This is a genomic window from Chryseobacterium turcicum, from assembly GCF_021010565.1.
GTDB classification, from domain to species: domain Bacteria; phylum Bacteroidota; class Bacteroidia; order Flavobacteriales; family Weeksellaceae; genus Chryseobacterium; species Chryseobacterium turcicum.
On record NZ_JAJNAY010000001.1, the window covers coordinates 57,672 to 173,014 of the forward strand.

Sequence of the window (115,343 nt, forward strand, 5' to 3'; positions counted from 1 at the left end):
TGGATAACACTGACAGAAACAGAACTTCACCTTTTGCATTTACAGGAAATAAGTTTGAAATCAGAGCGGTAGGTTCTTCTGCAAACTGCGCAGAATCTATGACCGTAATGAATACCATTGCAGCAAAACAGCTTAATGATTTCAAAATAGAAGTTGATGCTTTAATTGAAACTGGGCTTAAAAAAGACGAAGCAATCTTCAATGTATTGAGAGAATACATCAAGCAGTGTAAAAACATTATGTTTGAAGGTGATGGATATTCTGATGACTGGGCTGTAGAAGCTGAAAAAAGAGGTTTAAACAACTGGAAAACAACTCCTGAAGCATTGAAGCAGGAAATGAATCAGAAATTTGTTGACCTTTATGAAGAATTAGGAATCTTCAACCACAGAGAAGTAGAAGCAAGAAACGAAATCAAGCTAGAAAAATATTCTACCGTAATTGATATTGAAGCAAGAGTGTTAAGTGATATCGCAAGAAACCACATTATTCCTTCTGCTTTAAAATATCAAAATAGATTGATTGAGAACGTAAAGGGTCTTAAAGAAATCTTCGGAGACGAAGAATTTAAAACGTTGGCTAAAGAGCAAATGAGTTTGATTACCAACATCTCACAAAACGTTTCTACTATTAAAGTAGGTGTAGAAGATTTGCTTAAAGCAAGAGATGCAGCAAAAGCTGTAAATGAAAGTCAGACGCAGGCAGAAGATTACTGCAACAAAGTAAAACCACTATTCGACATTATCAGAGATGCTTCTGATGACCTTGAAATGATGGTTGATGATGAGCTTTGGCCAATGACTAAATATAGAGAAATGTTATTTACAAGATAACATCTGTAAAGTTCCATATTAGTGAGGTTCTCCGGTTTTCCGGGGAACTTTTTTTATGGTTTTTTAATACTCTTTTTTGAAATCAAAAAATTAATAAAATCTGATGGATACAGGAAAGTGAATATATTTTGTTAAAAAATCTTAATAAAAAAAACTGCACATTCACCAAAACAGGCACATAGCAGCTACTTTTTCTTTAACATACTGATGTACGATGTTAAAATATGTTAAAACAAGAACATGACAATAATCATATTGAGGCTGTTTTAGATGGAATCTCTACTTTTGTAGGGCTTTAGAGAAATAAATATTTCTTTTTCAACCGGAAATTAAAAAATATGAAGAAAAGAGTTTTGTTTTATTTAGTTGCTTTCGTTTCTACAATATCACTACAATCATGCGTAACTAATTACGTAGTTTCAAAACCAGCAACTTATGCTAAAGAATACAAAACAGATGCCAAACTAGCTGCAATAGACACTAAGATGGATAATGATAAAAAGTTGTTAATCAACTCTTTTATCTCTGAAAAAGCGGCAAGCCTTGCGAACGCTAAAAATTCTTTAAAAAATTCTGAAATCGCAAAAGCGATTAAACATAATAAGACGATTGATAATATCTTATCAGAAGCGTCAACCTACTTAGGAACTCCTTACAGATACGGAGGAATGACAAGAAACGGAATCGACTGTTCAGCATTCGTATTATCAGTTTTTGGAGCAGCAGCGGGTCTTACTTTACCTAGAGTAGCAGCATCGCAGTCTCAGGAAGGAGAAGCTATCGACAAAGAAAACCTTCAGAAAGGAGATTTAATCTTCTTCTCTCACGGAAAAAGAATTTCTCACGTAGGAATTGTAGAAAGTGTAACTGAAGAAGGTGAAGTAAAATTTATCCATGCAGCAACATCAAAAGGGGTAATGGTCTCATCATTGAATGATTCTTATTGGGGACCAAAATACAGGTTTGCAAAAAGAGTAATTAACCAAGATGGTGAAAACTACAACAACCTAGCATCTACTAATTTTTAGTCTTAAATAATTGATTATATAAATGAAGCCATCAAATTTTGATGGCTTCAATTTTTTTATATTATTTTCTGTATTTTTATCTTGAAGGGAAAATTATCAAAAATTCAAATTTCATCAGTAGAATCGGGCTTTAGCCTGATGTAATAATTGTAAAAAAAATTGGCTTTAGCCAAAACCTACCATAAGTTTCGGCTAAAGCCAATCTGTACCTTTATATTTAAAAACAGGCTAAAGCTCACTCCTACTGATGTAATGTAAAATTTTAGTTCTTTAAATAATTTAAATCAGCTGTTTCTATCAATTTCTATATCAAATCGACGTAAGAGCCCATGAACTTCAGAAAGTGAAAATTTGGTCTTCTTAAGCTTGTTAGACTCAGGATTAATCGTGTAATTGAATGAGGTTCTTAAATCTGCTTTCTCCATATTGGTTCTTTCGAAGGTTGCACCGCTAAAATCGCAGTTTGAAAACACAGAATTTGACAAATCAGATTCTGCAAAATCAACTTCAACAAGTTTACAGTTTTTGAATAAGGTTCTTTTGATTGATGTTTTGTAGAAAACAGAGTTATTTAAAGCACATCCTTCAAACCTGAAAGACATCCCAAACTCATTACAATCATCGAAATGCATTCCGAACATTTTACAGTCTTTAAAAATAACATCCCGAAAAGCGGTTCCTGACAATTTAGTCATGCTTAAATTACAGTCGATAAATTCACAGTTGGTAAATTTAAACTGAGAAAGATTAGCATATTCAAAATTGCAGTTTTGAAAGGTGCAGTTTTCATATTCCCCTATTTCCAATGGCGATTCTGCAAAATTTAACTGATTAAAATTTTGGTCTAAAACGTAAGTTTCGTTCATAAAATTTTATGATTTTATCTAAATGAAAAATTAGTAGAAATTTAATCTCGCTGATTTTGCAGATGAAGCAGATTTTGAATATCATTTTTAAAGAATGATTTCAAACGTCTATCATCCCACTTCTAGCTTCCAGCTATTACACCAAACTGTTTTTATCTGCGTAATTAAGTTTAAAGAAAATAAAAGTCATCATCGAAAAGGCAAGCAATGAACTTCCACCATAACTAAAGTAGGGCAAAGGAATACCAACCGTTGGAAATAAGCCCATAACCATGCCTAAATTGATAGAAAAGTGCATCAATAGAATGGAAGCAAAACAATACCCAAAAACTCTGTTAAATACCGATTTCTGCTTTTCTGAGAGATAATATATTCGTCCGATGAAAATCATGTAAGCAAAAACCAAAGCTGCGCTTCCTACAAACCCCCATTCTTCTCCCACGGTACAGAAAATATAATCGGTTTCCTGCTCAGGTACAAACTTTCCTTGGGTTACAGAACCTTCACGAAATCCTTTCCCCAGCATTCCTCCAGAACCAATGGCTGTTTTTGAATACAATAAATTATACCCTGAAGTATCTCTAAATTCTCTTTCACCTTTATACAAAACCTCCACACGCTCTTGCTGGTGTTTTGGTAGCTTTTCGAAAATAACAGGTGAAATAAATGACAGTGCTGCCAGTAAAAGAACAATTCCTACTCCGGGCAAAAGCGTGTATATATTTTTACGGAGAAAAGCTGCATTAAATGCAAACCATAACCCACCAATTATAATAATAAATACAGTAAAGTACCACAAACTCCATTTTAGAGGGTCGTTAAGATAATTTGCAATTAAAAAAACCGCTGCAAAAAGTCCACCAACCACAAACAGTTTTCCGGACAAACCTTCTCTGTATAATGCAATAAAAAATGCTGTAAACACAAGCAATGAGCCCACATCAGGAATTGACAATACCACAACCGCAGGAATTCCTATTATTGCCATTACGGTTATTAATGATTTTCTATTTTTAAGGTCAAATTCTGCCCCAGAAACGTAGTTTGCTAACATTAGAGCCGTTCCAATCTTTGAAAACTCTACAGGCTGCATGGTAAAACTTCCGAATTTATACCAATTTTTCTGTCCGAGAATCTCCGTTCCGAAAACATGAAGACCTGCAAGCATTAAAACACCGCCGATGTAGATGATACCCGACATGTTTTCGAAAAATTTGCTTCTGCTTAAGAAAATAATTAATCCTACAAAAATTGAAATTCCGAAAAAAATCAACTGTTTTTTACCTAAGCCTTCATCTACGCTGTAAATATTGGCTATTGCAAATATGCAAAGCAAAAAATATAACCCAAGACCTAATTTATCTATTCCTTCTGTCCACTTCATGGTTTACGGTTTTTTAGGTTTAGTCGTTTTTGCGTTTTGCAATTTTTCTTTTGCTTTTTTCACAATATTCAGACTGTCTTGTATTCTTTTAAGCTTTAAAGAATCTGGTTTTGGTTCTTTATAAAGTCCTTTTCTTTTTAAATCGACAATCCATTGTCGTTTATATTCGGGCATAAAGCTCGCGGTAATCATTTTTTTGTAAAGATGCTCTCTTTTGATATCGCCCGTTATATATTTTTCTGCAATTATGGTACAAGCAGGCCCAGCCCAAGTACCTCCAAAGCCACCATGTTCCATTACCCCTACTACAACAATTTTAGGCTTATCTGCAGGAGCAATCAAGACAAAAATAGCATTATCTTTTCCTTGCGGCACCTGTGCAGTACCCGTTTTTGCCAACTGAGTAAAGTCGTTTGATTTTAAACTTCTCGCAGTACCCGCCAAAACCACTGCTTCCATCCCTTTCAGAACAGGACCAAAATGCTTGGGGTCTACTAAAGTTTGATGTTTCACTTTAAATCTAGGGTCAGGATTTGGTCTTCCATCAATAAGTCTAACAATATGTGGCGTATAGTACCAACCTCTATTAGCAATTGCAGAAACATAATTGGCAAGCTGCAGAGGAGTTACCATTACATCTCCCTGCCCCATCCCGTTGTAGATGGCACCGGTAGACATTTCATCCCAATTTTTATAATCTTGTCTGGTAGAACCGTTGGCTTTTATGATGGCTTTAAATCTTCTTTCATAAAAATCTCCGGAAGGAATTCTACCTTTTGCACCCACTGCAAAATCGTTATTCAGGAACTCTCCGACCCCAAAACTGCTCATTATTTTTTTCCATTCATCGACTCCTTTTGAAGGATTTCCTGGATATTTTTTAATGATAGCAATAAATGCGTAGGTGAAAAAACAGTTACTAGAAACTTGAATTGCAGGAATTAATGGGTCTGCCCCACCGTGGCCTTTAATTCTTTTTCCTTTGTAGAAAAATCCGCCACCACATGGGAAAATTGTTTTTTCGTCCATCACTCCCATTTGCATCGCAGCCAAAGCAGTCAATAGCTTGAAAGTAGAACCAGGAGGATAACCCGCCTGCAAAGCTCTATCAAAAGTAGGTTTGTTTTCGTAAATAGTATCTTTCGAAAGCGCGTATAAATTTTTAGACTTATTAGGGCCAGTAAAAAGGTTTGGATCAATATCCGGACCTGTAGCAGAAACCAAAACTTCACCGTTATTGGGATCTATTGCCACGATAGCGCCATGTTTATTCACCAACATCTCCTCAGCAAGCTTTTGTAAATCATAATCGATGGTAAGGGTAATATCTTTTCCGGTTACAACGTCTTTGTCTAAAGTTCCGTTTTTATATGGGCCTACATTTCTAAGTTTGATGTCTTTCTGAATATATTTAATTCCTTTTACCCCTCTCAGTTCTTTTTCGTAAGATTTTTCAATCCCTGTTTTACCGATGAGGTCACCTGGAAGATAATATGTAGAATCTTTTTTAATTTCTCTATCGTTGACTTCACTTGTATATCCCAAAAGATTTCCAGAAGTAGAAACTTCATATTGTCTTTGAGGACGTTGAACGATACTAAAAGCGGGATATTTGAATATAATCTCCTGAACTCTTGCAATTTCCTCTCTGCTCAAATCTTTGATGAAAGTCATCGGCGTAAGCTTGGAGTAATATTTTTCAGTTTTAATTGTATTAATTCTTTTAATGAAATCACTTTTTTCAATTTTTATTAAATTACAGAAAGCCAATGTATCAAAATCGGGCTTCATTAAAGCCTGAGTAAAAGAAATTTCGTAGGCAGGCTGATTTCCTACCATGATTTTACCATTTCTATCGAATATAACACCACGCTGTGGAATCACATATTCGGTTTTGATAGAAGTATTGGCAGCATTCAGCGCATAACGGTCTGTAAACAGCTGTAAATAAGAAAGCCTTGCTACAAAAATAAGAGCAATGGCAATGAGAATCGTTAAAATTTTTATATGGCGTGTATTCAAACTTTCTGTTTGATTTTAAAGATTAATGCGTAAACTATGATAAATATAAAGGAAATAACACTCGTTACCAACACATTAAATAAAATTTCAAAAATTCTGGTGAATTTAAAAAACTCGATATACTGCACCAAAAGCTGATGTAGAGAGATACTTGAAAACAAAAACAGCAAAAATTGCGTCCATTGCAAAGACTGAAATGAAAAGAAATCTGTAGAAGTATCTGTAGATGTACGGAATATCAATGTACGGAAATATGCAATCACTGTCGTCGCCAAAGCATTAATTCCCCATGTACCCAAAAAACCATCTACGGCAAGCCCAATTAAAAAACTTAATGCCAAAAACTGAAACTTGTTTCTAAAAAAAGGATAGAACATCACAAACACCGGATATAAAACCGGAGTGAATTTACCGAACAAGGTAATTCTGTTCAATACAAAAACTTGTAATGCAACCAGAAAAGCCATGATCAAAAGATCTGTAAATACGGTTCTACTAATCATTTTCTTTTTTTATTACCGCCTGCAGAGTATCCTGAATTTTCTGAACCTCAGCTTTTTTAAGATTTTTAACAACGAAAACTTTATTTAAAGCTCCCATTTTTTCACTTAATTCTACTGATATATCCCAAAATCCTGTTTTGTTATCTACGGTATACCCCGCAATAGTACCTATCATAACACCTTTAGGGAAAATCGCAGACTTTCCGTCGGTTTCTATCGTATCACCAATTTTCAGGGAAACATATTTTGGCACATCTGCCAAATGCATCAGTCGGGAATTATCTCCCTTCCACGTTAAAGTTCCGAAATATCCTGAGTTTTTTAACGAAGCATTAATTCTTATTTTATTAACGCTTAAAACCGATTGTACTAAAGCGTAACTATCGGTTGAATTAATAACAATTCCAGCGATTCCTTTTGGAGCCATTACGCCCATTTGAGGATAAACACCATCTCTTGTTCCACGGTTGATTGTGAAGTAATTATTTCTTCTGTTGATGCTGTTAAAAACAATTTCACCATCTACAAAAGTATAGATTTGACCACCTCCTAAAGTGTCGTGCACCTTTCTGAATTGCGGATTTGCAGCACCTTGTTTGCCATAAAGGTCAACCATTAAGGCTTTATTTTGAGCTACAAGATCTTCGTTGGTTTGTTTCAGTTTTAGATAAGAAACACCTTCATCAATATAGCCTGAAACCCAAGAGTTAAAAGCCGCAGTTTGCCCTGCAAGCCACGATTGCTGCATCGCATTCTTAGAGAATATCAAAATGAGAGCAATAATTTGCAGGAAAATAAAGAATACAAAAAGAGCATTCTTCGAAAATAATCTCAGCAAAAATCCCATTTAGATAAAAAGTCGTAAAAAGTTAAAATTATTTAATTAAGAAATTGAATTTATCCATATTCTTAAGTGCAATACCCGTTCCGCGAACAACAGCTCTTAGCGGATCTTCAGCTACAAAAACCGGAAGACCAGTCTTTTTATGCAATCTGTCTGCAAGACCTCTCAATAAAGCACCACCACCTGCAAGATAAATACCTGTTTTGTAAATATCTGCAGCCAATTCTGGCGGCGTAAGAGAAAGAGTTTCCATCACAGAATCTTCAATTCTTATAATTGATTTATCCAAAGCACGGGCAATTTCTTTATACCCAACCATAATTTCTTTTGGCTTCCCGGTAATAAGATCCCTTCCCTGTACTGGAATATCGTCGATATCTACATCTAAATCTTCAACAGCAGAACCTACTTCGATTTTCACTCTTTCAGCAGTTCTTTCTCCGATGTATAAATTATGATGCGTTCTTAAAAAATAAGCAATATCATTCGTGAATACATCACCTGCAATTTTCACAGATTTATCACAAACAATACCTCCCAAAGCAACAACAGCGATTTCTGTAGTACCACCACCTATGTCGATAATCATGTTACCTTCTGGCTTTTGTACATCAATACCTACTCCTATTGCAGCAGCCATTGGCTCATAAATCAATCGTACTTCTTTTGCGTTTACTTTTTGAGCAGAATCTCTTACCGCTCTTTTTTCAACCTCCGTAATTCCTGAAGGAATACAGATTACAATTCTTAAAGCAGGCTGAATAAATCTCCCTTTGATTCCCGGAATTTTTTTGATAAATTCTTTAATCATGTGCTCTGAAGCATGGAAATCTGCAATAACCCCATCTTTCAAAGGACGGATGGTTTTTATATCTTCATGTGTTTTACCCTGCATATGTTTCGCCTGCTCTCCAACAGCAATCGGCTTTCCTGTAGAACGTTCTATTGCAACAATAGAAGGCTGATCTATAACAATTTTATTATTATGGATGATAAGCGTGTTGGCAGTTCCAAGGTCTATCGCTATTTCTTGCGTAAACATATCGAATAAACTCATAATTTTCTCCTTGATTTAAGTTTACAAAGATATAAATTATACTATACTAACGATTACAAAGTTTTATATAATTTGGTTAAATTTTTATTAAAATTGCACTTTTTTCTTAATGTATTGTTTTTGTAAGTTTAAAAAAAAGCTATAAAATCTTAGATAATTAATTTATAGCTTTTTACGATAATTATCATACAAACAATCGCAAAATGTTTAAGTAAAATTTGCTTAAATTTGCGACTGATTATGATACAGTATTCCAATATACATCAAACCTCAAATTTTGCCGTATTATCTATCAGTTTTGAAAAGGCTGATGTAGAAACGAGGGGGAAATTTGCGTTTTTTGATGACAATATTAAAAACTTTGTCACCCGAATTCACGATGAAAATTTAGGGGACGCTTTTGTGGTTTCTACATGTAATAGAACCGAAATCTACACCACTTCTCCCAATTACCTTTTGGTAGCCGAAGAATATTGTAAGACAATTGGTGTAAATATTTCAGATTTTCTTCAATTTGCCAATATCGCAACAAAAGAAGAAGCTTTACATCATTTATTCAGAGTGGCAGCCGGACTGGAAAGCCAAATCATAGGTGATTTTGAAATCATCGGACAAATCAAGAAAGCGTACGCCCGTTTTAAAAAAGAAAGACAAAACTCGAATCCTTTTTTAGAAAGGTCGATTAATTCTGCAATTCAGATTTCTAAAAGAATTAAAAATGAGACCGGCATTTCAAATGGGGCAGCTTCGGTTTCTTATGCGGCAGTACATTATATTTTAAATAATCAAAAAAGAATTACCGAAAAAAACATTCTCCTTCTCGGAGTGGGTGAAATTGGGCAAAATACTGTCGAAAACTTGGTAAAACACGTTTATCAGCCTAGCATAAAAATCGCCAACCGAACTCAGGAAAAAGCCGCGAAAATTTCAGAGAAATACAATATTCCCAATATTGACTATAATGATTTTGAAAAAGAATTAGAAAATACGGATATTTTAATCGTTGCTACGGGAGCAAAAACACCCATCATCAACAAGTTTCATTTAAAAAACGGAAAAGAAATTTTAATTATTGACCTTTCGATTCCTCATAATGTAGACAAAAATGTTTCTGAGCTTAGCAATGTGACCTTGATAGATGTTGACGAACTTTCAAAACAAATACAGGAAACCATTCAGCAGCGTGAAAAAGAAGTTCCAAAAGCTGAAGTTATCATTAAAGAAATGACCAAAGATTTTCTGGAATGGGAAAAAAAGAGAAAACTGGCACCCAATATTCATCATTTCAAAGCGGTCCTCAAAAACATGGAGCGCAACGAAATGCACAATTTTTACAGAAAAAATAAGTACATCAATATCAACGACATGGAGCTTTCTGAGAAGATGATTCAGAAAATTACCAACCGTTTTGCAAAATATATTATCGACAACCCTCTAAAAGCCGAGGAAATTAGTAAATTAATGCACGAAATTTTAGTCGAACAACCCAATAACGAATTCAATGAAAAGCATTAGAATAGGAACCCGAAATTCTGCACTTGCACTTTGGCAGGCAAGAGAAGTTGCAAGACATTTGCAAAACCTTAATTACCTTACCGAGATTGTCCCAATCGTTTCTTCAGGCGATAAAAATCTGAACCAACCTCTTTACACCTTAGGAATAACGGGGGTTTTCACGAGAGATTTAGACACCGCATTACTGAATGATGAAATAGACATTGCTGTACATTCTCTTAAAGACGTTCCTACAAAATTACCCGAAAACATAGAAATTGTCGCTTATCTTGAGAGAGATTATCCGCAGGATGTTTTAATTAAAAGAAAATCGGCAATCCATAAAGAATTTCACGAGCTTAAATTGGCAACCAGCAGTTTAAGAAGACGAGCTTTTTGGTCTAAACACTATCCTACCACAGAGTTTTTTGATATCCGAGGGAATATTCAGACCAGACTTCAGAAGCTGGAAGAGCAAGATTTTGATGCCACTATTTTATCACTTGCCGGAATTAAAAGAATGAAAATGGATATCGATTACGAGTTTATTCCATTCATGATTCCTGCCCCTTCACAAGGTGTAGTTGCTGTTGCCGGACATTCTGATAAAAAAGAAATCAATGATATTCTAAAACAGATTTCTCATCAAGAAACAAAAATTTGTGTAGAGATTGAAAGAAACTTCCTAAGCACTTTAGAAGGAGGTTGTACCGCACCTATTGGAGCTTTTGCTGAAAAATTTGACAATCAAATAAGATTAAAAGCCGCTCTTTGCTCATTAGACGGCAAAAACTACATCGCAACCGACGAAAGTTTTGAGTATAATGAAGAAGAAGATTTTGGTGAAAAATTTGCCAATATTGTTTTAGAAAATGGCGGTAAAGAATTGATGACTGAAATTAAAAGTCAAATCTAATTTTAAATTACTAAGATTTATTGAATTGTTAAGATTGGATAAGTAAATTTCTTTAGAAATTACTTAAAAAGTCTACTTTATTAAGATTTATCTGAATCTTAACATTTCTTTATATCTAAAATACATGAATATTTAAAATTAATTTCCAACCTTTACAAGGCTTGTTTTTCAATTCAATATTCTAAGCTTATGAAAAAATTCCTTTCAATATTATCTGTCATTCTGTTTGTTTTTTTTGCAAAAGCACAGACTCAGTTTGCTCAAAAATTATCTGATGCTGCTTTGAGCTTAACGAAAGATAAGGTGACTTACGACCCCGCTTATTACTCAATCAAATATCCAAACGGTGATGTAGCCTCAGACAAAGGCGTTTGTACAGATGTTATTATTAGAGCTTATCGAAAACTGGGAATTGATTTGCAAAAAGAAGTACATGAAGACATGAAGCTGAATTTTTCAAAATATCCTAAAAAGTTTGGTTTGAAAAAACCAGACACCAATATTGACCACAGAAGAGTTCCCAACCTGATGGTTTTCTTTGCCAAATTCGGCAAGTCAAAATCAATGAAAACAAAACCTGAACTGTATGCGCCCGGAGACATTGTAACATGGCTTCTTCCTGGAAATCTAACGCATATCGGAATTGTAGTCAATAAAAAATCAGCAGACGGAAAAAGATATTTAATCGTTCACAACATCGGTGGCGGACAGGTCATTGAAGATTGTTTGTTTAAATTTACGATTACCGGACATTATCAATATTCAAAATAATTTATGATGAAAAAGATAGGTTCCGTTCTGTTTTTATTTATTTTAAACTTTAGCTTGGCACAAAACTCAGGCTTAAAAATTGTCGATAAACCAATCAATTATTCTGCAGAAAGAATTCAATTAAGTTTAGAATATTTAAAAGAACATCACGGTTTAACTCAAAAAACACCAACGATTGTTCCGAAAATAATTGTTTTGCATTACACCGCCGGAGGAACTGTAGAAAGCAACCACAAGTATTTTAATAAAACACATCTTGAAAGCGCCAGAAATACTTTAAAAAAACAAAGCACACTCAATGTTTCTTCGCAGTTCATTGTAGACCGAGACGGAACTATTTATCAATTAATGGAACCTACCATGTTTGCAAGACATACGATTGGTTTAAACTATTGCGCCATCGGAGTTGAAAATATTGGAAGCAAAAAACAACCGCTTACCGAAAAACAAGTAGAAGCCAATGCAGAATTAGTAAGGTATTTAACAAAAAAATATAAAATAGAATACCTCATCGGGCATTCGGAATATGGAGTCTTCAGAAATTCTAAATTATGGAAAGAATCTGACCCAAAATATTTTACAGGAAAAGAAGACCCCGGAAAAGATTTCATGACCAAAGTGCGAGCGCAAGTCGCCGATTTACATTTAAAAGATAAACCCTAATGAACATTTTATTTACCAAAAACATCGATTCATCATCTATTTCCGAAAAACTGGGAAATGACATCTTGGTCGATTGTATTGAAGTAATAAAAACGAAATCTCTTTCTGTAAATCGTTTTGACCTAAAAAACCACTCATTAATTTTCACAAGCTCCAATGGTGTAAAGTCTTTTTTTGAAAACAGATTCCAGCCCAATGAAGATTTCACAGCCAAAAACTATAACAAGATTTATTGTGTAGGCGAAAAAACAAAAAGAGAGATTCGTAAAAACGGATTCGGGACCTTTAAAGTTTTAAAAAATGCCGAAACACTCTCTCAATTTATTACTGAAAACTGTGCACATGAACAATTCATTCATTTTTGTGGAAATTTAGCACTTGATGTTTTAGATAAAAAACTTCCGCTGCAAAATATTTCATATAAAAAAGTGACTGTTTATGAGACCGAAGCGCTTAATCCTGTGATACATGAAAAATATCATGCAATAGTTTTTTTTAGCCCGAGTGGAGTTCGTAGTTTTGCGAAAAATAATTCTTTAGAAAATGCCATCCTTTTTTCAATAGGAGAAACAACCTCTAAAGAAGTAAGAAAACATACAAAATCTGAGATTTTTACGAGTCCGGAAAATACATTATTAAACATATTGTCGGTCATAAAAAATAGATTAGAGAACGATATTTCATAACCTATCAACTAAAAACCGCCAACTATTAAAAATATTATGATTAAAAACGACCTATATTTAAAAGCACTTCGTGGGGAAACTGTAGAAAGACCACCGGTTTGGATGATGAGACAGGCAGGAAGATATTTGCCGGAATTTATTGCTCTTCGCGACAAGTATGACTTCTTCACAAGATGTCAAACTCCGGAACTGGCTTCTGAGATTACTGTACAGCCGATAAGAAGATATCCTTTGGATGCTGCCATTTTGTTTTCTGATATTTTGGTTGTTCCTCAGGCAATGGGGATTGATTTTAAAATGAAGGAAAACGTAGGTCCGTGGTTAGATAATCCTATCAGAACCATGGAAGATGTACAAAATGTAATTGTTCCTGATGTGAACGATACTTTAGGATACGTTTTTGATGCCATAGAATTGACTTTAATTAAATTAGACAACGATATTCCATTGATTGGTTTTGCGGGTTCTCCGTGGACGATTCTTTGCTATTGCGTGGAAGGAAAAGGAAGTAAGGCTTTTGATATTGCTAAATCTTTCTGTTTCCAACAACCGGAAGCTGCACATTTGTTACTTCAGAAAATTACCGATACTACGATTGCTTACCTGAAAAGAAAGGTTGAAAAAGGCGTTTCTGCCGTTCAGGTTTTCGATTCTTGGGGCGGAATGCTTTCTCCGACAGATTACCAGGAGTTTTCTTGGCAATATATCAACCAGATTGTTGAAGCATTAAGTCCTTTAACCCACGTTGTGGTTTTTGGAAAAGGATGTTGGTTTGCGTTGGAAGAAATGACCATGGCTCCGGTATCAGCTTTAGGAGTTGACTGGACGATTAAACCTGAGTTTGCAAGAACTTTAACCAATCATACAATGACCCTTCAGGGGAATTTTGACCCTGCAAGGTTACACTCTACTCCTGAAACGATTAAAAAAATGGTTAACGAAATGATTAACCGTTTCGGAAAAGACAGATACATCGCCAATCTTGGTCACGGAATCTTACCAAACATTCCTTTGGAAAATGCAGAAGCATTTATCAGAGCGGTGGTAGATTGGAAACCGAATAATTAATTTATTTTTAAATTTCACACTGATTTTTATAAATTACTTATAGAAATAAAATAAAATCCCTTTCAAAATTAATTTTGAAAGGGATTTTTCTATGAAGAAAAAAATTAGCCGTTAATTAAATTCTGTAATGAAACCTTGCTTGATAATTATTTAAATTTTACATCACAAAAATAAAGACTGTCTCAATGAAACAGTCTGTTAGTTATTTTAAGAAAGCATTCTTTGTGCTTTTTTCACTCCTTCTACTAGCAAATCAATTTCATTAAATGTATTGTAAACTGCAAAACTAGCTCGAACCGTTCCGGCAATATTAAAGAAATCCATAATCGGTTGTGTACAGTGATGTCCTGTTCTCACTGCGATGCCCATTTTATCAAGAATCATCCCAACATCCGAAGAAATACCTACTCCTTCAAGATTAAAGGAAACTACGCCTGTTCTATGTGCTTTTTCACCATATACTTTCAATCCTTCTATTTCTAAAAGCTGTCTTTGCGCGTATTCCAATAAAGCATTTTCGTGATTCTGAATATTCTCCTGCCCTACTTTTTTAATAAAATCAATAGCTGCTCCCAAAGCAATATTTCCACCTACATTGGGTGTTCCTGCTTCAAATTTAAAAGGTAAACCTGCGTAAGTAGTGGCATCAAACGAGCACACTGCAATCATTTCTCCACCTCCATGGAAAGGTGGTAAATCTTCAAGAATCTCCTGTTTCCCGTACAATATTCCTGTTCCCATTGGAGCATACATTTTGTGTCCTGAAAACACGAAGAAATCACAGTCTAATTTTTGAACATCAATGGTGAAGTGAGGAGCCGACTGAGCACCGTCTATGACGATATATGCATTTGAATTAGCTCTTGTTTTAGCAATAATTTCTTCAATAGGATTTACAATTCCCAACGCATTGGAAACCTGATTTACAGAAACTACTTTTGTTTTTTCGCTTAAAAACTGGTCTAAATAATCCAATTGTAGAATTCCGTTTTCATCGATTGGGATTACTCTTAATTTTGCACCTGTTCTTTCACAAAGCAACTGCCAAGGAACGATATTCGAATGGTGCTCCAGATAAGAGATAATAATCTCGTCATCCTTCTTTAGTTTCTGCGTTAAAATATAGGAAATAAGGTTTAAACCTTCGGTTGTTCCTTTGGTAAAAATAACTTCAAAATCATGTTTAGCATTAATGAATTTCTGGATTTTTCTTCTCGAAAGTTCCATTTCTTCGGTTGCTAATTGACTCAACGTATGAATTCCTCTATGCACATTGGCATTGATTTCTGTGTAGTATTGATTCCAAACTTCTAAAACAGAGTTTGGCTTTTGTGATGTCGCTGCATTATCTAAATAAACCAAAGGCTTACCATTCACTTCTTGGTTTAATATAGAAAACTGACTTCTGATTTCCTGAATGTCTAACATTTATTACATTTTTAATTAAAAAGCTCTTTATTTAGAACGCATCAAATTTACGCCTTTTTTCTGAAAAGATTTCATGCTAAAACTCATGATAGATGTAATCTAAAAACAAAAAAACCTGCCAAAATTGACAGGTTCTTGTATTTTGAGTAAGAAAATATTCTTATTCTGCTGAAGCTTCTTCAGTTGCAGGAGCTTCTCCTTCAGTTGCAACTTCTTCTTCTTCATCATCGTCTTGAGCAGCACCTTTAATTGCATTTCTAGACATTTTAACAGCTACAATAACTGCATTGTCTGGGTGTACGAAAGAATATCCTTCAGCTTTGATAGAACCAACATAAAGTTTGTTACCAATCTTAAGAGAAGTGATATCTACAACTACCTCGTCTGGCAAGTTTGCAGGAATAGCTTTTACTTTCAATTTTCTGAAAGACTGACGTAAAACACCACCAGCTACAACACCCTTAGAACGACCAGTGATTCTTACAGGAACCTCCATAACTACTGGCTTATCGTCAGATAATCTGTAGAAGTCTGCGTGAATAATTCTGTCTGTAATTGGGTGGAACTGAATATCTTGAAGAACTGCAGGAATTACCTGTCCGTCAACTTCAATAGATACCGTGTGTGCTTCAGGAGTATATACCAAACCTTTGAATGCTTTCTCTGTAGCAGAGAAATTCATTGGTTCACCACCTCCGTAAACAACACAAGGAACTAATTCAGCATCACGTAAAGCTTTTGTAGACTTTTTGCCCACGCTTTCTCTTTTTGTACCTTGAATTGTAATAGATTTCATTATAAAAATTTTAAAAAAATTGTTTCGTTTTTAATTTGCAAATAATTAATTATCAATTAGATAACAAACTTACTGCTAATAGATTGATGCTCGTGCACCATCTTCATAACATCTGCAAATAATGGGGCGCAAGATAGCACTTTTATTTTAGATGTCAAATTAGTTTTTACAGGAATTGAGTCAGTTACAATAACTTCCAACAATTGAGAGTTCTCAATATTGTCATAAGCCTTCCCTGAAAGCACTCCGTGAGTCGCCATTGCTCTTACAGATTTCGCTCCTTTTTCCATTAGAATCTCTGCAGCTTTACAAAGCGTTCCTGCGGTATCAATCATGTCATCAATAAGGATTACATTTTTACCTTCCACGTCCCCGATAAGGAACATTTCTTCTACCACGTTTGCTTTTTTTCTTTCTTTGTAAGCAATTACTACATCAGCACCAAGGTGACCTGCATAGTTTTTTGCTCTTTTTGCGCCCCCCATATCTGGAGAAGCAATCGTAAGATTATCAAGCTTAAGGTCTCTGATGTAATCTACAAAGATTGTAGAAGCATACAAATGATCAACAGGAATTTCGAAGAATCCTTGAATTTGATCTGCATGCAAATCCATAGTCATTACTCTTGTTGCCCCTGCAGCCGTTAAAAGATTTGCCACCAATTTAGCTCCAATCGGTGCTCTTGGTTTGTCTTTTCTGTCTTGTCTTGCAAGCCCAAAGTACGGAAGTACTACGGTAATACTTTTTGCAGAAGCTCTTTTTGCAGCATCAATCATTAGAAGCAATTCTAAAAGATTGTCTGCCGGCGGAAACGTAGATCCGATTAGGAAAACTCTTCCTCCTCTTACAGATTCGTCTAAAACTGGTTCAAACTCTCCGTCGCTGAACTCCTGAAAGTTGATTTTTCCTAATTCTTTCCCATAATACTGGGCAATTTTTTCTGCAAGATCCTTACTGGTTCTTGTAGAAAATAAATAACTTAACTGATCGGCCATTTTTACTTTTTAAAAGATTTTGCAAATTTAAAAAAAAACCACAAGAATCAATCCTGTGGTTTCCATTATTTATTTTTATTCCCGATTAAGGAAATTTAACGCCTGAATATTTATTAGGATCTACCTGTGGTAAATTCGATTTATAGGTCGTATTTATTGATTTAATAAATTCATTTGCAATAATCGCATACCCTCTACCTGTAAGGTGAACTCCGTCTAAAGAGAAGGCTCCTCCTGTAACAAACTTAGCAGTATATCTCACACCATCCCAAGAAACTCCTGATTGAGATCCAAGCTCATTCATTTTCTTGTTTGCATCAACAAAAGCATATCCTTTTGAAGCTGCAGCCGCTTTAATTGTTACGTTATAAGCATCGATAGCAGTGTTAATTTCTGTAATTTCAGAAGGAATCAAAATATATTTATCTGCAAATGGATAAGAAACTCCTCTTGCCGAAAGAGCGGCTAACGCAGTAGGCTCTGTTTTACCAATTTCAGATTTAGTTGTTAAAGGAACCAAATCTCCTGCTTTTGCCTGTCTTGCCTGCCCATAAGTATTTCCTAAATAAGTAGCCAAAGCAACCAACTGAGCATTTCCTGAAGCCGCAGCGGCAGCAGTAATTTGAGCTTTCAGATCCGGCAAACTTTCATCCTTAATAAGCAATGGGTTTGCAGCAGTTTTAGAAAGAGGCTTAATTCTATCTCCTGCTCCAAATGCCGTTAATATCTGATTTAATGGCCCGTACAAGTTAGCATTCAAATTATCAATATTAGCTTCTCCAGCAGCTACATTTCCACCTCCCAAAACAGCAGAAGTAAGAGGGTTTGTAGGAATTGTTGTTAACGAAGGAATAGATGTTACACTAGGAATATTTGCCACTACTCCTTTAGCATTAGTTGTAGCAATATCAGAAATTAGTAAATTATAATATTGAGTAAACTGAGCTGGAGGTGTTAAAGGTTCTACAGAACTATCACCACCTGCTAGAGCGTACAATAAAGCATCATTATTACCAATCCATAAAGAAAAGAAGGTAGGCTTCTGAGCTTTAAAGTCTGCAATAACAGAAGTTGTTGGGCTTGATGCAAATCTCACAAAATAAGGATTCGCTGTTTTTGCTAACACTCCCGCAACGTTTCCATAGCCAGGAGCTAATAAATGCGAAACTCTCGCTCCCGGAACTCCCATGTTATTGAAAGGTCCTGTCAAAACAGTATTGGTTAGAGTTGTAGCAACGTTATTATTAGCATTTTTTATGTCTGGAGCTCCCGCAATAAAGCTGTCAATATATAGCTTTGTACTCGCAATCTGCACATTTGGGCCAACATTCAGAAGAAGACCTCCATTATTATCACCCATTAAAGGTTGCTTAAAATCTCCACCACCTACAAGTTTCATTTGCTGAGCCATCATTGAAGGGTAAGATTCATTTTGACCATCAATATAAAGAGCACCATCTCTATAACCTGAGGTTAATGAGTTTCCTAAAGATACATACTTAGAAAAATCAGCTTCACCTTTGGTTACAACGATGTCTTTTACGTCAGTATCAAAATCTGTATTACAACTTACTGTAAAAAGAAGTGCCGAAACAGCTATTGTAGATATTATTATTTTTTTCATAATTTAAAATTAAAAAGCATTATAAGATAAACCTAGACCAAAATAGAATGCTTTAGCCTTTGCCTGACCATAAAAACCTAAGTAATTATTTTTCACATCTCTGCTTTGTGGCATTGCATAACCACCCGCAACGTCAACTCCGAATTTTTTAAGTTTAAAACCTACACCACCTGTTAAAACAAAAGAGTCAAAAGAAGGGGTTTCCGGAATGAAGTTATCATCAGAATAAGGAGACTCATCATAATAAGCACCTAAACGACCATAAATCATATTGGTAAATGCATATTGAGTTCCCAATCTTACCGTTTTTGAATTTTTAAAATTCTTTGGAGCCACCAATATCGTTGGATCTGCCTGGTTTCCAATAGGAGCGTTAGCAAAATCTAAAGTTAACTGACTGTATCTCTCCCAACCATGATAGTTGAAATCTGCAGAGATTAACCACTTTGGAGTTACCTTATACGTTAAACCAATTGTATATTCTTCTACAAGCGGTAAAGTTGCTGTGAAACGATCTTGCCCAGCTCCGTTTAACCCTAAAAGTGCATTCACAGTATTCTGTGCAGGAGCAACAAAAGTAGCCGTTCCTTTTTTAGCTTTCATATCAACCGGCGAACGGTATGCAATGCTCACATCAAGTTTGGGATCAGGCCTAAAATAGAAACCAAAACCAAAACCGTGACCACTTGCTTTCTCGTCTTTAATATTAACTGTTCCTCCAAATTGAGTAACCGCTTTATCCCAGTTTACAGATCCTCTTGCGTAGATATAGCTAGCTCCGAATGATACCCAGTCAGCCATTTTCACAGAAACCATAGGTTGGAAATAAAAACTTTTCAACTCAAGCTTCTGTACCATCTCTCTTCCTTCCCAATCGTAAGGATATTGAATGGTACTTCCAAAAGGAGTAGAAAAACTAAACCCAATCGATAATTTATCAATCGGCTTATAAGCTATCGCCGCATAAATTGGTGTACCCAACGGATTATCGGTCTCTGTACTCTTTAAAGTATTTAAATTCTGAAAAGTAACTTTATTACTTGCTCCAAAACCTCCCGCAACAATACTTAGTTTAGAAGGAATGAATGACATACCTGCTGGGTTAAAGAATGCAACACTCGCATCTTCAGCATGGGCACTGGTGTGCGCCATTGCCAATTGCTTTACCCCTTGCAAAGAAACTCTAAAGCCTCCCGCATAAGATAAAACACCAGCCAATAAAGCAGTTGATATTAATATTTTTTTCATAGACTATTATTATATAACCCAAATATAAAATTATTTTGAATACACCTGTTAATAAATCCCAATATTTTAAACTAACAAGTAAAAGAAAACTATGTTTAAAATAATAGTTCAGACATAAAACAGAATAACATACTCAATAACACATATTTAAATTTAAAATTATCACACAACATCAATCATGTTTAATATTAAACATTTTCAAAAATTAATATTTAGTACATTTGGAATTGTATAAAGATAAAAATCAATAAATTTGCAAGATTAAACAAATTATAATATGAGTTGTGGATGTAAAACATCTGGCGATTCTGCACATTCTTGCGGAACAAAATCTGCGAATGGCTGTGAAAGTGTAAATACCTGCGGTAATAGTTATAAATTAAGTGTTTTCGATTGGCTTTCTAACGTACAAAACCCTGCATCAAACAGGTGTGATTTTGTAGAAGTTAGATTTAAAAACGATAGAAAATCATTTTATAAAAATGTAAATAATATTCCTTTACATATAGGTAGCGTTGTAACAGTAGAATCTAGTCCGGGACACGATGTGGGCGTAGTAAGCCTTACGGGAGAATTAGTGAAAATTCAGATGAAGAAAAAAAGAGCTTCTGAAGAAAACCCACTTAAAATATATAGACAAGCCAACCAAAAAGACATTGAAGTTTGGCAGGAAGCTCGAAAAAAAGAGGAAAATGTAAAAATTGAAGCCCGAAAAATATCTCACAGAATTGGTCTTGAAATGAAGATTACTGATGTGGAATATCAAGGTGATTCTTCTAAAGTAACCTTCTATTACACTGCTGATAACAGGGTGGATTTTAGAATGTTGATTAAAGAATTTGCAGGAGCTTTCCGCACAAAAATCGATATGAAACAAATCGGCTTCAGACAAGAGGCTGCAAAAGTAGGCGGAATAGGATCTTGCGGAAGAGAATTGTGTTGCTCAACTTGGTTAACAGATTTCAGATCAGTAAACACCAATGTTGCAAGATATCAGCAATTGAGCATCAACCCTCAAAAGCTGGCAGGACAGTGTGGTAAGCTTAAATGTTGTCTAAACTATGAACTAGACAGTTATCTTGATGCATTAAGCCACTTCCCTTCTTCTTCAACAATGATTGATACCGAAAAAGGACGAGCGTTTTGTATAAAAATTGATGTTTTCAAAAAGAAAATGTGGTTTGCCTATGTAGACAGCTCAATGGCATGGTATGATTTCGACGTTGATTTGGTGAAAAAAATGATTTCGCAAAATAAAAGAGGCGAAAGAACGTTACCTCTCGAAGATTTAAAACAGCCTGAAATTTCTGTTAAAACAGTAGATTTAATTCAGGAAAATAGTGTGGATCGTTTTGAGAAAAAGAACAGAGGTTCCAACAAAAACAGGAATCAAGGTCCCAATCAAAACAGGCCAAACAATAACAATCAGGGACCTAGAAAACCTAGACCTGAAAACAATAACGAAAGACCTGAGAGAAACGATAAAGAAGAGAGACCAGAAAGACAGGAACGTCAACCACGCCCTGAAAAACAGGTGAGACCTAATCAAAATAACAATCAAAGGCCTCAAAAACCACAGCAACAGAGACCACCAATAGAAAAGGCGGAAAATGTAAATGCTGTAAATAATAATGCTGAGGCGAAACCTCAGAATCAACCACCCAAAAAGAAGTTTAAAAAGAAGTTTCCTCCAAAAAAAGATAATAATGCATAAAATTTCAGGGCTTTTTCTCCTTATTTTTTTGGTAAGCTGCAATGCTACCGGAGAAGATGTTATCATGAATAATATTGATAATAAATGGAATAAGAAGACCGAACAAAAATTTAATCTTGAAATTTCGGATCCGCAAAATCCTAAAAATCTTATATTTGTTGTAAGAAACAATAACGAGTACCCTTACAGCAATATAAGATTCATTGTTAATCTTACCAATCCGAAAACCAAAGCCAAGCAAGTTGATACGCTGAATTATATTTTGGCAAAACCAAACGGTGAATGGCTTGGAACAGGATTTGGAGAAACGAAGGAAACTTTATTTCAGTATAAACTCAATTACAAATTCCCGGATAAAGGTAATTATGAAGTTTCCGTTGCTCAGGCGATGAGAAATGACAACCTTCCAGGAATTGAAGACTTAGGTATAAAAGTAGAAACGGCTAAACCGTAATTATACATGGAAGAAAACAAACAAAATAAAGGAAGCAGGGGAAAAACATTCCCCCTTCCTCCTAAAAAAAATGCTAAAAACTCAGCTTGGAAAAGATGGGTTAAATTTATTTGGATTGGGTTCCTTGCAGTGGTTTTAGGTATTTCAGGACTTTTCTTTGCCGTTTCCCAAGGTTTTCTTGGTGAAATGCCTGATGTAAAAGAACTTGAAAATCCTGACATCTATGTAGCATCACAAATTTACTCTTCAGACGGAGTTCTTTTAGGAAAATTTGAGAAAGAAAAAACTCAGCCTATTCAATACAAAGACTTGCCTCCTTATTTAATATATGCACTTCAAGCAAAAGAAGATGAGCGTTTTAAGGAACATTCGGGTATTGACTTAAAATCAATTTTGAGAGCCGTGAGATATGGTGGAGACCGAGGTGGAGGTTCTACAATTACGCAACAGTTGGCGAAACTTTTATTCACAAAAGAGCCTTCAAAAAACCCTGTAAAAAGAGCTGTTCAAAAGCTTAAAGAATGGGTGGTTGCGGTAAGCTTAGAAAAGAGATACACCAAAGAGGAAATCATCACTTTGTATTTTAACAAGTTTGATTTCACTTACAACGCAAACGGAATTGAGATGGCGTCTAAAATTTATTTTAATAAATCTACATCGCAATTAACACTTCCGGAAGCTGCTGTATTTGTATCAATGCTTGAAGCGCCGATTGCAAATAATCCTTTAAGAAATCCTGAGCGAGCAAAAAGAAGAAGAGATGTTGTATTAGACCAAATGCTTGAAACAGGGTATGTAGATAAAGCAACTCACGATAAAGCAGTTGAAACTCCTATAACGACAGACTACCGTCCGATAAAAAATATTACCGATGATTATTCTGCGTACTATAAGTTTTATTTAAAAAAGGAAATCGATGCTTATCTTAAAGATTACGAAAAAGAAACAGGAAAACCTTTAAACCTTTTCAAAGACGGTTTAAAAATATATGTTACGCTAGATTCTAAAATGCAAAAATACGCTGAAGAATCTATCAGAGAACATTTAACTGATCTTCAGAAAAGATTTGATGCAGAGCAGAGAGGTAGAAAAAACAGACCTTTCTACTATCTTAATGACCAACAAGTAAATAAAATAATGATGCAGGCTGTAAAAAGAACTGGTCGTTATAAACAATTGAGCAGTGCCGGAGTTTCTGAAGATTCTATTATGATGGAATTCCACAAGCCTGTAAAAATGTCTAGATTTACGTGGGCTGGTGAAGAAGAAGTAGAAATGAGCCCATGGGATTCTATCAGATGGCACAAACAAATTGCACAGGCGGGCTTAATGTCTATGGTTCCGGGAACTGGCGAGATTAAAGCTTGGGTTGGAGGAATCGATTGGCAACATTTCCAATATGATCACATCAAACAAGGAAAAAGACAGGTAGGATCTACCTTTAAGCCATTTGTTTATGCAACTGCTATTATGAAATTAGGCTTAACCCCTTGTTCTACCATTTCGAATGCTACTTTCACGAAAGGAAGTTACAGTGTTCCGGGAAGAGGAGGAATGTTAACCCTGAAAGATGCTTTAGCTCACTCTCAAAACCCTGTTGCATTGAGATTGGCTGAAATGACAGGAACTCAAAGCGTCATTCAAACAGCAAGAGATTTAGGAGTAACTGAAGAAATTTCTACAAGCCTACCAATGGCTTTAGGAACATCAGATATTACGATTTACGAAATGCTTGGAGCATACAGTACATTTGCCAATTACGGAAACTATAACAAACCAGAAATGATCTGGAGAATTGAAGACGTCAACGGAAGAGTGATAAAAGAAGTAATCTCAGAACCTAAAGAAGTAATGAATCCTAATTATGCCTATACCATGATTGAATTGATGAAAGGTGTAGCACAATATGGTACTGCTTCAGGAGAATTGGGAAGACGAGGAGTCTCTAAAGACATTGAAATTGCTGCAAAAACAGGAACCACTCAGAATAACTCAGACGGTTGGTTTATGGGGATTACTCCAAAATTAGCAACCGGAGCTTGGGTTGGCTGGGAAGATCGAGCAACTCACTTCTTAGGAACAGGTGAAGGTCAGGGAGCAAAAATGGCATTGCCAATCTGGGCAATATTTATGAAAAAAGTATGGGCTGATAAAAGTTTAAAAATATCACCTGACGATAAATTTGTAAAACCGCTTGATTGGAAAGACGGCTGCAGCAACCTTCAGGGGCTTGGTGGAGGATACGGTGACGATGGAGGATTACAAACCATTGATGACCTGAAAAATCCACGTCCCGCAGATAATGGACAAAAAAATAACCCTGGTAAAAAAGAAGAAAATGTGAATGAACATCTGAACACCAGTGAAGATGTAGATTTTAACAAATAAACTTATTTATCATAATCATAAGCCCTTTCAATAATTGAAAGGGCTTTTTTATTTCTTCTTTTAATATCTTTGAACTATGAATATCGACAAGATTACCCAGCCTTTTACAGAGATTTTCCCAGGAGATTTCTCAGGAAACACCATCCAAAGAAATACTCCAAAAGTTCTTTTTTCAACGGTTGAACCCGTTGGTTTTGAAAATCCTGAAACGATTATTTTTAACGAAAAGCTTTCAGAAGAAATAGGATTGGGAAAATTTGATGAAAAAGATTCTCAATTTTTAGCAGCCACCCAGTTACCCGAAAACATAAAAACCTACGCTACCGCTTATGCAGGACATCAGTTCGGAAACTGGGCAGGTCAACTAGGCGACGGTCGCGCCATACTTGCTGGTGAAATTACAAATGAAGCAGGGCAAAAAAATGAAATTCAATGGAAAGGAGCCGGTGCAACACCCTATTCCCGCCACGCAGACGGAAGAGCGGTTTTAAGGTCTTCCGTTCGTGAATATCTTATGAGTGAAGCCATGTATCATTTGGGAGTTCCTACAACCCGAGCTTTAAGCTTAAGCTTAACTGGCGAAAATGTAGTCCGTGATATGATGTACAGCGGAAATCCTCAAGAAGAAAAAGGGGCAGTCATGGTAAGAACTGCAGAAAGCTTTCTCCGCTTTGGTCATTTTGAATTGATATCGACACAAAAGGAAATCAATACACTTATTGACCTTACTGATTTTACGATTGAAAATTATTTTAAAAATATCACCGCTGAAGGCGAACAGAAATATAAAGATTTTTTCAGCGAGGTTTGTACAAGAACTGCCGATTTGATGGTTGAATGGTTTAGAGTAGGCTTTGTACATGGCGTAATGAATACTGATAATATGTCAATTTTAGGTTTAACGATTGATTACGGCCCTTTTTCGATGATGGACGAGTACAATCTCAATTTCACACCCAACACCACAGATTTACCGGGAAGAAGATATGCTTTCGGAAAACAAGGACAAATCTCACAATGGAATCTTTGGCAACTCGCCAACGCTCTTTTCCCATTGATAAAAGATGAAAAATTTTTAGAAGAAACGCTAAATGCTTACGGCAATTATTTTTGGGAAGCCCATGATAAGATGTTGTGTAGAAAATTTGGTTTTGATGAGCTCAAAAAAGAAGACCAAGAATTTTTCACTGACTGGCAAGGCATCATGCACGAGCTTCAATTCGATTATACTTTATTTTTTAATCTTTTAGAAAAACTCGAAAGCATTTCAGATGTAAAAATAGATTTTCAGAAAACCTCTTATACTTTCCTAGATGATGCTAAACTAAAAAAGCTTGAAGATTTTCTAGAAAGTTATCGCCTTCGATTAAAAACCAATACAATTCCAAAAGAAGAATCTTTAGATTTAATGAAAAAATCAAACCCCAAATTCCTTCTCAGAAACTATCTTCTTTTTGAATGTATTGAAGAAATAAACCATGGTAAAACTGAAATATTAGAAAAACTAACAAAAGCTTTAGAAAATCCTTATGAAGAGATTTTCCCAGAGTTTTCAGTAAAAAGACCTGCGAATTATGATGATATTTCCGGATGCTCCATGCTTTCTTGCAGTTCTTAAGGTAATTTATTAAAACTTTCACACCCACATGTAATTATATTTACTAAATTAGCAAAAAAAAATAATTTTCATGAAAAAAGTTTTACTTACTGCTTTTGCACTAATAGTTAGTTCATCAGCATTTTCACAGTATTGGTCTACCCAAAACACAACATTTACAAACCCATCAAGAGGTATTTCAGGTATGGAAGTGTTTGATGCAAATACAGTTTGGGCTTTTGCCTATGATGGACAAACTAGTGATAATATTCAAGAGTTTACAAAAACATCTAATGGGGGTACCACTTGGACCTCAGGAACAATAGATGTTGGAAATCCTGATTTAACAATTACCAATATTTCTGGAGTGAGCGGCACAACTGCCTGGTTAGGAGCATTATTCTCTACAGATACTGATGGGTTAGGCGCAGTCTACAAAACCGTAAATGGTGGTGTAACTTGGACTGCACAACAAGCATTCTCAACATCTGGAGAGTCATATTTGAATTTCGTCCATGCTTTTGATGCCAATAATGCCATTGCCGGAGGAGATCCACAAGGCGGTGAATATGAGCTTTACACAACCTCTAATGGTGGTACTAGCTGGACAAGAGTTCCCGCTGCAAGTGTCCCTAATCCTACCGCTAATGAGTACGGTTACAATGCCGGATATTATGCAGTAGGTAATAATATTTTCTTTTATACTGGTAAAGGAAGAATTTATAAATCAACAGATAAAGGCTTAACTTGGAGTATTGCATTTACAGGCTCTACATACGGACTTTCAGACTTTGGAGGCGCAACCATAAATGGGGATATGGCTTGGAGTGATGCAAATAAAGGCATTGTTTTAAAAAAAACATATAATACAGCCACCCCACCTGTACAAACGGCTTTAGCAATATACAGAACAATAGATGGAGGAGCTACTTGGTCTACTGTAACATTTACAGGAATTACAGCGACAAACAGCATCAACGATATAACCTATGTTCCTGGAACTGACATTTTAGTAGCAACAAGCTCCGCAGGAGGATCTTGGAAAAGCTTAGACAATGGCTCTACTTGGGCAGCTCTAGATTCTGGAGTACAACATTTAGGCGTTAGATGTTCTGACGCTAACACTTGTTATTCGGGCGGATTTAATACATCTGCAACCGTAGGAGGGATGTTTAAGTCATCTCAAAGTTTAGGTGTTGCTGATGCTAAAAAAGGAATCAGTGCTTTATCTATTTATCCTAACCCAACAAAAGGAGAAATCAACATCAAAACTGATAAAAAAATAAAATCTTCTACAGTGCTTGACCTTTCAGGAAAAGTTCTATTACAAACAAGTTCTGAAAAAGTAAATATCAACTCTTTCACAAAAGGAACATACCTACTTAAGGTTGAGTTTGCTGACGGAACAAGCAAAACAGAGAAAATCATTAAAGATTAATTAATATTCTTTTTAATATTTTTAAACCCATCTTTTCAGGTGGGTTTTTTATTTTATTTTTGCAATAAATTATACCGGGTGTCATTTAAGTCAAAATTTATCAACTTTTTTAAAATCATATTTCCTTCTTCGTACACAGAATGGGGCATATTTATTTTCTTCCTCATCGCTTATGGCATATTCGGCACCTATCTTGCCCAGCATTACCGTATTATTTTTGATGCAAGAATTCCTTGGGACGGGTATTTCAGCTTCGACAACAAAGCCATCGTAATGAGCGGCGGAAGCTTCGAAAGACATCCTTTATCTTATTATTTTTTCAACTGGATTCGTGAGCTTGCTATTTATATTTCGGATGGAAAAACGGGCAGTAATTTCAGGTTAACATTAGCATGGCTGAGTAATATTACCATCAGTTTAAGCTTAATACAGATTTATAAATATTTAAAAAATATCATACAACTTCCGACAGGAATCAACCTATTGATTGTCGTTTTTTTCAGTGCTTTTTCAACCAATATTTTATTATCATTCACTCCAGAAACTTATACTTACACTCTCTTTTTACTGGTTTTATTTAACTATTACACCGCAATAAAATTTAAAAAAGACAAAAAAATCGCAGGTTCAGCCTTAGTTTTAGCAGGAGTTACAATTGGAGGATTAACGGTGACCAATATTGTAAAAGTTTTTATCCCGATTGCATTTGAAAAAGACCTTTTTAAAAGCTGGAAAAAATTCGGAAATGCCGTTTTCAGAGTTTCGCTTACCTGCGTAGCTTTTATCTTGCTTTATCTTTACAGAATCGATTTCAAATACACCAATATTCTCTCAAAATCAGGAGAGCAATACGAGAAATTTTCTAATGTAAAATCTACTCCTATTTGGGACATGATTTACTCTTACTTTTTTGGGGGATCTATCCTCTTACCAAGCTTTTTTATCCGCGAAAAACACAATATGAAAGGTTTTTATTACAAAGCTCTTTTTATGGATGTTTACACGTCAATCATCCCGTATTTGTTCATCGGATTGCTTGTATGGCTTATTATATGGAGTTATTTTAGAAATTTCAAGAATAAATTAGTGCAAATCATCATGCTTTCTTTGCTGGTAGACGTACTGATACACTGTGTTTTAAGGTTTGGCCTGCACACTTCATACATTTATGGAGGGCACTTTGTTTTCGTTTTCCCGATTATGCTGGGTTGGCTGTTTTATTCTTACAGAAAATCACCAAAAACAATTTCATTTCTCACCTCAATAATCGGAGTAATGCTGGTTTACTTACTCCTCAACAATTACATGAGAATGTGGGAATTCTTTGATTTTGTGAATCAATTTTACAGATAAAAAAAAGGCTGAGAATATAGTTTCTCAGCCTTTAATTTTTTATTAAAATAAACCTTTATTTTGCCTCTGCACAGAAAACTCTGTACTGAATTGGCGTTGCAGATTTGAAGTATTCTTTTATTTTAGCTAAATCACTCGCAGCACTTTGTTTTGAGAAATAACTTCCTGCCAAAATCTTATAATTTGGTCTTAAAGAAGCGTCTGTTTCAACTTTTAGGTTGGGAAATCTTTTTCTGAAATAAGCTTTAATCTCATTGGCTTCGTCATTACTTTTCACGGTTGTAATCTGAATTTTAAAACCTAAAATTCTAGGATTTTTTCTACAAATTTCAGCATTTGTCAATTCACGACTGGGAACGAATATTTTCGTAGGCTTTGCGGGAGCATCATCATCAATACCAGAAGGCCCTTTTACCACCGCGGTTTTCGCACAACGATCTTCAATTGCAGCTAAAGCATCGCTTACACGAGAATCCATGGTAATAGTAAGCTCAGTTCCAGACAATGTATCTTTCTTTACAACCTGCTGGGCTTCAACCGTATAAAATCCCATTAAAGAAAGTAGCGAAAATATTTTGATGAATTTTTTCATTTAAACTTGTTTCCGCAAAGTTATAATAATTTGAAAATACAGCAAACAGAGTTATTTAGAATAGTTACAAATTAAACCTATATGACATTTTACCTTTTGCTAAAGCCGTTAAATTCTTCTTAAAAATATTATTTTTGCGGGATTGATACACATTCAATATTTACTAACATAAGATAATTTAAATGATTAGTTGGAGAAAGCATTATAAAAAAGGGCTGATTGCGATAGGGTTATTGCTATCAACAAGTGCTTCAATTTACGGGCAAGAGGGAGATCCTAAAAATGGCGAGAAGCTTTTTAAGGCAAACTGTACGGCATGTCACGCATTAGGAAAGCAGGTTATTGGACCTGATTTGAAAGGTGTTGTAGACAGGCTGAAAACTGAACAAGGTTTAGACACAGATTGGCTTCACAAGTGGATTAAAGACAATAAAGCACTTAGAGCTTCTGGCGATAAGTATGCGAATGAAGTCTTTGAAAAATTTAATAAGACTGAAATGTTGGCATTTCCTAATCTTGCAGATAAGGATATTGACGATATTTTAGCATATACAACTAATCCACCTGCTCCGGCACCAGATCCAGTACCTGCTGCAGGAACACCTGGAGATACAGCAAATGCAGCTCCAGCAAACAATACTACTTCAAGCATTGTGATTATTTCACTTATTGCTATTGCTGGATTATTAGCTTGGATTTTAATCAAACTAAGACAACTTGTAAAATTAGGTCAGTCTGAAGAACTTTCATCTCTTAATGAGACTAGAGTAAAATCTTTCAGTGAGATCTATGAAAAGTACCACTATATCGGTAAAGGAGCTTTAGCAATTCTTGCGCTTTTAGCAACTTACGGTATTTGGAACTGGATTATGTGGATTGGTGTTTACAAAGGGTATAAGCCTGAACAACCTATCTACTTCTCTCACAAAATTCACGCTGGAGAACAAAAAATCGACTGTCAACTGTGTCACTCAAGTGCTAAATATGGTAAAGTATCTGAAATACCTTCTATGAACGTTTGTATGAACTGTCACAGAACTGTTTCTGAATACAACGGTAAATACATGGAGCCAGGAAAAGATAAAGCATTCTACGACGGAGAAATCCAGAAGATTTATGCGGCTACAGGTTGGGATGCTGAAAAACAACAGTATACCGGGAAAACTACTCCTGTAGAATGGACAAGAATCCACAACATGCCAGATTTCGTTTACTTTAACCACTCTCAACACGTAGTAGCAGGTGAGAAAGCGATTATCAATTCATTTAACAAGAAAAATCCTGACAATAAAATCGACGTAGTTTGTAAAGCTTGTCACGGAAAAATCGATACAATGAACGTTGTACAAATGGCGAACGATTTCACTATGGGATGGTGTATCGAATGTCACAGAACAACCGAAATTGATATGAGCAACGGTTATAATAAAGAATACTTCAAAAATCTACACGAAAAGCTTAAAAAGCAATACCCGAAAGATGGTGGTAAAATCACTGTAGATGCAATTGGAGGTCTTGAGTGTGGTAAATGTCATTATTAATAACTAAAAAATTAGAAGTATAAAATGGCTTCAAACAAAATACAATTTAGAAGTATTCACGAACTTAAAGACCCTGCCTTAAACGGTAAGCTGGCTCTTAAAGAGTTCCAAGAAGAAATTCCGGTAGAAGATTTTCTGGAAAGTGCCGAAAAAACTGACGGTACATCGAGAAGAGATTTCTTGAAAATATTAGGATTCTCTACTGCAGCCGTAACTTTGGCTGCTTGTGAAGCTCCGGTAATCAAAACGATTCCTTATGTAGTAAAACCACATGAAATTATTCCTGGGGTTCCCAACTTCTACGCTTCAACATATTTTGATGGTTTCGACTTTGCAAGTGTTTTAGTAAAAACAAGAGAAGGTAGACCCATCAAAATAGATCCAAACCCGGCAGCTGGAGATTTAGGTAAAACTAATGCCAGAGCTCAGGCAAGTGTACTTTCTCTTTATGATAACGACAAAGTAAAACAGCCAAAATTTGAAGGTAAAGATGATACTTTTGATACGGTAGATACTTTTACAATCAAAGGTCTTGAAGAGGCTAAAGCTTCTGGAAAAAAGATTGTTCTTTTATCTCAGTCTTTTGCTTCGCCTACATTCAAAAAATTATTTTCTGAATTTAAAGCGAAATATCCTACAGCTGAATTAGTAACTTATGATGCTTTCCCTTATTCTGCAGCTTTAGATGCAGCTCAGGAAGTTTTCGGACAAAGAGCATTACCGGTTTACGATCTTAAAGGATCTGAATTGGTGGTTGCTTTCCAAGCTGATTTCTTAGGAGACTATAATGCAGCGAGCTTAGAAACTTCTTATGCAGCAGCAAGAGTTCCGGGGGCAAACATGTTGAGACACATTCAGGTTGAATCTAATATGTCTTTAACGGGTGCAAACTCAGACTCTAGATACAGAGTAAAACCTAGTGATGTAAACAAAGCTTTGGTAGAAGTTTACAACGCTATCGTTTCAGGATCTGCACCAACAAGTAAAGTTGCTACAGAAATTGTAAAAGAATTGCAAGCTAAAGGAAGCAAAGCGGTTGTTTTAGCAGACGGTTCTAAAGGTGCACAAGTTTTAGCACACTTAATTAACCAAAAATTAGGTTCAGTTGCTTTCACAGGTAAAGCAAACTTCTTAAAAGAATTTGACAACGCAAGATATCAGGAATTTTTAGGATGGGTAAATGCAGGACAAGTTGGTGTATTGATTACCAACAACGTTGATCCAATTTATTCTCACCACAAAGGTCAAGATTTCAAAAAATCTTTGGCTAAAGTTCCTTATGTAATTGCTGTTACAGATAAGAAAAACGAAATGTATAAAGCAGCGAAAGCTGTAATTCCGGTAGCTAACTGGCTAGAATCTTGGGGTGATATGGAACCTCAGACAGGAGTTTATACATTGATGCAGCCAACTATCCAAAAAATTTACAAGTCAAGACAGATTGAAGAGTCTTTATTGGTTTGGAAAAATGGTAAAAACAATGCTGCTAATAATTATTATGATTATTTAAAAGCTAATGCGACTTCTGTTTTAGGAGGAACATCTTTCAACAAAGCTTTATACAATGGTATCGTGCCTTCTGCTAATGCTACTACTCTATCTTATGCAGGTGGAAATGGTGCTCAGGCGGTAGCAGAATTAGGAAACTTTAAAGCTTCAGATTTAGAATTAGTACTTTATACAAAGACTTCTATCGGAGACGGAACTCAAGCAAACAACCCTTGGTTGCAAGAATTACCAGATCCTATTACAAGAATGTCTTGGGATAACTATTTAACGATTTCTACTAAAGATGCTGAAAGATTAGGAATAGAAAACAGTCTTAATGCAAGAATGCAGCTAGATGGTACTCTTGTAAATCTTACAGTAAACGGAGTAAAAATAGAAAATGTACCTGTATTTATTCAGCCAGGTCAAGCTGACGGATCTGTCGGTCTTGCTTTAGGATATGGTAAAAAAGATTCTGGAACAACTGCAGATACAGGAGTAAATGCTTATTCTTTATTTGACGGTTCAAACTTGGTGATTTCAAACGCTTCAATTGAGAAAACGGGTGAAGAGCACGAGTTTGCAGGAGTTCAGCTTCAGAATACATTAATGGGACGTTATGAAATTGCAAAAGAAGTTCCTTTAGCAGAATTTATTAATGTACCTTTCGATGATCAACAAAAAGGATGGAACAAGCCTTTGGAATATCATACCATCAGTGGAGCTCTTCCAGCAGGTAAAATTGACCTTTGGGATGCTTTTGATGATACAGATGGTCCTCACTTCAACTTATCAGTAGACTTAAACTCTTGTACGGGTTGTGGAGCTTGTATTATTGCTTGTCAGGCAGAAAACAACATTCCTGTAGTTGGTAAAGAAGAAATCAGAATGTCGAGAGATATGTTCTGGTTGAGAATTGACCGTTACTATTCATCTGAACAAAAAGTGACTGTTTATGATGGTCTTAAAGAAGGAATGGCAGTGCCAGAACTTTACGGAAGTAGTGTATTAGGTATTGAAGGTGCATTAGAAAACCCAGCAGAAAATCCAGATGTGATCTTCCAGCCGGTAATGTGTCAACACTGTAACCACGCTCCATGTGAAACTGTTTGTCCGGTAGCGGCAACTTCACACAGTAAGCAAGGACAAAACCATATGGCTTACAACAGATGTATTGGTACAAGATATTGTGCAAACAACTGTCCGTACAAAGTAAGACGTTTCAACTGGTTTACTTATAACTTGAATGATAAATTTGATTTTAATCAAAATAATGATTTAGGAAGAATGGTTCTTAACCCTGACGTTGTTGTAAGAACAAGAGGGGTAATGGAGAAATGTTCAATGTGTATTCAAGAAACTCAGGCAACGATTTTAACTGCCAAGAGAGAAAATAGAAAGGTAACAGACAACGAATTTAAAAATTCTTGTGCTTGTGCAGCAGCATGTTCTACTGGAGCAATGCAGTTTGGAGATATGAATGATAAAGAATCTTCAGTTAGAAAATTATATTCTAGCAACAGAAGATATCATTTACTTGAAGAGATCGGAACCAAGCCAAATGTGTTCTATCACGCTAAAGTAAGAAATAGAGTATAAAATAAAGTTTAAATAATAAATAGGTAAAAAATGTCAGGACATTACGAAGCTCCGATAAGGGAACCTCTGATTATTGGTCACAAAACTTATCACGATATCACAGAAGATATTGCACGACCTATCGAAGAAAGAGCAGGTAAATTATGGTGGATCTCACTATATGCAGCCTTAGTTCTTTTCATCTACGGATTCGGCTGTATCGCTTATACTATCGGGACAGGTATTGGAGCATGGGGGCTTAACAGAACTATTAACTGGGGTTGGGATATTACCAACTTCGTATGGTGGGTAGGTATCGGTCACGCCGGAACCCTAATCTCAGCAGTATTATTATTATTTAGACAACGATGGAGAATGTCTGTAAACCGTTCTGCGGAAGCAATGACAATCTTCGCAGTTGTACAGGCGGCAATCTTCCCGTTGATTCACATGGGTAGAGTTTGGGTAGGATACTGGGTATTTCCTCTTCCTAACCAGTTTGGTTCACTTTGGACTAACTTCAACTCGCCTCTACTTTGGGACGTATTTGCAATCTGTACGTATTTCTCTGTATCAACAGTATTCTGGTTTATCGGTTTGATTCCTGACTTTGCTATGATCAGAGACAGAGCTAAAACTCCTTGGACTAAGAAAATCTATACCCTACTATCTTTCGGATGGGGTGGAAAAGCAAAACACTGGCAGAGATTTGAAGAAGTATCTTTGGTATTAGCAGGTTTAGCAACTCCATTGGTATTCTCTGTACACACTACGGTATCTTTTGACTTCGCAACTTCAGTTATTAAAGGATGGCACTCTACGATCTATCCTCCTTACTTCGTTGCTGGAGCAATCTTCTCAGGATTTGCAATGGTACAAACACTATTGTTAATCGCTAGAAAAGTTTGTCACCTTGAAGATTACATCACTATGTATCATATCGAAATTATGAACATCGTAATCGTTCTTACAGGTGGTATGGTAACAGTAGCTTATGCAACTGAATACTTCATCGGATGGTATTCTGGTTCAAGATATGAAGACTTTACTTACCTTTCACCAGGTGCTGCAATAGGACCATATTGGTGGGCGTTCTGGGCGTTGATTATCTGTAACCTTGTTATTCCGGCGTTGTTCTGGTTTAAGAAAGTTAGAACAAACATTATTGCAACATTTATCATTGCATTAATTATCAACATCGGTATGTGGTTTGAGCGTTTCGACATTATCGTAATTAACCTTTCAAGAGATTACTTGCCTGGTTCTTGGACGATGTTTAAACCAACTATTATTGACGTAGGTGTATATTTAGGTACAATCGGATTCTTCTCTGTATTATTCTTATTATACGCAAGAACATTCCCTGTAATTGCACAGGCAGAATTAAAATCGATCTTGAAAATCTCAGGTGAAACTTATAAAGTAAAAGAAGGAGATGAGCACCACTAAAATTGTATACGGACTTTATGCTGATGACGACGATCTAATGAACGGCGTTAAAGCATTCAACGATAAAGGAATTGCAATAAACGAAGTTTATACCCCATTTCCTGTTCACGGCCTAGACAAAGCTTTAGGTTTAAAGAAAACTAGAATTTCTGATGCTGCTTTCATCTATGCACTTTACGGAGTTTCTATTGGTTTGACGGTTACTTGGTATATCATGAACCACGACTGGGCACAAAATATTGGTGGGAAACCATCTTTTAACTGGGTAGACAACTTCCCGGCGTTTATTGACCCGATGTTTGAATTGATGGTATTCTGTGCAGCTCACATGATGTCTCTTACTTTCTTTGTAAGAAATAAAATGTATCCAGGAGCTCCTGCACAAAACCCAGATCCAAGAACGACAGATGATAAATTCTTAATGGAATTTGTTACTGAAGATGTAGAATCTGTAAAGCAGTTGCTTATCGAAACGGGAGTAGAAGAAATAACTGTTAAAGATGCTTAAAATGAAAAAGAATGTATTAAAAATTACAGCAATTTTAGGTTTAACTACAGTTTTACTTAATTCTTGCGGACCGAATGAAAATGCACCTCTAGTATATTTCCCGGATATGTATTTCCCTGTGGCATACGATCCGTTGATGAAAGCTCAAGATGCTTATTCAGATCATGAAAATGAAATTCCTGCATTTGTAAGAAATAACGGTGCAACCGGCCTTGCTCCTGTAGAAGGGTCAGTAGCTCAAAATAAAGATGGCGTTTTTGAAGAAGGTAAACTTCCTAAAACTCCGGACGAATACAACGCAGGCTATGATGCTTCAAAAGCAATAGGCGTTTCTCCTCTTAATCCCGCTAATGCAGCGAAAGATATAGAAAGAGGTAAAATGCTTTTTGATCATACTTGTTCAGCTTGTCACGGAACTGGTGGTGACGGACAAGGATCAATCGTACAAAGTGGAGCTTATTCTGGTGTACCAAATTATGCAGATAGAGAAATCACTGTAGGATCTGTACATTATGTATTAACAAACGGTAGAAATGCTATGGGATCTTATGCAGGACAATTAAATCCTGGAGACAGATGGAGAGTGGCAATGTATGTAATGAGTGCTTTCAAAAAAAGCGCAGCTCCGGCAACGGCAGCGGCAACTCCAGCAACAACTGAGACTACCGAAACTAAAAAATAAGAAAAGAAATGTATAGTTTTTCACCAAAATTAAAATCAACTTCTATTATCCTTCTTGTTGTAGGTTTAGTTCTATTTGCTGCAGGTTTCTTTTTAAATAAAGGACTTACTACAGAAAACATAGAACACATGATGGAAGCAGTTCATTCTGCAGGTCATGATGCTCCTACGCATTCAAGCGAAATGATAGGACCTCAAGATCACGCTGCTCACTTAGAGCATGCAACGCTTCAGGTTCACAACCAACCATTAGCTTCACTTCACTTTGTAGCAGTATTTTTCTTCGGAGTAAGTTGCGCAGTATTATTTTTCTACTGTATTCAGCACGCAGCTCACGCAGGATGGCCAATTATTATCACAAGAGTAATGGAAGCTATTGCTTCTTATATTCCTTGGGGTGGTGCTATTTTAATTATCATTATGATTCTTAACATCACGCACAACGGTCACCTTTTCCATTGGATGGATCCTGAATTGACAGATCCAGAATCTGCACATTTTGATGTTATCTTATTTGAAAAAAGAATATTCTTAAATATTCCTTTCTATGCAATCAGAACTTTTATCTATGTAATTGGAGCTTCGTTCTTTGCTTGGAAATTAAAAGCTCAGTCTAAAAAAGTAGACGATACAAAATCTTTGGTTGAGTATCAGTTCCTTTACAGATGGGCAGTAGGATATATCGCATTCTTCGGGTTTGCTTCTGCAGCTTGGGCTTGGGACTGGTTGATGTCTATTGACCCTCACTGGTATTCTACAATGTATATCTGGTATTCTATGGTTAGCTGTCTTTCAAGTGGTATTGCGGTAATCATTCTATTAAGTGTATATCTTAAGAAAAATGGTTTCTTACCTCAGTTTAACGACAATCACTTGCACGATTTAGGAGTTTTCCTTTTTGCTACAAGTATGCTTTGGACGTACACTTGGTTCGCACAGTTCATGTTGTATTGGTATGCCAACATCCCGGAAGAAGTAAATTATTTCTTCGGAAGATTTGAGCACTACTCTCCTACTTTCTTGCCAATGCTTGTTGTTAACTTCTTATTACCACTATTGGTATTGGTAAGCAGCAGCATCAAGAGAAATTACAAAGTAGTAACGATTATGGCAATTGTGGTAATCTTGGGTCACCTTTTAGATTATTTCAACATGGTAATGCCAGGAACAGTAGGACCTTACTGGAATACTCCAGAAGTTCTATTACTAATATTAGGTGCTGTTTTATTTGTATCAGGATTATTTATGTTTACAGTGCTTTCAGCATTAGCTAAATTAAAATTGATCCCTACAGGTAACCCTTACTTACACGAATCTGAAATTTATGAGTATCCTTTCTAAGGACTTGTAACAAAATAAATTTTGAAAAGACTGATTATAATAATCAGTCTTTTTTTTTGCACTAATATGAAATCAGGCAACCATTTCAAAAATAGTACGTCGTAAGAATAGACTTTATTGCTTACCTTTTAAACTAAATAAAAAACTATGAAAAAAACTTATTTCTTAAACTTTCTGTTTATCATTCTGTTCAATGTATTGAATGCCCAAAGTATTACTTTCGTTTCCGAAAAAACAAATGCTCCCCTTCCTAAGGTTTCGGTATTTGGGAAAAACGGAAATATTCTTGCAACCTCAGACATCGACGGAAAAATTGAAAAATCAACTCTTTCGCCGGAACAAGAAAAATTTCAGTTGATATATGATAACATTTCTATTGCAACACTTTCATTTAATGAAATCAATAAAGATGTTGTAAAACTAAATGACAGAGTAAAAGATATTGAAGCAGTGGTTATTAAAAATAATAAACCTGCAAAATATGTTCGTATCAGGGGTAACTTCAACACCTATGTTACTTTAAACAGTAAACTAAATTGCTACGCAGACGGCGTTATCACCTATGTTTTTGATAATAAAACTAAAAAGCTGAAAAGCGCAAATGTAGAACAATACCGAGTGTACAGATTGGAAGATGCTAAAAATGAAAAAAAACAAACCGGATCTTGGGATTACAATAGCTTTTTAGATTTACCTAAATTGAAGGATGTAGGAAATATTGAAGAATACAAATCTAAAAACGCAAAAATAAAAGAACTTAAAGGCAATAAAAAAGACGAAATAGAAATTACAGGAGAAGCGTTACAGGAAAAAGAATTGGCATTATTCGGTTACAGAATATATGACATCAAGGGGATCATCAACCACTCTTACGAAAAAGATTCAAAAAAGACTTTAAGAGATTTTCTTGAATCTAATGAAATCGCTTTCATCAAATTGAAACACAAAACTGAGCCCAATTACAATCAGATTATTTCATACCGAAACTTTTATCCTACAGAATTAGATTTCAGTGATGATAATAGTGTAGAAGGAAAAGTGAAATTTAATAAAGACAACAGCAGCTACCATTCAAAATACTGGCAAGATCCTTCGTTCCCAAATATGCAGGCTATTTTCAGCTCGTTTTTTAAAGATGATTTAAAAGAAAAAGAAAACAAAAAATAAAAAATCTGTATTAATAAAGGTTTTACTAAATTTGTCGTAAACCATAATTAAAATGAAAAAGTTTTCTTTGCTGCTCATCTTCAGTCTGTTGATGTTTACAGCATGTAAAAAAGATCATGTAGATGCGACTACGACACAGACTTTACAGTCGAGTATCAACGATATGGCGTCTAGTCTTACCACTATTAAGCAGATAAAATTCAATGAAGCGCTATATATTCTTAAAACTTTCGGTGTAGAAGCAGAAGGTGATGTGAACGAGTTGAAAGCATTGGGCCAGTTAATCAACGGCAAAAAAGTACCCGAGATATTATCTTTGGCAGATCAGGTTGCGCAGCAAAATGGCATCGAATGGGCAAGTACAGCTCCACCATCATTGGGAGAGATGAATATCTTCGGCGACGAAACGGCTAAAGAAAGTGATCCGAATGACGTAAAAGCAAGCTCACTAAGCATTCTTACTCAACTTTCAGGTGATACAGGAAATGGTCCTACAGCAATGCAAATAATCCCAAGATTAGTAGACAATGCAGGAAACCCGATTTCCTTTACAGGTGCTGGTTTAGAAACGACCTTAGAGGTATTCAGCAATGGTGTAAAGCTTTCAACAGCCAAAAACCTAATGCAGGATAATAACTTTAAAGGTTTTCATCTTAAATTCTCATCATTGCTAGCTTCAAAAATTGTTGACAACAAAATTGATATTACTGTTTCTGTAAAAACAACAGCGAAGACTTTTAAAATGTCAAAAATTGGGTTAGATGTAAATCCTTCAGCATTAAAGGTTCCTGAAGTACCTAAAACGGATTCTACGATGATTGAGCAAGATCCAAATGCTGTCATAGATCCTAGCAATCCTACGATACCGCCAACAACGACTACAGATCCAGCGACTGCAACTCCGGCGACACCAAAACAGCCGACTGCAGATCCTAAAAATACAGTAAGTAAATTTTTGAATAACGTAAGTTCACAAAATTTAAAAGCAGCTTTCGAATCATCAAGCAACCCAAGTTGGGGATCTTATGAATCGTTCTCAAACCCTACTTCAGGTTTTGGAGCTATTAAAAATGTAAGCATTAAAAACGTTACTACAAACGGAACCGGTACTAATGCTTCAAGTGTAAACGCAACATACGATGTGACCGATAAAAGCGGAAAAACAACTTCTCTGAAGGCTACTTTTGGGCTTAAAAATGTAAACGGAGAATGGAAAATATCAAGTTATAAGATTAATCCTTAACATATGGCGTCTCAGGAACTCATCAAAAAGTTGGAAGCAACCATAGAAAATATCCCTGATTTTCCGATTCCGGGAATTCAGTTTAAAGATATTTCTCCTATTTTTCTTGATCCTAAATTGTATGAAGCGGTAATCCAAGATTTGGTAAAATTCAGTAAAGGAAAAGTAGATGCAGTCTGCGGAATAGAAAGCCGTGGCTATCTTTTCGGAATTGCCATTGCAGCAGCTTTAGAGGTTCCATTTATTTTAATTAGAAAAAAAGGAAAACTTCCACCACCGATTATCTCCGAGAAATACGATTTGGAATATGGAAGTGCCGAAATAGAAACCAGAGAAGGACAAATAAAAAAAGGTCAGCGCATCTTAATACATGATGATCTTTTAGCAACCGGCGGAACGACAGAAGCAGCCGCAAAACTGGTAGAAAAGCAAGGTGCAAAAGTAGTACAGTTTAGTTTTTTAATTGGTTTAAAAGAGTTGAAAGGCGACGAAAAACTTAAAAAATTCAACGCTGAAATCTATCACACTTTAGAATATTAAATTTAGATTCAAGAAGTATATAAAATGATACAATAACCAATTTTACAGTTAATAATTGGCAAATCATTTTACTTTTTTAAATAAAATCAACAATCCCTTGCAAAGTATTTTGTAAATCACTCAGAAACAATTAAATTTGCAATTCAATTTTTTAAGAATTTATGGCAAAATTGGGAAAAAATGCTCCAAACGAGCAAGAAGGTAAAGAAACAGTGGAATTCTTTAAAGACCTTGATAGAGAGGCTTTAAACACAGAAAGGTTCCTAGAAAAATATCAGAAACCATTAAGTGCTGCTTTCATAGGATTAGTAGTAGGGGTTTTAGCGTATTTTGGATACCAACAATTTGTGGTAGCTCCCAAAAACACTGAAGCCGTAAAAACTTATTTGGCAGCACAGAAAAACCTTACTGAAGGTAAAGATAAAGAAGCTTTAGGTGGAAAATCTGCAGCTAACCCAGGATTTTTGGGAACTTTCAACGAATATTCTTCTACGAAAGTGGGTAAATTGTCTGCTTACAATGCAGGTTTATTAAAACTAAAAGAAGGAAAGTTTCAGGAAGCTCATGATCTTTTAGACAAATTTTCATCTGATAACAAAACATTGATGGCTATGAAATTTGGTGCAATGGCAGATGCAAAATCAGGTCTTAATAAAAATGACGAGGCATTAGCATTATTAGACAAAGCTGCTTCAGCTTCTGATGATCCGTACACTTCTTATTATTTTACAAGAAAAGCAGGTATTGTAGCTTTAGGAATGAAGAAAAACGCAGAAGCTAAAAAATACTTTGCAACAATCGACGAAAAATATCAGGACTACGACAACGGAATGTCTGATTCTTATATCGAAATGACTAAATATTTAAATTAAAACATGGCAACAGTTAATCTTTCAGATTACAAGCCACTTAATATAACCAATGCCGAAGATTTTTCTATCGGCATTGTTTTTTCTGAGTGGAATGACTTTGTAACATACAATCTACGTGACGCAGCTTTAGAAATCCTTGCAAAAGAAGGTGTAAAAGCTGAAAACATAAAACAGTTTTCCGTACCCGGAGCTTTTGAATTAAACTATGCAAGTATGCAGCTTTGTAAAGAACGAAAGTTTGATGCTGTCATTGCAATAGGATGCGTTATCAGAGGAGAAACTCCACATTTTGATTTCGTTTGTGATGCCGTAGCACAAGGTATTAAAGACTGTAATATTTTGACCGATACCCCAACTATTTTCTGTGTTTTGACTGACGATACCAAAGAGCAGTCAATTGCCAGGAGCGGTGGTGATTTAGGTAATAAAGGCGTTGAAGCAGCTGTAACAGCTTTAAGCATGATTCAATTTAAAAGAAATCTTTCTGATAAAAAAGGAAATATCGGCTTTGGAAATTAAACCCAAATCTATTGAAATAAAAAAGGAGCTTTTTACAGCTCCTTTTCTTGTATATAAATTTTATTTGAATCTATCAAATGAGGGATAAATCTACTTTGATTATTGGTAATTAAATGTACGCTTTCTCTAATTCCAATTCCTGCAGATTCTTGCCCAATAACCCAACTTCCGATGACAGGATAATTTCCCTCGAAATTTGGAAGCTCAAATAACTGCTGATAAATAAAACCTTCTTTGCCATAATCGCCTTCATTTTCTTCTATTGCAACATTATTTTTAAACAGACTCACATTGGCTCCTTCTCTTGAATAGATAGGTTTTTTAACGAAATCTTTTAAATGTTTTGCCTCAAAATAACACTCCAACAAATAGGGATGATTAGGAAACATCTCCCAAAGAATCGGCAAAATAGCTTTTGAGGAAAGAAGTATTTTCCATGCCGGCTCCATCCATTGAGATCTGAAATTATTTTTAACTAATTTTTCGCCAAAACCATCTTCCAGAATCCATTCGTAAGGATATAATTTAAAAATATACTCCATAATAGTTCTGTCTCCGGCAATAAACTCTTCAATATCTTCTGCCCAGCCAATATCTTGGATGGGAATAAATTCTGTTTCAAAACCTGCTTGCGTGGCACAGTCTCGTAAATATTCTACATTCGTTACGTCTTCAATATTCGTTAATGACGCAAAATATAGATAATGCGGGTTCATGTATTTTTTAAGATACATCCAATAATCAACCAGCTTTTCATGAATAGAATTAAACTGATCTTTGTAAGGAAACATCTCCTGCAGCCAATACCATTGAATGACCGAAGCCTCATATAAAGAAGTTGGCGTATCTGCATTAAACTCGAGTAACTTTAAATTTTCACCATCAAAACCAAAATCAAATCTCCCGTAAATGGAAGGATGATCCTCTTCCCAGCTGGTAATAATATAGCTTCTAAACCATTCCGGAATATTGAATTTGTCCCAAAGATTCTTTTCAATAATATAGTCTACAGCCTGAAGACACATCTGCCACAATTCGGTCGTTGCGTTTTCTATTTTATTGATTTCTTCTGATGAAAATTCGTAATAATGGCTCTCGTCCCAATAAAGTCCTTCCAAAGAATGATAGCCAAAACCGAGATTTTCAAGTTTATGTTCCCAATTTTTTCTGAATTGCGATTGTATTCTTTTCATAATATCTACGATGATGCTCTGAAACCATTTTTACCCAATCCTCCTCTCACCACATTTCCTTTATAAGAGCTTCTTCCTATATTAGATTTGCTGCTGATTGCATCACTGTAATACCCCGTTTTTTGATAAGCGCCATTGCTGTATCCTCCATACGGTCTGAATGCATGATACAACAAAAAACCAGTCATAAAACCATGCGATCTAGAATAAGATGCGGTAGTATCTGACCTCATGTAAACCTTTTTCTCCTTATCCCATTGATTGGGCTTTTCTTGAGAACAAGCAGCTAGAATGCCTGTGACGAAAAGCAATTTTATAGAACTAGACTTTTTCATTACTGAACGGTGATATAAAATTCGTATTCTTTTTTCACTTTGGCAATATGCTCATTTTCGGCTTCATCTTCTACAGCCTGCAATGTATCTCCTAAACTCGGAATGGTATCTCTTTTTATAATTTCTTTAAAGAGTTTATTGTTTTTCCAAATTTTATGTTTTGTAATTAAAACATCTACCGAGTCAATATGTTGTACAGAAAGCTCAGTTTCTATTGCCGATTTTTTATCAACATTTTCCACTTCATCTTCTTTCGATTCACTGTCGTCACAAGCAGTAATGCTCATTAAGCCAAATAACAAAAGAGCAATTTGAATTTTTCTCACTTTAGTTGTAATTTTTGACAAAAATATTATTTAAAATTTTAACTTTACTCTTAAAATTACTTTAATATGAAATGGACTGAAGACAGAAGCACAAACGTAGACGACAGGCGCGCTTCGGGCGGTAGTGGCGGTGCAATTGTTGGTGGTGGATTAGGCACATTAATTATCGCAGCTATTGTGTTTTTCCTGGGCGGTGATCCTTCGGCAATTCTTTCTTCAGGAGTTTCAAATACCGGAGCTCAAACGGAGCAAAGAGAGCTTACAGAAGCTGACAAAAAAATTGGTGAGATGATTGAAATGATTACCGCCGAAAACGAAGAAACATGGACTAAAGTTTTTGCAGAAAATGGCCTTAAATATCAACCAGCAAGAGTAGTTTTATTTAGAAGTAATACAGATTCCGGATGTGGTATGGCACAATCTGCAATGGGACCGTTTTATTGCCCGACAGATCAATCTGTTTACATGGACATGAGTTTTTTTAATGAGCTTCAAGAGAAATTTGGCGCTAAAGTAACCGAATTTACCGTTGCTTACGTAATGGCTCACGAAATGGGGCATCACGTACAAAATCTTTTAGGAACTTTAAATGAAACCGATAAAGCAAGACGTAGCAGAAGATATTCTGAAGCACAGCTTAATCAGATTTCTGTAGCAACAGAACTTCAGGCTGATTTTTATGCCGGAGTTTGGTCTAGAATTACCGGAGACAGAGAAAAATCCTTTATTGAACCCGGAGATTTAGAAGCCGCAATGAACGCTGCTGAAGCAGTAGGTGACGACAACATTCAGAAAAGATCACAAGGATATGTAAATCAGGAAAGTTTTACCCACGGCTCATCGGCTCAGCGTAAAGAATGGTTTATGAAAGGATATAATACCGGAGATATCAAACAAGGCGACACTTTTAGTCAACTTTTAAGATAATAAAAAAGGTCTGAAGAAATTTCTTCAGACCTTTTTACTTTATTTCAATTCTATAGGATTGCTATTTTGTTTAGCTTCTTCTTTTACCCTTTCTTCCATTCGCTTTCTCATATCGGCAGGATTTTGGTTTCCACCACCACCTCCAATTCTCATTGGAGCAGAAATTCCTCCACCTCCACGTTGATTATTCATAAAAGAAGCCGGATCAGTTTTATATTTTTCTTGTTGCTTTACATAGTCCGTTCTTTTTACTTTCATAACGTTCCCAAATGTAACCATTTCAGGAAAGTCAGAAATTTTATAGTTTTTCATTAAATCGAAAGAATAATCTCCTGTAGAATCTTCCGCTTTTACAATTAAACCGGGAAGACCATTAAATTTATAGGGGCCATCCTGATAAGGAAGATCTGTAGTAAACCAAGCGGTCCATTTTCTTCCGCCAAAATCGGTTTCTGCTTTTTGTACTTTATAATCACCAATTTTTGTGGTTTCAGAAAGAATTTTCCAATTTAAAGGTCGGTCTTCTTCGTAAGAATATTGATCTCTACCCAAGCGGTCTTTGTAAACAATTTTCTGATCTTTTTTATTTTTTTCAATCGTATAATTGATGTTTGACCTCAAACTTTCCATCTGATCTCTGTTAAACCCTCTCGCTCCCCCACTTTGAAAATTGGCTTTCATCACAGAATCTCTTTTAATTCTATTCTCAGAATAAAACATTGATTTTTCTGCTGAAATATCTAAATATGCGTTTTCAGTTTTAATTTCATCTTTATTACTCGCGTCAGATTTCGAACTTACCTGATACACAAATCTGTTGGTTTGTGCAAAAGTAACCTGTGCCAACAAGGCTATAGCAAGAATGCCTAATTTTTTCATTATTTTCCTGATTTATAGTTTTGATTTTAAATACTCATCAAAGTTAAAGCATCGATGATAAAAATCGATAAAATAAAAACGTCGATTTTTATTTACTGATTATTGTTTGTATTTTTGCAGGATTAAATCATTCTAAATAAATACAATGATAAAGGTTTCAGATCAAGCAAAGGTAAAAGCAATTCAACTGATGACAGAAGATGGCTTTAACCCTGCTGAAGATTATATAAGAGTTGGGGTAAAAAGCGGTGGATGTTCAGGACTAGAGTATATGTTAGGTTTCGACAATAAGCAAAACGAAACAGATCAGATTTTTGAAGACAACGGAATAAAAATCGTAGTTGAAAAAAAATCTATACTTTACTTGGCAGGTACCATTTTAGAGTATTCCGGAGGTTTGAATGGGAAAGGATTTATTTTCAATAATCCCAATGCATCCAGAACGTGTGGTTGTGGAGAGAGTTTTAGCTTATAATTAGACATTGGAAACATCGATTTAGTATAATCTAAATCTTAATTCTAATTTCTAAAATCTATTAAAATGAGTAAATATACTGAAGACGACTTAAGAGTCGATTTAGAAAATAAAAAATATGAATTTGGTTGGGAAACCAAAATCGATTATGAAGATTTTCCAATTGGTTTAAACGAAGATATTGTTCGTGCAATTTCTGCTAAGAAAGAAGAGCCGGAATGGATGACAGAATGGCGTTTGGAATCATTCAAGATTTGGTTGAAAATGACTGAGCCTGAATGGGCAAATATCAAGTATGAAAAACCAGATTTCCAAGCGATAAAATATTACGCTGCGCCAAAAGCAAATCCACAATTGGAAAGCTTAGATGACGTTGATCCAGAATTATTGGCAACTTTTGCAAAATTAGGAATCAACATCGAAGAGCAGAAAAGACTTTCAAACGTTGCTGTAGATATCGTAATAGATTCAGTTTCTGTAAAAACAACTTTTCAGGATACATTAGCTGAAAAAGGAATTATCTTCTGTTCAATCTCTGAGGCGATTAAGAATCACCCAGATTTAGTAAGAAAATATCTTGGAAAAGTAGTTCCAAGAGGTGATAACTTCTACGCAGCATTGAATTCTGCAGTATTTTCTGATGGAAGTTTCTGTTATATTCCAAAAGGGGTAAGATGTCCAATGGAATTATCAACGTATTTCCGAATCAATCAGGCAGGAACAGGTCAGTTTGAAAGAACACTTGTAATTGCTGATGAAGGAAGTTATGTTTCTTATTTGGAAGGTTGTACCGCTCCATCAAGAGATGAAAACCAGCTGCACGCTGCTGTTGTAGAATTAATTGCAATGGATAATGCCGAAATTAAATATTCTACCGTTCAAAACTGGTACCCAGGAAATGAAGAAGGAAAAGGTGGTGTTTTCAATTTCGTAACCAAAAGAGGACTTTGTGAATATAAAGCAAAAATCTCTTGGACTCAGGTTGAAACAGGTTCTGCTGTAACTTGGAAATATCCTTCTTGTATTTTGAAAGGTGATGGCTCAATTGGTGAGTTCTACTCTATCGCAGTAACCAACAATCATCAATATGCCGACACCGGAACTAAGATGATTCACATCGGAAAGAATACAAAATCAACCATTATCTCTAAAGGAATTTCTGCAGGAAAATCTCAAAACTCATACAGAGGACAGGTAAAAGTAATGCCTTCTGCAAAAGGAGCCAGAAACTTTTCTCAGTGTGACTCTTTATTGATGGGTAACGAATGTGGTGCACATACTTTCCCTTACATCGAGATTAAAGACCCTACAGCTCAGTTAGAACATGAAGCTACAACTTCAAAAATTGGTGAAGACCAGATTTTCTACTGTAACCAAAGAGGAATTGATACCGAAAGAGCAATTGCTTTGATTGTAAATGGTTTCAGTAAAGAGGTTTTAAATAAACTTCCAATGGAGTTTGCTATTGAAGCTCAAAAATTACTAGAGATTTCTTTGGAAGGTTCTGTAGGATAATTAAAACGTATGAAAAAGTTATTATACCTATTTTTTGTAATTATATTTTCAAGTGTTTCGGCTCAGGAAAATAAAGAATTTCAGCTTTCGAGCCATATTCTGGATATCACCCTTGGAAAACCTGTTGAAAATGTAGACGTGAAGTTGGAAAAATACAATGAAACTACAAAACAATGGATCTCGGTCATTAACAAAAAGACTGATAAAAATGGTAGAATTGGAGACTTTTTACCCAAAGGAAAAGATTCAAAAAGTAATTACGGAAAATATAAATTAATATTCTTTACAGAAGATTATTTTAAAAATAAAAACATGGAAAGCTTTTATCCATTTATAGAAGTGGTATTTCAGATTCAAGACAATCAACATTACCACGTGCCAATCACATTGTCACCTTTTGGATACTCTACTTACAGAGGAAGCTAGCATCAATCGACTAATAGAAAAGTACAACATAGAATGTTACAAATCAAAAACTTACACGCCAGAATTGAAGATGGCGCACAAATATTAAAAGGAATTAATCTTGAAATAAAGCCGGGCGAAGTTCACGCAATCATGGGACCAAACGGTGCCGGAAAATCTACGCTTTCATCTGTCATTGCAGGGAAAGAAGATTATGAAGTGACAGAAGGTGAAATTTTATTTGATGGTGAAAACATCATCGAAGATGCTCCTGAAGAAAGAGCTCACAAAGGTATTTTCCTTTCTTTTCAGTATCCAGTAGAAATCCCTGGAGTTTCTGTGACCAATTTCATTAAAGCTGCTTTAAATGAAAACAGAAAAGCAAACGGACTGGAAGATATGCCTGCAAAAGAAATGTTGGCAATGATTCGTGAAAAATCTGAGAAATTAGGTATTAAAAAAGATTTTCTTTCTAGATCATTAAACGAAGGTTTTTCGGGAGGTGAGAAAAAAAGAAACGAAATCTTCCAAATGATGATGCTAAATCCTAAATTAGCTATTTTGGATGAAACCGATTCAGGATTAGATATCGATGCTTTGAGAATTGTTGCAGATGGTGTAAATACATTCAAAAACGAAGGAAACGCCGTTCTTTTGATTACGCATTACCAAAGATTATTAAATTATATTCAGCCTGATTTTGTACACGTTTTAGCAAACGGAAAAATTATCAAAACAGGTGACAAATCTTTAGCATTAGAATTAGAAGCTAAAGGATACGATTGGCTTTTAAATTAATTTAAAGATTAAAAGCATTTAAATATTTAAAAAATTAAACGCAATATTTGTCATTCCGTAGGAATCTAAACTTCTTTACGACGGCAAAATAAACGTTCAAATAATGAGTTTAAACGAACAAATTTTAAACAATCACAGCGAATTTCTTAGTACACTTCGTCATCGTTTTTTAGATGAAACGAGAGTTGAAGCATTGGGGAAATTTGCTCAGATTGGCTTTCCTACAAAGAAAGACGAGGAATATAAATATACCAACATTAAAGAAATCATCGAGAAAGATTACAATTTTTTCCCGAAAGAAAGTCATAATATCACCAAAGAACAGCTTGATGAGCTGCATCTGGGTGAAGAATATTTTGACTGGATTGTTTTCGTTAATGGTCAGCTTCATAAAGAGCTTTCTAAAATATCTATCGAAAATGCAGAATTTTTGTCTTTCAATTATGCATTGAATGATGAGAATCACAAAGATGTTTTCGATCAATATTTTAATACGATTGCTGCAAAAGATTTAGCTTTTACCAATTTGAATCAGGCGTATTGCAAATATGGTTTTTTCCTGAAAGTGCCTAAAAATGTTGTGATTGAAAAACCAATCCATGTTTTTTACCTTTCTCAAAATCAGGAAGAAAACACGTTTTACAATACAAGAAACTTACTCATTGTAGAAGACGGCGCAAAAGTAGAAGTAATTGAAAGTCACCACAATTTTGATGAAACCTATGTTTTCACCAATTCTGTGACTGAAATTTTCACATCTCCAAACGCTAAAGCAGATTGGCATAAATTGCAGAATGACAGCGACACTTCTTATTTGGTAGATCATACGTTTGCAAAACAGGAAAGAGACAGTTTAACGACAGTAAATACATTCTCTTTTGGTGGGAAAATCGTAAGAAATAATTTAGATTTCATTCAAAACGGACCGAATATCAATTCTTTCATGAACGGAATCACGATTATCGGAAAAGATCAATTGGTAGATCATCACACTGCGGTTCATCACAATCAGCCAAACTGTGAAAGCTACCAAAACTATAAAGGTATTTTTAAAGATAAATCTCACGGAGTTTTCAACGGAAAAGTTTTTGTAGATAAAATCGCGCAAAAAACCAATGCTTATCAGCAGAACAACAACGTTCTTTTAAGCGAAGGTGCTACAATTGATACAAAACCTCAGTTGGAAATTTTTGCAGACGATGTGAAGTGTTCTCACGGTTGTACTGTTGGACAGTTGAATGAAGACGCTTTATTCTATCTAAGAGCAAGAGGAATTTCTAAAAAAGAAGCTCAGGCTTTATTGTTGTTTGCTTTTGCTAATGATGCGATGCAGAATATCGACATTGAGCCTTTAAAAGAGAAAATTTCAAAACTTCTTACAGAAAAATTGGAAGTAAGTATTGAGTTTTAAGCTCAAAAATACAGATAAAAACAGAAAGCACTTCGATTGAAGTGCTTTCTGTTTTTATTATGTTTTTTAAAATATTTTCATTTACATCTGCAACCTTTTCGTTTTTTTGTATCCTATAAAAAAACGAACCATGAGAATTTTACTTTTTACATCTATTATTCTGCTTTTTTCTTGCAGTGGAAATGATGACCATACAGAAAACCAAATTAATGAAGAGCTTCAACCCAGCTCTGCAATGAAAGGAGTATATGTGGCTGGATCAGAAAATAAACAGGCGTGCTATTGGAAAGATAACGAAAAAGTTATCTTAAGCGATGGTAATAATATATCTGCTATTAAAATGTTTGTAAGTGATCATCACAGCTATGTGATTGGAATCGATATGGCAGAAGGAGCAGACTACATTTGGCAAGACAACATTAAAAAGAAAATCAGTGATTATTACAACCTTCCTGCTTCAAATAAAGTATATTTTCAAGGTGCTCATTTATACAACAACGATTTTTATCTTTTAGGAATGATACACAATCCGGATGAGCCAACCGCTAACAAATACGAAGTCTGCTACTGGAAAAACGGAATTAAAACATCTTTAATAAAGCTTGACAGCCCGGACAAAATTATGACCAGAAATATTACGGTTCATAAGAGTGATGTGTATATAGCCGTAAGCATGACCGATCAATATACTTGGAAGATATTAGATAACGGGTATTTCAAAAACAGTCAATATACTTCTTTAAATAAACCCGGATATTATTTATCTGGTGTTTATGGAAATGATAATAATTTGAAATTGATGTATAGAAATGATGTAGCTTGTAAAATAAATACAATTGATTTATTAGATAACTCAAGTTTTATACAGGGAATATCCAATCCTTTTAAAATGTTTTTTAATAACGGGAACTCATATGTTCAGGGATTAAGCGATGTCTGGAAAAACAACACGAAAATTCATGCCTCATACGATGGTGGTTTTTATTACAATATTATGGACTTTGAATTAAATAAAACCGGAACCGATAGTTATATGATTAAAGGATATGCAACTGCAAACCCATCATACACAGCAGTATTCAAAAATAATGTTGAACTGAAAAGAATGACCTACACAATCGATGATGGTAATATGTTTGACATCTTCGTTAAAGACTAAAAATAAAAAACACTTCCGAGGAAGTGTTTTTTTATGTTAGAATTAAAATTATTTCTTTAACCACGACTGGTTGTCTTTTCTTTCAGATCTTTTTACCCCATTATCAATATTATAGGCAAAGCCAACTCCTAAAGTCTGCTTCAACTGTGTTTTCTGAATTTGATTATGATCATACAACACATCTAGTGTAATATTGGTTGAAATAAATTTGTTGATTTTCATGTTTAAAACAGCGCCATAAGAAAGCACTAATCTTTCAGGATGGTCTATATAATTTGAAAATACAGATCCTGTATTAATCAAACTAACATTTTCCATTAATTTCATCTTATAAATTGCTGTTCCCAAGAAACCAAACTGGAATAACATAGAATCGCCATCATTTTTCAAACCATAGATTCCTGCTTTCTGAAGGTCTTCATCCATTACAAAGGTCATTCTTGCATTCGCTGGTCTTAAAGTCATTGTAAAATTATCATTCGGTCGATAGGTAACCCCAACCCCAACATTGACGAAACCTGGTGCCATAAAGTTTGAAATTTTAGCCGCTGCAGGATTATTACCATCTTCGTAACCTGCTGCAAACTGCGACTGTAAACTAGCACCCGCAGAAAGATACCAGTTTTTCATAAACTCTTTCCCGAAATTGGTGGATAAATTGATAACATCCTGAGTTTTTCGGGTTCCCACTCCTTTTGTATTATTTTGTCCGTACCCCAAAACAATGACGTTTTCCCAGAGATACTTTCCTTTTTCGTAAGTTAGGTTATAGTTTACACCGGCAAGCCAGCCTACATTGTTGGCCCCGCCACCTATCCAATTTGAAAAGGCAGCCTGATTGAGCATTAAAGTATTTTGAGCTTGAATAGACCAAACTTTTGTAGTATCTACAGCTAGTTTTTCAACATTCACTTCCTGAGAAGAAACAAAAATTCCCAGAAGTATGGAAATCGGTAATAAAATTTTTCTCATGATTAATTTATTTAAAATTGTTTATTTTATTGAATAAAAAATTAAACACTATTAATACAAATAGATGTCATATGTGCTTATCTAAAGGTATTAAAAATATCATTAATCATAAATAAAATTTAATTAAATTATAGAAATCATAATTTCAGGCATAAAAAAAGTAACTCATTTTTGAATTACTTTTTGATATATTCTTATCATTTATTTCCTAAGCCACGATTGGTTGTCCTTTCTTGCCGATCGTTTAACGCCGTTATCAATATTATACGCAAAACCAATACCCAAAGTCTGTTTAAGCTGCGTTTTTTGAATTTGATTATGATCATACAGCAAATCTAAAGTAACAATGGATGAAACAAATCGATTGATTTTCATATTTAAAAGCATGTTGTATGACAAAACCATGTGATCAGGTTTATCCAGATAATTAGAGAAAATAGAGCCGGTGTTCGTCATTTCTATATTTTCCATCAACTTAACCTTATAAACTGCATTTCCATAGAAACCGAACTGCATTAAAAATGAATCTCCATCATCTTTAAGTCCATAATTTCCGGCCAATTGTAGCTCTTTATCCAAAACAAAAGTAAATCTCCCATTGGCAGGACGCAAGGTAACCGTTAACTTATCATTAGGCCTGTACGTAATCCCCAAACCGGCATTTGAATATCCTGGTGCCATAAAATTGGAGATTTTCTTAGCTTCAGGATTGTTCCCATCTTCAAAACCACCCGAAAACTGAGACTGCAAACTGGCACCCGCAGAAACATACCAGCTTTTAGAAAACTGCCTCCCGTAGTTGGTAGAAAAATTAATAACGTCTTGGGTTTTTCTAGTCCCTACTCCTTTTGTTGTATTTTGTCCGTAATTTAAAATGATGATGTTTTCCCAAAGATTTCGGTCTTTTTCATACGTTAGATTATAGTTTGCGCTTCCCAGCCACCCTACATTATTGGCTCCACCGCCAACCCAATTTGAAAAAGCTGCCTGATTAAACATCACACTATTTTTGGCTAAAACCGACCAATACTTTGGTTTTTTAATCGTATCAACTGCTACCGAATCACTGATGATTACCTGAGCAAAAGAACTCGCACTCAAGTAAATAAAAAATAACATAAAGACCTTTTTCATGAACCCCTTTTTTATGAACTAAAATTTAATAAATACCTGAATGTCGAAATTCAGTTTTCTATTTAGACAATTTTTATTTAAAATATCATTTAATAATCAAATTTATTACTTTTTGTCTCAAATGACAACCACAATGCAAAATCATCGCCAAAATTTCCGAAATTTATACTTGGCTTTTGATTTGACATCTTACCTATATGATTAAAAATATAATTCACAAAAAGGCATTCATCGCTCCCTCACTTATGCTTGCTGCAATGTGGTTTGGGTATTTTTTACAAGCAATGGGGTTTTTCTCCAACTGCTTTGGAGCAATTATTCCACTATTGCCCGAAGGATTGTTGGGTATCTTGACTTCTCCTATTTTACATGGCAGCTTTGACCATATTATAGGAAATTCAATTCCCATCGCTGTTCTGATGTTTTTACTCTTTCAGTTTTATTCTGAAGTTGCCACTAAAGTTTTTGTGATAGGCTGGTTAGGCACGGGTCTTATTCTTTGGCTGTTACCACCTATTGATATTTTAACTGGAGAATATCATTACACATGCACCATCGGAGCGAGTGGTTTGGTGTACGTTTTGGCATTTTTTCTTTTTTTCAGTGGCGTTTTTAAATGGAATATGAAACTTTTAACCATCTCATTACTGGTTGTTTTATACTATGGAAGTTTAATTTGGGGAATGTTTCCTGAAGAACTATTCAATAATCTTAATGAGCCGAGTAAAATTTCTTGGCAGGCGCATTTATCTGGCGCATTGATGGGAAGTGTGATGGCCTATATATTTAAAAACTCAGGAGAAAAAAAGAAGAAATATATCTGGGAATTCCCCAATTATTATAACGAAAAAGATGATATACTTTGGCAAGAATACAAAGAGAATCATCCCGATGACTTTCTGGAATTACCCTACAAAAAAAATGAAGATGTTTGGGATTATTTGGAAGAATTAAGGAGAAAATAAATCATAATTGACTACATTTGAATAAAATAACACAAATGTATTCTGAAGAACACCTCTATTCTATCGCTCTGCGTGAATGTAATTTTATTGGTGACATTAATTTTTTCAAACTCGTACGCCGTTTTGGAACGGCCGAAAATGTGTGGAAAACCCATAAAAAAGAACTCAGCAAAACAGATGGAATTGGCACAAAAATAATTTCCGACATAGGAAATTCTGAACATCTGAAATTTGCTGAAAAAGAAATTGCTTTTTGCGAAAAAAATTCCATAAAAATTAACCTAAGACACCAAAACGACTTTCCTATTTTACTTAAAGAATGTGACGATGCTCCTGCAATACTTTACCAGAAGGGAAATTTTGACACAAAACTAAAAACGATTAGTTTAGTAGGAACAAGAAATATAACAGCTTACGGCAAAAAATTTATTGAAGACTTTTTTGAAGAATCAAAGTCACATTCATATATATCTGTTAGCGGTTTGGCCCTAGGCGTTGACAAAGAAGTGCACGAGCAATCATTAAACCATCAAATTCCTACCATTGGTGTTTTAGCACATGGCTTTCATACTTTTTACCCCTCTAAAAACAGAAAACTTTCAGAAAAAATTCTCGAAGAAAACGGCGGATTGCTTACCGAATTTAATTCATCAAGAAAACCCGACCGCGAAAATTTCATTCAAAGAAATAGAATTATTGCCGGTATTTCTCCTGCCACTATTGTAGTAGAAACAGCCTTCGGTGGAGGCTCTATAAGCACCGCGACTTTTGCAAACACTTATAATAGAGATGTTTTTGCTCTTCCCGGAAAAATTACAGACAAGTATAGCCAAGGATGCAATCATTTAATTTTTCAGAATAAAGCAACTGCAATTTCTACCATAAAAGACCTCTTAGACTTGCTTGGATTTAATAATCTTAAAGAAAAAATGGAAGAGCTCTTTCCTCACAGCAAAATCACCATTCAATTATCTGAAAATCAAGAATTAATATATAAAAACATTGCAGAAAATCCACACATCTCTTTAGACGATTTATCCGAGAAAATATCGGTGCCTTCGCACAAATTATTGCCTGTAATTTTAGAATTAGAGCTTTTGGGAAAAGTAAAATCATTTTCTGGGAGACAATTTATAGTAATATAAGAATTAACGATTTCTTAATATTTCATTATTTTATATCTAACATTTAATTTTTAATAAAAATTAGTTTAAAATTATCAATTTAATAATATTTTGATTCATTATTATTGAATTTTCAATAAACATCAAATATGCTATTGTGAATCTTGAAAAAAAAATTAAATTTGTTGACATAATATTCAACCCTACCTAATATGGAACAATATAATATTGACCAGAAAATTCAGGAATTTATTGCTAAAATTGAGGCAAAAAATCCTAACGAACCGGAATTTTTACAGGCAGTAAAAGAAGTTGCTGTAACTGTAATTCCGTTTATCTTGACCAGAAAAGAATATACCGGAATGAAGCTTCTAGAGAGAATGGCTGAAGCGGAAAGAATTATTATTTTCAGAGTTCCATGGGTTGATGATAAAGGTGAAATTCAAGTAAACAGAGGTTTCAGAATTCAAATGAACTCTGCAATCGGACCTTACAAAGGAGGAATCCGTTTCCACCCTACTGTAAACCTTTCTGTGCTTAAATTCTTAGCTTTCGAGCAGGTATTTAAAAACTCTTTAACGACTCTTCCAATGGGAGGTGGTAAAGGAGGTTCTGATTTTGACCCACAAGGAAAAACTGATATGGAAGTAATGCGTTTCTGCCAAGCTTTCATGACAGAATTATGCAAGCACATCGGCCCAGAAACAGACGTTCCTGCTGGAGATATCGGTGTTGGAGCAAGAGAAATCGGATACTTATTTGGCCAGTACAAAAAAGTAAGAAACGAGTTTACCGGAGTTCTTACCGGAAAAGGTCTTGCTTATGGAGGTTCATTAATCCGTCCTGAAGCTACAGGTTACGGTGTGGTGTACTTCGCTGAGCAAATGCTTAAGACTATCGGACAAACTTTCAAAGATAAAACAGTAACAGTTTCAGGTTTCGGAAACGTAGCTTGGGGAGTTATCAAAAAAGTAAACGAACTAGGCGGAAAAGTAATTACGCTTTCTGGACCAGACGGTTATATTTATGATAAAGACGGAATCGACGGTGATAAAATCGATTATCTTTTAGAGCTTAGAGCTTCTGGAAATAACAGAGCTGAAGATTACGCTAAAAAATATCCTTCTGCCGTATTCCATGCTGGAAAACGTCCTTGGGAAGTGAAGTGTGACGTGGCAATTCCTTCTGCAACTCAGAACGAATTACACCTTGAAGATGCTAAAATGTTGGTAGAAAACGGTTGCGTTTGTGTAACTGAAGCTGCTAATATGCCTTCAACTTTAGATGCTATCAATTATTTCCTTGAGAATAAAGTATTGTTCTCTCCAGGAAAAGCTTCTAACGCAGGTGGTGTAGCTACTTCAGGATTAGAAATGACTCAAAACTCTATCAGATTAAACTGGACTTCTGAAGAAGTTGATGCAAGACTGAAAGAGATTATGATCGGAATTCATAAAGCTTGTAGAGACTACGGTAAAGAGGAAGATGGCTATGTAAACTACGTAAAAGGTGCTAATATCGCCGGGTTCGTAAAAGTTGCTGAAGCAATGCTTGCTCAAGGAGTAGTATAAAAATATAAAGGTTGGGAAGTTTTCCCGACCTTTTTTCTTACAACCTGTCCCGGGATTACAAATGGGAAAAAAGTAATAGTGAAAGAGGAAAGCGTTGAATGTCCAGTTCAGCGCTTTTTTTTATTTTTATTAAAATATTTCCTATGAAAAATGCATTCACAAATTTTAATGAATATTTTCTTCTTTTTCCGGAAGAAGTACAGTTAAAAATGGAGGTTTTAAGAAAAGTAATACACTCCCAAAATCCTGATTTGGAAGAATATATCGGGTATCAAATGCCCGCTTTCAAATATAAAGACAAGCCTTTGATTTATTTTGCGGCTTATAAAAAGCACATCGGTTTTTATCCGCTCCCCAAAGCAATTGTCCGTTTTGAAAATGATTTTGTTGAAAGAAAATTTAAATTTTCAAAAGGTGCTGTTCAGTTTCCATTGAATGAAGAATTGCCTTTAGATTTGATTGAAAAAATAGTTCAGTTTAGAATGGTGGAGATTGATCAAAAAAAATCCTGAAACATTACTTAAAAAACTATTTCTTACTGCAAATCAAATGAGGTTTGATTTACTTATGAAACATTAAACGTGTTTTAAACAAAACTTTATAAGCTCTTAAAACCTTATAAGATTTCATTTTTATTCAATAATTCCAAGTACAAAACTAATCCACCGCTTAGCTTTGCAAAAAGGTCAACCATTCGTATAATAAGTCTCGGATATCAGTTAGAGGAAATATGTAAGACTGTCCATCAATTATAAAATTAGGATAGTCTATTTGTAAATTTATATGTTCTAACACCATTGAATCATAAGGCGTCCAAGAAAGATCAGGGACACAGTTTAAATAAAAATTTACCTCTCTTAAAAGAAATTGAGTTGCTGATTCATCTAAATAAGTTAGAAATTGCAGGAGATTATTTTTGTCAACGATGTGGTTTTTACGAATGCAATTATATCCAACTAGTCCATTATTCTTTAGTTTTATAAATTCTAAACCATATTTGTCTTTTTTATTCATGATTTAAAAAATTATTTATTTTTAGTAGTCATTTTAATATTAAAATAAAAAATTCTTACTATTCTTGTAATATTCGCACTCTATTTACCTAAATTCTTCATCATACTTTCTACAAACTCAAAAGCAGCAGGACAAATCACCGTATTTTTTATCATCAAATCATTAATCTGATAAATCTTTTTTCGGTCTGTATGAGGATATTCTCTACATGCTTTGGGACGTACCTCGTAGATTGAGCATGTATTATCATCATTCAGGAAATAGCACGGAAGATTCTGCAAAACCTTATCATCCTCTTCATCTACACGCAGAAATTTAGCTTCAAAATCCGCCTGTTTCATGCGTAAATGTTTTGAAATACGCTCGATATCTTTTTCTGTATAAAGTGGCCCGGTAGTTTTACAACAGTTGGCACATTGAAGACAATCAACTTTCTCAAAAACCTGCTCATGAGTTTCTTGCACAACATAATCTAAGTTTTTAGGCGGTTTTTTCTTTAAACCATCCAAAAACTTTTTATGTTCTTTCTGTTTCTGTAAAGCCTGAGTTTTATAAAAGTCTAAATTCAATTCTAATTTTTTAAGATGCCTAAAAGCAGACTACAAAGATAAAATATTGTTTTTATGAATCTTATCAATCTTAACATCTTCTTTATGATTTAGAATTAAACTAAATTTGATGTATAATTTTTAGCTATAAATAAATCTGAAAATGAAAAATTTAGAATCAAGAGAAGATATAGAATTATTGGTTAATTCATTTTACGATAAAGTGGTAAAAGACGAGACGATAGGTTTCTTCTTTAAAGACGTTGTAAAAGTAGATTGGGACAAGCATTTACCAAAGATGTATTCGTTTTGGGAAAGCATACTTTTCGGACAGATGAGCTACAAAGGAAATCCTATGGCCGTACATTTTCCCATCAACCAAATGGAAGCGATGGAGAAAAAACATTTCGAAAAATGGCTTGAATTGTGGAAACAAACCATTGAAGAGAATTTCACGGGTCAAAATGCTTCTATGGCCATCACAAAATCTGAAAATATAGCCAATCTAATGGCTTATAAAATGGAAATGGCGAGAAAACTGTAGTGTTTCGAGCTTCCTGTTTCGAGTTTAGAGTTACGGTACAATTACGGTGAAAATATAGGCTGCTAAGTTGACTAACAAAACAGTTCCGTACAAAATATTGGTTTTTCCTCTACTCAATGAAAGCATCACGATAAAAACAGATAAGGTAAGGAGAATTATATCTTTTTTATCAAGACCTAAAACCAAAGGAATATCGTACATGATACTTACTGCAGAAATCGCAGGAATACTTAAACCAATACTCGCCAATGCAGAACCTAAGGCCAAATTTAAACTCGACTGAAACTGGTTATTTCTCGCTGCACGAATTGCCGCCAATCCTTCCGGAAGCAATACAACACCTGCAATAATAACTCCTACTAAAGATTTTGGTGCTCCCATGCTTTGTACCATATCTTCGATTGTTTTAGAGAGACCTTTCGCCATTAAAACAACGACAATCAAACATACGACCAATAAGAAAAAGCTCACAACGGTCTGTGTTTTATTTGGTATAAAATGTTCTTCTGCATTTCCATCAGCTGGTACAAAATAGCTTCTGTGTCTCACGGTTTGCACCATTAAAAAGACTCCATAAATGACAAGACAAGCAATGGATACAAAAATTAGCTGTGCGTTATTATAGTAAGGTCCGTTGACGCTTGAAGTAAAGTTGGGAAGAACCAAAGTAATCACCAAAATAGAAACAATACTTACAAGATAGGTTGTAGCAGAAGTTCGGGCAAAAAACTGCTCAAAATACTTTACACCACCCACCAAGACGCAGATACCAATAATTCCGTTCAGGATAATCATTACCGCTGCAAAGACGGTATCTCTTGCTAACGTAATGGCTTGCTCACCTCCTGCAACCATTAACGAAATAATAAGTGCTACTTCAATAATGGTAATACAGAGCGCCAAAATAATGGTTCCGTAGGGTTCACCAACTCTGTGAGCAACTACTTCAGCGTGATGTACGGCTGATAAAACACTTCCGGTGAGTAATACACCGGCAATGACATCGAAGACCACTCCTGTTCCCATCAATCCTGAGAGGTAATAAAGTACCGCCAAGACAGGAAAAACGTACGTATAATGTAAAAATTCTTTTAGTTTCATAAACGTCACTAAAATACAAAAAATCTATCAAATTAGTAATCTTAAAAGAAAATATTAATAATATTTTAATGACACCACCACACAAAATCCTGAAAATCAGTGAACATATGAAAAAGTAGACCAATACCTATTATTCTTAAATTCCCCTTAAAAAACAAAAGAAAAAAATACACCGCAATCGCGTAATAGGAATGTAAAAAGTGAAAACCCACACTCATTCTGTTGGGATCAAAAATAGGATTGGCAAAAAGATGATCGAGATCAACCAACATGGTGGCCAAAAGAATCAAGTACACTTTTTTCCATTGATTACGATAAAAAACAAAGGCTATAACCGCCGGAAATGCCAGATGCAGGAAATAATGCGTACATGTTTTTAGTAAAGCAATTTCAGGAGGACACATAGAGTTTTATCTTAAAATTAATGGGAATTTATCTTTTTTAAACTTAATTTTCACTGTATAATCTAGGTTTTTATTTCCATAAAAAACATATTCGATGTCTTTAAAAAACGGGTTATTCAACATTTTAAATGAAGAATACAGCAAAGGATTATTTTTGATAAAAATATAGTTTTGTTTTTTATAATCGCTCAATTTTACAGATTTTCGGGTAGATTTAATCGAAATCTGATTCTTATTTTGACTGATTAAATTGGGTTGAAACGGAATTGCCGTAAATTGATTTTCAGTATTTATCCATTTTCTGTTTTGAAAATATTTCCTCATTTTCTCAGGATTTGAAGTTTCTAACAAAATATTATACTCCGGCTGAACGATTTTCTGATAAGTCACTTTTTCAATTTCATTAAAGTCATCATCGTATCCGTAACTGATAATTGTATCGTTTACTTCCGAGATATCTGCGCTTATTATCAAATGATTAACCGATATTGAATCTGAAATTTTTTCTTTAAAAACCGAACTTATTTTTCTGATATTTTCTGAATCTAATTCAGACTCTAAAAATTGAGTTTTTTTATACAAATCTGAAATCAAGGACTTGAAATCAATAGAATTCTGTTCGTTTTTTATTTCAATTTCGTCATCTTTTAAATCGATTGAAAAGTTCTGGGTTCGTAGTTCTGAAATAAAAGAAATACTCCCCAAACCATCATTCATAAAAGAATCTGCACTCAAAGTTTGATTTCTGAATTTCTGATAAAGTGGCTTCCCGATGTTTTTAAAATTTAAATCAGACGTTCCTATAATACATTTTCTACCCTCAATTTTTATAAAAAACTGGTTATTTTTAAACAGGTCTTTTGCAACTTCTATAAATTGATTTCTTTTTAAAAATGCCAAAAACTGCGCTTTATCATTGATTTCTAAAACAGTGTACCATTCCGAAATTTTAGTTTCTTTTAAATGAAAAATTTGCAGAAAATCAGGAACATCTACTCCGGAATCTGAAATAGAGATTTTGTTTTTATCTTTTGTAGAATCTTCAAACCATTTTGAAGGATGCATCAAAAAACTAAAAACATATTGTCTCGTCGCTTTTTTAACATCAACTAAAACAACAATATCCGCATTTCCCGGAATGTATTGTAAGCTTTTATCTTTATGAAAAAACAGAAAATAAACTCCAATCGAAAGCAGAGCGGTGATGACCAGAAAAACATATTTTTTCTTCATAAATTCCTTACAAAAACATCTATTTTGGTTACAACCAATTTACATTAAAAATTAAGAAAACGGACTAAAGCCCGTTTCCATTGATATCATTTACAAAGTGTGTGTCGATTTTTCAGACTCTGAAATTTTATAGATTTCATCAAACAAATCGAAGAAATACATTAGGCTGTTTTCTGAAGAATTTTTAATATTATAATTCATTTCAGTCTCAATACTTCCCCCTTTCGCTTCAGTTTTAAAATAAACTTCACCTACATTTTTTCTTAACAAATCAAGAGCTTTTCTTTCAGATTTACTTTTAAATTCTTTATCTAAACCAATCAAAAGTTTCTGAATATTTAATCTTCCAGACAAAGGATATTTCGAAGAATCTTTCATCCATTGTTTTGAAATTTCAGACTGAGTATTGGAATTAATATTATCTTTAGAAGTCGTTACATAAACAATTCCATCTTTTACTGTGAAAAACAACTGCTCTACATAACTGTTTTTATTTTTCTCATCTTTAAAGCTATAAAACTCGCCATTTTTAGAGAATTTTTTAGCAAAAGCTTTATTAGAAGTCAACACATTGAAAACACGTTTCCAATAGTTTTCGTTTTCTGTAGCAAATGCAAAAGTGAAGTCTGGGACCATCACATCTTTGGTTTTCTTTACTTCTTTCTCGTTATAATTTTCGTCATACTCGTAATCAGTGTATTCTACGTTTTTAGATTTTAATTCATTCAGAACGAAAATTCCATTTCCAGGAGCAATTTTTGTGATAGCTTCTTCATCCAAAACAATTTTCATCGTTTCCATCATCAGTTCCATTTCTTTTTGATATTCAGACTCTCCTGAGTTTTTCAGCAAGCCATACATCATATCAAAATATTTAGAACCATTCACATTCATTACATAATATCCAACACTTTTATCATTAATTAAAGCGGCCAATTTTTTGTTTTTCTTCCCTTTATACACGTCAGAAATACTCTTTTGCATATCCGAATCTTTATGCTGATAATTATTGACAAGCCTTACTTTATCTTTATCAAAATACAGGTTATATGATGTATTTGAATTATACATTTTGCCTAAAACACCTGTAAAATTGAAGCTTGCAGGCAAGTTTTTGTAAATTCCTTCATTGATAATTCTTCCATAATCAGCGTAGATAAAAACATCAGCATTGGCATCTCTGAAGCTCAACATATCTTTGGTCACCGAAAATTCTTTATTTGAGCTGAAATACTGATTAAAACTATCTTCCGCAAACTTTTTTACGATTTTGAATTTCTCAATATTCAGCGAATCCATTTCTTTCTGATAACTAGAATCTATTTCATACGACTCTTCTTCATAATAATCATCCTGTGAAATTGGAGGCGGTAAAACTTCTACATTTGGCGTGTAAGTAGAATCTTTTACAGCTTCACCCGTTTCAGGCACTTTCTTTTCTGCAGGATATTGATGATGTTTTTCAAGATATTTAATATCTTTTTGAAGCTTTAGAATTTCAGCATTATTATCTTTAATACTTTCTTTTAAATCTTTAATATCATCTTTCAGGTATTGAATTTCTTCTTTATAATCGAAAGGTTTTTCATCTTCCACATAAGCGCTGTCAATTGCAATTGCCACAGTATCTGTAACCATTGCCGCACTATCTTCAGCCTCAAGATCATCCATCCAATTTCCTTTATGAGGCTTTTCGTAGCTAATCATACTCAAAACAGCACGATTTCCACTCCAAGCTACAAACACATCATTGTCGATATCGATGTAAGAATAGTTGCTTTTTTTGGTAACTTCTTGCCCTTTTTTCTTTACTGAATTCACAAATTCCTGAAATTTATCTGGATTCTCTAAAGTAAAATGAGTGTTGTAAGATTTCACAGAATCATTCATCGTGGCATAATGATACTGCGTAGCATCATATTTAATCCCCGTTTTGGAATAATCGTTCCAAGAAGCTTTTTTATCCTTGCCTTTATCTTTGGTGATTTCTTTTAGAAAAGGATTAAACTTCCCCCAATCAACTTTTTGATTAAGCTGTTTTCCGTTGACTTCCATGTAAAAAACCGCATTTTGAGGAATCTGCATGCTTTTTTGTGCGAAAATCAGCACAAAACCGAAAAGAAATAAAAAGAGGATCTGTGTTTTTAAAAATAAAGATTTCATATTTGAGTATGGTTATTGAAAAGTAATCGTATTTTGAATCTGTTTTTTCTGAAGGATAAAATCTAAAACATTCCCTTCAAGCTTCATCGCTTTTCTGTTTGGTGAAAGCTGATACGCGTTGTTAGATTGAGATTTTACAATGTTTTCAAACTGCAACACCGAAGTGTATTTAGCATTATTAAAAACTTCTTTGTCTGCCGAACTTAGTTTGTCGTAATCGCTTTTGAACGTATTGATTTTATTTCTTGTGAAAGTTTTCTTTGCAGAATCATTGCTGTAAATCTGTGTAGGAATCATTTTCCCTAAGATGTTTTTGGCTTTTAACTGCTCTAAACCGGCATTTACATTTTCTATTTTCTTAAAATTACAACTCAGTTTGATGATGTAATTATCAAAGTCCATAGACGTTTTGACGTTGGAAATCCCCGGAACGCTTTTAAAAATTCTCGCGGCTTCGTTTATTTTAGCTTCAATTTCAGATTTCTGTGGAACTTTTTTACCGTTTACGGTTTCCATTTTAGAAATGGAGACTAGTCTTGTTTTACTTTTACTCGCATTCAGAATGAGCGAATATTCTCCGCTTCCATCAGCTTTGACGTTTACTTTATCTAAAATATCAAAACAGCTTGTTAGAAGTAATAAAGAAATCAGCAGAAAAAACTGCCTGAAATATATTTTCATAAGTTCATGTTGAGAAGCAAATTTACTTATTTTTAACATACCTCTTTAAAAGGTGAAATCAATCATGTTTAAATTCTGCCTTTAAGATAATCCTGACGCAATTCTTCATCTAATTTTTCAATCGCATACCGAAGGCAGGTTCTTGGCATTTCTTTGTAATATTGATTGAGATAATTGATTAATTCTGTTTCATTTTTATTACCCATCTCTCTCAACAACCAGCCATTTGCTTTATGCATCAAATCATGTGGGTGATGAAGATTTTGCGTGACAAGCTCTTTCGTCAATTCAAACGAACCCTTTTTTATATAGTGCATTGTTCCTACTACAGCAATTCTTTTATGCCACATCTGGTCAGAATCAGCAAGCGTTCTTAAAAGGCTTTCTTTCTGATTTTCAAAAGCATATTGCCCTAAAATCTTATAACAAGTGGTATCTACCAAATCCCAATTATTAACAAAATCGAGATGATTAAGATAAAAATCGACGATTTCTTCTTTTATCGCTGTGTCTTTCGTTTTTTCAAACTTGGAAATCAGTATAATTAAAGCCGTTAAACGATGCTCATGATAAGGCGAAGAAAGCAATTCACTCAATTCATCCAAAGAAATTTTAGCATAATATTCTTTGGCAACCGCTCTTTGGTCCGGAACTTTTACGCCCAAAAACAAATCGCCTTCACCATACTCCCCTTTTCCTGTTTTGAAGAACTTAGGAAAAAAAGCAGCCTTTTCCGGAATTGATAAAACCGCTAATGATTCTTTGATTTCTTTAAGCATTATACTTATTGATTTATAAACAATTAATGTTTTTCATCTAAAGTCATACTTTCCAACTCTTGTTCCTCATCAGCAATCATCTTTGGATTGGCCACTTTAGCAATCGTAAGCCCCTGAACAATAATAGAAAACACAACCACACAGTAAGTAATACTTAAAATAGCATTGCTGTATTCATTTTTCGGGATTGACATGGCCAAAGCGATGGAAACACCACCACGGATTCCCCCCCAAAATAAAACTTTTATTGTTTGCGGGCTAAATGTTCTTCTGAAAGACATAAATTTTGCCGGCCCCCAAATCGAAGCGAATCTCGCACCAAGAACCACAACAATCGCCAACAATCCAGGAATTACATAATGATTTAAATCTTTAATCATCAGCAATTCAAAACCGATGAAAAGGAATAAGACGGCGTTTAGAATTTCGTCAATCAGTTCCCAAAACTTAATCAGATAATCTTGGGTGATGGATTTCATTTTAAATTTAACATTAAAATTACCCATAAATAATCCTGCAGCAACCATCGTTAACGGACCTGAAACATGCATTTGTCTTGCAACAAGATAACCACCCATTACCACTGCAAGCGTTACCAAAACGGAGATAATATAATCATCAATCTCACGCATTAATCTTGAAGTTACCCAACCTAAAAGAACTCCCAAAAGCAATCCGCCTCCAGCTTCTTTCATCAATAAAATAGTAATATTTTCTACTCCCAAATCTACTTTGTCGCCTACTGCAATCTGCAAAACCACTGTAAAAACGACCACAGCCATCCCGTCATTAAATAACGATTCTCCTGCAATTTTTGTTTCTAATGACTTTGAAACTTTCGCTTGTTTTAAAACACTTAAAACCGCAACCGGATCGGTCGGCGAAATCAATGCTCCAAATACCAAACAGTAGATAAAAGGAATCTCTAGTCCTACCAAAGGCAACAAATAAAACATTCCAAACCCTACGATAAAGGTCGAAATAATGACTCCTGCCGTTGAAAATATAAGAACTGGCCGGAACTGTTCTTTTAAATCATTGATATTAATATGGATACCTCCCGCAAAGAGCAGGAAGTTTAGCATAGCTCCCATCAGAACTTCGGTAAAGTCTATACTGTTCATCAAATTATTCAGATGACCGAATGTTTTAGGAAGAAAGTTTTCACCAAATAAAACCAAAATGATTGATACCACGATGGCAATAACCATAATCCCGATAGTACTCGGAAGCTTTAAAAATCGGTAATTGATATATGCAAAAATGGATGCTAGTACGATAAGTGCTGAGAATGAATAATATAATTCCAATAAATTTGTTTTTTTAAATTAAATCTTAATAAAGTATTTTGATATAAATTTTGTTCTCTTCTTTTTCCCAAATGTCGATAACACCGTCTTTTAAGGCTTTAGAAGTTCGGGTATAGTCTTGCCCCACATTCATCATATTAAGGAAGATATATTCATCTCCCACACTGTTTACTTTGTATGCGGTTTGTTCTGATTTTCCGTCTCCGGAGTTTTTGATAGCATCAGTAAGAAGTCTCAATTGAGCAATGTGATGCGAAAAGTTGCCGATGTTTTTTGTCTGATCATAGGCACGAAGTAAGATAAGAATCACATCAAGATTGGTAGGATCTTTTGCGTAAAGCGCTTTACCAAGCTTGATGCATTCTATAAAATTATTGCTTTTAAAAGCTTCTGCTAATTCTTTGAAATCGTCTCCAGATTGGGAAACCAGGTCATTCCTAAAGTTTCTTCCGTAGTACAAATGCTGCGCTTCTATACTGTCGATAGACTTTGGAAGTCCTTTATATTTAAAAATAAGCCTGTCGTAATTGTACGTAGAATTGGGATTGCTGAGATTCTTCTCGATATTTTTCAAATCGAGTTTTGTCTTTTGGCTCAAACCAAAAAACGGAATAATAAATAAAAAGAATAAGATTCTATAATTCATTAATCTTCTGTTTCAGAGGCTTCGTCTTCTTCATTATCGAAATATTCAAAAAGAAAATCATTGTATGGAAATCTTGAAATATGAATTTTCATTACTTCATCATAAATCAGCCTTTTCATTTCAGGGAAATTTTCTTTCTTAAGTGCAGAAATGAAAACCGCAGGATGTTTAGATTTTGCCATCCATGTCTTCTTCCATTCGTCAAGAGAAACATTTTTATTAGAACCTGGCGTAAGATCGTCTTCGTCTTTTTTCTCGTAGCTGAAATCATCAATCTTGTTAAAAACCATAATCATTGGTTTCTGATGCGCATTGATTTCCATTAAAATATGATTCACAGATTCAATATGATCTTCAAAGCTTTCGTGCGAAATATCAACCACATGAATCAGAAGATCTGCTTCACGCACTTCATCCAAAGTAGATTTGAAAGATTCTACCAGCTGTGTCGGTAATTTTCTGATGAAACCAACGGTATCTGTTAAAAGGAAAGGTAAATTACCGATTACTACTTTTCTTACCGTTGTATCTAGCGTTGCAAACAGCTTATCTTCAGCAAATACATCCGATTTAGAAATAGCATTCATCAATGTTGACTTTCCTACGTTGGTATACCCTACCAAAGCAGTACGAACGACTTTCCCACGATTGTTTCGCTGAGTTGCCATTTGTTTGTCGATAACTTTCAGCTTATCTTTCAATAAAGATATTCTGTCACGAATAATCCTTCTATCGGTTTCAATTTCCGTTTCACCGGGACCACGCATTCCGATTCCCCCTTTTTGCTTATCTAAGTGAGACCACATTTTACTTAATCTCGGCAGCAAATATTGGTATTGGGCTAATTCTACCTGCGTTCTTGCATAAGAAGTTTGTGCTCTTTGTGCAAAAATATCAAGGATAAGATTGGTTCTGTCTAGAATTTTCACTTCAATTTCTCTTTCAAGATTTTTAAGCTGAGAAGGTGATAATTCATCATCAAAAATAATGGTTCCAATCCCATTTTCCTTTACATATTCTTTTATTTCTTGCGCTTTTCCGCTTCCTACAAAAGTTTTAGAATCGGGCTGAGTTAATTTCTGAGTAAAACGTCTGTCTATCGTAGCGCCTGCTGTGTAGGCCAAAAACTCCAGCTCGTCCATATATTCCTGCAACTTATCTTCATCCTGATTTTGGGTGACAACGCCCACCAAAACTGCCTTTTCGTAATTATGTTGTTTTTTTTCTAGCATTAAAATTTGTATAATTTATGAGATTTACAAGATAATATTTTTAATTTATAAATACAAGTCCACTTTTCAAAAAACAGGCAATTTCATCTAAATCGATATAATTATACTGTATTTATTGAATAAAAGAGAAATTAATCCCAATCTGCGGCAATAAACTTCATCTGAGCTCCTTTCTCATCATAAAGGGTAAGAAAATGACCATTAATCTCGTAACGAGTCATTTTTTCGAAAGCTTTTGAAAATTCTGTTTCCAAATTCATGTCCTGACACGCCATTAATGTGCTTCCCAATCCGGAAATTTCTACTCTGTTTTTAGATTTAAATTCTAAAGTAAAAAACATATTATTGCAACCCATCATCGCGGTTCCTCTTATTTTTCTATCTTTTGGGGGAGCCGTAAGGTTGATTTCTGCTTTATTCTTTACAAGTTCTTCTTTGGTAAAGCCATCGAGCGAAACCAGCATCCATTGTCTTTGATAGTGCTGATTATCCAACTTTGCAGCAGAACAGTTTAAAACTAAATTTAAAATAAAAATGGCAAAAAGAAGTGATAAAATGTTTTTCATATCAGTCTCCCTCCCATTTTCATACCAATAGCGGAGAAATTATCGTAAAAATTAGTAATTTAGCCCCACAAAAATTATTTTATAAAATGAAAAGAATATTTTTACTATTCACTTTCTTATTAGGTTTTGCTCAAATGAGGGCAGATGAGGGAATGTGGCTATTGATGCTTGTCAAGAGACTTAATGGTGTAGACATGCAAAAAGAGGGTCTTCGTTTGACTCCAGAAGAGATTTATTCTGTCAACAACTCTAGCTTAAAAGATGCTATCGTAAGCTTTGGAGGTTTTTGTACAGGAGAAATTGTTTCAGACAAAGGTTTGATTTTTACTAATCACCACTGTGGTTTTGGCGCTATTGCAGCTGCTTCAACTCCTGAAAAAGATTACCTGAAAAATGGTTTCTGGGCAATGAATCAGAAAGATGAGTTTAATTCTAAAGATCTTTATGTAAGATTTTTGGTAAGAATGGATGATGCTACGCAGAGAATCAATTCTAAATTAAACAACAATATGTCTGCAGCTGAAAGAAAAGCTGTAATTGATGCTGAGACAAAAGCAATACAAACAGAAAATTCTGAAAACGGAAAATATACAGTTGTTGTAAGAGACTTCTTCAACGGAAATGAGTTTTATTTCTTCGTTTATCAAGATTACAAAGATGTAAGATTAGTAGGTGCACCTCCTTCTGCATTAGGTAAATTTGGTGGCGATACAGACAACTGGGAATGGCCGAGACATACTGCTGACTTTGCAATCTTCAGAGTATATGCTGATGCTGCAGGAAATCCTTCAGAATTTAAACCTACCAACGTTCCTTTAAAGCCTAAACATTCGTTACCGGTTTCTCTTAAAGGAATCAAACCTGGAGATTTCTCAATGATTTTAGGATACCCAGGAAGAACAAACCGTTACTTAACTTCTTACGGAATTGAGCAAATGGTCACTAAAGATTATCCGGCTTGGGTAGAGACTTCTAAAATGGCGATGGACATTATGAAGAAGTACATGGATAAAGATAAGACAACTCAATTAGGATACGCTTCTCAATATGCTTCTGTTGCCAACTACTGGAAAAACAGACAAGGAACAATTGATGCTGTTGAAAAAAACGGTACAATTACTGACAAAAGAGAACTTGAGAAAAAATTCAATGACTGGTCAATGCAACCAGGAAATGAAATGTATGATGATGTTTTAGAAACAATTCAAAACTATTACTCTCAGGTTTCAAACAGAAATGTAGAAAGAAACTACGCTTCTCTATTGATGAGAAATGCTAAGTATATCGCTCTTGCAAACAGCCTAGCTCCTGCATTAGACGCTTATGCAAAACAAGATATGGCAGGAAGATTGGCAATGAAAGCTAAATTGGAAACCGCTATAAAAGATGCATATGATAACATCAACACTAATCTTGAAGGAGAAATGTTGAACTCTTTGGTAAATCTTTACCAAACAAGAGTAAAATCTGATGTAGCTTCTCCAACGCTTATGGCTTTGGATGCTAAAAACTTATCAGGTCTTGCATTTTCGTCTCTATTTGCTAACAAAACTTCTGTGACGAATTATATTATGAATCCTGATCGTTTGAAATTGGATGCAGATCCTCTTTTGAAAATAGCTAGAGGAATTATTGCAGATCAAAAAGCATCAAGCGATAAATATGTATTGTTAGATGACAGCTTTGCTAAAAACAACCGTCTTTTCTTAGCTGGTTTAATGAAAGCTATGCCTGAGAAAAAATTCTATCCGGATGCAAACTCTACCATGAGACTTACTTACGGACAAATCGATACCTTACCTGTAAGAGACGACAGAAACTACTTTGGAGTGACTGATAACTATTACACAACAATGGAAGGTTTAGTAGGTAAATACAAAGCTGGTGACGAAGAGTTTGATCTTCCTCAAAGAGTCATTGCACTTCAAAATGCTAAAGACTACGGTCAATATGCAGATAAAGCAGGTTACCTTCCTTTAAACTTCCTTTCAAACAATGATATTACAGGTGGAAACTCTGGTTCTCCGGTAATTGATGGAGACGGTAACCTTATCGGTATCGCGTTTGACGGAAACAGCGAAGCATTAAGCGGAGACATCGTTTTTGAAAACGAATGGCAGAAAACAATCAGTGTAGATATCCGTTTTGTTCTTTGGACAATCGACAAATATGCTGGTGCAAGAAGAATTGTAGACGAACTAAAATTAGTAAGAGACGAAAATACTCCTGCTGATACTGGTAAATCTAAAATTAAAACTGCAGCTCCTGCAAAAAAGAAAAAATAATTTTCTAAAAGATATTTTTTGAAACCGTGGAATTTATTTCACGGTTTTTTTTATTGATGAGTCGCCTCAAACGATACATGCTACATCAACATTTTTAATTGTTAATTGTAATTGTTAATCAAGAAAAACATTCAGTTTTTTAACTTCTTCAATTCCCTGTTTTTCACGTTCTTTACTCACTGCATTGTCAAAAGGGTATTTCAACCATTTATCACGGGCTTTGAAAAACACTTTCTTATCTTGGACTTCAATTGTAGCAACAGAAGCCATCTTTTCAATATCCCTATCTGATTTTTTAATGCTCCTAACAGTAAATTCAATTGTTTTATTTTCATTATAAACTTCCAGTATTAAACCGGGTAAACCTTTAAATCTAAATGGTCCTTCAAAAAAAGGAATTTGGGGATTATACCACGCATAAAACACATCATTTTCTGTATTCACTTTAGCTAAATTACATTCCGCATCGTGTATTATTTTTTTCTCATTTATCAATTCCCATTTTAGATTTGGCTCATTAAATTTATAAAAATACATTCCAATAGGAATTGAAGCCGTCACTTTAGAACCTTCTTTCCATATATTATGTCTTACTTTAGGAATTGCAGGCCTATTTGTGTTAACATTGAGATTTTTTAAATCAATTTTTTTCGCAAAATCTTTTAAGTATTCATAATAATAAGCCATTGCAGGATTATAATATATCGATTTTTCAGAATTACAAAGTAGTATCATTTCAGATTCTATAAAGCTGTTTCTGTTTAATGAATCAGAAATTATTTTAAAATAGTATGTTACCTCCAGCTCTGCTTTATTGTTTTGTGCAGATAAGATTAAACAATTAAAAATTAATAATATTAATATTTTATATTTCACAGCAAGTTTTTATTTTCAATAATACAATAAATAATGTTAGGTGAAATGTTGTGATTATTGTAAAATAATTCTTCAATATTCCCCAAACATTCATTCAAATTTTTAAAATTATCGGCTCCCTTTTTTCAATAAAAATATTTTTTTGTCAGGATTCTGAAATAGCAGCGACTATACTTCTATTAAAAAAATATTTTATGAAAAAGAACATTTTAAAAATGACAACGCTCGGAATTGGGCTGGTATCAATTTTCGGACTTTCATCTTGTGATGATAATGAAATGATGATGGAAAGCTCTATGGAAAAAACAATTACTTTTGAAAATATTGTCGCTCCAAAAGATTTTGTAGAAAGTGGTAGTTTTCAGGGAATCAATACTCCTGTTATAATGCCTGGAGAATCTGTCTCCGTTAAATTCAGTGCAGGAAAAGCACAGTCTCTGATGTTTGCAACCATGTATGGTGCATCCAAAGATTGGTTCTTTGCTTCAAAACAACCAGGTATAAAATTATTTGACACCACTGGAAATGCCATTACAGGAGATGTTTCTTCAGAAGTTTTATTATGGGACAACGGCACAAAAGACAATACAACAGGAACTGCTCAGAGCAATCCTATCGCTCAGGTTCCAAGTGTGAATGCCTCTCAATTGGTCAAGCTAAATCTCAGTTATGACATTGTGAAATCTGAATTTACATTAATGATAACAAACACATCAGGCGGAACAGCCAATGAAACACCTCTTTCTCCGGGAGTTTGGGCAGTTTCCAACTACAATGGCTCTCAATTGCTTAATTCGGCTCCGTTTTTCACACCAAACGCATTATCAAATCCTGAAATTACAGACATCGCTCAAATGGGTGATATCACAAAGATGGTAACAAAACTTAATGCAAATACAGGAATTATGACTGGTCTTTCTCCTGCTTTAGTCGTGGTATATCGCGGAGATAAAAATCCTATTTCTGAATTAGGGCAATTAGATTCAGGGAACGGATTAAAAGAAGTTGCTCAATCTGGAAATGTAACAAAACTTCAAAACACATTAAAATCTTTACCTAATGTAAAAGGAGTTTATATCGCAGGAAACGCTCCTGTAGCACCCGGAAACAAAGTGATGACCAATTTTTCATATACATTGGGAGATAAAATAGCCTACGTCACCATGTTTGGTTTTTCTAACGATTGGTTTTATGCTAACGAACTGAATATTGACGCCAATACCACAGGTGATTTAACATCAAAAACTTCTTTGTTTGATTCGGGAACCGGTGTTAATCAATATCCTGGAGCAGGAAACCGTCAAGCTTTATTCGGAGGAACTCCACAAGCAGAAAGTATTGTTATTTCTAAAGTTGGAACTCTATATCCTCTACCAGCGGTAAAAGATGTAATAAAAGTAACGATAAACTAATTCTAATAAATTTAAACTCCATACAATTAAAAGCGTTCCTGAATATTTCAAATCAGGAACGCTTATTTTTTGTTTAAATCTCCGAAAAAGCCTTTACTAATTCTTCTTGTGTATTCACTTTTTATTTTGATGAAGCAATAATGTTCTTTACCGCTTTTTCAATATTTGGATATTTAAAAACATATCCTTTGTCCATTATTTTATGAGATACCAAGTGCTGCCCCTGAAAAGCTGATATACTATAATGGGTATTCGCAACCTCATTTGCTATAGCTTTAAATATATCTTGCATAGAAGCAGGCTGTGGCGCCACAGAATTGTAAACACCATCTAAATTATGTTCTACTGCAAAAGCAAATATTCCCGCCATATCTTCCACATGATTCCAAGGAAAAGCTCCTGGATTGGGTTGAGCCGCAACCTGTGGATCAGATTTTACCATATTCATATACACCGGGAAAATTCCTCCATCATTACCCAAAACCAACGACACTCTTATCTTGGAAACGTGATCGGCAACCTCATCTGCTTTAAACTGATCAGCTGCTTTCTCCCAATCTTCAGAAAGATCAGCACTAAAACCATGGCCTCTTTCTCCGTTTTCATCTATCTCTAAAGCCTTATCGGTAAATCCATAATAACCTATTGCAGAAGCTGAAACAAACGCTTTCAGTTTTTGATTTCTACTTTTTAATTTCTCTCTTAAAAAATTTGCAGCCCCGATTCGGGTATCATAAACTAACTTTTTCCTTTCATTTGTTAAAGGTGTTCCATCATTTAGCTTTGAACCGGAAAGATGCACAATGTAATCTACATCATCTAAAGCTTTTTCATCCATCGTCCAATTTTCTAAATCCCATTGATACTCATTTTCTTTTTTAGGAGCCCTCGTCAATAGCTTCACATTGTATTTTTCATTTAAAATTTTAATAAGATGTTGCGCAATAAAGCTGCTCCCTCCTGTTATTAATACTGTTTGTTTCATAAATATTTATGTTTTTATTTTTAAAAAGTCAAACATTCCAAAACTCTCGATCGAGGCTTCGGTATTGTATTGCTTCAGAAATATGATGGGATAAAATATTTTCAGACTCTTCCAAATCGGCAATTGTTCGGGCAACCTTCAAAATTCTATCATAGGCTCTTGCTGAGAGATTCAGTTTTTCCATTGCCATTTTGATAAGATTAAAAGACGCATCATCCAATTCACAAAACTGCTCTACTTCTCGTGGGCCAATTTGAGCATTATAACTGATTAACAAATCTTTATACCTTTCGTTTTGTATCTCGCGAGCAATCAAAACGCGCTTTCTGATGTCTTCACTTTTTTCGCCTTTCCTTTTTTCAGCCAATTGCTCAAACTCCACTTTTTGCACCTCAACATGAATATCAATTCTGTCTAAAAGCGGTCCCGAGAGTCGATTCATATACCGTTGCATTTCAAAAACTGACGAAGTATTATTGGGATCATCTGGAAAATATCCACTTGGACTGGGGTTCATCGAAGCAACTAACATAAAACTTGAAGGATAATTTACCGTAAACCTTGCTCTAGAAATTGTTACCTCACGATCTTCCAGTGGTTGTCGCATTACTTCTAAAACGGTTCTTTTAAATTCGGGCATTTCATCTAAGAATAAAACGCCATTATGAGCCAGAGAAATCTCTCCCGGTTGCGGGTAACTTCCACCGCCAACAAGCGCAACGTCAGAAATTGTGTGATGAGGTGAGCGAAAAGGACGAACGGTCATCAAAGAAGTTTCCGTTCCCATTTTTCCGGCAACGGAATGTATTTTTGTAGTCTCTAAAGCTTCTTTTAAAGTAAGTGGCGGTAAAATACTCGGAACTCTTTTTGCCAACATTGTTTTTCCACTTCCTGGCGGACCGATAAGAATAATATTATGACCTCCAGCAGCGGCAACTTCCATTGCTCTCTTGGCAGTTTCCTGGCCTTTCACTTCAGAAAAATCAAACGGAAATTGATTAATCTTTTCCTGAAACTCTTTTCTGGTATCTAAAACGACTTTCTCAAGAGGCTTTCCTTCATTAAAAAAATCAATAACTTCTTTAATATTTTCTACGCCATATACATCAAGGTTATTGACAATAGCGGCTTCTCTGGTATTTTGTTTCGGTAAAATAATTCCTTTAAATCCTTCTTCACGAGCCTGAATGGCAATAGGAAGTATGCCTCTTATGGGTTGCAGGCTTCCGTCCAGTGAAAGCTCGCCCATAATAATATAATCCTGTACATTTTTACCCAAAATCTGATCTGAGGCAATTAAAATTCCAATAGCGATACTCAAATCGTACGCAGCACCTTCTTTCCGCAAATCTGCAGGTGCCATATTAATTGTAACTTTTTTTCCGGGAATTTTATAACCGCAATTTTTGAGTGCTGCAGAAATTCGGTAACTGCTTTCTTTGATAGCATTGTCGGGAAGGCCTACCAAATGATAGCCTACTCCTCCTGTATCTACGTTAACTTCAATGGTTATAGTTTGTGCGGAAACACCATGAATGGCACTGCCATAAATTTTGATCAGCATTTTGTGTGTTTTAAGTAAAATTAATTAAAATTTCGATAAGAAAATAATTAATTAATATCAAATTCACAAAAAACAACAACAATTATTGTAAACCTCGACCAAAACAGACTTTTTGTTTTGGTCGAGATTTGATAATATAAAAAATAGATTTAGTACACCAGTGTTATTCCAGCTCCAAATCCCATATCGCTATCATAATGAGTAGATAAGGATGCGTTTCGGGTCACGATATACTTTAAACCGAGCATATATTCTTTATCAGTATTAACCGAAAAGGCTCCACGCAATCTTTGAGTAAGAGGAATATCTTCTCTTCTTAATTGCAGTCTCACAATTCCGTCTGTGAAAACCTCAGCCTGAAAATCAATGAGCATCGGCAAAGTGTATAATACCCCGACACTTAAAGCAGCTCTTTGGTCTTTTTTATTTTTCTGCCCAAAAAGATTTTTCTCTATTTCACCAGAACCGTGAGAGTTTCTGTATCTCCAATCGAAGCCCACAAAAGGCATCAACCACTGCATTTTCCCTATATATCGACCAATATGCGTTTCTGTTTCAAAACCGTGCATACTGTTGTAGCCTAATCTCCATTCTGTACCGATACTCCATCTTGCATTTTGTAACATTGCCTGGCCATCGTTTCCATTGGTTGCAAAATCATTTTCTGCCATAAGATGCCACTCGTTGCTTTCGTTCTGGAGCATTTTATATGCTTTTTCTTTATCCGGAATTTCTGGGTTTTTGTAATCTCCTACTGCTACAACTCTATTCATCCCTGCCATCATGTGGTACAAAATATGACAGTGAAAAAACCAGTCTCCTTCGGTATTGGCAGCAAATTCTATGATATCTGTTTCCATAGGCATAATATCTAATACATTTTTCAATGGAGATTGAGAGCCATTGTCGTTGAGTACTCGAAAATCAAATCCGTGCAAATGCATCGGGTGTCTCATCATAGAGTTGTTGACCAATTTTATTCTTAGAATTTCACCTTTTTCAACCTGTATTTTATCTACTTCAGAGAGAACTTTATTATCCATACTCCATACATATCGGTTCATATTTCCCGTAAGAGTTAATGTAATATTTTTTACCGACTCTTTTTTCGGTAATGAAGTATCATAAGGAGATTTAAGCATATTATAGTTTAAAGTCACGATATCATTATTTCCTGTACTATGTGCAGAATGGTCCATCTTCATGTCTTTATTCTTCTCCATTTTTTGAGAATCCTTTTCTTTCTCACCTGTGATTTCTGGGTACATTACCGAATTCATATCCATTTTCTGAAGGCTCATTGCCATCCCCATATCTTTCATATCTCCATTCATCTTCATCATATCGTTCATCATTTTCATTCCTTCAAAATATTTAAGTTTAGGAAGCGGCGCGTGAAGCTGCTTTACTCCTTCTCCAATGTAAATGGATGTAGATTTAGTTCTGTCTTCAGGAGTTACCAAAAGTTCGTAAGATGTATTTTTTTCGGGAATGGTTACCACAATATCGTAAGTTTCGGAAACACCAATAATCAGTCTGTCTACCATCAGTGGCTCTACATCGTTACCATCGTTTGCCACAACTTCTATCTTTCCTCCGGCATAATTAATCCAGAAATAAGAAGAAGCTCCACCATTGGAAATTCGAAGTCGCACTCTATCTCCCGCCTTAAATTGAGATAATTGCTGCTCAGAACTTCCGTTAATTAAAAATTTATCATAATAAATATCGCTTACGTCCATTGCAAGCATCCGTTTCCATTCATTGGTTACTTTAGTTCCGAAATGCCCTTCTTTTATGGCTTCCCAATAACTTTGAGTGCTTTTTTTCTTTATCCCAAACCAATCATTGGCATTATGAAGCATTCTGTGTACATTTTTAGGGTTCAAATCTGTCCATTCGCTTAGAATCAAGGGAATCGCAGGGATATCATCAATCCCTTTTCTGAAAGTAGGGTCATCATTTCTTTTTTTCAAAATCATCGACCCATACATTCCGATTTGCTCCTGCAGCCCTGAATGCGAGTGATACCAATGGGTACCGTTCTGAATAATCGGAAATTTATACGTGTAAGTAGAATGTGGTTTAATACCCATTTGAGTAAGCATGGGAACACCATCTTCTTTGTTGGGAAGCATCAATCCGTGCCAATGCAAAGACGTTTCTTCATCCATCAGGTTATGTACAATAATTTCTGCCGTATCACCTTCTGTAAATGTAAGTGTAGGCATCGGAATCTGGCCATTCACAGCAATTGCTCTTTTCATTTTCCCTGTAAAATTGACTAACGTGTCTTTTACATATAAATGATAGGTTACCGTTTTACCTTCCGTAATTCTTTTCTCAGGAAAAGGAAGAGCTTTTTTGTTTTCAGAAGGCACAGTTGGTTTATTCTGAGCATTATGTACAGAATGTTCCTGTGCTTTCGTAAAGAAAAAAGAAAACAAAATTCCGAGAACTATATATTTAGTTTTTAGCATATTACTTATTATTTTATCTATCATATTGTTGTTTTTGTATTATGTTTAGCCATTTTATCATTTCAACTTTCTGTATATCTGACAATTTTGCATTTTGATGAAGAAATGTATAAGAATCAAGTGGCATTTTATCGTCTTCTATTTGTTGTATAATTCCGTTTAGCTTATTACGTTGTTTACGGGCGCCATAATTTGTCCATTCATTAAAATTCAATTCTCCTTTTCCTTCTTTAATATGTTTTTCCATAAAATACCTTGCAGGCTGAATATAAGAATAAGCTGGATAATTGGTATTATTGCTGTGACAATCATAACAAGAGTTTTGTAGTATATTTTGAATCTCTTTGGGAGCATTGTACAAGCTGGCAAATCCGTCAGACGGAGCCTGCCCTTTATCTGTATTCCGGTCAGGCTGATAAATCTGAATCAGTAGAAAAAGTATAAATCCTACGAGGAGAATTCTTTTAGCAGACTTTTTCATCTTACCATTCTTTTTGCACAGAACCGCAAGTAAGCATCTTGCTTCCCTGATAAGGATTTATAATTTCTTTTTTCTCACTAATCCAAAACGCTCCTTTATTATCATTGTACATTGGGCAGAAATCTTTATACAATTTTTGCTCGCTTCCGAAAGTATCAATCAAATCATTTATATCCTTGCTCAACATCTCAAAATGCTCTCGCTGATGCTCAATACTTCCTTTACCCGCAGCAATATGTTCTGCATTTTCTTCCATGCTTTCGGCAATATCTTTATAAACAGATTTCTTTTTAGCATCTAACTGATTCTTCTCTGCTTTTTTCACAGTTTCGAACAATATTTTTCCTGCAGAAGCTGTTGCTTCAGAATCATCTTTTGCCAAAGCATTTTTCAGCATCAGATAATCGGTGATGATTGCTTTAGTCGAAAAGGTATTTGTTGCTATTTCACTTCCTGTTTTTGTTATCATTTCAGATGATTCTGAGCTGGAGATTTGAGATTTAGAATTATTTGTTGCAGAGTCTTTCATTATTTCAGACTGATAATCTGTATTTTCTGTTATCGCCTCTGTTTTAGGTTTACTACACGCAACAAAAGCAATTCCTACAATGATGATTGTTATTATATTTTTCATCTTTATTATTTTTTTCGTTTGCATTTTATTTTAAAGTTTCAACCGTATTTCCGCAGGTAAGCATTTGCGCTCCATAATACGGATTTTTAATCGAGCTTTCTGTACTCAGCCAATTAGCATCCTGCATCGGACAATATTGATAATAAATTGGAGTTGAATGCTTTGAAGTTTTCAATAACTCATACATGTTTTTCGATAATGATTTGAAAGCTTCTCTTTGCTTTTTAATATCCTGAGTTTGCGAGATTGTTTTCGCATCAGCTCCTAAAACGTTCATAACCTTCATCCAAACCTCATGTTCTGATTGCGACAAATCACCCATTTTTAATACTGCTATTGAATTCATTAATTCTTTTGATGCAAACGAAACAGCTTTAGAATCAGATTTTACAAGTGCATCTTTTACAGAAAAATAATTATCCTGTATGGTTTTTAAAGGCGATTCGTCTTGTTTCTTTTCTTTATTCATAGAAGAATGGTCATGTTCTTTTGGCATTGGGGTTTGCATTGAAGAATGGTCGTGACCAGCCATTGCTTCAGGCATTTTCTTGTTTCTTTTATACTGACAGCTAGAAGGAAGTTTCGCATAAACATCATCAGGTGCATAAAACGAATCGCTATCAAATCCTGCATTTGCAATTCTTTTCAAAATCTCTTGCTGGTTTGTTTTCGAAGAATCATACGTCAGAGTTGCCATTTTGGTTTCCTCATTCCAGCTAACCATCGCAACGTTCTTTAGATTCCCCACTTTTTCGATGGTTGCTTTACACTGACTATTGTTTACGTAGATTTTTACCATTTCAGTTTTAGCATTTTTTATTTGGGCAGTATATACCAATGATACTAAAAGCATCATCACTCCCATTATTTTTGATATTGATTTCATACTATTTTTTTTAACAACAATCATAAGCAGCCTGCATAAAATAATGCGCACTTATCTTGTTAGGTAGAAAGAATTAAATTTTAAATAAATGATAAGTTTGAAAACCAGAATGTTTTCAAAAAAGCATAGTTGTGGCTATACAATAAAGTGGTTATCCTATTTTAGGAATCAACCAAATGGAATAAAAACCTTTGGAAATATTTGTTTCAAAAGGTAAAAATGATTGTATTACCTCAACCTTTACTCTATCGAAAGAGAAACTATTAGAATAAAAAAAAGAAGTATTGCTGTTTGTAGGGCATTTGCACAAAGCATTGTTGCAATCATTTCCGCAATGATTTTTTTTCGATTGCTGATGCGTACACATATCTTTACAAGCATCTTCTTTTGAAGCAGAAGTATTAGAATGTCCTTGTTGCGTTGAAGTAACTTTCATCTTGCATGCATACGTAAGGCTGGGCAATAATAAAAACCCCAGACAAGCAAATAACAATATGTAAACACTACGATACATCTTCACGCTAAGATAATACTTTTTTTATCCTTAAATAAAATTTTTAACATTTTTTAATCTCCAATATCACCCTATGTCTCAAAACAAAATTATTTATATTTGTGAATAACCGTCTTTAAAAGATTTAAGACAAGAAAGAAAATTCTATGATGACAACAAAACCCGAAATATCCTGGGAGGATTTTGAAAAATTAGATATTCGATGTGGTACAATTGTTTCCGTGAATGATTTTGAAAAAGCAAGAAACCCTTCTTATCAGCTTGAAATTGATTTCGGAAGCCTAGGAATCAGAAAATCTGCAGCCCAAATTACAACACTTTACCGTAAAGAAGATTTGGTAGGAAAACAGATTTTAGCGGTCGTTAATTTTCCTAAAAAACAGATTGCTAATTTTTTCAGCGAATGTTTAGTTTTAGGAGTCTATGGTGACGATACAAAAGATGTAACGCTTTTGAACCCGTCTTTGCCTGTAAAAAACGGATTGCAGGTTGGATAGATTTTAAAACAGAAGAATATATTTTGAAAATAATTAATCAAACACCTATATGATACAAAACATCCCCTTAGAAAAAGTCTTGTTTCTTGATATTGAAACGGTTCCAAACGCTGGTTCTTGGGAAGAGCTCTCTGAAACCGAACAAAATCTTTGGGATAAAAAAACAAGATTTCAAAGGAAAGATGAGATTTCGGCAGCAGAATTTTATGATAGAGCAGGCATCATGGCAGAGTTTGGGAAAATTATCTGCATCACGATTGGAATGCTTGAAAAAAATGAAACCTTACGCATAAAAAGCTTTGCCCATGATGATGAAACAAAAATACTTCAGGAATTTGGTGAACTATTTAACAGCCCGAGACTCCGTGACGTTATCCTCTGTGCTCACAACGGAAAAGAATTTGATTTCCCCTGGATTGCAAGACGCTATTTGATAAACGGAATGCAACCGCCCTCTCCATTTCAAATGTTTGGAAAGAAACCTTGGGAAATTCCACATCTGGATACCATGGAACTTTGGAAATTCGGAGACTACAAAAGCTATATTTCTCTGGAGCTTTTGGCTCATGTTTTCGGAATCCCTACCCCAAAAGATGACATTGACGGATCAATGGTTTCATCAATCTACTACATAGAAAAAGACTTGCAACGAATAGTTGACTATTGTGAAAAAGATGTCTTAACTTTGGCGAATATTTTCAGACGGATGCGTCAGGAAGATTTATTACAAAGAAATATCAATTTAGATTAAATAAAATACCGTTTAAACGGTCATTAAAACGATAAGATGAAATTTACAGACGATCAGATTGCCGATATAGGAGAAGAAATTATTAGAACATTAAAAACGGTTTATGATCCCGAAATTCCGGTGGATATTTATGAGTTGGGGTTGATTTACGACGTACAGATTTCTGATGAAGCTGATGTAAAAATCATTATGACCCTTACAACTCCTAACTGTCCGGTTGCAGAAACGCTACCACAGGAAGTAAAAGACAAGGTAAAAACAGTAGAAAATGTAAACGAAGTAGAACTTGAACTTACGTTTGAACCAAGCTGGAACAAAGATATGATGAGCGAAGAAGCTAAGTTTGAGCTGGGAATGCTTTAAAATTTTCTTTTAAATAAATGAGGCTGTCAAAATTTTTGACAGCTTTTTTTTGTTTTAAATCATTAAGATGAATTACGCTGACTTCATCTTAAGAATCAAATTTCTGTTGCAACCTTTTTTCCTTCTCTTCTACTCCATTCGCTCCAAGAACCTACGTATAAATTGGGAATTTCAAATCCGGCATAAACAAGAGCTAAAATCGTATGACACGCCGTAACTCCCGAACCGCAATGAATGATTAGTTTCTCAGGTTTGTTTTCTAATAATTTTAAATATTTTTCTTTTAAAATTTCAGGTCTAAAAAAATTTCCGTTTTCATCTAAATTTTCAGAAAAAGGAATATTAACTGCTCCTGGAATATGACCCGCAATTAAATCGATAGGTTCAGACTCTCCTTTATAACGATAAGAATCTCTCACATCAATTACAACAGCAGACTGGTTTGTTAATTCATTTTCAACACCTTCCAAGCTCGAAACAGGAAGACACCAATGCTCTTTTATAATAATTTCAGATTTTTGAAAAATCTCTTCTCCTGATGAAAACTCTAAGTCTTCTTTTTCGGCTGCCTGAATTCCACCATCTAAAACCTGTACGTTTTCTAAGCCAAATGATTTGAGCATCCACCAAGCTCTGGCAGCTGCATTTGCTCCGTTTTTATCATCGTAAATAATTACATGCGCGTTTTCTGAAATTCCTAAACGAGAAATTGTTTCAGCAAATTTTTGAATGGTTGGCAAAGGATGTCTTCCTCCAAAAGCTGCATTTACACCAACCTCGGCCAAATCATTATCTAAATCAACAAATCTTGCTTCTTTAAGATGTCTATTTAAATAATTTTCATGAGCATCTTTTCCTGTTCTTACGTCAAGAATAATTAGATTTTCAGTAGAAAGAGCTTTTAATTGTTTTGGTGAAATGATGGGAAGCATAAATCTTAATTTAAATTTTTCTCGCTGATTTTATTGATGATGCTGATTTATTTTAATATTTCAATCTGTAAAATTTGCGCGAAATAAAAATGTTTACAATCTTAAATGAAATAAAAAAACCGCAAAAATCTGCGGTAATTATTTATTGATAAATGAAAATCATCGTTTGTACTAAATCTGGATGAAGGCTTTTTGCAACCGGACAATTGTGAGCAGTTTCTTCAATAAAAGCCTTCTCTTTGTCTGAAAATTGATTTGAAAAAATAAAATTACAAACAATCTCACCAATTCTTCTTGGCTCAGTTTTCATAATTTTCTGAAGCGTACAGTAAGCTCCGTCAATATTTATGTTTTTATCTTTTCCCAAAATAGCAATCGTTGTCAAAGCACATTCAGCTAAAGAAGTGGCACATAAATCTGTGGGAGAAAATTTTTCACCTTTCCCGTGGTTGTCGGTTGGCGCATCACTTTCTATGATGGTTCCAGATTGTAAATGTTCTGCTGAACATCTTAGTCCACCTATGTATGTTATTTTTGATGTCATATTATTTACTTTTTTCGTCTTTACTTTTATCTAGAACCTTTTTTATTAGGGTTCGCAAATCTTTCAAGGTAAAACTATCATCTTTAAATCCGATTGGAAAAGTTGTGTGACCTTCGTTAGATTCCTCGCATATTACAAATTCAACATCTGTTTTCTCAATTTGAAGAGTTTTTTCGATATTAAATTTGCGCTCTATTTTTTTTCCTGTTTTATTAATCAAGTAAACCGTATAAATTGATTCAAGCGTTTCTTTAGGCTTTTCAAAATATTTATAAACATTAACCCGTTGATTATTCCATTGAAACTCGTCAACCGCAAGATTTTTAAATTTCATATTATCTTCCGGCAGCTTTTTCTCAAAATAAAAAACCTTCGTTTGATCAAAAATTTCATTCGCTTCAGCAAATTTATTTTGAGCATTTAAAGCTTTAATTAACTTTTCATATAAGATATACTCATTGGGATATGCGGATATTCCATCCTCATAAACCTTCTCAGATTTCTGAAAATCTTTAATTTGAGCGTAATAAAAATTACCTGCATTCTTTATTAATTCAAGATACCATTTATCATCTTTCAGTTCTGAGTTTTGAAGACCTTCGATATATGTTTTCTCTTCATTGATAATATCTTGTTTTATTTTGTAAATTCTCGCTTTTTCAATATAAAATTCAGCAAGAGGAGATTTTGAAATAGCAATATTTATATTTTCTAAAGCTTGATCATATTGTTTTAAAAACATTAGCGAGTAACCTTTCTGAAAATACAACATTGCATCATCAAATTTTTTTGACAATGCTTTATCATAATATTCAATCGCTTTTACATCATTTTCCTTTCTAAAAAATGCATAACCGACATAGTAAAGTTCTTCTGCGCTTAAAGTTTCACTTTCTTTTTCTAATTTTATGATTTCATCAAAATTTTGCTCATTAAATAGCTTTAAAACTTTTTGCCCAAAAATGGATGAGCATGAAAAGAACAATAAAATAAGGTAAAACTTTTTCATATTTTAGAAATGAAAAATATCTTTCGCTCTGTTATAAGAACTTTCGAAATTTAATAAATTCAAGTTGTGTGGTGCTTTTTCTACGCTCATAAAGTTGATAACCTGTTCTGTAGGCATATTTCCTACCAAATCATCTTTTGCCATTGGGCAACCGCCAATTCCTTTTATCGCAGAATCAAATCTTCTGCAACCCTGGTCATAAGCTGCTTTCAATTTAGAATAAGACTCTTCATAACGGTTATGAAAATGAGCTCCAAAATCTATCTCAGGATATTTTGAAGGTATTTTATCGAATAATAATGTGATTTTCTCAGATGTTGCGACTCCGGTAGTGTCAGAAAGAAGAATATTTTTCACTCCTATTTCCGAAAATCTATTGGCCCAAAAATCAACATCTTCCCACTTCCACATTTCTCCGTATGGGTTTCCAAATGCCATTGAAAAATAAAGATTAAAATCTCTGTTTTCACTTTTCATTAGCTCAAGAATCTTTACAATATCATCAAAAGCTTCCTCCTGATTTTTATTGGTATTTCTGTGCTGAAAAGTTTCAGAAATAGAAAACGGGAATCCTAAAATATCCACAGACTCATGCTTCAACGCTTTCTCGGCACCTCTGTAATTGGCGATGATGGCAGAAACCTTGGTGTTCGATAAAGATTTGTCGATATTTTCGGCAACCTCAGCAGAATCTGCCATTTGAGGAATTGCTTTCGGAGAGACAAAACTCAGACAGTCAAGCACATCAAAACCAACTTCCATCAATGAATTGATGTAATCTATTTTTTTATCAGTCGGGATAAACTCATCCCAACCCTGCATCGCATCTCTAGGGCATTCGGTAAGAAACATTGTACTTTTGATTTTCTCAAATATAATAAAACTAAACTATTTAGTTCTGGCTTCCAACAAAGCTAATATTAAATTGATTATCAATAATTTATTTCCGATTTAAAATTTCAATACAATACATTCACCAACAAATAACCTATTCTGAGCCTCAAATTTGCTAACTTTGTTAAAATTTATGATATCAAAATGAGTACAATAGAATTCAACTCGATGTGGAGAGAAAAACTGCTGAATCGTTTTCTCAGTTATGTAAAAATATATTCAACAAGTGACGCCGAAAGCGAAACTACCCCTTCAACAGAAAGACAATGGAACATTGCTAATTACATCGTTGAAGAACTGAAAACAATTGGTCTTGAAGATGTTTCTATTGACAGTCACGGTTACATTATGGGTTACGTGCCTTCAAATCTGGAAAATGACAGCCAGCCAACAATAGGATTTATTTCTCATTATGATACTTCACCGGATTTTAATGGTGAAAATGTAAAACCTCAGGTTTGGGAAAACTATCAAGGCGAAGATTTGATTTTAAATAAAGAAACGCACTTCACTTTATCGCCATCAAAATTTGAAAGTTTAAAGAGATATATCGGTCAGACTTTGATTACAACTGACGGAAATACCCTTCTTGGAGCCGACGATAAAGCAGGTTGTGCTGAAATTGTAACGGCAGCAGAATATCTGATTGCCAATCCTGAAATTAAGCATGGAAGAATTGCAGTAGGATTTACTCCAGATGAAGAAATCGGAAGAGGAGCACATAAATTTGATGTGGCAAAATTCGGAGCTGAGTTCGCTTACACCATGGACGGTGGAGAAGTTGGCGAACTGGAATATGAAAACTTTAATGCAGCCGGAGCGGTGGTGAAAATTCACGGATTGAGCGTACACCCTGGTTATGCTTTCGGAAAAATGGTGAATGCAAGTCTTTTGGCAGCAGAATTTATCCAATCTCTTCCTGCGAATGAAACACCTTCTACAACAAAAGGTTTTGACGGATTCTATCATTTGATGGATGTTACTTCTGATGTTTCAGAATGTAAGCTTCAATACATTATTCGTGATCATGACGATGAAAAGTTTGAAGTTAGAAAAAAATTCATGGAGCAGAAAGTTGCTGAGTTTAATGAGAAACATGGCGAAAAAACCGCTGAAGTTGAGATTAAAGAGCAATATCGCAACATGAAGCAGCAGTTTGAAGGTAAAATGCACATTGTAGACCTTGCCGCAAAAGCAATGAAAGAGTCAGGAATTGAGCCTAAAATAAAAGCTATCAGAGGCGGAACAGACGGTGCACAATTATCTTACATGGGATTACCTTGTCCGAATATTTTTGCAGGTGGAATCAACTTCCATGGACCTTACGAATATGTTGCTTTGGAAAGTATGATGAAAGCAACTGAAGTGATTGTGAATATTGTGAAAGCTTAAAAACAATTTACATACCACCTAAAAACCATTGCTTTTGCAATGGTTTTTTATTTCCAAATCATTTAAAATCAAAGAGATTCATTTTAATTTTCTATCTTTAAAAATGTAAAACATATTACATCTTAACCAAATATAAAACTTTTAATTATGAAAAACATTAAAAAACTTCTGAGAAAAGATTTATCGACAATTCTTGGCGGAGCCGGCTCTGGCTGCCATACAAATGGAGATTCTGCTTATTGCTGGACCGATTGCGAATGTACTTTTGGAAAAGCATGCGAAATGAATGATGATGGAAATCCTGGACAATGCGTCGCTGTTGGAGGTGGCGGAGGCGGTGGTGGAATACCTTATTGTCCTCCAGGTGATGACCGCTGTACCGAACAACCTTTTTAAAACTATAAAATCTCCGCAAAACTGTAGAGATTTTTTATGAAATCTCCGTTTAGTTATATCTAAATTTATTCTTAAATCCCAACAACTTTTTTTCCAAGAAAAAAAGTTGTTGAATATTTAAATCATTTATCCTTCATCATATTAATCAAAAAACCACTACAAAAAAATGCAGTGGCTTCACAATATTTAAAATTAAATTTTAACCGTTTTGCTGGCTTCCTAAAAAAGCATCCCAACCTTGTGCTGTTAGAGCGACTAATTGATTAGAACCTCTTGCAATCATAAAGTTACCTTCTTCTTTTTCGACAGCATGACCGATAATCGTAAAATCTGGATGGTTTTTTATTTTATCAAAATCATTTGGAGAAATCGTGAATAACAATTCATAATCTTCACCTCCGCTTAATGCCGTCATTACAGGATTTAAGTTTAAATCATCCGCTGTTGTAATCGTCAGATTATCCATTGGAACTTTCTCTTCATACAATCTAAAACCTACATTAGATTGGTCAGAAAGATGCAGGATTTCTGAAGCCAAACCATCAGAAATATCAATCATTGAGGTCGGCCTAATTTCCAACTGCTCCAAAATTCCCTTTACATCAGTTCTAGCTTCAGGTTTCAACTGTCTTTCAAGAATATAATCGAAACCTTCCATTTCGGGCTGCATATTGGGGTCTGCCAAGAAAACAGCGTGCTCTCTTTCCAAAATCTGAAGTCCCATATACGCTCCACCCAAATCTCCGGTTACCACCAACAAATCGTTTGGTTTTGCAGTACTTCTTTTAACGATGTTTTCTTCATTTTCAATTCCTACCGCTGTAATGCTCATTACTAAACCAGCGTTAGAACTTGTTGTATCTCCGCCGATTAAGTCTACTTTATATCTTCCACAAGCCGCTTGAATCCCAGAGTATAATTCTTCTAAAGCTTCCACCGGAAAACGATTAGAAACAGCCAAAGAAACCAAAATTTGTGTAGGCGTTGCATTCATCGCAGCAATATCACTAAGGTTTACAACAACCGCTTTATATCCCAAATGTTTCAACGGAACATAACCTAAATTGAAATGTACGCCCTCTGCCAAAACATCAGTCGTCAACACCACTTTTTTATTTCCCGGATTGATAACCGCTGCATCATCTCCTACTCCAAGTTCCGAAGACTCGTTCGATAGAGGAAAAAATTGTGTTAAATGTTTAATTAAGCCAAATTCTCCTAATTTTGAGATGGGCGTTAATTCTGGATCTTTATCTTCAAACATATTTTTTAATTATAAGTAATGAGTAATTGGTAATGAGTAATTTTTAAACTCAAAACCTTTTTAAGCAAATACCGACGGGTCAATATTTTCAGGACGGAAAGGAAGTTTTTTAAAATCTTCTCTTGTCATCAAGATGGTCTCTGCAGTTTTGTATTTATTCATCGCTTCAACGACATCATCCGGCGGCGAAGTCATTTTTCTCAACATCGTGTCAATCCAAACTCCGGTTGCTTCTGAAGTGGCACAATGCGAACCATCTGGAAGATAAAACTTGTGAACAAAACGATAGATTGCCGCATCTTCAGTACAACCATCAATTTCCAAGCTCACAATCACTTTCTGGTCAGCAAAAATTTCCTTGAAAAAAGAAAATCTTTCATGCATAATTACCGGGCCAATTCCCCATCGGCTCATTTGGGTAACCCCCATTTTTTCTTTTTTCATAAAAGCCATTCTCGTTTGTGCACAATATTGTACGTAAGATGAGTTGGCAAGATGTTTATTGGCGTCTAAGTCGCTCCAGCGAACTTCGAATGTATGGTAAAAAGTCATTTATTAAAAGTTTAATTTGAACTTTATTTTACCACAAAAGTCACAAAAGATAAATTGTAATTTTAAAGCTTAAAATATGATTACATAAAGTTCACATAACAGAAAATCTAAGATTTTCAAAAAACTAATGTGTTCTTTTTTCTAAAATCAATTAAACTTAAAATAACTAATGTGTTAAAAAGCTTTTGCGACTTTTGTGGTTAGAAAAAATTCAAAAATTATAATCCTCAAAATTACTCAAATAAGATGGTTTATAAAAATTGTAGTTTTGTAAAAATAATCCGTTGCATAAAAGCTTTAAAATTTTCAAAAAGAATTAAGACATTTCAACAATGCTTTTTTGTTCTTTTGAAAAGCTTAAAACCTAAAAAACTTTTGTGCCTTTTGTGGTTAATCAATAATTATGAAGCAAATTATCATTATCGGAGGTGGTGCCGCAGGATTTTTCTGTGCGGCCAATCTTGACGAAAAAAAATATAAAGTCACTATTCTTGAGCAGAATTCAGATGTTTTACAAAAAGTAAAAATTTCCGGTGGCGGACGTTGTAATGTAAGCCATGCCTGTTTTGACCCTAAAGAACTGGTGCAGTATTACCCTCGTGGTAATAAAGAATTACTGAGTGTTTTCACAAAATTTCAACCAGGAGACACCATGGAATGGTTTGAAAACCGAAATATTTCGTTGAAAATAGAAAATGACAACAGAATCTTCCCGGAAAGCAATTCTTCACAGACCATTATCAATACTTTTTTGAATGAAGCTCAAAAGAAAAACGTTGATGTCAAAACTAAATGTTCGGTAAAAGAAATTGAGAAACTGGATGAAAAGTATTTGGTTAAAACAAGCCTAGGAGATTTTGAAGCCGATTTTGTCATTTATACAACCGGAAGTTCACCAAAATCTTTGAAAATGATTGAAAATTTAGGACACAAAATCATCGATTTGGTTCCTTCCCTATTTACATTTAATATTAAAGACCCTTTGCTCAAAGATTTGTTGGGAACAAGCTTCGAAATGGCGGAAACATCAATTCCAAAATTAAAAAGAGAAGAAAGCGGACCGATGATGATTACGCATTGGGGACTTTCGGGACCTGCGATTTTAAAGATTTCTGCTTGGGAAGCGATTAATTTGGCAAAAGTGAAATACAACTTTGAAATTGAAGTCAATTTTATTTCTAAAGATATCGATGATGCGGAAGAATTATTTCAAAATTTTAAAATCTCAAATCCTAAAAAGACAATCGGTCAGTCTAAAATTTTTGAGGTGACCAATCGTTTTTGGCAGAGAATATTGGAGGTTTCAAATATCAATTTAAATAAGCAAGTTGCGCAAATTTCAGGAAAAGAAATGCAGACAATTTTGGAGAATTTATGCAAAAAGAAATTTCAGGTAACCGGAAAATCGACTTATAAAGATGAGTTTGTAACGGCAGGAGGTGTAGATTTGAAAGAAATTAATTTTAAAAATATGTCTTCGAAAATTTTGCCTAACTTTTACGTTGCCGGAGAAGTCTTAAATATTGACGCTGTAACTGGTGGGTTTAATTTTCAGGCTTGCTGGAGCGAAGCATGGCTGATTGCTCAGGATTTAAATAATTTATAAAAACAAAAAAAACATAATGAAAAAACTACTCTTTTTTGCCATACTTACTATTTCTATAAAAGCTTTTTCTCAGGAAGTTTCTCCTTCTCCAAGTCAAGAAAATGTAAGTGTTGACAAAATTATTTATGATAAAGCAGATACTAATCCTGTATATCCTGGAGGAATAGATGCTTTCAGAAAAAACTTTTATCAGACTTTTGATAGTGGAAACATTAATGGCAAAGGTAAAATAAATGCCGAAGCTTTATTTGTAATTGATCAAAACGGATACATTACAGAAATTAAAGTTAACGGAGAAAATAAATCAATGAACAAGGAAATGACTCGTGCAATAAAAGCAATGTCTAAAACTAAATGGAAACCAGCAAAACTGGGCGGAATAGCTGTAAAATATCGATTCAGGCTTCCTATCGCAACTAATCTTTAAAGTTTTAATTAAAAAATGTGATTTCAGTTAAAAGAAATATTCCGAATATTTTAAAAATCCTTCTCATCATAGGATTTGGGTATTTCTTTTGGCTGATGTTGAAAATCACTTTAGAATATTTTCCTTTAGACCCCAATGTAAGTTTCCTGATGATTAAACAGACGGAGGTTACCGAAAGACCAGAATATTTGTGGTTTTTCTACACTCATGTTTACACAAGCATTTTTGTTTTATTGACGGGGTTTTTAGCAATTTTAAGGAAAAATTTTGGGTTAAAAAATTTTCACAGAAATGCCGGAAAAATTTACATTTTCTTGATTTTAGTTTTTGCCGCACCCTCCGGAATATACATGGGTATTTTTGCGAATGGAGGTTTTCTTTCTAAAATTTCGTTTGTGATTCTGGGTTGTTTGTGGTGGTTTTCGACATTTAAGGCCTATCAGCTAGCACTACAAAAAAAATTTAAAGAACACAAACAATGGATGTGGCGAAGCTTTGCATTAACAATTTCTGCCATTACTTTGAGAATGTGGAAAGTAATTATTGTATATTTATTCCATCCAAACCCGATGGATGTTTACCAAATAATCGCATGGTTGGGCTGGATTCCAAACATTTTATTCATTGAATATTTAATCACAAAAAAGCACATTTAATTGATATGAAAATTTTAAAATTTACTTTAATCACTCTTTTTACAATTGGTTTGACAAGTTGTAAGAAAGAAACAACAGCCGAGGAAAAACCTAAAGATAGTTTAACTGCAAAAAAAGATTCTGCCGTAATTCCGGAAGTTCATAAAGAATATTACGGCATTTACACGGGAGAATTTGCCGGAAAAGAGATGATGCATGATAATGAAGTTGACGAAGACTATGAAGGAATAAATATCAAAAGAATTTCTTTAAAAATCAACCGAATTACTCAGGATTCTGTTTACGGGCAAAGTATTGTGAGTGGAACTCAAAGACCTTTCAGAGGAGTTTTCAATGAAGGTTCTCAATCTTTTATTTTAGATGAACCAGGAAATGATAAAACCGACGGAAGATTTGAAGTAAAGCTTAAAAACGACAGTATCACCGGAAAATGGACTGCCTTTAATAAGTCTGCGGTAAAAGCGCCTTTAAAAAATCTAAAACTCATCAAAAAAGAGTTCGTTTACAATCCGAATTTTATGCTGGATGAAAATTCAGATTTAATTGATTGGGAAAACCCGAGAGATTTTAAAGAAAAATACACCGACGAAGAAACCGGAAAAACGGAAACTTACACTCAATCTAAAAACAGAATTGCTTCTGATGCGGTTTTTAAAATCAATGCTTCTAAACAGAAACTCAGTGAAAAAGACCTTAAAAACCTGAGAAAACTCGATATGGAAATCATTAAAAATTCTGTTTTCGCAAGACATGGTTATTCCTTTAAAAAACAAACCTACAGAAACTTTTTTGAGCAAACCGATTGGTACATTCCTGTTTCAAATAACGTTGACAGCGAGCTTTCACCTATGGAAAAAGACAATGTAGCCTTGCTAAACCGTTTCATCAAATATGCGGAAGATAAATATGATTCTTTTGGAAGATAATTATTGGGTTGATGGTTTCTAGGTGGTGGTTGATAGACTAAAAACACATTAATTTCACAAAATTTTATAAATTCTATTTTAGTTTTACTATTAAATATAAAATAAAACATCCTATTGCGTAACACAAAATATCAATCCACGAAAAAGAATTTCCGATAACAATATACATTAGGCTTCCCGGTTGGAAGCCTAACCTGTCTGCAATTTTGAAATATTGCGCAAATTCTACGAAGCATGAGAACGCCAAAATGCCTAGAATAAGTTTGGTCTCATTGATAATAACAAAGCTTTTCACAAAAGTGTAAAGCAACATCACGACAATTACATCTCCCAGATAGGCTCTGATAAAGAAGTTGTCTTTTAGTACCGTTGCAATTAAAACCTCAACAAGGAAAATAACAATTGTTAAAAGTGAATATTTGAGGTTGAATTTAAATTTCATCATATTTGATTTTTAGCGTAAAGTCATGATTTTGTGTTAAAAAAAGAGCAGACTAAAAGCCTGCCCAATATCTTGATTTAATTTTAAAAATAAAATTATTTTTTCACTTTTATAGTACAGCCAATAGCAACAGTTTTAGGATTTGCCACTGGTTTTCCATTTAATAAAGCCTCCATTGCATCTTCTACATAACGCTCTGAAACATCGTTCGGGTCATCATAATTATTGTCGATAGCTCCAATATATTTTACGATATTTTTTTTGCCGTCTTTCTGAAGAATAAATACATGCGGCGTTTTTGTAGCGCCATATTGAGGATAAACTTTCTGGCCTTCATCCACCAAATACGGGAACGTAAAACCTTTATCCTTTGCTCTTGTAATCATTTGCTGAAAGCCGTCTTCAGGTTGTACATTGGGGTCATTTGGGTTAATCGCAATCACAGGATAACCGCTGTCTTTGTATTTTTTATCAAGCGCAATAATTCTCTCTTCATACTTTTTTGCATACGGACAATGATTACACGTAAAAACTACGATAAAGCCTTTTGCTGTTTTAAAATTGCTCAACGAAACCATTTTTCCGTCAATATTTTTAAGCTTAAAATCTGAGGCCACATCACCCACTTCATACCCTTTTGAAGAAGCTGTTTTCGATTTTGGTTCTTCATGTTTATCATTTTTCACCGTAAAGCTTAATAAACTCAAGCCTATCATTGTGGCAGCAACTAATGTTTTAATATTTTTCATGATTTATAGATTTTTTGTAATGATATTTTCAAGCTCAGTTTTTGTCATTTCTCCGTCATTGAAATGTACTTTTTCTGAATTTTTATAGACAATAGTTACCGGAATATTTCCGTCCCATTTTTTTTCAAATTGAGGAATCCAGGTATTCATCCTTTTAATATCATCCAGGAGAATAACTTCTGCCGTAAGGTTTTTATTATTAATAAACTGAATGACACGCTCTTTATCTTTCGGTCGGTCTAAAGAGATTAAAAGCATTTTAAAATTAGGATTGTCTTTGTATTTATTATTAACCTCCATAAAATCTGGAAGTTCCTTTACGCAAGGAGCACAAGTGGTAGACCAGAAATTCAAGACCAACAAGACGTCTTTTTCTTCCTTAATTTTCTTTTCAAGCATCTCATATTTAATCATCGGAACATCATTTACAATCGTTTGTTCCTGTGAAAAACATAAAGACATCGTGGATACCAATGTTGCTAAACTGAAAATTTTCTTCATATTCAAAATTAGCGAATGTATTTTTACGCCCATAAAATAGAGCTGTTAAACTTTGTTAATTAATTAAAAGACAAGCAGATTTAAGTCGAAAGCAATCTGCAAAAAGTAGACTTTCACTTTAAAGTGCCTCTTAGTCTAAGTTTCAAATACTTTTGATACCCACTTAATATACTTATCTTTGGGGAATAATACTCAGAATTAGTATTATCAAATTTGAATGAAAAAAGCATTTTTTTTAATGGTTCTCGGTTTTTCTTCTCTTGTTTTTGCACAAAATACAGAGGAAAAAAAAACAGTTCAGACGACTATTTCCGATGTTTCTGGTTTGCCAGATTATGAGGTTATTAAAAATAAGTTAGACCTTAAACAGGTTGTTACAAAAGCAGATACCATCCCTGAATTTCCGGGTGGAATGGATGCTTTTAAAAGAAAATACTTCGAAAACATTGAGACTTTAGACCTCAAAAAAAACAAAAAATTAGATACCCGACTTTATTTTATTGTTGAAAAAAATGGATACGTAAGAAACGTTACTGCCGTTTCAAAAAACAAAAAACATGCAGAAGCAGCAGAACAAGGGATAAGAAAGATTTTCATCCGCTGGAAACCCGCAAAATTAAACGGTGAAGCTGTACGCTACATCTTCTTTTTTCCTTTGATGAGTAAAAAGTTTAACTGAAAATAAATTTATTTGTTTAAAACCTTAATCGATATCAGAAATCTGACGTCGATTTTTTATTTTTGAGGAAATTTAATGATGAACAAAATTTTATTTTTTATCCTATTTATATCTTACAATTCTGTTTTTTGTCAGGATAGCTTAATCTATTCTGAAAACCTTCCAGAAATTGTTTTAACAAAAAGTAAAGCCAGTACTGAAAATGAAAAACCACCAGTATTTCCATGAGGCACTACAGTGTTTAGAGAAATGTTGTCTAAAAATTTTCAGCCGGAGAAAGTCTCAGATTCATCAAATATTCACTGCGACTTGTTCTTTATAATTGATAAAGAGGGAAACATTAGTGAAATAAAAGCAATCGGAACAAATAATGAATTTAATAATCAAGCGACTTATGCTCTTTCCCAAATAAAAGAAAAATGGGAACCAGCTACATTAAATGGAGCCCCTGTAAAATACATGATGAAAGTTCCTTTAGATATAAAATTCGATGAAGTAGAGAAAGCTAAATTTCCAGCTGGAGAAGATTCTTTCAAAAAAAGAATCCTAGAAAATTTAAAGGCAAAAGACACTCAAGAAAAGAAAAGTTGTACAATTTCTTTCGTCGTTGATGATGTTGGAAGAATATCAAAAATTAAAGCACAAGGCACAGACAAAACATTTAATAAAAACGTAGAGCGTGCCGTATCAAAAATAAGAGAAAGATGGACTCCCGCATTGCTTCGGGGACTCCCTATTGCAAATCCAGTTTTAATTCATTTTGAAATAAATTAAAACTTATTTCCCAATCATCTTTTTAATCGAATTCAGCTTCATTAAAGCTTCTATCGGCGTTAATGTATTGATGTCAATTTTCGTTAATTCTTCTCTGATGTTTTCTAAAACCGGGTCATCCAGCTGAAAGAAAGAAAGTTGCATCTGCTCATCAGTTACTCTTTTAATACTTTCAGAAGAACCGCTTTGAGAACGACTTGCTTCAAGGGTTTTTAGGATTTCATTGGCTCTGTTTACCACTTTTGCAGGCATTCCTGCCAGTTTTGCCACGTGAATACCAAAACTATGCTCACTTCCGCCTGGAACTAACTTTCTTAAGAAAATGATATTTCCTTTATTTTCCTGAATAGAAACGTGGAAATTTTTCACACGCTCAAAATTCACGGTCATTTCGTTCAACTCGTGATAATGGGTTGCAAATAAAGTCTTTGCCTGAGTTGGATGCTGATGAAGATATTCTGCAATCGCCCAAGCGATAGAAACCCCATCGTACGTTGATGTACCACGCCCGATTTCGTCTAATAAAATCAAACTTCTTTCAGAAATATTATTCAAAATATTTGCTGCTTCATTCATTTCAACCATAAAAGTAGATTCGCCTGCCGAAATGTTATCACTCGCTCCTACTCTGGTGAAAATTTTATCTAAAAGCCCAATTTCTGCATGTTTAGCCGGAACAAAACTTCCAATCTGTGCCATCAGACAAACAATTGCCGTTTGACGAAGGATTGCAGATTTACCCGCCATGTTCGGGCCGGTAACCATAATAATTTGTTGAGAATCTTTATCTAAGAAAATATCGTTCGGAATATATTTTTCACCTAAAGGAAGCGCGTTTTCAATAATCGGATGCCTCGCTTCTTTTAAATCGATACCAAAACTATCGTTCAAAACAGGTCTCGTATAGCTTTCAGAAACAGCCAATTCAGAGAAGCCTACGGCAACATCAAGCTGTGCAATGATACTTGAGTTTTCCTGAATTCTATCGATATAAATCATCGTATCTGCACAAACTTTTCGGTACAACTGATTTTCAAGAACACTGATTTTTTCCTCAGCACCCAGAATCTGGCTTTCGTACTCTTTCAGTTCTTCAGTGATGTATCTTTCAGCATTTACAAGCGTCTGCTTTCTAATCCATTCACTCGGAACTTTATCTTTATGGGTGTTTCTTACTTCAATAAAATATCCGAAAACATTATTAAAATCAATTTTAAGACTGGTAATTCCGGTACGCTCTACTTCACGCTGACACATATCATCAAGAAAACCACGACCTTTATTTTGCAGACCTCTCAAATGGTCGAGCTCTTCAGAAATATTTTGTTTAATAACATTTCCTTTTGCAAGACTGACTGGAAGCTCTTCATTCAGATGATTTTCAAGCAATTGAATTAATTCATCTAAAGAATTCAACGGTTCAAGCCACGCCAAAACATCCGCAAACGGACGCAACAATTCTTTGATCTTATGAATATTGATTAAACTTTGACGCAGATAGCCTAATTCTTTAGGTGAAATTTTTTCTGCCGCCAGTTTTCCCATCAATCGGTCTAAATCTGAAATAGCACGCAATAATTGGGAAATCTCATATTTTAATTGTTCATTTTCGTTTAAAAAATCAATTAAAGAGAGCCTTCTTCCGATTTCTTCTACAGATTTTAAGGGAAGTATAATTCTTCTTCTCAATAATCTTCCGCCCATTGGTGTAGACGTTTTATCGATAATATCTAAAAGAGATTTTCCTTTCGGATTACTCGGATAAACGATTTCGAGGTTTCTCAACGTAAAATGATCCATCATCAGATAATCATCCTGCGGAATAATCTGAATTTTGGTAATGTGCGCCAATAATTTGTGGTGAGTATCTTCAACCAAATAAGCAAAAATAGCTCCTGCTGCAGTAATTGCCAAAGGTAAATTTTCTACCCCAAAACCTTTTAATGAATTGGTTTTAAACTGATTCGTTAATTTTTCGTAAGCAAAATTATATTGGTATGCCCAATCTTCCAGTTTAAAAACATTCTTATTCTTTAGCTGTTCGGGAATCTGTACACTTCGCTGATAAATAATTTCACTCGGATCAAATGTATTGATGATGTGCAAAATCTTATCTAAATTGCCTTCACTTACCAAAAACTCACCCGTGGAAACATCAACTAAAGCAATTCCGTATTTTTCTTTTTCTTTATGAAGCGAAAGCAGAAAATTATTCTTTTTTGAACTTAAAACCTGATCGTTGAACGTCACTCCGGGAGTAACCAATTCTGTAACACCACGTTTTACAATTCCTTTTACGGTTTTGGGATCTTCCAACTGGTCACAAATCGCAACACGAATCCCGGCTCTTACCAATTTTGGCAAATAAGAATCTACCGAATGATGCGGGAAACCAGCCAATTCGATATGCCCTTCTCCGTTGGCTCTTTTGGTCAAAACAATGCCCAAAATCTGAGACGTTCTCACAGCATCCTGACCAAAAGTTTCGTAGAAATCTCCCACTCTGAAAAGTAAAAGCGCATCAGGATATTTCGCCTTGATGGTATTGTACTGCGTCATTAACGGGGTCTCTTTCTTCGTCGCCTTTGCCATTGAAATCGTTCTTAAAAATTGGGTTGTAAAAGTATGAAATAAAAAAGAAGGAGGGAAATGTTGATTTTAAATCTCCCACAGATTCCGCAGATTTTCACGGATTTTTGATGAGACAATGTAAATTCGGTCATTCTCTATTGATTTTCAGCTATAGGATATATTTTTAACGCAAAGATTTATTTAAAATAGTCTTGGTTTTAAGGAGCAAAGATTATCGAACAAGTCGATTAAGCTTGGAATATGCATGAGCTTCATTAAATCAATCATTGATTCATCTTTGATTCTTAATGTAAAATATGTAGAAAAACAAATCTTTGCGTGAAATAAATAACGAATCATTAAAATCAAAAATTCAAACAATTACCTCCGTTATTTACGTTAATATACTTACTTAAATATAAATTTTACAATGCAATAATTTGTAAATTACTTTCTACTATCTGAGCTCTGGTTTTATATTGGGTTTTATGTACAGTCTCATTAAGACTATTAATCAATTCAGTTTCATCTTCTAAAGTCATTATTATTTTGGTTGATGATTGATGATTACTTTCTAAATTATTAATCATAATGCGCAATATTTCTAAACCAAATTTACCTTCAACTTCCTGAAATTCTTCAAAAATAAAAAGACAGTTATTTTCTGCAATCCAATCAATATGAAAATCTAAAATTTGATTTAAATTATACTTTCCTTTTGTTTCGTAAAATGGAGAAAATAGTTTTTTAGACTGAACTACATCAAGGTAATCAGAAAATGACTTCATAGATACTGGAAATCTACAGAGCTCAAGATTAGAGTTCCCAAGAATCTGGTTTAGACTTTTGTGTCTTTCAATTTTTGTCTTGCAACAATCAAAATATGTTTCTTAAAAGTGAAATTATCTGTCATTTGTGAAATTGTGAGGTTTTAAATTTTATTATTCTTAAATATTCCTCTAAAGCTTTTTATACACCCATTTCTGTTTACAATTGCCCATTGAGCTCGTAAAACCTTATCCGGATTCGCCTACAACATCTACGTTTTCGAGAATCATGGGTTTTTGAATTGAATACAAAATAAAAATAGTGTTTTTTTGAAATTTATAAAAATTTATCTTTGCAAAACAAATATCATCCATGAGAGTTTACAATACTAAACATTTCCTGAAAATATTGGTCAGCTTACACAAAAGCGATACCATGAAAATCCTTTTTCCAACAATGATTTTGATGGCTATTTATTCCTATGGAATTCAATATTTGGAAGTTGAGTACCTTCATTTAACGGCAAAATCTAAAGTAAGCAATGTAGGATTAATTCATTCTTTATTAGGATTTGTGTTGTCTTTATTGCTGGTTTTCAGAACCAATACCGCATATGACCGATGGTGGGAAGGAAGAAAGCTTTGGGGAAAACTGGTAAATGACACAAGAAATTTCGCAATAAAAATAAACACTATTCTTTCAGAAGACAGAGATTCTGCAAACCAGATTGCTCGCTATTTAAAATACTATCCGCATTTTCTAGCGAAACATCTTTCTCAGGAATCTACAAGATTGGCTCTGGATGAAGATTATTCTGAAATTGAAAAATCTTTAAGAAATCATGGTCCGACAGATCTGGTGATTCTTTTAACTCACAAATTACACCAATTAAAAAAAGAAGGAAAAATTTCTGATGTAGAAATGTTATACTTAGACACTCAAATTTCAGGATTTTTAGATGTCTGCGGAGGCTGTGAAAGAATTAAAAATACGCCGATTCCCTATTCATATTCTTCTTTTATAAAAAAGTTTATCATATTATATGTTTTGGCGTTACCGATTGCTTACGTCATCAATCTTGGATTTTTTATGATTCCGCTGACGGTTTTTGTATATTATGTCTTGATGAGTCTGGAATTGATTGCCGAGGAAATAGAAGACCCTTTTAATAATGATGAAAATGATATCCCGATGGAAACAATTGCTCAGAATATCGAGAAAAATGTACACCAGATTATGGGTGCAAAAAAAATAAATTAGATTTTAAATAAGCTACTTGAATTTTCAACATTAAGAAAATTAAGATTTTAAGTAAATGACAATTAATGAAGAAATAAACAAGTTTATTTTAAAAAGGATTTTAAAAATCCATTCATAGAGAAGAAATCGTAAATTGTAATAAGAAATAATATTATTTTGGTAAATAAATTAAAACTGGAAGAACTCAACAGAATAGATATAGAAACTTTTAAAAAAGTTGAAAAAATTCCGTTGGTAGTCGTTTTAGATAATATAAGAAGCATGCACAATGTAGGCGCAACTTTCAGAACGGCTGATGCTTTTTTGATTCAAAAAATTATTCTGTGTGGAATTACGCCTCAACCGCCACACCGAGAGATTCATAAAGCAGCCTTAGGAGCAACCGAAAGTGTAGACTGGTCGTATGAAACAGATATTAATATGGCCATTGATGATTTAAAAAGTCAAGGTTTTGAAGTTGTTGGAATCGAGCAAACAACAAACAGTCAAATGATTACAGATTTCAGCATCGACAAAACAAAAAAATATGCAGTTATTTTGGGTAATGAAGTAGAAGGAATAAGTGATGAAGCTTTGCAGAATATCGATTCATTTATTGAGATTCCGCAACTCGGAACAAAGCACTCTTTAAACGTAAGTGTATGCGGTGGAATCGTGATGTGGGAGTTTACAAAAGCCCTAAAATAAAAAAACTGCGTCTGTCTAAAAGACAGTGCAGTTTGAAATAAATCTAATAAAAAGTAAAAATGAAAGGCGACAAAGATACTTTTTTTTTCTTTACGAACAAATTTTAAAACTCGATTTTTTACTTTTTTGAAAAATAACTTCTATTTTAGAGAAAGGTTTCGTTTAAAATTTTATAAATTAGCACCATGTTTATCAAGGACTATATCTCAAAAGATTTTCCGTGTTTTCATCTGACTGACTCTATCGAATCAGCTAGAGTAACCTTAGAAGCATTTGGATATTCGCATATTTTCATCAAAAAATCTCACCACTTTTACGGAGCTATCGCTAAAGACTTCCTTTATGAGGAAGAAGGTGCTCTGAAAAATCTGGAACATCAGATTGAGCGGTTTGCGATTTTGGAAGATAATAATATCATGGATAGCATTCGTTTGTTTTATACATTCAATGCCAACGTGATTCCTGTGATTAATAAAAACGAAAAATATCTGGGCTACATTTGTTGTGATGATGTTTTTCAAACCTTTTCAAAATATCCTCTGTTTTCGGAAACCGGCGCTATTCTCACCATAGAAACTCCGGCAAGAAAATATTCGATGACAGAAATTGCCAATATCGTCGAGAGTAACAACTCTAAGTTTTACGGCGGATTTATCAGTTATATGTCAGACGAAGTGATTCACATCACCATTAAAATCAGCAACGAAAATTTAGCTTCAATTGATGCTACTTTTGACCGTTATGATTACAGAATTGTAGAAAAATACTATTCTGATGAGAAAACAGATCTTTTCAAAGACCGTTTAGGTTTTTTACAAAAATTTATCGAAATATAATATGAAGGCAGCCATATATTCTCAGAAAAAAGATCTTGATACTTTTTTATATTTAAGCAAATTTATTTCTGAATTGGAAAGCAGAGGTGTAAAATCTGTTTTGTTTGACGAAATGGTTGAAGCGCTTCAGTTTTCTAAAATTTTTGAAACTTTTGGCAATAAACAGGATCTTATTGATAAAGAAGTTGATCTTTTCTTCACTTTTGGTGGCGACGGAACGATTGTAAACTCTTTAACCTTTATTGAAGACCTTGAAATCCCTGTCGTGGGTGTCAACACCGGAAGACTCGGATTTTTGGCAAGTTTCACCAAAGAAGAAGCTTTCAAAGAACTAGATTCTATATTGAAAGGTGATGTGAAAACCAGCCGAAGATCAGTAATAGAAGTAGTTTCTCCAAAATCTGATGAATTTTTTCCGTATGCTTTAAATGATGTGACAATTTCTAGAAAAGAAACTACATCAATGGTGACGGTAGATTCTTATATTAATGATGAATTTTTAAACGTATTTTGGGGCGACGGCGTTATCGTTTCTACACCGACAGGTTCTACGGCCTACTCTTTAAGCTGTGGCGGACCTATTATTTCTCCCAATAACGAAAATTTTGTCATCACTCCTATTGCGCCACACAACTTGAATGTAAGACCTTTAGTAGTCAACGATAAGGTAGAAATTAAATTTAAAGTAGAAAGCAGGGTTCCGCAATATTCTCTTTCATTAGATTCAAGATTAATTCATATTGAAACCGATAAAGAAATAATCATAAAAAAAGCCAGCTTCCAGTTATTATTGGTGCAACCCAATAATTTAAGCTTTTACGAAACCATCCGTCAGAAGCTACTTTGGGGCCGAGATAAAAGAAATTAGTAATTTCTTTTATTTGATTACCTTTACAAGAATTTTAAAAAAATATCCTAATATTATAATAAAGTAAACATGAGTAGAATTTTCCCGGCAGGAGTTGCCACAGGTCAGTTAGTTACAGATATTTTTCAATATGCTAAAGAAAATAAATTTGCATTACCTGCAGTAAACGTTGTTGGTTCTAGCAACGTAAACGCAGTAATGGAAACTGCAGCAAAATTAAACTCACCTGTAATCATTCAGTTTTCTAACGGTGGAGCCTCTTTCAACGCTGGAAAAGGATTGAGCAATGATGCTCAGAGATCAGCTATTTTAGGTGGTATCGCTGGAGCTAAACACATTCATACCCTTGCTGAAGCTTACGGAGCTACAGTAATTTTACATACCGATCACGCAGCAAAAAAATTATTGCCTTGGATTGACGGTTTAATGGAGGCTAACGAAGAATTCTTCAAGCAAACAGGAAAATCTCTTTACTCTTCTCACATGCTTGATCTTTCTGAAGAATCTTTAGAAGAAAACTTAGAGATTTCTGCTGAATATTTTGAAAGAATGGCAAAACTTCAAATGACTTTAGAAGTTGAAATTGGAGTTACAGGAGGTGAAGAAGATGGTGTAGACAATTCTAGTGTAGACAACTCTTTATTGTACACTCAGCCAGAAGATATCGCTTACACTTACGAAAAACTGAAGGCTATCTCTGATAACTTTACCATTGCAGCAGCATTTGGAAACGTACACGGAGTTTACAAGCCAGGAAACGTAGTTCTTACTCCAAAAATCTTAGATAACTCTCAGAAATTTGTTCAGGAGAAATTCGGAACTGCAGAGAAACCAATTAATTTTGTATTCCACGGTGGTTCAGGTTCTAGTTTAGAAGAAATCAGAGAAGCAATTGATTATGGGGTAATTAAGATGAATATTGACACCGACCTTCAGTTCGCTTACTCAGAAGGAGTTAGAGATTACATGGTAGAAAATGTAGAATATCTAAGAACTCAAATCGGAAATCCTGAAGGAGAAGAAAAGCCTAACAAAAAATACTATGACCCAAGAGTTTGGATCAGAAAAGGTGAAGAAACTTTCTCTAAGAGATTGATTCAGGCATTTGAAGATTTAAATAACGTAAATACGCTTAAATAAATAAAACAAATTTGATATTTGAGATTTGAAATTTGAGGTTTAATGATGAATCTTAATTTCAAATCTCAAATCAATAATTTCAAATTAACAATATGGCATTCGACTGGTTTAAAAGAAAAGCACAAAATATTACCACTTCAACCGACGAGAAAAAAGATGTTCCAAAAGGACTTTGGCATCAGACTCCGTCAGGAAAAGTTGTGGAGCACGATGAACTAAAGAAAAACAATTATGTTTCTCCTGAAGACGATTTTCATGTAAGAATAGGAAGTGCAGAGTTTTTCGACATCCTTTTTGACGAAGGAAAATTCACTGAGCTTGATGCGAATGTTGAAAGTATAGACATCCTTAATTTTAAAGATACAAAATCTTACACCGACCGTCTAAAAGAAGTTAAGGCAAAGACAAAATTGACTGATTCTATCAGAAACGCAGTAGGGACCGTAAATGGAACTGAAATGGTAGTTTCTTGTATGGATTTTGCTTTCATCGGAGGATCTTTAGGTTCTGTGATGGGTGAAAAAATCAGAAGAGCAATTGATTATTGTATCGAAAAAAGACTTCCTTACATGATTATTTGCCAATCTGGTGGAGCAAGAATGCAGGAAGCAACGTACTCTTTGATGCAATTGGCTAAAGTACAATCTAAATTGGCTCAGCTTTCAGAAGCTGGACTTTTGTACATCGCCTATCTTTGTGACCCAACTTTTGGTGGAATTACCGCTTCATTTGCAATGACTGCAGATATCATCATGGCAGAACCAAGAGCATTAATCGGATTTGCAGGACCAAGAGTTATCCGTGAAACTATCGGTAGAGATTTACCAGAAGGTTTCCAAACTTCAGAGTTCTTGAAAGAAAAAGGTTTTGTAGACTTTATTGTAAAAAGAACTGAAATTAAAGAAGTTGTTTCTAAAACAGTGAATTTATTAGCCGTAAAAGCTTAAGTTTTAAACTAAAAAACATATCATCTCTCTCAATTTGGGAGAGATTTTTATTTAAATAATGGCAATAATTTATTTTTAAAAGCCAAAAGCAATAAGCTACCTGCCAGCAGCCAAATTATGAGGACATTTAAAGTGATTTTAAGCACCATCACATCTATGAGTTTAAAGAAAATATTTAAACTCTTATCTGCTGTGTTGCCCCATCCTCTTTTTTCTATTTTAAGTTTCTATGCAACGGTAAAAGCCTTTTCTATAGCACAGAAACTCTATCCTAAAACAGCCTCCAAAAACGGCGAAGGAAACGCTTTCAGGCATTCTCTTTGGTGTTGTTCGATTATGATGTACTGCTGTAAAGTTTCATCTCCAGAAAAAGCATTAGATTTCTGCAAAAAAATCACAGACCTTCACGAAGAATTATTTCCGAATGAGCCTTTGGAAACCAAAATGGATCTTCACAATAACAAAATAGGAATGGATTATTTCATGGAAATTTTACCGGGAATCCACCGCCAGTTTTTCGAAAAAAGCTTTTTTATTAAAGAATTACAAAAGAAAACTGCCAATGCTAAAATTCTGAAGAGTCTGAATGATAATTTTGAAGGAGAATTGGTTTATTTGGATGAAAAGTAATTCAAACACTTAAGTATTTTTAAGCTTTAATAGCTATAATTAAAGTTCACTTTGATTTTCCATTCTAATGTGTTCTAAATTTCAATCATTCAACTCCTAAATCTAAATTGTTCTAATGAATTAAATTAGAGCTTTGTCGTTTAATTTTTTTTTAACTAAGTTTAAACAATTAATTTAATCTAAATGGTTCTCAGCAGAATTTGGTCAGCTTTCATCATCATTGCCATTACTATTGCAAGTATAAAATACATCTCATCAAGCCACTACAAAACCATTTTCAACGATATGGTAGTTGGAAAAGGCGGTGATACGGTGCAGATTGCAACACAAAAAACCAACAGCCTCTCTCCTATTATTCGAGACAGTTTGATGAAAAAAAATGATTTTGCAGACCGTAGAATTCATTATAAAACAGATTCTTTAAAACAAAATGTACAGGTTTATCGAGTTCAGGAAGCAGACGGCGTCATTGGAACTTCTGAAACTGCCGTTAAAATCTGCCTTGGTTTAATTGGAATTATGACCTTATTCATGGGCTTCATGAGTATTGCCGAAAAAGCAGGAGGAATCAATCTTTTAAGCCGATTGATACAGCCATTTTTTTCAAAATTATTTCCTGAAATTCCGAAAAACCATCCTGCGTTTGGTCATATGCTGATGAATTTTAGTGCCAATCTTTTAGGTTTAGACAATGCTGCAACCCCTTTTGGACTAAAAGCGATGGAAAGTTTACAAACTTTGAATCCAAATAAAGATACCGCAAGCAATTCACAAATCATGTTCCTGTGTCTTCACGCTGGGGGAATGACTCTAATTCCGGTTTCGATTATTGCCATCAGAGCTTCAATGGGCTCAAAAACACCGACTGATATTTTCTTACCTTGTATGATTGCGACATTTGCAGCCACTTTAGCAGCCATGATTTTCGTTTCATTATACCAAAAAATAAATTTATTAAAACCTGTAGTTCTTGCTTACGTGGGTGGAATTTCAGCCTTGATAGCACTTTTGGTCGTTTATTTAGTACAATTGAGCAAGAATGAACTGGATGATTTCAGCAAAGTTTTAAGCAATGGTTTAATTTTATTTATTTTCATTGCCATTGTTTTAGGAGCTGTTTATAAAAAAATTAATGTCTTTGATGCATTTATTGAAGGGGCAAAAGAGGGTTTCTGGACCTGTGTAAAAATTATCCCTTATTTGGTAGGAATGCTAATTGCAATTTCTTTACTAAGAACTTCAGGCGTTTTCGACGTTCTTATCGATGGAATGAAATGGGTTGCCAATGTTGCCCATTTAGACTCACGCTTTGTAGACGGCCTTCCGACGGCATTAATCAAACCTTTATCAGGTTCTGGAGCAAGAGGAATGATGGTTGACACAATGGCTACCTTTGGAGCAGACAGTTTCCAGGGTAAATTGGCAGCAGTTCTTCAGGGAAGCTCAGACACGACGTTTTACGTAATTGCAGTTTATTTCGGAGCAGTAGCTGTAAAGAATACAAGATATACCGTAATTGCTATGCTTTTGGCTGATTTGGTGGGTGTGATTACCGCAATTGGATTGGCGTATTTGTTTTTTGCTTAAATATTATGAAAGCGTATATTCAAACTGAAAAAAGCGGCGAGTTTTATAATGTCAACGCATTTATAGCCTATGAAGGATTTAAGAAATTTGGATTTGAAATTAAAAAATTTGTTGATGTTGATGAAATTTCAGATAAAAATCCAGAAAATATAATTGTTGGCGGAATTGGAAATGTCAGAAGACGTTTGCAAAATTTAAATATTATTCGCCAAAATAAAGAAATAGACTATCCCGAAGAATTAAAGCCTTTTTTAAAAAGACAAATTTGGAGCTCAACTATTAATGAAATATTCAATAAAAAAGAATGGAATATTTTCATTAAACCTCAAATAGAAACAAAACTATTTGCAGGGAAAGTGATTAAAAATGAAATGGATTTTTTAGGTTTAATCGATAATGAAAGAGACACTCTAATATGGTGCTCAGAGCTTGTAAATTTCAAGACGGAATGGAGATGTTTTATTAGATATAAGGAGATTTTAGACATCCGAAGATATAAAGGTGATTGGGATACTAAAATTGATATCGAGCTGGTAAAAGATGCAATTAGCCAATTTACACTCCAGCCTAATTCATATGCTTTAGATTTTGGTATAGATGAAAATGGAGAAATTTTCTTAGTAGAAGTTAATGATGGACATTCTCTTGGAACTTATGGGATTTCTTCAGCTGATTATGCAAAATTTCTTTCGGCGAGGTGGAGCGAATTAACACAAACAGAAGATTATTTAAACTTTTAATATTTCATAAAAAAATGATTACAGATAAAGAATTCACATTAAGACTAATACGTCAGTTAACTCAAGCATTAGAAAAACTGATTTTAGACAAGCCTGAAGAAAGTTTAATGCAGAAAGAACTCGATTTTGATTCTTTAATGAAAGATATTTTTAAAATTGACTTTCAAGAACTTTCGGCAAAACCAAAAGAAAAGGTGATTGAAATCGTAAAAGAAAGACAGGAAAGAGACCACAAAGATTATTACGAGATGCTTGGAAATCTTTTCTATTACAACGGGAAAGTTCTGAACAATAATGACTTTTTAGACAAATCAAAAACATTCTACGAGCTCTATTTACAGACAAGCGGAATTTTTGCACTTCCGATTATCAACAGAATAAATGACATAAAAAAAGCACTTGAATAAAGTGCTTTTGTATTTTTAGAAGGTGATGTTGTAAGTTCCGGAGGATGATACGCTGGCTTTTTCAGCTTTCACATATTTCTTAACCCATGCTACCGATGTGGAAACGATGCAAGGATCTGAAATGCCTCTGGAGCGCTTCGCAGAAGTAATGTTTCCGGCTTTATCAACAACGTAGTCTATTGTGATAGAGCCACTTGCCGTACAATTATGACTTGGTTGAACACCTCCTCTGTTATAAGTTCCTGGAATATAATCTGTAAGCTTTCTGTCTATCCCGATTTTGCTGTTGCCATTTCCGTCACCACCTAATGGATCACCTTTATTTCCGATACCTTCACCCGCTCCTTGGCTTCCGGCTTTTGTTCCACGGCCTTTAATTAGGTTTCCGATAGCTGCAGTTCCTTTTCCGTCACCATTTCTTGTTTTAGAATTGGCTGTTGTTGCAGAACCTTTTGTGCTTTTCGTCGTCGAGCTTGCCGTTGATTTTTTATCAATTTTTGAATCTTCTTTTTTCGGAGCAGTAACTTTGGTATTCGTTCCTGTAATAATTTTGTCTTTAACCTCCGTTTTTTTTGATTCAGGTTTTGGATCGGGAACAATAACCGTTTTAGGCTCAGAAACAACACTTTCAGTCGGCTCTGGAGCAGTTTCTATAGCCTTTGCAGCCAAACTACCTTCTTGGTTCGCCGGTTCTTCAATTCCGGCTCCATTTCGGTTATCTCCAAAGTTAACGAGCATGGTAGTAATCACCTCAGGTTCTTTTTCCCGCTCAGTAGGTTCCATTTTATAAATGAAAACGAATAACAAAATAGCAGACCAAATAAGGATAGAAAGTACTGCACTTTTTATCTTATCTTTATTTTCTTCGGCCCTATTTATCGTATACCCTCTCATTTTTGATTATTCTTTAACTGTTGCAATCGCAATATTAAATTTATATTTTTCTGCAATTTCCATTAAGAAAACCACGTCTTTGTGCATGGTGCTTTCATCTGCTCTTATGGTAAATGACTTTGCCGATTTGCTCTGAAGATCTGCAACGATTGTTTGCTCTACCAATTCTCGACTTACAGGTTTATCATCAATAAAATACGATCCGTCTGGTTTTACACTTACCGTCATCGGATTCGGAATATTATTGTCTATACTTCCTGTTTGTGGAAGTTTTACATCAATTGCACTCTGATTAGCCGCTGAAGAGGTAATCATAAAGAAAATCAACATCAGCAAGATAACGTCTGTCATTGCTGCTAAGCTGAATTCCGGATGCGCTTTATTTCTTCTCTGAATTTTCATCTGTTAGAAATTATAAAGGTTTATTGATAATATCTAAAAATTCTCCTGAAACATTCTGACTTCTCAAAACGAACTTATCAATTCTTGTCAGCAAAATATTGTAGAAAAAGTTTGCCGGAATTGCCACTGCCAAACCAACAGCTGTTTGCCCAAGAGCGGTATAAATACCTTCAGACAACGTTTTCGGTGAAAAAGCACCTTCAGCATGTGATAAATCAAAGAACGCAATAATCATCCCGATTACCGTTCCCAAAAGCCCCAACATCGGTGCAATACTTGGTACAACCGCTAAAAGATTCAGGTTTTTTTCCATATTGGCAACCTCAATCTGCGCCTGAGATTCCATCGCGCTTACTATATCAGAAACCGGCCTTCCCAATCTTGAAATTCCTTTTTCTAAAATTCTAGATTCTGGTGAATTCTGTGTTTTGCAATAATCTGCTGCAGCTTCTATTTTTCCATCTCGAATAAAGTCTTCAATGTTATTCATAAAATTAGAATCTGTTTTTGAAGTCATTCTTTTAATAAAGAAAAATCTTTCAAAAAATAGATAAACAGAGAAAACTCCTAATAGCAAAACAGTTACCATCACTATTTTAGCGAAGATACCACCATGAAAAAGGATATTCCAAAAAGAAAATTCAAGCTTTTCTACAGGTATAGTAGGTACAGCGACCTGTGCAAATAAAATCTGAGTAAGTTCTGTTAGCAGCATTAATTGATTATTTTATAATGGTTTTTAAACGACAAAAATAACGGAATATTATTAATACTTATCTTAAAATAAGCTTAAAAAACACATTCCAAATCTAATAATGTCTTAAAAAGCAAATTTCTTTCCAAAAAAATATTTGAAAAGAAATTTGTCGTTTATATTTTGAGCAGCGATTAGTCTTCGCCGACCTCTATTTCATCTTGCTTAAATTCGCATTTCAGTCTGAAAGAAATTGGGGTATCAGAACCCGTGTAGAAATCATCAATCGTTCCTTTCCAAATGACCAGAAGCTCATCTGCATCGTTTTTCTCAAAACAAAGTTCGTTATCATAAATGAAGGCATCTTCATCATCAAACAGATTGACCTCGGTATACACCTCATCATCTGAATCGTTGATTTCGAATGTTTTTCCTTCAATTTCTGAAGAATCTATAGGAAAATCAATGATCTCCAGAGAAAGCTGAGGAAAATTATACTGCAGAGAATCATCATCTACATGATCTAAGCCGTCATCTGTAACGACTTCCACTTCCAGAAAGTGTTTTTGATTACTATAAACAGCCTTGCAATAAGAGCTTTTTATATTGTATTTTAGTGTTTCGTCTGGATGGTAAATTTTTAAAATCCCTTTCATTATTTCTTAAAAAAGAGCTGTAATACTATGATTGTTAAATGCTTTAGGCAAAGATAAAAAAATGTACGAATCTGAAAAATATTTTGAAAATTATTTTTATTAAAATCTTTATTTAAGCCAAATTTAATGACAATATTGGCTATTTTTGTTATCTATTCAATTCCATAAAATGCTGAAACAAATTTTTTAACAACCATTGCATTCTGTGTGACCAATAAAGAATAAAGATTATCCATGAAAAATATTTTATTTAAAACCATTGTCGGTATCGGCATAGCAGTAAGCATTTCATCATGCAAAAAATCAGATTCACCATTAACGAAAGTTACGCCTACCAATATAGATTCTATTGCGTCTAATTATTACGAGCAATATCTAAAACTTTATCCTTTAGAAGCTACTTCACAAGGAGATTTGAGGTACAATGACCAACTTCCGATTAATATTGACAAAGATTTTATTTTGGGTGAAATTGCCTTTTATAATTCTATTCAGAAACAACTTGAAAATGTAGACTACAAAAGCCTTTCAGATGAAGACAAAGTAGTCTATGATGTATTGATTTTTACGTTGAAAGATAAAATTGAAGCTTACGAATATCATCCCGAATACATTCCTTTCAGCCAGTTTACAGGGTTACCTTTGAACTTTCCGTTATATGGAAGCGGACAGGGAAGCCAGCCGTTCAACACAGAAAAAGATTACGAAGACTGGTTAAAAAGAATGGAAAAATTTCCTGTATGGATGAATGCTGCAGCAGATAATTTCCGTGAGGGAATGAATAACAAGATAGTTCTTCCAAGAAAGTTAGTGGTAAAAATGATTCCTCAAATGAGAGCAGAAGAAATTATCACTCCAGATTTTGAAAAGAATATTTTCTATGGTCCCGTAAAAAACTTCCCGAAAAGTTTCAGCAAAGAGCAAAAGGAGAAACTGACCAACCTATATAAAGATGCTATTACAAAAAATATCATCCCTGCTTATACGAAAATGGGTGAATTTTTAGAGAAAGAATATTTACCAAAAGCTAGAGAAACAGACGGATACAACAGCTTACCTAAAGGAGATAATATCTACAAATATTACGCTAAAAGCTGGACAACCACCAATAAAACACCTGAAGAAATTAATAAAATTGGTCTACAGCAGGTTGCTATGCTTCGTGGTGAAATGGAAAAAGTGAAACAACAAGTCGGTTTTAAAGGAACACTTGAAGAGTTTATTAATTCTGTAAAAACAGATTCTAAAGCGATGCCTTATAAAACCTCAAAAGAAGTTTTGGATGGTTTCAACGGAATTTTAGCTAAAATAACTCCGAAGTTGAAAACGATGTTTAGTGTAACGCCAAAGACTAAATTTGAAATCAGACAGACCGAAAAATTCAGAGAAGCGAGCGCAAGTGCAGAATATATCCAGGGAACTCCCGACGGAAAAAGACCGGGAATTTTCTATATGCCACTTCCCGACCCTTCAAAATTCAACGTTACTTCAGGAATGGAATCTCTATTTTTACACGAAGCGATTCCAGGACATCACTATCAGGTTTCTCTACAACAGGAAAATACAAAACTTCCTAAGTTTATGAGATTCGGCTGGTTTGGAGCTTATGGTGAAGGTTGGGCGCATTATTGTGAAACTTTAGGCCCAGAATTCGGATTATATACAGACCCTTACCAAAAAATGGGCTATTTGAGCGACCAAATGCTTCGTGCTGTTCGTTTGGTAGTTGACACCGGAATTCACACCGGAAAAATGACGAGAGAAGAAGCAATCACCTATTTTTTAAATAATATTGCCTACGATGAAGCTGGAGCAACTGCAGAAGTTGAGCGATACATGGCAATGCCAGGACAGGCTTTAGGGTATAAAATTGGTTCTTTAAGAATAAGAGAATTGAGGGAAAAGTATCAGAAAGAATTGGGCGATAAATTTAATCTGGCAAAGTTCCATGATGAAGTTTTGAGCCAAGGTTGTCTTCCTTTAGATGTTTTGAATAGAAAGATGGAGCTTTGGGCGACGAAGCAGAAGTAAAAAATATAAAACTGAGACGGTTTGCTTACAAAGCAGACCGTCTTTTTAATTATTGAAGATTATCTTTTCATTAAAATTTAAATGTAATTATGACAGAAAGTATAAAATCATTGTTTACAAGAGATTTAAATCAATTAAAAAAAGAAATAGAAGCCTATCAAAACGAAGAAACCATCTGGGAAATTGATAAAAACATTTTAAATTCTGCAGGAAACTTGTCGCTTCATTTAGTTGGAAACATCAATCATTTTATAGGAGCAACTTTGGGAAATACTGGTTATATCAGAAACCGAGAGCTTGAATTTTCATTAAAAAACATTCCAAGAACCGAATTGATTCAACAAATTGAAAAAACCATTGAGGTTGTGCACTCTTCACTTGACAAGGTTTCTGATGAAGATTTAAAAAAAGACTATCCTATTGAAGCTTTAGGATATCCAATGACCACAGAGTATTTTCTGATTCACTTGTTTGGGCATTTAGGATATCATTTGGGACAGATTAATTATCATAGAAGGTTGTTGGATGTGGTATTGGAATAAATTATTGTAGGAAACCACCCGTCAAAAAATCGAAGATTTTTCGCTACCCCTCCAATGGAGGGGAATTTCAAGAGGGATAAACGTATTTGATTACTTCTCAAACATCATTTTAG

Annotated in this window: 116 protein-coding genes (2 of these 116 cut by a window edge); 62 read left to right on the forward strand and 54 right to left on the reverse strand. The window is 34.5% G+C overall.

The genetic code is table 11. The features are described from left to right. A protein-coding gene (locus LO744_RS00280) for a glutamine synthetase III family protein (protein WP_230666237.1) crosses the window boundary here: on the forward strand, positions 1-833 show its final stretch. 1,363 nt of this gene lie to the left of the window's left edge; 833 of the gene's 2,196 nt are visible here — the last part of the coding sequence; its start codon lies beyond the left edge, outside the window; its stop codon occupies positions 831-833. A 338-nt stretch (positions 834-1,171) separates the two neighbouring features. Beyond that, positions 1,172-1,861, forward strand: a complete 690-nt coding sequence (locus tag LO744_RS00285; RefSeq protein ID WP_230666239.1) for a C40 family peptidase — start codon at positions 1,172-1,174, stop codon at positions 1,859-1,861. 284 nt (positions 1,862-2,145) lie between these two features. Here the strand turns inward: LO744_RS00285 and LO744_RS00290 are convergent, their stop codons facing one another. The 6 genes from LO744_RS00290 to LO744_RS00315 form a co-directional block, all read right to left on the reverse strand. Next, positions 2,146-2,727 carry a pentapeptide repeat-containing protein gene (locus LO744_RS00290; RefSeq protein WP_230666241.1) on the reverse strand — a complete coding sequence of 194 codons (582 nt, stop codon included), beginning with the start codon at positions 2,725-2,727 and terminating at the stop codon, positions 2,146-2,148. A 136-nt stretch (positions 2,728-2,863) separates the two neighbouring features. Then, complete coding sequence (rodA, locus tag LO744_RS00295; protein ID WP_230666243.1) at positions 2,864-4,111, reverse strand: rod shape-determining protein RodA; 1,248 nt, start codon at positions 4,109-4,111, stop codon at positions 2,864-2,866. Between the two features lie 3 nt (positions 4,112-4,114). Then, entirely contained in the window at positions 4,115-6,133 is a 2,019-nt protein-coding gene (locus LO744_RS00300) for a peptidoglycan D,D-transpeptidase FtsI family protein (RefSeq protein ID WP_230666245.1), read from the reverse strand. Beyond that, positions 6,130-6,636 (reverse strand): rod shape-determining protein MreD, encoded by a 507-nt coding sequence (locus tag LO744_RS00305; protein ID WP_079463566.1) that lies wholly within the window; start codon positions 6,634-6,636, stop codon positions 6,130-6,132. The genes LO744_RS00300 and LO744_RS00305 overlap by 4 nt, the downstream gene beginning before the upstream one ends. Further along, a complete protein-coding gene (gene mreC / locus LO744_RS00310; RefSeq protein WP_230666247.1) occupies positions 6,629-7,483 on the reverse strand; it encodes a rod shape-determining protein MreC in 855 nt (284 codons plus the stop codon). The genes LO744_RS00305 and mreC overlap by 8 nt, the downstream gene beginning before the upstream one ends. A gap of 28 nt (positions 7,484-7,511) precedes the next feature. Beyond that, on the reverse strand, positions 7,512-8,537 hold the full coding sequence (locus LO744_RS00315; RefSeq protein ID WP_066678895.1) for a rod shape-determining protein: 1,026 nt from the start codon (positions 8,535-8,537) through the stop codon (positions 7,512-7,514). 240 nt (positions 8,538-8,777) lie between these two features. On the opposite strand from LO744_RS00315, the gene hemA reads away from it, so the two are divergent. From hemA to hemE, 6 genes are all read left to right on the forward strand, one after another. Next, positions 8,778-10,052 carry a glutamyl-tRNA reductase gene (hemA, locus tag LO744_RS00320; RefSeq protein WP_230666249.1) on the forward strand — a complete coding sequence of 425 codons (1,275 nt, stop codon included), beginning with the start codon at positions 8,778-8,780 and terminating at the stop codon, positions 10,050-10,052. Beyond that, the gene (gene hemC / locus LO744_RS00325; protein ID WP_230666251.1) at positions 10,039-10,947 is read left to right on the forward strand and encodes a hydroxymethylbilane synthase; all 909 of its coding nucleotides are present in this window, start codon (positions 10,039-10,041) and stop codon (positions 10,945-10,947) included. The genes hemA and hemC overlap by 14 nt, the downstream gene beginning before the upstream one ends. Positions 10,948-11,136: 189 nt before the next feature. Continuing rightward, positions 11,137-11,718 (forward strand): DUF1287 domain-containing protein, encoded by a 582-nt coding sequence (locus LO744_RS00330; RefSeq protein ID WP_230666253.1) that lies wholly within the window; start codon positions 11,137-11,139, stop codon positions 11,716-11,718. 6 nt (positions 11,719-11,724) lie between these two features. Further along, the gene (locus LO744_RS00335) at positions 11,725-12,381 is read left to right on the forward strand and encodes a peptidoglycan recognition protein family protein (protein WP_230666255.1); all 657 of its coding nucleotides are present in this window, start codon (positions 11,725-11,727) and stop codon (positions 12,379-12,381) included. Further along, positions 12,381-13,067, forward strand: coding sequence for a uroporphyrinogen-III synthase (locus tag LO744_RS00340; RefSeq protein ID WP_230666257.1), 687 nt, complete (start codon positions 12,381-12,383; stop codon positions 13,065-13,067). The genes LO744_RS00335 and LO744_RS00340 overlap by 1 nt, the downstream gene beginning before the upstream one ends. A gap of 36 nt (positions 13,068-13,103) precedes the next feature. Beyond that, positions 13,104-14,135 (forward strand): uroporphyrinogen decarboxylase, encoded by a 1,032-nt coding sequence (gene hemE, locus LO744_RS00345; RefSeq protein ID WP_191179552.1) that lies wholly within the window; start codon positions 13,104-13,106, stop codon positions 14,133-14,135. Between the two features lie 207 nt (positions 14,136-14,342). Here hemE and LO744_RS00350 read toward each other — a convergent pair whose 3' ends face one another. The 5 genes from LO744_RS00350 to LO744_RS00370 all read right to left on the reverse strand — a co-directional run bounded on the left by LO744_RS00350 (position 14,343) and on the right by LO744_RS00370 (position 20,226). Beyond that, complete coding sequence (locus LO744_RS00350; protein WP_230666259.1) at positions 14,343-15,563, reverse strand: aminotransferase class V-fold PLP-dependent enzyme; 1,221 nt, start codon at positions 15,561-15,563, stop codon at positions 14,343-14,345. A 160-nt stretch (positions 15,564-15,723) separates the two neighbouring features. Then, complete coding sequence (locus LO744_RS00355; protein ID WP_230666261.1) at positions 15,724-16,359, reverse strand: 50S ribosomal protein L25/general stress protein Ctc; 636 nt, start codon at positions 16,357-16,359, stop codon at positions 15,724-15,726. Positions 16,360-16,415: 56 nt separating this feature from the next. Then, positions 16,416-17,354 carry a ribose-phosphate pyrophosphokinase gene (locus LO744_RS00360; protein ID WP_230666263.1) on the reverse strand — a complete coding sequence of 313 codons (939 nt, stop codon included), beginning with the start codon at positions 17,352-17,354 and terminating at the stop codon, positions 16,416-16,418. Between the two features lie 85 nt (positions 17,355-17,439). Beyond that, the gene (locus LO744_RS00365; RefSeq protein ID WP_230666265.1) at positions 17,440-18,978 is read right to left on the reverse strand and encodes an SGNH/GDSL hydrolase family protein; all 1,539 of its coding nucleotides are present in this window, start codon (positions 18,976-18,978) and stop codon (positions 17,440-17,442) included. Between the two features lie 9 nt (positions 18,979-18,987). Next, positions 18,988-20,226: an OmpP1/FadL family transporter gene (locus tag LO744_RS00370; RefSeq protein WP_230666267.1), complete on the reverse strand. Its 1,239-nt coding sequence runs from the start codon at positions 20,224-20,226 to the stop codon at positions 18,988-18,990. A gap of 277 nt (positions 20,227-20,503) precedes the next feature. Between LO744_RS00370 and LO744_RS00375 the strand changes: the two genes are divergently transcribed. From LO744_RS00375 to LO744_RS20400, 6 genes are all read left to right on the forward strand, one after another. Then, positions 20,504-21,940, forward strand: coding sequence for a PSP1 domain-containing protein (locus LO744_RS00375; protein ID WP_230666269.1), 1,437 nt, complete (start codon positions 20,504-20,506; stop codon positions 21,938-21,940). After that, positions 21,933-22,394, forward strand: coding sequence for a gliding motility lipoprotein GldH (locus LO744_RS00380; RefSeq protein ID WP_230666271.1), 462 nt, complete (start codon positions 21,933-21,935; stop codon positions 22,392-22,394). The genes LO744_RS00375 and LO744_RS00380 overlap by 8 nt, the downstream gene beginning before the upstream one ends. 6 nt (positions 22,395-22,400) lie before the next feature. Then, positions 22,401-24,782, forward strand: a complete 2,382-nt coding sequence (locus LO744_RS00385) for a penicillin-binding protein 1A (RefSeq protein WP_230666272.1) — start codon at positions 22,401-22,403, stop codon at positions 24,780-24,782. A gap of 76 nt (positions 24,783-24,858) precedes the next feature. Further along, the gene (locus LO744_RS00390; protein ID WP_230666274.1) at positions 24,859-26,400 is read left to right on the forward strand and encodes a protein adenylyltransferase SelO; all 1,542 of its coding nucleotides are present in this window, start codon (positions 24,859-24,861) and stop codon (positions 26,398-26,400) included. 70 nt (positions 26,401-26,470) lie between these two features. Next, positions 26,471-27,817, forward strand: coding sequence for a T9SS type A sorting domain-containing protein (locus LO744_RS00395; protein WP_230666276.1), 1,347 nt, complete (start codon positions 26,471-26,473; stop codon positions 27,815-27,817). 78 nt (positions 27,818-27,895) lie between these two features. Continuing rightward, positions 27,896-29,170 carry a DUF6080 domain-containing protein gene (locus LO744_RS20400; protein ID WP_230666278.1) on the forward strand — a complete coding sequence of 425 codons (1,275 nt, stop codon included), beginning with the start codon at positions 27,896-27,898 and terminating at the stop codon, positions 29,168-29,170. A gap of 55 nt (positions 29,171-29,225) precedes the next feature. Here LO744_RS20400 and LO744_RS00405 read toward each other — a convergent pair whose 3' ends face one another. Then, a complete protein-coding gene (locus LO744_RS00405) occupies positions 29,226-29,762 on the reverse strand; it encodes an SPOR domain-containing protein (RefSeq protein ID WP_230666280.1) in 537 nt (178 codons plus the stop codon). Between the two features lie 182 nt (positions 29,763-29,944). Between LO744_RS00405 and LO744_RS00410 the strand changes: the two genes are divergently transcribed. From LO744_RS00410 to ribH, 11 genes are all read left to right on the forward strand, one after another. Continuing rightward, entirely contained in the window at positions 29,945-31,303 is a 1,359-nt protein-coding gene (locus LO744_RS00410; protein WP_230666282.1) for a c-type cytochrome, read from the forward strand. A 24-nt stretch (positions 31,304-31,327) separates the two neighbouring features. Further along, the gene (locus tag LO744_RS00415) at positions 31,328-34,390 is read left to right on the forward strand and encodes a TAT-variant-translocated molybdopterin oxidoreductase (protein WP_230666284.1); all 3,063 of its coding nucleotides are present in this window, start codon (positions 31,328-31,330) and stop codon (positions 34,388-34,390) included. 30 nt (positions 34,391-34,420) lie between these two features. After that, the gene (nrfD, locus tag LO744_RS00420; RefSeq protein ID WP_191179538.1) at positions 34,421-35,818 is read left to right on the forward strand and encodes an NrfD/PsrC family molybdoenzyme membrane anchor subunit; all 1,398 of its coding nucleotides are present in this window, start codon (positions 34,421-34,423) and stop codon (positions 35,816-35,818) included. Next, entirely contained in the window at positions 35,805-36,326 is a 522-nt protein-coding gene (locus LO744_RS00425) for a DUF3341 domain-containing protein (protein WP_066678849.1), read from the forward strand. The genes nrfD and LO744_RS00425 overlap by 14 nt, the downstream gene beginning before the upstream one ends. Continuing rightward, a complete protein-coding gene (locus LO744_RS00430; protein ID WP_230666286.1) occupies positions 36,319-37,008 on the forward strand; it encodes a c-type cytochrome in 690 nt (229 codons plus the stop codon). The genes LO744_RS00425 and LO744_RS00430 overlap by 8 nt, the downstream gene beginning before the upstream one ends. Before the next feature lie 8 nt (positions 37,009-37,016). Continuing rightward, positions 37,017-38,348, forward strand: coding sequence for a quinol:cytochrome C oxidoreductase (locus LO744_RS00435; RefSeq protein WP_230666288.1), 1,332 nt, complete (start codon positions 37,017-37,019; stop codon positions 38,346-38,348). Positions 38,349-38,495: 147 nt separating this feature from the next. After that, on the forward strand, positions 38,496-39,515 hold the full coding sequence (locus LO744_RS00440) for a hypothetical protein (protein ID WP_230666290.1): 1,020 nt from the start codon (positions 38,496-38,498) through the stop codon (positions 39,513-39,515). Between the two features lie 52 nt (positions 39,516-39,567). Next, complete coding sequence (locus LO744_RS00445) at positions 39,568-40,758, forward strand: hypothetical protein (protein WP_230666292.1); 1,191 nt, start codon at positions 39,568-39,570, stop codon at positions 40,756-40,758. A gap of 3 nt (positions 40,759-40,761) precedes the next feature. Continuing rightward, positions 40,762-41,298, forward strand: coding sequence for an adenine phosphoribosyltransferase (locus LO744_RS00450; protein WP_230666293.1), 537 nt, complete (start codon positions 40,762-40,764; stop codon positions 41,296-41,298). A 161-nt stretch (positions 41,299-41,459) separates the two neighbouring features. Further along, complete coding sequence (locus tag LO744_RS00455) at positions 41,460-42,170, forward strand: YfgM family protein (protein WP_230666295.1); 711 nt, start codon at positions 41,460-41,462, stop codon at positions 42,168-42,170. Positions 42,171-42,173: 3 nt separating this feature from the next. After that, positions 42,174-42,689, forward strand: a complete 516-nt coding sequence (ribH, locus tag LO744_RS00460) for a 6,7-dimethyl-8-ribityllumazine synthase (RefSeq protein WP_230666297.1) — start codon at positions 42,174-42,176, stop codon at positions 42,687-42,689. 32 nt (positions 42,690-42,721) lie between these two features. On the opposite strand, the gene LO744_RS00465 is transcribed toward ribH, so the two are convergent. The 3 genes from LO744_RS00465 to LO744_RS00475 are packed head-to-tail and all read right to left on the reverse strand — an operon-like array spanning position 42,722 to position 44,564. Then, complete coding sequence (locus tag LO744_RS00465) at positions 42,722-43,882, reverse strand: glutathionylspermidine synthase family protein (RefSeq protein WP_230666299.1); 1,161 nt, start codon at positions 43,880-43,882, stop codon at positions 42,722-42,724. A gap of 5 nt (positions 43,883-43,887) precedes the next feature. Further along, positions 43,888-44,217 (reverse strand): hypothetical protein, encoded by a 330-nt coding sequence (locus tag LO744_RS00470; RefSeq protein ID WP_230666301.1) that lies wholly within the window; start codon positions 44,215-44,217, stop codon positions 43,888-43,890. After that, positions 44,217-44,564, reverse strand: coding sequence for a hypothetical protein (locus LO744_RS00475; protein ID WP_230666303.1), 348 nt, complete (start codon positions 44,562-44,564; stop codon positions 44,217-44,219). The genes LO744_RS00470 and LO744_RS00475 overlap by 1 nt, the downstream gene beginning before the upstream one ends. A gap of 45 nt (positions 44,565-44,609) precedes the next feature. Here LO744_RS00475 and ypfJ point away from each other — a divergent pair, with 45 nt between their 5' ends. Further along, entirely contained in the window at positions 44,610-45,470 is an 861-nt protein-coding gene (ypfJ, locus tag LO744_RS00480; RefSeq protein ID WP_230666305.1) for a KPN_02809 family neutral zinc metallopeptidase, read from the forward strand. A 39-nt stretch (positions 45,471-45,509) separates the two neighbouring features. Here ypfJ and LO744_RS00485 read toward each other — a convergent pair whose 3' ends face one another. Continuing rightward, positions 45,510-46,349, reverse strand: coding sequence for a GLPGLI family protein (locus tag LO744_RS00485; protein ID WP_230666307.1), 840 nt, complete (start codon positions 46,347-46,349; stop codon positions 45,510-45,512). A gap of 145 nt (positions 46,350-46,494) precedes the next feature. On the opposite strand from LO744_RS00485, the gene LO744_RS00490 reads away from it, so the two are divergent. The 6 genes from LO744_RS00490 to LO744_RS00515 all read left to right on the forward strand — a co-directional run bounded on the left by LO744_RS00490 (position 46,495) and on the right by LO744_RS00515 (position 52,112). Beyond that, the gene (locus LO744_RS00490; protein ID WP_230666309.1) at positions 46,495-46,824 is read left to right on the forward strand and encodes a HesB/IscA family protein; all 330 of its coding nucleotides are present in this window, start codon (positions 46,495-46,497) and stop codon (positions 46,822-46,824) included. Positions 46,825-46,890: 66 nt separating this feature from the next. Beyond that, positions 46,891-48,339: a Fe-S cluster assembly protein SufB gene (sufB, locus tag LO744_RS00495; RefSeq protein ID WP_230666311.1), complete on the forward strand. Its 1,449-nt coding sequence runs from the start codon at positions 46,891-46,893 to the stop codon at positions 48,337-48,339. A 9-nt stretch (positions 48,340-48,348) separates the two neighbouring features. Continuing rightward, positions 48,349-48,765, forward strand: coding sequence for a hydroxyisourate hydrolase (gene uraH / locus LO744_RS00500; RefSeq protein ID WP_230666313.1), 417 nt, complete (start codon positions 48,349-48,351; stop codon positions 48,763-48,765). 33 nt (positions 48,766-48,798) lie between these two features. Further along, positions 48,799-49,542 carry a Fe-S cluster assembly ATPase SufC gene (gene sufC / locus LO744_RS00505; RefSeq protein ID WP_230666315.1) on the forward strand — a complete coding sequence of 248 codons (744 nt, stop codon included), beginning with the start codon at positions 48,799-48,801 and terminating at the stop codon, positions 49,540-49,542. Between the two features lie 103 nt (positions 49,543-49,645). Continuing rightward, positions 49,646-50,953 (forward strand): Fe-S cluster assembly protein SufD, encoded by a 1,308-nt coding sequence (sufD, locus tag LO744_RS00510; protein ID WP_230666317.1) that lies wholly within the window; start codon positions 49,646-49,648, stop codon positions 50,951-50,953. Between the two features lie 130 nt (positions 50,954-51,083). After that, a complete protein-coding gene (locus LO744_RS00515; RefSeq protein WP_230666319.1) occupies positions 51,084-52,112 on the forward strand; it encodes a hypothetical protein in 1,029 nt (342 codons plus the stop codon). Between the two features lie 48 nt (positions 52,113-52,160). Here LO744_RS00515 and LO744_RS00520 read toward each other — a convergent pair whose 3' ends face one another. Both LO744_RS00520 and LO744_RS00525 read right to left on the reverse strand, forming a co-directional pair. After that, positions 52,161-53,084: a DUF3078 domain-containing protein gene (locus LO744_RS00520; RefSeq protein WP_230666321.1), complete on the reverse strand. Its 924-nt coding sequence runs from the start codon at positions 53,082-53,084 to the stop codon at positions 52,161-52,163. Between the two features lie 201 nt (positions 53,085-53,285). Further along, a complete protein-coding gene (locus tag LO744_RS00525; protein ID WP_230666323.1) occupies positions 53,286-54,218 on the reverse strand; it encodes a DUF3078 domain-containing protein in 933 nt (310 codons plus the stop codon). 197 nt (positions 54,219-54,415) lie between these two features. Between LO744_RS00525 and LO744_RS00530 the strand changes: the two genes are divergently transcribed. The 4 genes from LO744_RS00530 to LO744_RS00545 all read left to right on the forward strand — a co-directional run bounded on the left by LO744_RS00530 (position 54,416) and on the right by LO744_RS00545 (position 58,390). Next, entirely contained in the window at positions 54,416-55,183 is a 768-nt protein-coding gene (locus tag LO744_RS00530; protein ID WP_230666325.1) for a rhomboid family intramembrane serine protease, read from the forward strand. Between the two features lie 35 nt (positions 55,184-55,218). Then, the gene (dprA, locus tag LO744_RS00535) at positions 55,219-56,328 is read left to right on the forward strand and encodes a DNA-processing protein DprA (protein ID WP_230666327.1); all 1,110 of its coding nucleotides are present in this window, start codon (positions 55,219-55,221) and stop codon (positions 56,326-56,328) included. Positions 56,329-56,519: 191 nt separating this feature from the next. Next, a complete protein-coding gene (gene gdhA / locus LO744_RS00540; protein ID WP_230666329.1) occupies positions 56,520-57,878 on the forward strand; it encodes an NADP-specific glutamate dehydrogenase in 1,359 nt (452 codons plus the stop codon). 143 nt (positions 57,879-58,021) lie between these two features. Further along, positions 58,022-58,390 (forward strand): iron chaperone, encoded by a 369-nt coding sequence (locus LO744_RS00545; RefSeq protein ID WP_230666331.1) that lies wholly within the window; start codon positions 58,022-58,024, stop codon positions 58,388-58,390. A gap of 157 nt (positions 58,391-58,547) precedes the next feature. On the opposite strand, the gene LO744_RS00550 is transcribed toward LO744_RS00545, so the two are convergent. After that, entirely contained in the window at positions 58,548-58,892 is a 345-nt protein-coding gene (locus LO744_RS00550) for a hypothetical protein (RefSeq protein WP_230666333.1), read from the reverse strand. 80 nt (positions 58,893-58,972) lie between these two features. Further along, positions 58,973-59,461, reverse strand: a complete 489-nt coding sequence (locus tag LO744_RS00555; RefSeq protein ID WP_230666336.1) for a YkgJ family cysteine cluster protein — start codon at positions 59,459-59,461, stop codon at positions 58,973-58,975. A 142-nt stretch (positions 59,462-59,603) separates the two neighbouring features. Here LO744_RS00555 and LO744_RS00560 point away from each other — a divergent pair, with 142 nt between their 5' ends. Further along, positions 59,604-59,984: a group III truncated hemoglobin gene (locus tag LO744_RS00560; RefSeq protein ID WP_230666338.1), complete on the forward strand. Its 381-nt coding sequence runs from the start codon at positions 59,604-59,606 to the stop codon at positions 59,982-59,984. Positions 59,985-60,014: 30 nt separating this feature from the next. Here the strand turns inward: LO744_RS00560 and LO744_RS00565 are convergent, their stop codons facing one another. The 10 genes from LO744_RS00565 to LO744_RS00610 form a co-directional block, all read right to left on the reverse strand. Beyond that, entirely contained in the window at positions 60,015-61,085 is a 1,071-nt protein-coding gene (locus LO744_RS00565) for a calcium:proton antiporter (protein WP_230666340.1), read from the reverse strand. A 65-nt stretch (positions 61,086-61,150) separates the two neighbouring features. Continuing rightward, the gene (locus tag LO744_RS00570; protein ID WP_230666342.1) at positions 61,151-61,489 is read right to left on the reverse strand and encodes a DUF6122 family protein; all 339 of its coding nucleotides are present in this window, start codon (positions 61,487-61,489) and stop codon (positions 61,151-61,153) included. Positions 61,490-61,495: 6 nt separating this feature from the next. After that, complete coding sequence (locus LO744_RS00575; protein ID WP_230666344.1) at positions 61,496-62,722, reverse strand: hypothetical protein; 1,227 nt, start codon at positions 62,720-62,722, stop codon at positions 61,496-61,498. Positions 62,723-62,812: 90 nt separating this feature from the next. After that, positions 62,813-64,885 (reverse strand): hypothetical protein, encoded by a 2,073-nt coding sequence (locus tag LO744_RS00580; protein ID WP_230666345.1) that lies wholly within the window; start codon positions 64,883-64,885, stop codon positions 62,813-62,815. A gap of 12 nt (positions 64,886-64,897) precedes the next feature. Next, positions 64,898-65,566, reverse strand: coding sequence for a hypothetical protein (locus LO744_RS00585; RefSeq protein WP_230666347.1), 669 nt, complete (start codon positions 65,564-65,566; stop codon positions 64,898-64,900). 68 nt (positions 65,567-65,634) lie between these two features. Then, a complete protein-coding gene (locus LO744_RS00590; RefSeq protein WP_230666349.1) occupies positions 65,635-66,345 on the reverse strand; it encodes a DNA alkylation repair protein in 711 nt (236 codons plus the stop codon). 23 nt (positions 66,346-66,368) lie between these two features. Next, on the reverse strand, positions 66,369-67,655 hold the full coding sequence (locus tag LO744_RS00595) for a cation:proton antiporter (RefSeq protein WP_230666351.1): 1,287 nt from the start codon (positions 67,653-67,655) through the stop codon (positions 66,369-66,371). 25 nt (positions 67,656-67,680) lie between these two features. Next, positions 67,681-68,301 (reverse strand): DUF4919 domain-containing protein, encoded by a 621-nt coding sequence (locus LO744_RS00600; RefSeq protein WP_230666354.1) that lies wholly within the window; start codon positions 68,299-68,301, stop codon positions 67,681-67,683. Beyond that, positions 68,301-69,533, reverse strand: a complete 1,233-nt coding sequence (hflX, locus tag LO744_RS00605; protein ID WP_230666356.1) for a GTPase HflX — start codon at positions 69,531-69,533, stop codon at positions 68,301-68,303. The genes LO744_RS00600 and hflX overlap by 1 nt, the downstream gene beginning before the upstream one ends. A 131-nt stretch (positions 69,534-69,664) precedes the next feature. Continuing rightward, entirely contained in the window at positions 69,665-70,099 is a 435-nt protein-coding gene (locus tag LO744_RS00610; protein ID WP_230666358.1) for an META domain-containing protein, read from the reverse strand. Between the two features lie 86 nt (positions 70,100-70,185). Between LO744_RS00610 and LO744_RS00615 the strand changes: the two genes are divergently transcribed. Beyond that, positions 70,186-72,384 (forward strand): S46 family peptidase, encoded by a 2,199-nt coding sequence (locus tag LO744_RS00615; RefSeq protein ID WP_230666360.1) that lies wholly within the window; start codon positions 70,186-70,188, stop codon positions 72,382-72,384. Positions 72,385-72,498: 114 nt separating this feature from the next. On the opposite strand, the gene LO744_RS00620 is transcribed toward LO744_RS00615, so the two are convergent. Next, positions 72,499-73,260, reverse strand: a complete 762-nt coding sequence (locus LO744_RS00620; RefSeq protein WP_230666362.1) for a GLPGLI family protein — start codon at positions 73,258-73,260, stop codon at positions 72,499-72,501. Between the two features lie 194 nt (positions 73,261-73,454). On the opposite strand from LO744_RS00620, the gene LO744_RS00625 reads away from it, so the two are divergent. Next, positions 73,455-74,672 (forward strand): spondin domain-containing protein, encoded by a 1,218-nt coding sequence (locus LO744_RS00625; RefSeq protein WP_230666364.1) that lies wholly within the window; start codon positions 73,455-73,457, stop codon positions 74,670-74,672. Positions 74,673-74,793: 121 nt separating this feature from the next. Here the strand turns inward: LO744_RS00625 and LO744_RS00630 are convergent, their stop codons facing one another. The 7 genes from LO744_RS00630 to LO744_RS00660 form a co-directional block, all read right to left on the reverse strand. Then, entirely contained in the window at positions 74,794-75,657 is an 864-nt protein-coding gene (locus tag LO744_RS00630; RefSeq protein WP_230666366.1) for an NAD-dependent epimerase/dehydratase family protein, read from the reverse strand. A 28-nt stretch (positions 75,658-75,685) separates the two neighbouring features. Next, complete coding sequence (locus LO744_RS00635; protein WP_230666368.1) at positions 75,686-77,221, reverse strand: YifB family Mg chelatase-like AAA ATPase; 1,536 nt, start codon at positions 77,219-77,221, stop codon at positions 75,686-75,688. Between the two features lie 149 nt (positions 77,222-77,370). Then, a complete protein-coding gene (locus tag LO744_RS00640; protein ID WP_230666370.1) occupies positions 77,371-79,725 on the reverse strand; it encodes a multicopper oxidase domain-containing protein in 2,355 nt (784 codons plus the stop codon). Further along, a complete protein-coding gene (locus tag LO744_RS00645; protein ID WP_230666372.1) occupies positions 79,715-80,182 on the reverse strand; it encodes a heme-binding domain-containing protein in 468 nt (155 codons plus the stop codon). Before LO744_RS00645 ends, LO744_RS00640 begins: the two co-directional genes overlap by 11 nt. 1 nt (position 80,183) lies before the next feature. Further along, on the reverse strand, positions 80,184-80,816 hold the full coding sequence (locus LO744_RS00650; RefSeq protein ID WP_230666374.1) for a DUF3347 domain-containing protein: 633 nt from the start codon (positions 80,814-80,816) through the stop codon (positions 80,184-80,186). Between the two features lie 25 nt (positions 80,817-80,841). Further along, a complete protein-coding gene (locus tag LO744_RS00655; protein ID WP_230666376.1) occupies positions 80,842-81,702 on the reverse strand; it encodes a DUF3347 domain-containing protein in 861 nt (286 codons plus the stop codon). A 151-nt stretch (positions 81,703-81,853) separates the two neighbouring features. Next, on the reverse strand, positions 81,854-82,138 hold the full coding sequence (locus LO744_RS00660) for a hypothetical protein (protein ID WP_230666378.1): 285 nt from the start codon (positions 82,136-82,138) through the stop codon (positions 81,854-81,856). Positions 82,139-82,365: 227 nt separating this feature from the next. Here LO744_RS00660 and LO744_RS00665 point away from each other — a divergent pair, with 227 nt between their 5' ends. Genes LO744_RS00665 through LO744_RS00675 form a run of 3 tightly spaced genes read left to right on the forward strand, consistent with a single transcriptional unit; the run spans position 82,366 to position 83,827 of the window. Then, complete coding sequence (locus tag LO744_RS00665) at positions 82,366-82,713, forward strand: tRNA-binding protein (protein ID WP_230670436.1); 348 nt, start codon at positions 82,366-82,368, stop codon at positions 82,711-82,713. A gap of 49 nt (positions 82,714-82,762) precedes the next feature. Further along, positions 82,763-83,464 carry a 3'-5' exonuclease gene (locus tag LO744_RS00670; RefSeq protein WP_230666380.1) on the forward strand — a complete coding sequence of 234 codons (702 nt, stop codon included), beginning with the start codon at positions 82,763-82,765 and terminating at the stop codon, positions 83,462-83,464. 36 nt (positions 83,465-83,500) lie between these two features. Further along, positions 83,501-83,827, forward strand: a complete 327-nt coding sequence (locus LO744_RS00675; RefSeq protein WP_230666382.1) for an SUF system Fe-S cluster assembly protein — start codon at positions 83,501-83,503, stop codon at positions 83,825-83,827. Positions 83,828-83,922: 95 nt separating this feature from the next. Here the strand turns inward: LO744_RS00675 and LO744_RS00680 are convergent, their stop codons facing one another. The 4 genes from LO744_RS00680 to LO744_RS00695 all read right to left on the reverse strand — a co-directional run bounded on the left by LO744_RS00680 (position 83,923) and on the right by LO744_RS00695 (position 87,164). Continuing rightward, positions 83,923-84,759, reverse strand: a complete 837-nt coding sequence (locus LO744_RS00680) for a sulfurtransferase (protein WP_230666384.1) — start codon at positions 84,757-84,759, stop codon at positions 83,923-83,925. Positions 84,760-84,901: 142 nt separating this feature from the next. Continuing rightward, positions 84,902-85,303 carry an OsmC family protein gene (locus LO744_RS00685; protein ID WP_230666386.1) on the reverse strand — a complete coding sequence of 134 codons (402 nt, stop codon included), beginning with the start codon at positions 85,301-85,303 and terminating at the stop codon, positions 84,902-84,904. Position 85,304: 1 nt separating this feature from the next. Then, the gene (locus LO744_RS00690; protein WP_230666388.1) at positions 85,305-86,312 is read right to left on the reverse strand and encodes a tetratricopeptide repeat protein; all 1,008 of its coding nucleotides are present in this window, start codon (positions 86,310-86,312) and stop codon (positions 85,305-85,307) included. A 3-nt stretch (positions 86,313-86,315) separates the two neighbouring features. Continuing rightward, on the reverse strand, positions 86,316-87,164 hold the full coding sequence (locus tag LO744_RS00695) for a hydroxymethylglutaryl-CoA lyase (RefSeq protein ID WP_230666390.1): 849 nt from the start codon (positions 87,162-87,164) through the stop codon (positions 86,316-86,318). Positions 87,165-87,350: 186 nt separating this feature from the next. On the opposite strand from LO744_RS00695, the gene pepT reads away from it, so the two are divergent. Both pepT and LO744_RS00705 read left to right on the forward strand, forming a co-directional pair. Further along, on the forward strand, positions 87,351-88,598 hold the full coding sequence (gene pepT / locus LO744_RS00700; RefSeq protein WP_230666392.1) for a peptidase T: 1,248 nt from the start codon (positions 87,351-87,353) through the stop codon (positions 88,596-88,598). Between the two features lie 147 nt (positions 88,599-88,745). Continuing rightward, complete coding sequence (locus LO744_RS00705) at positions 88,746-88,994, forward strand: hypothetical protein (protein ID WP_230666394.1); 249 nt, start codon at positions 88,746-88,748, stop codon at positions 88,992-88,994. Positions 88,995-89,193: 199 nt separating this feature from the next. Here LO744_RS00705 and thiL read toward each other — a convergent pair whose 3' ends face one another. Together thiL and LO744_RS00715 are read right to left on the reverse strand one after the other, a co-directional pair. After that, positions 89,194-90,258, reverse strand: a complete 1,065-nt coding sequence (gene thiL, locus LO744_RS00710) for a thiamine-phosphate kinase (RefSeq protein WP_230666396.1) — start codon at positions 90,256-90,258, stop codon at positions 89,194-89,196. A 60-nt stretch (positions 90,259-90,318) separates the two neighbouring features. After that, positions 90,319-90,810, reverse strand: a complete 492-nt coding sequence (locus tag LO744_RS00715) for an acyl-CoA thioesterase (protein WP_230666398.1) — start codon at positions 90,808-90,810, stop codon at positions 90,319-90,321. A gap of 403 nt (positions 90,811-91,213) precedes the next feature. Here LO744_RS00715 and LO744_RS00720 point away from each other — a divergent pair, with 403 nt between their 5' ends. From LO744_RS00720 to LO744_RS00735, 4 genes are read left to right on the forward strand one after another with little or no spacing between them, the layout of a single operon-like run. After that, the gene (locus LO744_RS00720) at positions 91,214-92,416 is read left to right on the forward strand and encodes a BaiN/RdsA family NAD(P)/FAD-dependent oxidoreductase (protein ID WP_230666400.1); all 1,203 of its coding nucleotides are present in this window, start codon (positions 91,214-91,216) and stop codon (positions 92,414-92,416) included. 16 nt (positions 92,417-92,432) lie between these two features. After that, positions 92,433-92,843 (forward strand): energy transducer TonB, encoded by a 411-nt coding sequence (locus LO744_RS00725; RefSeq protein ID WP_230666402.1) that lies wholly within the window; start codon positions 92,433-92,435, stop codon positions 92,841-92,843. 17 nt (positions 92,844-92,860) lie between these two features. Further along, entirely contained in the window at positions 92,861-93,499 is a 639-nt protein-coding gene (locus LO744_RS00730) for a DUF2306 domain-containing protein (protein ID WP_230666404.1), read from the forward strand. Between the two features lie 5 nt (positions 93,500-93,504). Beyond that, on the forward strand, positions 93,505-94,425 hold the full coding sequence (locus tag LO744_RS00735; protein ID WP_230666406.1) for a YARHG domain-containing protein: 921 nt from the start codon (positions 93,505-93,507) through the stop codon (positions 94,423-94,425). Between the two features lie 73 nt (positions 94,426-94,498). Here the strand turns inward: LO744_RS00735 and LO744_RS00740 are convergent, their stop codons facing one another. The 3 genes from LO744_RS00740 to LO744_RS00750 form a co-directional block, all read right to left on the reverse strand. Then, a complete protein-coding gene (locus tag LO744_RS00740; RefSeq protein ID WP_230670439.1) occupies positions 94,499-94,867 on the reverse strand; it encodes a ribosomal maturation YjgA family protein in 369 nt (122 codons plus the stop codon). 95 nt (positions 94,868-94,962) lie between these two features. After that, positions 94,963-95,616 carry a thioredoxin family protein gene (locus LO744_RS00745; protein ID WP_230666408.1) on the reverse strand — a complete coding sequence of 218 codons (654 nt, stop codon included), beginning with the start codon at positions 95,614-95,616 and terminating at the stop codon, positions 94,963-94,965. A 3-nt stretch (positions 95,617-95,619) separates the two neighbouring features. Continuing rightward, positions 95,620-96,117 carry a TlpA family protein disulfide reductase gene (locus LO744_RS00750; RefSeq protein WP_230666410.1) on the reverse strand — a complete coding sequence of 166 codons (498 nt, stop codon included), beginning with the start codon at positions 96,115-96,117 and terminating at the stop codon, positions 95,620-95,622. A gap of 217 nt (positions 96,118-96,334) precedes the next feature. Here LO744_RS00750 and LO744_RS00755 point away from each other — a divergent pair, with 217 nt between their 5' ends. Together LO744_RS00755 and LO744_RS00760 are read left to right on the forward strand one after the other, a co-directional pair. Beyond that, complete coding sequence (locus LO744_RS00755; protein WP_230666412.1) at positions 96,335-96,796, forward strand: energy transducer TonB; 462 nt, start codon at positions 96,335-96,337, stop codon at positions 96,794-96,796. A 249-nt stretch (positions 96,797-97,045) separates the two neighbouring features. Next, a complete protein-coding gene (locus tag LO744_RS00760) occupies positions 97,046-97,570 on the forward strand; it encodes an energy transducer TonB (protein WP_230666414.1) in 525 nt (174 codons plus the stop codon). A 3-nt stretch (positions 97,571-97,573) separates the two neighbouring features. Here the strand turns inward: LO744_RS00760 and mutS are convergent, their stop codons facing one another. Together mutS and LO744_RS00770 are read right to left on the reverse strand one after the other, a co-directional pair. Then, a complete protein-coding gene (gene mutS / locus LO744_RS00765) occupies positions 97,574-100,162 on the reverse strand; it encodes a DNA mismatch repair protein MutS (RefSeq protein WP_230666416.1) in 2,589 nt (862 codons plus the stop codon). A gap of 404 nt (positions 100,163-100,566) precedes the next feature. Continuing rightward, positions 100,567-100,929 carry a hypothetical protein gene (locus LO744_RS00770; protein ID WP_230666418.1) on the reverse strand — a complete coding sequence of 121 codons (363 nt, stop codon included), beginning with the start codon at positions 100,927-100,929 and terminating at the stop codon, positions 100,567-100,569. 352 nt (positions 100,930-101,281) lie between these two features. On the opposite strand from LO744_RS00770, the gene LO744_RS00775 reads away from it, so the two are divergent. The 10 genes from LO744_RS00775 to LO744_RS00820 all read left to right on the forward strand — a co-directional run bounded on the left by LO744_RS00775 (position 101,282) and on the right by LO744_RS00820 (position 110,011). After that, entirely contained in the window at positions 101,282-102,169 is an 888-nt protein-coding gene (locus LO744_RS00775; RefSeq protein WP_262908579.1) for a bestrophin family protein, read from the forward strand. Positions 102,170-102,325: 156 nt separating this feature from the next. Then, a complete protein-coding gene (locus LO744_RS00780) occupies positions 102,326-102,856 on the forward strand; it encodes an RNA methyltransferase (protein WP_230666422.1) in 531 nt (176 codons plus the stop codon). A gap of 185 nt (positions 102,857-103,041) precedes the next feature. Continuing rightward, positions 103,042-103,692 (forward strand): CBS domain-containing protein, encoded by a 651-nt coding sequence (locus tag LO744_RS00785; protein WP_230666424.1) that lies wholly within the window; start codon positions 103,042-103,044, stop codon positions 103,690-103,692. 1 nt (position 103,693) lies between these two features. Then, the gene (locus LO744_RS00790; RefSeq protein ID WP_230666426.1) at positions 103,694-104,560 is read left to right on the forward strand and encodes an NAD kinase; all 867 of its coding nucleotides are present in this window, start codon (positions 103,694-103,696) and stop codon (positions 104,558-104,560) included. Positions 104,561-104,629: 69 nt separating this feature from the next. Continuing rightward, positions 104,630-105,700 (forward strand): class II fructose-bisphosphate aldolase, encoded by a 1,071-nt coding sequence (gene fbaA, locus LO744_RS00795; protein ID WP_230666428.1) that lies wholly within the window; start codon positions 104,630-104,632, stop codon positions 105,698-105,700. A gap of 92 nt (positions 105,701-105,792) precedes the next feature. Next, entirely contained in the window at positions 105,793-106,647 is an 855-nt protein-coding gene (accD, locus tag LO744_RS00800) for an acetyl-CoA carboxylase, carboxyltransferase subunit beta (protein ID WP_230666430.1), read from the forward strand. A gap of 117 nt (positions 106,648-106,764) precedes the next feature. Next, on the forward strand, positions 106,765-107,277 hold the full coding sequence (locus LO744_RS00805; RefSeq protein ID WP_230666432.1) for a DUF6973 domain-containing protein: 513 nt from the start codon (positions 106,765-106,767) through the stop codon (positions 107,275-107,277). Positions 107,278-107,460: 183 nt separating this feature from the next. Then, entirely contained in the window at positions 107,461-108,864 is a 1,404-nt protein-coding gene (locus tag LO744_RS00810; RefSeq protein WP_230666434.1) for a nucleoside recognition domain-containing protein, read from the forward strand. Positions 108,865-108,869: 5 nt separating this feature from the next. Then, positions 108,870-109,604, forward strand: a complete 735-nt coding sequence (locus LO744_RS00815) for an ATP-grasp domain-containing protein (protein ID WP_230666436.1) — start codon at positions 108,870-108,872, stop codon at positions 109,602-109,604. 14 nt (positions 109,605-109,618) lie between these two features. Further along, complete coding sequence (locus LO744_RS00820) at positions 109,619-110,011, forward strand: hypothetical protein (RefSeq protein WP_230666438.1); 393 nt, start codon at positions 109,619-109,621, stop codon at positions 110,009-110,011. A 15-nt stretch (positions 110,012-110,026) separates the two neighbouring features. Here the strand turns inward: LO744_RS00820 and LO744_RS00825 are convergent, their stop codons facing one another. The 4 genes from LO744_RS00825 to LO744_RS00840 all read right to left on the reverse strand — a co-directional run bounded on the left by LO744_RS00825 (position 110,027) and on the right by LO744_RS00840 (position 112,657). Beyond that, positions 110,027-110,905: a ferric siderophore ABC transporter substrate-binding protein gene (locus tag LO744_RS00825; protein ID WP_230666440.1), complete on the reverse strand. Its 879-nt coding sequence runs from the start codon at positions 110,903-110,905 to the stop codon at positions 110,027-110,029. Between the two features lie 6 nt (positions 110,906-110,911). Beyond that, the gene (locus tag LO744_RS00830; RefSeq protein WP_230666442.1) at positions 110,912-111,307 is read right to left on the reverse strand and encodes an ExbD/TolR family protein; all 396 of its coding nucleotides are present in this window, start codon (positions 111,305-111,307) and stop codon (positions 110,912-110,914) included. Positions 111,308-111,317: 10 nt separating this feature from the next. Continuing rightward, entirely contained in the window at positions 111,318-112,022 is a 705-nt protein-coding gene (locus LO744_RS00835) for a MotA/TolQ/ExbB proton channel family protein (RefSeq protein WP_230666444.1), read from the reverse strand. 173 nt (positions 112,023-112,195) lie between these two features. Further along, positions 112,196-112,657, reverse strand: a complete 462-nt coding sequence (locus LO744_RS00840; protein ID WP_230666446.1) for a hypothetical protein — start codon at positions 112,655-112,657, stop codon at positions 112,196-112,198. A 234-nt stretch (positions 112,658-112,891) separates the two neighbouring features. Here LO744_RS00840 and LO744_RS00845 point away from each other — a divergent pair, with 234 nt between their 5' ends. Continuing rightward, complete coding sequence (locus LO744_RS00845; RefSeq protein WP_230666448.1) at positions 112,892-114,688, forward strand: DUF885 domain-containing protein; 1,797 nt, start codon at positions 112,892-112,894, stop codon at positions 114,686-114,688. Positions 114,689-114,777: 89 nt separating this feature from the next. Next, complete coding sequence (locus LO744_RS00850; protein WP_230666450.1) at positions 114,778-115,230, forward strand: DinB family protein; 453 nt, start codon at positions 114,778-114,780, stop codon at positions 115,228-115,230. A 90-nt stretch (positions 115,231-115,320) separates the two neighbouring features. Here the strand turns inward: LO744_RS00850 and LO744_RS00855 are convergent, their stop codons facing one another. Then, on the reverse strand, positions 115,321-115,343 hold the final stretch of the coding sequence (locus tag LO744_RS00855) for an endonuclease III domain-containing protein (protein ID WP_230666452.1). The gene runs 598 nt beyond the window's last position; the window shows 23 of its 621 coding nt (coding positions 599-621); its start codon lies beyond the right edge, outside the window; its stop codon occupies positions 115,321-115,323.

What these genes read in the sequence shown, in the direction of transcription:
- LO744_RS00285 (WP_230666239.1), top strand. Translation starts at nt 1,172, where the DNA reads ATGAAGAAAAGAGTTTTGTTTTATTTAGTTGCTTTCGTTTCTACAATA.
- LO744_RS00290 (WP_230666241.1), bottom strand. Translation starts at nt 2,727, where the DNA reads ATGAACGAAACTTACGTTTTAGACCAAAATTTTAATCAGTTAAATTTT.
- rodA (WP_230666243.1), bottom strand. Translation starts at nt 4,111, where the DNA reads ATGAAGTGGACAGAAGGAATAGATAAATTAGGTCTTGGGTTATATTTT.
- LO744_RS00305 (WP_079463566.1), bottom strand. Translation starts at nt 6,636, where the DNA reads ATGATTAGTAGAACCGTATTTACAGATCTTTTGATCATGGCTTTTCTG.
- mreC (WP_230666247.1), bottom strand. Translation starts at nt 7,483, where the DNA reads ATGGGATTTTTGCTGAGATTATTTTCGAAGAATGCTCTTTTTGTATTC.
- LO744_RS00315 (WP_066678895.1), bottom strand. Translation starts at nt 8,537, where the DNA reads ATGAGTTTATTCGATATGTTTACGCAAGAAATAGCGATAGACCTTGGA.
- hemA (WP_230666249.1), top strand. Translation starts at nt 8,778, where the DNA reads ATGATACAGTATTCCAATATACATCAAACCTCAAATTTTGCCGTATTA.
- hemC (WP_230666251.1), top strand. Translation starts at nt 10,039, where the DNA reads ATGAAAAGCATTAGAATAGGAACCCGAAATTCTGCACTTGCACTTTGG.
- LO744_RS00330 (WP_230666253.1), top strand. Translation starts at nt 11,137, where the DNA reads ATGAAAAAATTCCTTTCAATATTATCTGTCATTCTGTTTGTTTTTTTT.
- LO744_RS00335 (WP_230666255.1), top strand. Translation starts at nt 11,725, where the DNA reads ATGAAAAAGATAGGTTCCGTTCTGTTTTTATTTATTTTAAACTTTAGC.
- LO744_RS00340 (WP_230666257.1), top strand. Translation starts at nt 12,381, where the DNA reads ATGAACATTTTATTTACCAAAAACATCGATTCATCATCTATTTCCGAA.
- hemE (WP_191179552.1), top strand. Translation starts at nt 13,104, where the DNA reads ATGATTAAAAACGACCTATATTTAAAAGCACTTCGTGGGGAAACTGTA.
- LO744_RS00350 (WP_230666259.1), bottom strand. Translation starts at nt 15,563, where the DNA reads ATGTTAGACATTCAGGAAATCAGAAGTCAGTTTTCTATATTAAACCAA.
- LO744_RS00355 (WP_230666261.1), bottom strand. Translation starts at nt 16,359, where the DNA reads ATGAAATCTATTACAATTCAAGGTACAAAAAGAGAAAGCGTGGGCAAA.
- LO744_RS00360 (WP_230666263.1), bottom strand. Translation starts at nt 17,354, where the DNA reads ATGGCCGATCAGTTAAGTTATTTATTTTCTACAAGAACCAGTAAGGAT.
- LO744_RS00365 (WP_230666265.1), bottom strand. Translation starts at nt 18,978, where the DNA reads ATGAAAAAAATAATAATATCTACAATAGCTGTTTCGGCACTTCTTTTT.
- LO744_RS00370 (WP_230666267.1), bottom strand. Translation starts at nt 20,226, where the DNA reads ATGAAAAAAATATTAATATCAACTGCTTTATTGGCTGGTGTTTTATCT.
- LO744_RS00375 (WP_230666269.1), top strand. Translation starts at nt 20,504, where the DNA reads ATGAGTTGTGGATGTAAAACATCTGGCGATTCTGCACATTCTTGCGGA.
- LO744_RS00380 (WP_230666271.1), top strand. Translation starts at nt 21,933, where the DNA reads ATGCATAAAATTTCAGGGCTTTTTCTCCTTATTTTTTTGGTAAGCTGC.
- LO744_RS00385 (WP_230666272.1), top strand. Translation starts at nt 22,401, where the DNA reads ATGGAAGAAAACAAACAAAATAAAGGAAGCAGGGGAAAAACATTCCCC.
- LO744_RS00390 (WP_230666274.1), top strand. Translation starts at nt 24,859, where the DNA reads ATGAATATCGACAAGATTACCCAGCCTTTTACAGAGATTTTCCCAGGA.
- LO744_RS00395 (WP_230666276.1), top strand. Translation starts at nt 26,471, where the DNA reads ATGAAAAAAGTTTTACTTACTGCTTTTGCACTAATAGTTAGTTCATCA.
- LO744_RS00405 (WP_230666280.1), bottom strand. Translation starts at nt 29,762, where the DNA reads ATGAAAAAATTCATCAAAATATTTTCGCTACTTTCTTTAATGGGATTT.
- LO744_RS00410 (WP_230666282.1), top strand. Translation starts at nt 29,945, where the DNA reads ATGATTAGTTGGAGAAAGCATTATAAAAAAGGGCTGATTGCGATAGGG.
- LO744_RS00415 (WP_230666284.1), top strand. Translation starts at nt 31,328, where the DNA reads ATGGCTTCAAACAAAATACAATTTAGAAGTATTCACGAACTTAAAGAC.
- nrfD (WP_191179538.1), top strand. Translation starts at nt 34,421, where the DNA reads ATGTCAGGACATTACGAAGCTCCGATAAGGGAACCTCTGATTATTGGT.
- LO744_RS00425 (WP_066678849.1), top strand. Translation starts at nt 35,805, where the DNA reads ATGAGCACCACTAAAATTGTATACGGACTTTATGCTGATGACGACGAT.
- LO744_RS00430 (WP_230666286.1), top strand. Translation starts at nt 36,319, where the DNA reads ATGCTTAAAATGAAAAAGAATGTATTAAAAATTACAGCAATTTTAGGT.
- LO744_RS00435 (WP_230666288.1), top strand. Translation starts at nt 37,017, where the DNA reads ATGTATAGTTTTTCACCAAAATTAAAATCAACTTCTATTATCCTTCTT.
- LO744_RS00440 (WP_230666290.1), top strand. Translation starts at nt 38,496, where the DNA reads ATGAAAAAAACTTATTTCTTAAACTTTCTGTTTATCATTCTGTTCAAT.
- LO744_RS00445 (WP_230666292.1), top strand. Translation starts at nt 39,568, where the DNA reads ATGAAAAAGTTTTCTTTGCTGCTCATCTTCAGTCTGTTGATGTTTACA.
- LO744_RS00450 (WP_230666293.1), top strand. Translation starts at nt 40,762, where the DNA reads ATGGCGTCTCAGGAACTCATCAAAAAGTTGGAAGCAACCATAGAAAAT.
- LO744_RS00455 (WP_230666295.1), top strand. Translation starts at nt 41,460, where the DNA reads ATGGCAAAATTGGGAAAAAATGCTCCAAACGAGCAAGAAGGTAAAGAA.
- ribH (WP_230666297.1), top strand. Translation starts at nt 42,174, where the DNA reads ATGGCAACAGTTAATCTTTCAGATTACAAGCCACTTAATATAACCAAT.
- LO744_RS00465 (WP_230666299.1), bottom strand. Translation starts at nt 43,882, where the DNA reads ATGAAAAGAATACAATCGCAATTCAGAAAAAATTGGGAACATAAACTT.
- LO744_RS00470 (WP_230666301.1), bottom strand. Translation starts at nt 44,217, where the DNA reads ATGAAAAAGTCTAGTTCTATAAAATTGCTTTTCGTCACAGGCATTCTA.
- ypfJ (WP_230666305.1), top strand. Translation starts at nt 44,610, where the DNA reads ATGAAATGGACTGAAGACAGAAGCACAAACGTAGACGACAGGCGCGCT.
- LO744_RS00485 (WP_230666307.1), bottom strand. Translation starts at nt 46,349, where the DNA reads ATGAAAAAATTAGGCATTCTTGCTATAGCCTTGTTGGCACAGGTTACT.
- LO744_RS00490 (WP_230666309.1), top strand. Translation starts at nt 46,495, where the DNA reads ATGATAAAGGTTTCAGATCAAGCAAAGGTAAAAGCAATTCAACTGATG.
- sufB (WP_230666311.1), top strand. Translation starts at nt 46,891, where the DNA reads ATGAGTAAATATACTGAAGACGACTTAAGAGTCGATTTAGAAAATAAA.
- uraH (WP_230666313.1), top strand. Translation starts at nt 48,349, where the DNA reads ATGAAAAAGTTATTATACCTATTTTTTGTAATTATATTTTCAAGTGTT.
- sufC (WP_230666315.1), top strand. Translation starts at nt 48,799, where the DNA reads ATGTTACAAATCAAAAACTTACACGCCAGAATTGAAGATGGCGCACAA.
- sufD (WP_230666317.1), top strand. Translation starts at nt 49,646, where the DNA reads ATGAGTTTAAACGAACAAATTTTAAACAATCACAGCGAATTTCTTAGT.
- LO744_RS00515 (WP_230666319.1), top strand. Translation starts at nt 51,084, where the DNA reads ATGAGAATTTTACTTTTTACATCTATTATTCTGCTTTTTTCTTGCAGT.
- LO744_RS00520 (WP_230666321.1), bottom strand. Translation starts at nt 53,084, where the DNA reads ATGAGAAAAATTTTATTACCGATTTCCATACTTCTGGGAATTTTTGTT.
- LO744_RS00525 (WP_230666323.1), bottom strand. Translation starts at nt 54,218, where the DNA reads ATGAAAAAGGTCTTTATGTTATTTTTTATTTACTTGAGTGCGAGTTCT.
- LO744_RS00530 (WP_230666325.1), top strand. Translation starts at nt 54,416, where the DNA reads ATGATTAAAAATATAATTCACAAAAAGGCATTCATCGCTCCCTCACTT.
- dprA (WP_230666327.1), top strand. Translation starts at nt 55,219, where the DNA reads ATGTATTCTGAAGAACACCTCTATTCTATCGCTCTGCGTGAATGTAAT.
- gdhA (WP_230666329.1), top strand. Translation starts at nt 56,520, where the DNA reads ATGGAACAATATAATATTGACCAGAAAATTCAGGAATTTATTGCTAAA.
- LO744_RS00545 (WP_230666331.1), top strand. Translation starts at nt 58,022, where the DNA reads ATGAAAAATGCATTCACAAATTTTAATGAATATTTTCTTCTTTTTCCG.
- LO744_RS00550 (WP_230666333.1), bottom strand. Translation starts at nt 58,892, where the DNA reads ATGAATAAAAAAGACAAATATGGTTTAGAATTTATAAAACTAAAGAAT.
- LO744_RS00560 (WP_230666338.1), top strand. Translation starts at nt 59,604, where the DNA reads ATGAAAAATTTAGAATCAAGAGAAGATATAGAATTATTGGTTAATTCA.
- LO744_RS00565 (WP_230666340.1), bottom strand. Translation starts at nt 61,085, where the DNA reads ATGAAACTAAAAGAATTTTTACATTATACGTACGTTTTTCCTGTCTTG.
- LO744_RS00570 (WP_230666342.1), bottom strand. Translation starts at nt 61,489, where the DNA reads ATGTGTCCTCCTGAAATTGCTTTACTAAAAACATGTACGCATTATTTC.
- LO744_RS00575 (WP_230666344.1), bottom strand. Translation starts at nt 62,722, where the DNA reads ATGAAGAAAAAATATGTTTTTCTGGTCATCACCGCTCTGCTTTCGATT.
- LO744_RS00580 (WP_230666345.1), bottom strand. Translation starts at nt 64,885, where the DNA reads ATGAAATCTTTATTTTTAAAAACACAGATCCTCTTTTTATTTCTTTTC.
- LO744_RS00585 (WP_230666347.1), bottom strand. Translation starts at nt 65,566, where the DNA reads ATGAAAATATATTTCAGGCAGTTTTTTCTGCTGATTTCTTTATTACTT.
- LO744_RS00590 (WP_230666349.1), bottom strand. Translation starts at nt 66,345, where the DNA reads ATGCTTAAAGAAATCAAAGAATCATTAGCGGTTTTATCAATTCCGGAA.
- LO744_RS00600 (WP_230666354.1), bottom strand. Translation starts at nt 68,301, where the DNA reads ATGAATTATAGAATCTTATTCTTTTTATTTATTATTCCGTTTTTTGGT.
- hflX (WP_230666356.1), bottom strand. Translation starts at nt 69,533, where the DNA reads ATGCTAGAAAAAAAACAACATAATTACGAAAAGGCAGTTTTGGTGGGC.
- LO744_RS00610 (WP_230666358.1), bottom strand. Translation starts at nt 70,099, where the DNA reads ATGAAAAACATTTTATCACTTCTTTTTGCCATTTTTATTTTAAATTTA.
- LO744_RS00615 (WP_230666360.1), top strand. Translation starts at nt 70,186, where the DNA reads ATGAAAAGAATATTTTTACTATTCACTTTCTTATTAGGTTTTGCTCAA.
- LO744_RS00625 (WP_230666364.1), top strand. Translation starts at nt 73,455, where the DNA reads ATGAAAAAGAACATTTTAAAAATGACAACGCTCGGAATTGGGCTGGTA.
- LO744_RS00630 (WP_230666366.1), bottom strand. Translation starts at nt 75,657, where the DNA reads ATGAAACAAACAGTATTAATAACAGGAGGGAGCAGCTTTATTGCGCAA.
- LO744_RS00635 (WP_230666368.1), bottom strand. Translation starts at nt 77,221, where the DNA reads ATGCTGATCAAAATTTATGGCAGTGCCATTCATGGTGTTTCCGCACAA.
- LO744_RS00640 (WP_230666370.1), bottom strand. Translation starts at nt 79,725, where the DNA reads ATGATAGATAAAATAATAAGTAATATGCTAAAAACTAAATATATAGTT.
- LO744_RS00645 (WP_230666372.1), bottom strand. Translation starts at nt 80,182, where the DNA reads ATGAAAAAGTCTGCTAAAAGAATTCTCCTCGTAGGATTTATACTTTTT.
- LO744_RS00650 (WP_230666374.1), bottom strand. Translation starts at nt 80,816, where the DNA reads ATGAAAAATATAATAACAATCATCATTGTAGGAATTGCTTTTGTTGCG.
- LO744_RS00655 (WP_230666376.1), bottom strand. Translation starts at nt 81,702, where the DNA reads ATGAAATCAATATCAAAAATAATGGGAGTGATGATGCTTTTAGTATCA.
- LO744_RS00660 (WP_230666378.1), bottom strand. Translation starts at nt 82,138, where the DNA reads ATGAAAGTTACTTCAACGCAACAAGGACATTCTAATACTTCTGCTTCA.
- LO744_RS00665 (WP_230670436.1), top strand. Translation starts at nt 82,366, where the DNA reads ATGACAACAAAACCCGAAATATCCTGGGAGGATTTTGAAAAATTAGAT.
- LO744_RS00670 (WP_230666380.1), top strand. Translation starts at nt 82,763, where the DNA reads ATGATACAAAACATCCCCTTAGAAAAAGTCTTGTTTCTTGATATTGAA.
- LO744_RS00675 (WP_230666382.1), top strand. Translation starts at nt 83,501, where the DNA reads ATGAAATTTACAGACGATCAGATTGCCGATATAGGAGAAGAAATTATT.
- LO744_RS00680 (WP_230666384.1), bottom strand. Translation starts at nt 84,759, where the DNA reads ATGCTTCCCATCATTTCACCAAAACAATTAAAAGCTCTTTCTACTGAA.
- LO744_RS00685 (WP_230666386.1), bottom strand. Translation starts at nt 85,303, where the DNA reads ATGACATCAAAAATAACATACATAGGTGGACTAAGATGTTCAGCAGAA.
- LO744_RS00690 (WP_230666388.1), bottom strand. Translation starts at nt 86,312, where the DNA reads ATGAAAAAGTTTTACCTTATTTTATTGTTCTTTTCATGCTCATCCATT.
- LO744_RS00695 (WP_230666390.1), bottom strand. Translation starts at nt 87,164, where the DNA reads ATGTTTCTTACCGAATGCCCTAGAGATGCGATGCAGGGTTGGGATGAG.
- pepT (WP_230666392.1), top strand. Translation starts at nt 87,351, where the DNA reads ATGAGTACAATAGAATTCAACTCGATGTGGAGAGAAAAACTGCTGAAT.
- LO744_RS00705 (WP_230666394.1), top strand. Translation starts at nt 88,746, where the DNA reads ATGAAAAACATTAAAAAACTTCTGAGAAAAGATTTATCGACAATTCTT.
- thiL (WP_230666396.1), bottom strand. Translation starts at nt 90,258, where the DNA reads ATGTTTGAAGATAAAGATCCAGAATTAACGCCCATCTCAAAATTAGGA.
- LO744_RS00715 (WP_230666398.1), bottom strand. Translation starts at nt 90,810, where the DNA reads ATGACTTTTTACCATACATTCGAAGTTCGCTGGAGCGACTTAGACGCC.
- LO744_RS00720 (WP_230666400.1), top strand. Translation starts at nt 91,214, where the DNA reads ATGAAGCAAATTATCATTATCGGAGGTGGTGCCGCAGGATTTTTCTGT.
- LO744_RS00725 (WP_230666402.1), top strand. Translation starts at nt 92,433, where the DNA reads ATGAAAAAACTACTCTTTTTTGCCATACTTACTATTTCTATAAAAGCT.
- LO744_RS00735 (WP_230666406.1), top strand. Translation starts at nt 93,505, where the DNA reads ATGAAAATTTTAAAATTTACTTTAATCACTCTTTTTACAATTGGTTTG.
- LO744_RS00740 (WP_230670439.1), bottom strand. Translation starts at nt 94,867, where the DNA reads ATGAAATTTAAATTCAACCTCAAATATTCACTTTTAACAATTGTTATT.
- LO744_RS00745 (WP_230666408.1), bottom strand. Translation starts at nt 95,616, where the DNA reads ATGAAAAATATTAAAACATTAGTTGCTGCCACAATGATAGGCTTGAGT.
- LO744_RS00750 (WP_230666410.1), bottom strand. Translation starts at nt 96,117, where the DNA reads ATGAAGAAAATTTTCAGTTTAGCAACATTGGTATCCACGATGTCTTTA.
- LO744_RS00755 (WP_230666412.1), top strand. Translation starts at nt 96,335, where the DNA reads ATGAAAAAAGCATTTTTTTTAATGGTTCTCGGTTTTTCTTCTCTTGTT.
- LO744_RS00760 (WP_230666414.1), top strand. Translation starts at nt 97,046, where the DNA reads ATGTTGTCTAAAAATTTTCAGCCGGAGAAAGTCTCAGATTCATCAAAT.
- mutS (WP_230666416.1), bottom strand. Translation starts at nt 100,162, where the DNA reads ATGGCAAAGGCGACGAAGAAAGAGACCCCGTTAATGACGCAGTACAAT.
- LO744_RS00770 (WP_230666418.1), bottom strand. Translation starts at nt 100,929, where the DNA reads ATGAAGTCATTTTCTGATTACCTTGATGTAGTTCAGTCTAAAAAACTA.
- LO744_RS00775 (WP_262908579.1), top strand. Translation starts at nt 101,282, where the DNA reads ATGAGAGTTTACAATACTAAACATTTCCTGAAAATATTGGTCAGCTTA.
- LO744_RS00785 (WP_230666424.1), top strand. Translation starts at nt 103,042, where the DNA reads ATGTTTATCAAGGACTATATCTCAAAAGATTTTCCGTGTTTTCATCTG.
- LO744_RS00790 (WP_230666426.1), top strand. Translation starts at nt 103,694, where the DNA reads ATGAAGGCAGCCATATATTCTCAGAAAAAAGATCTTGATACTTTTTTA.
- fbaA (WP_230666428.1), top strand. Translation starts at nt 104,630, where the DNA reads ATGAGTAGAATTTTCCCGGCAGGAGTTGCCACAGGTCAGTTAGTTACA.
- accD (WP_230666430.1), top strand. Translation starts at nt 105,793, where the DNA reads ATGGCATTCGACTGGTTTAAAAGAAAAGCACAAAATATTACCACTTCA.
- LO744_RS00805 (WP_230666432.1), top strand. Translation starts at nt 106,765, where the DNA reads ATGAGGACATTTAAAGTGATTTTAAGCACCATCACATCTATGAGTTTA.
- LO744_RS00810 (WP_230666434.1), top strand. Translation starts at nt 107,461, where the DNA reads ATGGTTCTCAGCAGAATTTGGTCAGCTTTCATCATCATTGCCATTACT.
- LO744_RS00815 (WP_230666436.1), top strand. Translation starts at nt 108,870, where the DNA reads ATGAAAGCGTATATTCAAACTGAAAAAAGCGGCGAGTTTTATAATGTC.
- LO744_RS00820 (WP_230666438.1), top strand. Translation starts at nt 109,619, where the DNA reads ATGATTACAGATAAAGAATTCACATTAAGACTAATACGTCAGTTAACT.
- LO744_RS00825 (WP_230666440.1), bottom strand. Translation starts at nt 110,905, where the DNA reads ATGAGAGGGTATACGATAAATAGGGCCGAAGAAAATAAAGATAAGATA.
- LO744_RS00830 (WP_230666442.1), bottom strand. Translation starts at nt 111,307, where the DNA reads ATGAAAATTCAGAGAAGAAATAAAGCGCATCCGGAATTCAGCTTAGCA.
- LO744_RS00835 (WP_230666444.1), bottom strand. Translation starts at nt 112,022, where the DNA reads ATGCTGCTAACAGAACTTACTCAGATTTTATTTGCACAGGTCGCTGTA.
- LO744_RS00840 (WP_230666446.1), bottom strand. Translation starts at nt 112,657, where the DNA reads ATGAAAGGGATTTTAAAAATTTACCATCCAGACGAAACACTAAAATAC.
- LO744_RS00845 (WP_230666448.1), top strand. Translation starts at nt 112,892, where the DNA reads ATGAAAAATATTTTATTTAAAACCATTGTCGGTATCGGCATAGCAGTA.
- LO744_RS00850 (WP_230666450.1), top strand. Translation starts at nt 114,778, where the DNA reads ATGACAGAAAGTATAAAATCATTGTTTACAAGAGATTTAAATCAATTA.